This is a genomic window from Streptomyces sp. NPDC053427 (genome assembly GCF_044544985.1).
Lineage (GTDB): Bacteria > Actinomycetota > Actinomycetes > Streptomycetales > Streptomycetaceae > Streptomyces.
The window spans coordinates 251,487-365,558 of record NZ_JBITYA010000008.1 but is presented as its reverse complement, the minus strand read 5'-3'; the positions used below and the strand labels follow the sequence as shown (position 1 = coordinate 365,558).

The 114,072-nt window shown below is 71.4% G+C and carries 97 protein-coding genes and 1 tRNA gene (2 of these 98 running past the window's edge); 37 read left to right on the top strand and 61 right to left on the bottom strand.

Annotated features, from left to right (window positions below):
- Together ACIGWZ_RS24065 and ACIGWZ_RS24060 are read left to right on the top strand one after the other, a co-directional pair.
- Window positions 1-34: the final stretch of an endonuclease/exonuclease/phosphatase family protein gene (locus tag ACIGWZ_RS24065; protein WP_400067842.1), read on the top strand. Its footprint begins 1,805 nt before the window's first position; 34 of the gene's 1,839 nt are visible here — the last part of the coding sequence; its start codon lies off the left edge, out of view; its stop codon occupies window positions 32-34.
- Between the two features lie 139 nt (window positions 35-173).
- Window positions 174-314 (top strand): hypothetical protein, encoded by a 141-nt coding sequence (locus ACIGWZ_RS24060; RefSeq protein WP_400067841.1) that lies wholly within the window; start codon window positions 174-176, stop codon window positions 312-314.
- Window positions 315-391: 77 nt separating this feature from the next.
- Here the strand turns inward: ACIGWZ_RS24060 and ACIGWZ_RS24055 are convergent, their stop codons facing one another.
- The 14 genes from ACIGWZ_RS24055 to ACIGWZ_RS23990 all read right to left on the bottom strand — a co-directional run bounded on the left by ACIGWZ_RS24055 (window position 392) and on the right by ACIGWZ_RS23990 (window position 11,287).
- On the bottom strand, window positions 392-1,348 hold the full coding sequence (locus ACIGWZ_RS24055; protein WP_400067839.1) for an EI24 domain-containing protein: 957 nt from the start codon (window positions 1,346-1,348) through the stop codon (window positions 392-394).
- Window positions 1,349-1,446: 98 nt separating this feature from the next.
- A complete protein-coding gene (locus ACIGWZ_RS24050) occupies window positions 1,447-2,121 on the bottom strand; it encodes a hypothetical protein (RefSeq protein ID WP_400067837.1) in 675 nt (224 codons plus the stop codon).
- On the bottom strand, window positions 2,118-2,300 hold the full coding sequence (locus ACIGWZ_RS24045; protein ID WP_400067835.1) for a hypothetical protein: 183 nt from the start codon (window positions 2,298-2,300) through the stop codon (window positions 2,118-2,120). The genes ACIGWZ_RS24050 and ACIGWZ_RS24045 overlap by 4 nt, the downstream gene beginning before the upstream one ends.
- A 197-nt stretch (window positions 2,301-2,497) precedes the next feature.
- Window positions 2,498-3,505, bottom strand: coding sequence for a 2,3,4,5-tetrahydropyridine-2,6-dicarboxylate N-succinyltransferase (gene dapD, locus ACIGWZ_RS24040; RefSeq protein WP_400067833.1), 1,008 nt, complete (start codon window positions 3,503-3,505; stop codon window positions 2,498-2,500).
- Between the two features lie 93 nt (window positions 3,506-3,598).
- Entirely contained in the window at window positions 3,599-4,162 is a 564-nt protein-coding gene (locus ACIGWZ_RS24035) for a TetR/AcrR family transcriptional regulator (RefSeq protein WP_400067831.1), read from the bottom strand.
- Window positions 4,162-4,482 carry a DMT family transporter gene (locus ACIGWZ_RS24030; protein ID WP_400067829.1) on the bottom strand — a complete coding sequence of 107 codons (321 nt, stop codon included), beginning with the start codon at window positions 4,480-4,482 and terminating at the stop codon, window positions 4,162-4,164. Before ACIGWZ_RS24030 ends, ACIGWZ_RS24035 begins: the two co-directional genes overlap by 1 nt.
- Window positions 4,483-4,617: 135 nt before the next feature.
- Window positions 4,618-4,947, bottom strand: coding sequence for a metal-sulfur cluster assembly factor (locus tag ACIGWZ_RS24025; RefSeq protein ID WP_400067827.1), 330 nt, complete (start codon window positions 4,945-4,947; stop codon window positions 4,618-4,620).
- Entirely contained in the window at window positions 4,944-5,402 is a 459-nt protein-coding gene (gene sufU, locus ACIGWZ_RS24020; protein ID WP_400067825.1) for a Fe-S cluster assembly sulfur transfer protein SufU, read from the bottom strand. Before sufU ends, ACIGWZ_RS24025 begins: the two co-directional genes overlap by 4 nt.
- Window positions 5,403-5,422: 20 nt before the next feature.
- Entirely contained in the window at window positions 5,423-6,679 is a 1,257-nt protein-coding gene (locus tag ACIGWZ_RS24015; RefSeq protein WP_400067823.1) for a cysteine desulfurase, read from the bottom strand.
- Entirely contained in the window at window positions 6,676-7,440 is a 765-nt protein-coding gene (gene sufC / locus ACIGWZ_RS24010; RefSeq protein ID WP_400067821.1) for a Fe-S cluster assembly ATPase SufC, read from the bottom strand. Before sufC ends, ACIGWZ_RS24015 begins: the two co-directional genes overlap by 4 nt.
- A gap of 7 nt (window positions 7,441-7,447) precedes the next feature.
- Entirely contained in the window at window positions 7,448-7,765 is a 318-nt protein-coding gene (locus ACIGWZ_RS24005; protein WP_083104538.1) for a non-heme iron oxygenase ferredoxin subunit, read from the bottom strand.
- Entirely contained in the window at window positions 7,762-8,946 is a 1,185-nt protein-coding gene (sufD, locus tag ACIGWZ_RS24000; RefSeq protein WP_400067819.1) for a Fe-S cluster assembly protein SufD, read from the bottom strand. Before sufD ends, ACIGWZ_RS24005 begins: the two co-directional genes overlap by 4 nt.
- Before the next feature lie 62 nt (window positions 8,947-9,008).
- On the bottom strand, window positions 9,009-10,430 hold the full coding sequence (gene sufB, locus ACIGWZ_RS23995; protein ID WP_127150287.1) for a Fe-S cluster assembly protein SufB: 1,422 nt from the start codon (window positions 10,428-10,430) through the stop codon (window positions 9,009-9,011).
- Window positions 10,427-11,287 (bottom strand): helix-turn-helix transcriptional regulator, encoded by an 861-nt coding sequence (locus ACIGWZ_RS23990; RefSeq protein ID WP_400067816.1) that lies wholly within the window; start codon window positions 11,285-11,287, stop codon window positions 10,427-10,429. Before ACIGWZ_RS23990 ends, sufB begins: the two co-directional genes overlap by 4 nt.
- Window positions 11,288-11,447: 160 nt before the next feature.
- Here ACIGWZ_RS23990 and ACIGWZ_RS23985 point away from each other — a divergent pair, with 160 nt between their 5' ends.
- The 3 genes from ACIGWZ_RS23985 to ACIGWZ_RS23975 all read left to right on the top strand — a co-directional run bounded on the left by ACIGWZ_RS23985 (window position 11,448) and on the right by ACIGWZ_RS23975 (window position 14,246).
- On the top strand, window positions 11,448-12,374 hold the full coding sequence (locus ACIGWZ_RS23985) for an ABC transporter ATP-binding protein (RefSeq protein ID WP_400067814.1): 927 nt from the start codon (window positions 11,448-11,450) through the stop codon (window positions 12,372-12,374).
- Complete coding sequence (locus ACIGWZ_RS23980) at window positions 12,371-13,165, top strand: ABC transporter permease (protein WP_400067812.1); 795 nt, start codon at window positions 12,371-12,373, stop codon at window positions 13,163-13,165. The genes ACIGWZ_RS23985 and ACIGWZ_RS23980 overlap by 4 nt, the downstream gene beginning before the upstream one ends.
- A gap of 76 nt (window positions 13,166-13,241) precedes the next feature.
- Window positions 13,242-14,246 (top strand): heme A synthase, encoded by a 1,005-nt coding sequence (locus ACIGWZ_RS23975; protein WP_400067810.1) that lies wholly within the window; start codon window positions 13,242-13,244, stop codon window positions 14,244-14,246.
- On the opposite strand, the gene ACIGWZ_RS23970 is transcribed toward ACIGWZ_RS23975, so the two are convergent.
- The 3 genes from ACIGWZ_RS23970 to ACIGWZ_RS23960 all read right to left on the bottom strand — a co-directional run bounded on the left by ACIGWZ_RS23970 (window position 14,219) and on the right by ACIGWZ_RS23960 (window position 16,793).
- A complete protein-coding gene (locus ACIGWZ_RS23970; protein WP_400067809.1) occupies window positions 14,219-15,265 on the bottom strand; it encodes an amidohydrolase in 1,047 nt (348 codons plus the stop codon). The two genes, ACIGWZ_RS23975 and ACIGWZ_RS23970, sit on opposite strands and share 28 nt — an antisense overlap.
- 133 nt (window positions 15,266-15,398) lie before the next feature.
- Window positions 15,399-15,779, bottom strand: coding sequence for a hypothetical protein (locus ACIGWZ_RS23965; protein ID WP_400067807.1), 381 nt, complete (start codon window positions 15,777-15,779; stop codon window positions 15,399-15,401).
- 57 nt (window positions 15,780-15,836) lie between these two features.
- Window positions 15,837-16,793, bottom strand: coding sequence for a heme o synthase (locus ACIGWZ_RS23960; RefSeq protein WP_400067805.1), 957 nt, complete (start codon window positions 16,791-16,793; stop codon window positions 15,837-15,839).
- A gap of 475 nt (window positions 16,794-17,268) precedes the next feature.
- Between ACIGWZ_RS23960 and tkt the strand changes: the two genes are divergently transcribed.
- The 5 genes from tkt to pgl are packed head-to-tail and all read left to right on the top strand — an operon-like array spanning window position 17,269 to window position 23,844.
- Window positions 17,269-19,356: a transketolase gene (tkt, locus tag ACIGWZ_RS23955; protein ID WP_400067803.1), complete on the top strand. Its 2,088-nt coding sequence runs from the start codon at window positions 17,269-17,271 to the stop codon at window positions 19,354-19,356.
- Window positions 19,357-19,391: 35 nt separating this feature from the next.
- Window positions 19,392-20,510: a transaldolase gene (tal, locus tag ACIGWZ_RS23950; RefSeq protein WP_400067801.1), complete on the top strand. Its 1,119-nt coding sequence runs from the start codon at window positions 19,392-19,394 to the stop codon at window positions 20,508-20,510.
- Between the two features lie 6 nt (window positions 20,511-20,516).
- Window positions 20,517-22,040, top strand: a complete 1,524-nt coding sequence (gene zwf, locus ACIGWZ_RS23945; RefSeq protein WP_400067799.1) for a glucose-6-phosphate dehydrogenase — start codon at window positions 20,517-20,519, stop codon at window positions 22,038-22,040.
- Window positions 22,037-23,065, top strand: a complete 1,029-nt coding sequence (gene opcA / locus ACIGWZ_RS23940; RefSeq protein WP_400067797.1) for a glucose-6-phosphate dehydrogenase assembly protein OpcA — start codon at window positions 22,037-22,039, stop codon at window positions 23,063-23,065. Before zwf ends, opcA begins: the two co-directional genes overlap by 4 nt.
- Window positions 23,062-23,844, top strand: a complete 783-nt coding sequence (pgl, locus tag ACIGWZ_RS23935) for a 6-phosphogluconolactonase (protein WP_400067795.1) — start codon at window positions 23,062-23,064, stop codon at window positions 23,842-23,844. Before opcA ends, pgl begins: the two co-directional genes overlap by 4 nt.
- Window positions 23,845-23,905: 61 nt before the next feature.
- Here pgl and ACIGWZ_RS23930 read toward each other — a convergent pair whose 3' ends face one another.
- From ACIGWZ_RS23930 to ACIGWZ_RS23870, 13 genes are all read right to left on the bottom strand, one after another.
- Window positions 23,906-24,589 carry a hypothetical protein gene (locus tag ACIGWZ_RS23930; protein WP_400067793.1) on the bottom strand — a complete coding sequence of 228 codons (684 nt, stop codon included), beginning with the start codon at window positions 24,587-24,589 and terminating at the stop codon, window positions 23,906-23,908.
- Between the two features lie 110 nt (window positions 24,590-24,699).
- Window positions 24,700-26,352, bottom strand: coding sequence for a glucose-6-phosphate isomerase (gene pgi, locus ACIGWZ_RS23925; RefSeq protein ID WP_400067791.1), 1,653 nt, complete (start codon window positions 26,350-26,352; stop codon window positions 24,700-24,702).
- Between the two features lie 244 nt (window positions 26,353-26,596).
- Window positions 26,597-26,932 carry an RNA polymerase-binding protein RbpA gene (locus tag ACIGWZ_RS23920; protein WP_006606296.1) on the bottom strand — a complete coding sequence of 112 codons (336 nt, stop codon included), beginning with the start codon at window positions 26,930-26,932 and terminating at the stop codon, window positions 26,597-26,599.
- 157 nt (window positions 26,933-27,089) lie between these two features.
- A complete protein-coding gene (secG, locus tag ACIGWZ_RS23915) occupies window positions 27,090-27,326 on the bottom strand; it encodes a preprotein translocase subunit SecG (RefSeq protein WP_129248719.1) in 237 nt (78 codons plus the stop codon).
- Between the two features lie 111 nt (window positions 27,327-27,437).
- Window positions 27,438-28,214: a triose-phosphate isomerase gene (tpiA, locus tag ACIGWZ_RS23910; RefSeq protein ID WP_400067788.1), complete on the bottom strand. Its 777-nt coding sequence runs from the start codon at window positions 28,212-28,214 to the stop codon at window positions 27,438-27,440.
- A 5-nt stretch (window positions 28,215-28,219) separates the two neighbouring features.
- Window positions 28,220-29,431, bottom strand: a complete 1,212-nt coding sequence (locus tag ACIGWZ_RS23905; protein WP_400067786.1) for a phosphoglycerate kinase — start codon at window positions 29,429-29,431, stop codon at window positions 28,220-28,222.
- Between the two features lie 112 nt (window positions 29,432-29,543).
- Complete coding sequence (gene gap / locus ACIGWZ_RS23900) at window positions 29,544-30,548, bottom strand: type I glyceraldehyde-3-phosphate dehydrogenase (protein ID WP_400067784.1); 1,005 nt, start codon at window positions 30,546-30,548, stop codon at window positions 29,544-29,546.
- A gap of 237 nt (window positions 30,549-30,785) precedes the next feature.
- Window positions 30,786-31,775 (bottom strand): DNA-binding protein WhiA, encoded by a 990-nt coding sequence (gene whiA / locus ACIGWZ_RS23895; RefSeq protein ID WP_362916587.1) that lies wholly within the window; start codon window positions 31,773-31,775, stop codon window positions 30,786-30,788.
- Window positions 31,766-32,830: a uridine diphosphate-N-acetylglucosamine-binding protein YvcK gene (gene yvcK / locus ACIGWZ_RS23890; protein WP_400067782.1), complete on the bottom strand. Its 1,065-nt coding sequence runs from the start codon at window positions 32,828-32,830 to the stop codon at window positions 31,766-31,768. The genes whiA and yvcK overlap by 10 nt, the downstream gene beginning before the upstream one ends.
- The gene (gene rapZ, locus ACIGWZ_RS23885) at window positions 32,827-33,771 is read right to left on the bottom strand and encodes an RNase adapter RapZ (protein ID WP_400067780.1); all 945 of its coding nucleotides are present in this window, start codon (window positions 33,769-33,771) and stop codon (window positions 32,827-32,829) included. Before rapZ ends, yvcK begins: the two co-directional genes overlap by 4 nt.
- Entirely contained in the window at window positions 33,768-35,819 is a 2,052-nt protein-coding gene (gene uvrC, locus ACIGWZ_RS23880; RefSeq protein WP_400067778.1) for an excinuclease ABC subunit UvrC, read from the bottom strand. Before uvrC ends, rapZ begins: the two co-directional genes overlap by 4 nt.
- A gap of 315 nt (window positions 35,820-36,134) precedes the next feature.
- The gene (locus ACIGWZ_RS23875) at window positions 36,135-36,995 is read right to left on the bottom strand and encodes a hypothetical protein (RefSeq protein WP_400067776.1); all 861 of its coding nucleotides are present in this window, start codon (window positions 36,993-36,995) and stop codon (window positions 36,135-36,137) included.
- 4 nt (window positions 36,996-36,999) lie between these two features.
- Window positions 37,000-37,635 (bottom strand): papain-like cysteine protease family protein, encoded by a 636-nt coding sequence (locus ACIGWZ_RS23870; RefSeq protein WP_400067775.1) that lies wholly within the window; start codon window positions 37,633-37,635, stop codon window positions 37,000-37,002.
- Window positions 37,636-37,877: 242 nt separating this feature from the next.
- Here ACIGWZ_RS23870 and ACIGWZ_RS23865 point away from each other — a divergent pair, with 242 nt between their 5' ends.
- A complete protein-coding gene (locus ACIGWZ_RS23865) occupies window positions 37,878-38,816 on the top strand; it encodes a hypothetical protein (protein WP_400067773.1) in 939 nt (312 codons plus the stop codon).
- Window positions 38,817-38,873: 57 nt separating this feature from the next.
- Here ACIGWZ_RS23865 and ACIGWZ_RS23860 read toward each other — a convergent pair whose 3' ends face one another.
- Window positions 38,874-39,284, bottom strand: coding sequence for a Rieske (2Fe-2S) protein (locus tag ACIGWZ_RS23860; RefSeq protein ID WP_400067771.1), 411 nt, complete (start codon window positions 39,282-39,284; stop codon window positions 38,874-38,876).
- A gap of 434 nt (window positions 39,285-39,718) precedes the next feature.
- Here ACIGWZ_RS23860 and ACIGWZ_RS23855 point away from each other — a divergent pair, with 434 nt between their 5' ends.
- Both ACIGWZ_RS23855 and ACIGWZ_RS23850 read left to right on the top strand, forming a co-directional pair.
- Window positions 39,719-40,813 carry a LacI family DNA-binding transcriptional regulator gene (locus ACIGWZ_RS23855; protein ID WP_400067769.1) on the top strand — a complete coding sequence of 365 codons (1,095 nt, stop codon included), beginning with the start codon at window positions 39,719-39,721 and terminating at the stop codon, window positions 40,811-40,813.
- Window positions 40,810-41,772 (top strand): carbohydrate kinase, encoded by a 963-nt coding sequence (locus tag ACIGWZ_RS23850; RefSeq protein ID WP_400067767.1) that lies wholly within the window; start codon window positions 40,810-40,812, stop codon window positions 41,770-41,772. The genes ACIGWZ_RS23855 and ACIGWZ_RS23850 overlap by 4 nt, the downstream gene beginning before the upstream one ends.
- A 69-nt stretch (window positions 41,773-41,841) precedes the next feature.
- Here the strand turns inward: ACIGWZ_RS23850 and uvrA are convergent, their stop codons facing one another.
- The gene (uvrA, locus tag ACIGWZ_RS23845; RefSeq protein WP_400067765.1) at window positions 41,842-44,841 is read right to left on the bottom strand and encodes an excinuclease ABC subunit UvrA; all 3,000 of its coding nucleotides are present in this window, start codon (window positions 44,839-44,841) and stop codon (window positions 41,842-41,844) included.
- A gap of 272 nt (window positions 44,842-45,113) precedes the next feature.
- Window positions 45,114-45,812, bottom strand: coding sequence for a TetR/AcrR family transcriptional regulator (locus ACIGWZ_RS23840; protein WP_400067764.1), 699 nt, complete (start codon window positions 45,810-45,812; stop codon window positions 45,114-45,116).
- Window positions 45,813-45,886: 74 nt separating this feature from the next.
- Here ACIGWZ_RS23840 and ACIGWZ_RS23835 point away from each other — a divergent pair, with 74 nt between their 5' ends.
- From ACIGWZ_RS23835 to ACIGWZ_RS23825, 3 genes are all read left to right on the top strand, one after another.
- The gene (locus ACIGWZ_RS23835) at window positions 45,887-47,437 is read left to right on the top strand and encodes an FAD-dependent monooxygenase (protein ID WP_400067762.1); all 1,551 of its coding nucleotides are present in this window, start codon (window positions 45,887-45,889) and stop codon (window positions 47,435-47,437) included.
- A 125-nt stretch (window positions 47,438-47,562) separates the two neighbouring features.
- Window positions 47,563-48,294: a maleylpyruvate isomerase family mycothiol-dependent enzyme gene (locus tag ACIGWZ_RS23830; RefSeq protein ID WP_400067759.1), complete on the top strand. Its 732-nt coding sequence runs from the start codon at window positions 47,563-47,565 to the stop codon at window positions 48,292-48,294.
- Between the two features lie 9 nt (window positions 48,295-48,303).
- Complete coding sequence (locus ACIGWZ_RS23825) at window positions 48,304-48,960, top strand: MBL fold metallo-hydrolase (RefSeq protein WP_400067757.1); 657 nt, start codon at window positions 48,304-48,306, stop codon at window positions 48,958-48,960.
- A 59-nt stretch (window positions 48,961-49,019) separates the two neighbouring features.
- On the opposite strand, the gene ACIGWZ_RS23820 is transcribed toward ACIGWZ_RS23825, so the two are convergent.
- The 4 genes from ACIGWZ_RS23820 to uvrB all read right to left on the bottom strand — a co-directional run bounded on the left by ACIGWZ_RS23820 (window position 49,020) and on the right by uvrB (window position 55,218).
- Window positions 49,020-50,003 carry a TerC family protein gene (locus tag ACIGWZ_RS23820; protein ID WP_400067755.1) on the bottom strand — a complete coding sequence of 328 codons (984 nt, stop codon included), beginning with the start codon at window positions 50,001-50,003 and terminating at the stop codon, window positions 49,020-49,022.
- A 285-nt stretch (window positions 50,004-50,288) separates the two neighbouring features.
- Entirely contained in the window at window positions 50,289-52,241 is a 1,953-nt protein-coding gene (locus ACIGWZ_RS23815) for a TerD family protein (protein WP_400067753.1), read from the bottom strand.
- Between the two features lie 104 nt (window positions 52,242-52,345).
- Entirely contained in the window at window positions 52,346-52,924 is a 579-nt protein-coding gene (locus ACIGWZ_RS23810) for a TerD family protein (RefSeq protein ID WP_400067751.1), read from the bottom strand.
- 161 nt (window positions 52,925-53,085) lie between these two features.
- Window positions 53,086-55,218 carry an excinuclease ABC subunit UvrB gene (uvrB, locus tag ACIGWZ_RS23805; protein WP_400067749.1) on the bottom strand — a complete coding sequence of 711 codons (2,133 nt, stop codon included), beginning with the start codon at window positions 55,216-55,218 and terminating at the stop codon, window positions 53,086-53,088.
- Between the two features lie 524 nt (window positions 55,219-55,742).
- On the opposite strand from uvrB, the gene ACIGWZ_RS23800 reads away from it, so the two are divergent.
- From ACIGWZ_RS23800 to ACIGWZ_RS23790, 3 genes are all read left to right on the top strand, one after another.
- The gene (locus ACIGWZ_RS23800; protein ID WP_400067747.1) at window positions 55,743-56,627 is read left to right on the top strand and encodes a glycerophosphodiester phosphodiesterase; all 885 of its coding nucleotides are present in this window, start codon (window positions 55,743-55,745) and stop codon (window positions 56,625-56,627) included.
- A gap of 188 nt (window positions 56,628-56,815) precedes the next feature.
- Window positions 56,816-57,424, top strand: a complete 609-nt coding sequence (locus ACIGWZ_RS23795; RefSeq protein ID WP_400067745.1) for a methylated-DNA--[protein]-cysteine S-methyltransferase — start codon at window positions 56,816-56,818, stop codon at window positions 57,422-57,424.
- Between the two features lie 51 nt (window positions 57,425-57,475).
- Window positions 57,476-58,018, top strand: coding sequence for a DUF1697 domain-containing protein (locus tag ACIGWZ_RS23790; RefSeq protein ID WP_400067743.1), 543 nt, complete (start codon window positions 57,476-57,478; stop codon window positions 58,016-58,018).
- Between the two features lie 27 nt (window positions 58,019-58,045).
- Here ACIGWZ_RS23790 and ACIGWZ_RS23785 read toward each other — a convergent pair whose 3' ends face one another.
- Complete coding sequence (locus ACIGWZ_RS23785; protein WP_400067741.1) at window positions 58,046-58,513, bottom strand: type II toxin-antitoxin system PemK/MazF family toxin; 468 nt, start codon at window positions 58,511-58,513, stop codon at window positions 58,046-58,048.
- A gap of 139 nt (window positions 58,514-58,652) precedes the next feature.
- Here ACIGWZ_RS23785 and ACIGWZ_RS23780 point away from each other — a divergent pair, with 139 nt between their 5' ends.
- A complete protein-coding gene (locus ACIGWZ_RS23780) occupies window positions 58,653-60,083 on the top strand; it encodes a WGR domain-containing protein (RefSeq protein WP_400067739.1) in 1,431 nt (476 codons plus the stop codon).
- A gap of 42 nt (window positions 60,084-60,125) precedes the next feature.
- On the opposite strand, the gene ACIGWZ_RS23775 is transcribed toward ACIGWZ_RS23780, so the two are convergent.
- The 3 genes from ACIGWZ_RS23775 to ACIGWZ_RS23765 all read right to left on the bottom strand — a co-directional run bounded on the left by ACIGWZ_RS23775 (window position 60,126) and on the right by ACIGWZ_RS23765 (window position 63,014).
- A complete protein-coding gene (locus ACIGWZ_RS23775; RefSeq protein WP_400067737.1) occupies window positions 60,126-60,803 on the bottom strand; it encodes a uridine kinase in 678 nt (225 codons plus the stop codon).
- A 126-nt stretch (window positions 60,804-60,929) separates the two neighbouring features.
- Complete coding sequence (locus ACIGWZ_RS23770; RefSeq protein WP_400067735.1) at window positions 60,930-61,913, bottom strand: IclR family transcriptional regulator C-terminal domain-containing protein; 984 nt, start codon at window positions 61,911-61,913, stop codon at window positions 60,930-60,932.
- Window positions 61,914-62,069: 156 nt separating this feature from the next.
- A complete protein-coding gene (locus ACIGWZ_RS23765; protein ID WP_400067733.1) occupies window positions 62,070-63,014 on the bottom strand; it encodes a zinc-binding alcohol dehydrogenase family protein in 945 nt (314 codons plus the stop codon).
- Window positions 63,015-63,737: 723 nt separating this feature from the next.
- Here ACIGWZ_RS23765 and ACIGWZ_RS23760 point away from each other — a divergent pair.
- A complete protein-coding gene (locus ACIGWZ_RS23760; RefSeq protein WP_400067731.1) occupies window positions 63,738-65,111 on the top strand; it encodes an FAD-dependent oxidoreductase in 1,374 nt (457 codons plus the stop codon).
- Window positions 65,112-65,253: 142 nt separating this feature from the next.
- Window positions 65,254-66,330 (top strand): RNA ligase (ATP), encoded by a 1,077-nt coding sequence (locus tag ACIGWZ_RS23755; RefSeq protein WP_400067729.1) that lies wholly within the window; start codon window positions 65,254-65,256, stop codon window positions 66,328-66,330.
- 36 nt (window positions 66,331-66,366) lie between these two features.
- Here ACIGWZ_RS23755 and ACIGWZ_RS23750 read toward each other — a convergent pair whose 3' ends face one another.
- From ACIGWZ_RS23750 to ACIGWZ_RS23740, 3 genes are read right to left on the bottom strand one after another with little or no spacing between them, the layout of a single operon-like run.
- Entirely contained in the window at window positions 66,367-68,250 is a 1,884-nt protein-coding gene (locus tag ACIGWZ_RS23750; RefSeq protein ID WP_400067727.1) for a helicase-associated domain-containing protein, read from the bottom strand.
- Window positions 68,247-69,665: an SWIM zinc finger family protein gene (locus tag ACIGWZ_RS23745; RefSeq protein ID WP_400067725.1), complete on the bottom strand. Its 1,419-nt coding sequence runs from the start codon at window positions 69,663-69,665 to the stop codon at window positions 68,247-68,249. Before ACIGWZ_RS23745 ends, ACIGWZ_RS23750 begins: the two co-directional genes overlap by 4 nt.
- The gene (locus ACIGWZ_RS23740; RefSeq protein ID WP_400067723.1) at window positions 69,662-72,607 is read right to left on the bottom strand and encodes an SNF2-related protein; all 2,946 of its coding nucleotides are present in this window, start codon (window positions 72,605-72,607) and stop codon (window positions 69,662-69,664) included. The genes ACIGWZ_RS23745 and ACIGWZ_RS23740 overlap by 4 nt, the downstream gene beginning before the upstream one ends.
- Before the next feature lie 439 nt (window positions 72,608-73,046).
- Between ACIGWZ_RS23740 and ACIGWZ_RS23735 the strand changes: the two genes are divergently transcribed.
- Window positions 73,047-74,738, top strand: coding sequence for a UvrD-helicase domain-containing protein (locus ACIGWZ_RS23735; protein WP_400067721.1), 1,692 nt, complete (start codon window positions 73,047-73,049; stop codon window positions 74,736-74,738).
- Window positions 74,738-75,052: a DUF6343 family protein gene (locus tag ACIGWZ_RS23730; RefSeq protein ID WP_400067719.1), complete on the top strand. Its 315-nt coding sequence runs from the start codon at window positions 74,738-74,740 to the stop codon at window positions 75,050-75,052. Before ACIGWZ_RS23735 ends, ACIGWZ_RS23730 begins: the two co-directional genes overlap by 1 nt.
- Window positions 75,053-75,098: 46 nt before the next feature.
- On the opposite strand, the gene ACIGWZ_RS23725 is transcribed toward ACIGWZ_RS23730, so the two are convergent.
- The 5 genes from ACIGWZ_RS23725 to rpsA all read right to left on the bottom strand — a co-directional run bounded on the left by ACIGWZ_RS23725 (window position 75,099) and on the right by rpsA (window position 79,768).
- Entirely contained in the window at window positions 75,099-75,512 is a 414-nt protein-coding gene (locus tag ACIGWZ_RS23725; RefSeq protein ID WP_400067717.1) for a tetratricopeptide repeat protein, read from the bottom strand.
- A gap of 140 nt (window positions 75,513-75,652) precedes the next feature.
- A complete protein-coding gene (locus ACIGWZ_RS23720; protein ID WP_400068052.1) occupies window positions 75,653-75,988 on the bottom strand; it encodes a cupin domain-containing protein in 336 nt (111 codons plus the stop codon).
- Window positions 75,989-76,158: 170 nt separating this feature from the next.
- Window positions 76,159-76,749, bottom strand: a complete 591-nt coding sequence (gene coaE / locus ACIGWZ_RS23715; protein WP_400067715.1) for a dephospho-CoA kinase — start codon at window positions 76,747-76,749, stop codon at window positions 76,159-76,161.
- Window positions 76,750-76,858: 109 nt separating this feature from the next.
- Window positions 76,859-77,809, bottom strand: a complete 951-nt coding sequence (locus ACIGWZ_RS23710; protein ID WP_400067713.1) for a PAC2 family protein — start codon at window positions 77,807-77,809, stop codon at window positions 76,859-76,861.
- A 441-nt stretch (window positions 77,810-78,250) separates the two neighbouring features.
- Window positions 78,251-79,768: a 30S ribosomal protein S1 gene (rpsA, locus tag ACIGWZ_RS23705; RefSeq protein WP_053927383.1), complete on the bottom strand. Its 1,518-nt coding sequence runs from the start codon at window positions 79,766-79,768 to the stop codon at window positions 78,251-78,253.
- Between the two features lie 365 nt (window positions 79,769-80,133).
- Here rpsA and ACIGWZ_RS23700 point away from each other — a divergent pair, with 365 nt between their 5' ends.
- Complete coding sequence (locus ACIGWZ_RS23700; protein WP_400067711.1) at window positions 80,134-80,949, top strand: class I SAM-dependent methyltransferase; 816 nt, start codon at window positions 80,134-80,136, stop codon at window positions 80,947-80,949.
- Window positions 80,853-83,471, top strand: coding sequence for an ATP-dependent helicase HrpB (gene hrpB / locus ACIGWZ_RS23695; protein ID WP_400067709.1), 2,619 nt, complete (start codon window positions 80,853-80,855; stop codon window positions 83,469-83,471). The genes ACIGWZ_RS23700 and hrpB overlap by 97 nt, the downstream gene beginning before the upstream one ends.
- A gap of 74 nt (window positions 83,472-83,545) precedes the next feature.
- Here hrpB and ACIGWZ_RS23690 read toward each other — a convergent pair whose 3' ends face one another.
- From ACIGWZ_RS23690 to ACIGWZ_RS23680, 3 genes are all read right to left on the bottom strand, one after another.
- A complete protein-coding gene (locus ACIGWZ_RS23690) occupies window positions 83,546-84,538 on the bottom strand; it encodes a DUF3068 domain-containing protein (protein ID WP_400067707.1) in 993 nt (330 codons plus the stop codon).
- 18 nt (window positions 84,539-84,556) lie between these two features.
- Entirely contained in the window at window positions 84,557-84,691 is a 135-nt protein-coding gene (locus ACIGWZ_RS23685; RefSeq protein ID WP_400067705.1) for an SPW_0924 family protein, read from the bottom strand.
- A 164-nt stretch (window positions 84,692-84,855) separates the two neighbouring features.
- The gene (locus ACIGWZ_RS23680) at window positions 84,856-86,721 is read right to left on the bottom strand and encodes a lytic transglycosylase (RefSeq protein ID WP_400067703.1); all 1,866 of its coding nucleotides are present in this window, start codon (window positions 86,719-86,721) and stop codon (window positions 84,856-84,858) included.
- A gap of 152 nt (window positions 86,722-86,873) precedes the next feature.
- On the opposite strand from ACIGWZ_RS23680, the gene ACIGWZ_RS23675 reads away from it, so the two are divergent.
- On the top strand, window positions 86,874-87,818 hold the full coding sequence (locus tag ACIGWZ_RS23675) for a DUF4184 family protein (protein ID WP_400067701.1): 945 nt from the start codon (window positions 86,874-86,876) through the stop codon (window positions 87,816-87,818).
- A gap of 25 nt (window positions 87,819-87,843) precedes the next feature.
- Here the strand turns inward: ACIGWZ_RS23675 and polA are convergent, their stop codons facing one another.
- Window positions 87,844-90,582 carry a DNA polymerase I gene (polA, locus tag ACIGWZ_RS23670; protein WP_400067699.1) on the bottom strand — a complete coding sequence of 913 codons (2,739 nt, stop codon included), beginning with the start codon at window positions 90,580-90,582 and terminating at the stop codon, window positions 87,844-87,846.
- Window positions 90,583-90,777: 195 nt separating this feature from the next.
- Between polA and ACIGWZ_RS23665 the strand changes: the two genes are divergently transcribed.
- From ACIGWZ_RS23665 to ACIGWZ_RS23635, 7 genes are all read left to right on the top strand, one after another.
- Window positions 90,778-93,096, top strand: coding sequence for an FdhF/YdeP family oxidoreductase (locus ACIGWZ_RS23665; protein WP_400067696.1), 2,319 nt, complete (start codon window positions 90,778-90,780; stop codon window positions 93,094-93,096).
- Window positions 93,097-93,279: 183 nt separating this feature from the next.
- Window positions 93,280-93,753 (top strand): PaaI family thioesterase, encoded by a 474-nt coding sequence (locus tag ACIGWZ_RS23660; protein ID WP_400067694.1) that lies wholly within the window; start codon window positions 93,280-93,282, stop codon window positions 93,751-93,753.
- Between the two features lie 525 nt (window positions 93,754-94,278).
- Window positions 94,279-95,499: a branched-chain amino acid ABC transporter substrate-binding protein gene (locus ACIGWZ_RS23655; RefSeq protein ID WP_400068050.1), complete on the top strand. Its 1,221-nt coding sequence runs from the start codon at window positions 94,279-94,281 to the stop codon at window positions 95,497-95,499.
- A 106-nt stretch (window positions 95,500-95,605) separates the two neighbouring features.
- A complete protein-coding gene (locus tag ACIGWZ_RS23650; protein WP_400067692.1) occupies window positions 95,606-96,535 on the top strand; it encodes a branched-chain amino acid ABC transporter permease in 930 nt (309 codons plus the stop codon).
- Window positions 96,536-96,540: 5 nt separating this feature from the next.
- Window positions 96,541-98,352, top strand: a complete 1,812-nt coding sequence (locus ACIGWZ_RS23645) for a branched-chain amino acid ABC transporter permease (RefSeq protein ID WP_400067690.1) — start codon at window positions 96,541-96,543, stop codon at window positions 98,350-98,352.
- A 5-nt stretch (window positions 98,353-98,357) separates the two neighbouring features.
- Window positions 98,358-99,320 (top strand): ABC transporter ATP-binding protein, encoded by a 963-nt coding sequence (locus ACIGWZ_RS23640; protein ID WP_400067688.1) that lies wholly within the window; start codon window positions 98,358-98,360, stop codon window positions 99,318-99,320.
- On the top strand, window positions 99,317-100,033 hold the full coding sequence (locus tag ACIGWZ_RS23635; RefSeq protein ID WP_400067686.1) for an ABC transporter ATP-binding protein: 717 nt from the start codon (window positions 99,317-99,319) through the stop codon (window positions 100,031-100,033). The genes ACIGWZ_RS23640 and ACIGWZ_RS23635 overlap by 4 nt, the downstream gene beginning before the upstream one ends.
- Before the next feature lie 82 nt (window positions 100,034-100,115).
- Here the strand turns inward: ACIGWZ_RS23635 and ACIGWZ_RS23630 are convergent, their stop codons facing one another.
- The gene (locus tag ACIGWZ_RS23630; protein WP_400067685.1) at window positions 100,116-100,769 is read right to left on the bottom strand and encodes an ANTAR domain-containing response regulator; all 654 of its coding nucleotides are present in this window, start codon (window positions 100,767-100,769) and stop codon (window positions 100,116-100,118) included.
- A gap of 98 nt (window positions 100,770-100,867) precedes the next feature.
- On the opposite strand from ACIGWZ_RS23630, the gene ACIGWZ_RS23625 reads away from it, so the two are divergent.
- Together ACIGWZ_RS23625 and ACIGWZ_RS23620 are read left to right on the top strand one after the other, a co-directional pair.
- Window positions 100,868-100,940, top strand: a tRNA-Leu gene (locus tag ACIGWZ_RS23625).
- A gap of 109 nt (window positions 100,941-101,049) precedes the next feature.
- Window positions 101,050-101,823, top strand: a complete 774-nt coding sequence (locus tag ACIGWZ_RS23620) for a helix-turn-helix domain-containing protein (protein ID WP_400068048.1) — start codon at window positions 101,050-101,052, stop codon at window positions 101,821-101,823.
- 64 nt (window positions 101,824-101,887) lie between these two features.
- On the opposite strand, the gene pyk is transcribed toward ACIGWZ_RS23620, so the two are convergent.
- Entirely contained in the window at window positions 101,888-103,324 is a 1,437-nt protein-coding gene (gene pyk / locus ACIGWZ_RS23615) for a pyruvate kinase (RefSeq protein WP_400067682.1), read from the bottom strand.
- A gap of 145 nt (window positions 103,325-103,469) precedes the next feature.
- Window positions 103,470-104,204, bottom strand: a complete 735-nt coding sequence (locus ACIGWZ_RS23610; protein WP_400067680.1) for an SIMPL domain-containing protein — start codon at window positions 104,202-104,204, stop codon at window positions 103,470-103,472.
- A 228-nt stretch (window positions 104,205-104,432) separates the two neighbouring features.
- Between ACIGWZ_RS23610 and ACIGWZ_RS23605 the strand changes: the two genes are divergently transcribed.
- Complete coding sequence (locus tag ACIGWZ_RS23605; protein ID WP_400067678.1) at window positions 104,433-106,253, top strand: bifunctional metallophosphatase/5'-nucleotidase; 1,821 nt, start codon at window positions 104,433-104,435, stop codon at window positions 106,251-106,253.
- Between the two features lie 57 nt (window positions 106,254-106,310).
- Here ACIGWZ_RS23605 and ACIGWZ_RS23600 read toward each other — a convergent pair whose 3' ends face one another.
- The 5 genes from ACIGWZ_RS23600 to ACIGWZ_RS23580 all read right to left on the bottom strand — a co-directional run.
- Window positions 106,311-107,741 (bottom strand): lysine N(6)-hydroxylase/L-ornithine N(5)-oxygenase family protein, encoded by a 1,431-nt coding sequence (locus tag ACIGWZ_RS23600; RefSeq protein ID WP_400067677.1) that lies wholly within the window; start codon window positions 107,739-107,741, stop codon window positions 106,311-106,313.
- A complete protein-coding gene (locus ACIGWZ_RS23595) occupies window positions 107,738-109,168 on the bottom strand; it encodes a pyridoxal phosphate-dependent decarboxylase family protein (RefSeq protein WP_400067675.1) in 1,431 nt (476 codons plus the stop codon). Before ACIGWZ_RS23595 ends, ACIGWZ_RS23600 begins: the two co-directional genes overlap by 4 nt.
- 370 nt (window positions 109,169-109,538) lie before the next feature.
- Window positions 109,539-112,118, bottom strand: a complete 2,580-nt coding sequence (gene pepN, locus ACIGWZ_RS23590; RefSeq protein WP_400067673.1) for an aminopeptidase N — start codon at window positions 112,116-112,118, stop codon at window positions 109,539-109,541.
- Window positions 112,119-112,188: 70 nt separating this feature from the next.
- A complete protein-coding gene (locus ACIGWZ_RS23585; protein WP_400067671.1) occupies window positions 112,189-113,004 on the bottom strand; it encodes a helix-turn-helix domain-containing protein in 816 nt (271 codons plus the stop codon).
- A 226-nt stretch (window positions 113,005-113,230) separates the two neighbouring features.
- Window positions 113,231-114,072 carry the 3' portion of an endo-alpha-N-acetylgalactosaminidase family protein gene (locus ACIGWZ_RS23580; protein ID WP_400067668.1) on the bottom strand. It continues 2,236 nt past the right edge of the window, so 842 of the gene's 3,078 nt are visible here — the last part of the coding sequence; its start codon lies off the right edge, out of view; it ends in the stop codon at window positions 113,231-113,233.

Genomic DNA, 114,072 nt, shown 5'->3' with positions numbered 1-114,072 from the left:
CCACGATCCGCAGGTGCTGCGCGTCAAGCCGTAGGTCACCGGCTGTCACCGTCCGTCACTCCGTCGCCCCGGTCCGGGCGCCGATCGCCGACCGGGGTGCGCTACTGGGCCGGTAAGCACCGTTTCGGCTCGAAGAGCTCAGCGAGCCCAGCGAGCCCAGTAAGGGAGTCACCATGGCGAAGGCGCAGAACCGCAAGCCGGGCAAGGACCGCGCCCCGGAGCGGCGCACCGGCCGCGAGCGGGACCAGAGCATGCCGGAGGAGTCGGCCGCCGAGCGGACCCAGGACCTCAAGCTCCCCTCGCGGGAGGCCTGACGGACGGGTGAGGGCCCCGACGGCCGGACGGCCGCCGCACCGTGGGGTGCGGCGGCCGTCTTCCGTTGCCCGGGTGCTCAGTGACCCTGGTGCGGCGGGTAGGGGGCGGGGGGCGGGCCGAAGCCGCCGGGCGCGCCCTGTCCGGGGGGCACGGGCCCGGCCTGTCCGTAGGGCGCGGCCTGTCCGTACGGTGCGGCCTGTCCGTAGGGCGCAGGCTGTCCGTACGTGGCGCCCTGCCCGTACGGGGCGCCCTGCGGCAGCCGACCGCCCTCGTCGCCCTCGGGCTCCCGCTCGTCCTCGTCCGGCACCAGGTCCCGCACCAGCAGCGTCGCCCCCGCCACCGCGCCCGGCATCAGCACCACCGCGATGAACGGGATCAGGAACAGCAGCACGATCGGGGTGCCGAAGCCGACGGCCAGCGCCTTGCGGCCGCGCAGCAGCCGCAGCCGCTCGGTGACCGGGACGTCGCGGCGCTGCATCGCCACCGAGGTCAGCTCGACGGCGAGGAAGAATCCGTTGACGCAGAAGCCGATCACCGGGATCACGGTCTGGCCGATGAACGGCACGAACCCGAGCGCGAACAGCAGGATCCCGAACCCGGCGGCCCGCAGCAGCACATGGACGCTGTCGCGCAGTGCGATCCAGATCTCCTGCCACATCGGCCGGTCCGGGCCCGGCGGGCAGTGCCCCTCGCTCTTTTCGACCTGCTCCGACAGCGACTCGTAGAAGGGGTCGCCGATCACCAGCGTGACGGCGGTGAAGGTCAGCACGGACAGCATCAGCGCACCCGCGAACAGCAACGCGACGAAGAGCCCGCGCAGCAGGCCCTGCCAGGGCGAGCCCCAGCCGTCGGCGAACGGCGTCGCCCAGGCGGCGATGTCGCCGGACCAGAGGGCGAGCACGGTGAGCACTGCGCCGTACAGCACCAGGGTGATCAGCGCGGGGATCAGCCCGAACCCCCACCACCGGCCGTGGCCGGCGACCCAGCGCTGCCCTCTGCCCAGATACCGTATCCCCGCTACAAGATCACGCATACGGCACAGCCTAACGGCGTCCGGCGGGGCGTTCGCACGCCCGTGCCGGATGGTTACGCAGGCGTGCCCGGCCCTTCACACCGCGCCGCCCCGGGCCCTCACGCCTCGCCGGCCAGCCGCCCCAACTGCCCCTGGAGCCGATCGAGTCGGGCCTGCATCGCGGTCGCCTCGGCGGCGGGCCCGGGGACGCGGCGGGCGGCCGGGCGCCCGCCCGCCGCGCCGTCGGCCCGTGCCTCCCGGTGGCCGGGCACCACCCGCAGCCGGCCGCCGCCGATCCGCACGAAGTCCTCGAAGCTCACCTCGCCGCGCCCGGCCGCACAGCCCTTGCAGGCCCCGGCCAGCGCCCGCCACCCGGTCCGCCCCCAGCCCGCGTCGACGAAGACCTCCGGCGGCAGCCCGCAGCCGCACGGCCCGATGCGCGCCACCCGTACCCGCTGGCGCGCATAGCGCATCCCGCGCTCGAAGCGGATGTACGCGCCGAGCACCGTGACCTCCAGGATCGCCGCCCGGCGGTGCGCGCCCACCCGGGCCAGGGCCTGCGCCGCGGCGAGCGTGTGCAGACAGTAGAAGCCGCAGTCGCAGCGCAGGGCCGGGCAGCGGTGCCGCCGGCCGTACATGCAGCGCGCCTCGTCGAGCACGCCGTAGGGCTGCGCCCCGCCGATCGAGACCCCGGCGAACCCGATCCGGCCGCAGTCCTCGGACAGCACCGGGTTGGCGAGCTTGTATCCCTGGGGCGGCTCGGCCGGGCGCTCCCTCGGCAGCCGCAGCCTCATCGGGCGGCCAGCGCGCCGGCGAAGCGCGCGCCCGGGTCCCCGGTCCCGCCGACCGTCACCTCGTCCAGCGGCTCGACGGCCGCCCATGCCCCGGCCCCCCACTCCTCGGCCAGCGGCTCGCCGGCCTGTGGTTCTGCTTCCTCCGCGATGCCGACAGCGAGCGGTTTGCCCAGCCTCATGCCGCCTCCCGGCGCGGTTGGTGAACACCGTCCCCGCCATGGTGGCCCACCCCGGCCCCCTTGGCACCAGCGCAAAGCGGCCGCCGTCCCCGCGCCCGGAGCAGGCGCCGTTCCGCGCCCGCGCAGGCATCGGGCACCGCCGCGGACATGCCGACGGCCCGGCGGGTCTTCCCACCGGGCCGTCGGGCGATGCGGCGTCAGTTGTGGCTGTGCAGGATCTCGTTCAGACCGCCCCAGACCGCCTTGTTCGGACGGGCCTCGACGGTGCCGGTGGTGGAGTTGCGGCGGAAGAGGATGTTGTCGGCGCCGGAGAGCTCCAGCGCCTTGACGATCTGGCCGTCGGGCAGCGTGACGCGGGTGCCCGCGGTCACGTACAGACCGGCCTCGACCACGCACTCGTCGCCCAGCGCGATACCGATACCGGACTCCGCGCCGAGCAGGCAGCGCTCGCCGATCGAGATGATCTGCTTGCCGCCGCCGGACAGGGTGCCCATGGTGGAGGCGCCACCGCCGATGTCGGTGCCGTCGCCGATGAGGACGCCCGCGCTGATCCGGCCCTCGACCATGGAGGTGCCCAGCGTCCCGGCGTTGAAGTTGACGAAGCCCTCGTGCATGACGGTGGTGCCGGCCGCGAGGTGGGCGCCCAGCCGCACCCGGTCGGCGTCGCCGATGCGCACGCCGGTGGGCGCCACGTAGTCGGTCATCCGCGGGAACTTGTCGATGCTGGTGACCATCAGGTGCAGTCCCTCGGCGCGGGCGTTGAGCCGCACCGACTCCACCTGGTCGACGGCCACCGGGCCGAGCGAGGTCCAGGCGACGTTCGCCAGCAGGCCGAACATGCCCTCCAGGCTCTGCCCGTGCGGCTTGACCAGCCGGTGGCTGAGGAGGTGCAGGCGCAGGTAGACGTCGTGCGCATCCAGCGGCTTGTCGTCGAGCGAGGTGATGACCGTACGGACGGCCACGACCTCCACGTCACGGACCGGGTCGGGACCGATCGCCTTGAGGACGGCGGCGCCCAGCAGATCCTTGGCGCGCTCGTCCTCCAGCCGCTCGGTGCCGGCCGGACCGAAGTCCTCGGCGGGCGCAGCGACCAGCTCGGGCGCCGGGAACCAGGTGTCGAGAACGGTGCCGTCGGAGGCGACGGTGGCGAGCCCGGCGGCGACAGCGCCGGTCGTAGGGGAAGCGGAAGAAGCAGCATCGGTCATGCTCGAAACCTAACCGGAGCGCCCCCGCTCAGGCGAACCGGTCTCAGCGATCGGGCCCCGGCCGTAGGGTCGCACCAACCGCTTCGTAGGGCCCTACGAGCCGCGGCCGCCGCGGCCCGGGTCCAGCACCCCGGCCAGTCCGGCGCGCAGCGCGTCCGGATCGAAGGGCTGTCCGGTGAGCAGATGCTGGAGCACCAGCCCGTCGGCGACGGCCACCACGGCCCGCGCCGTCGCGAGGTCGCCGATCCGCTGCCCGAGCAGCTGCGCCATCTCGTTCAGGCAGGCGGCCGCGATGGGCCGCACCGCCGTATGCCGCAGCGCCGCCAGATACAGCTCGTACACCAGCTCCGTCTGTGCCCGGTCCCCTCCCAGGACGTCCGCCACATAGCGCGCGACCTCCTCGGTGAGCGGCACCGCCGGATCGATGCTCGCCACCCATCGCGCGAAGTCGGCCATCCACTCCTCGTCGACCTGCTCCAGCGCCGCGACCAGCAGATCGTCCAGGGTCCGGAAGTGGTACGTGGTCGAGCCCAGCGGCACATCCGCGGCGGCGGCCACCGCCCGGTGGCTGAGCCCGGCGATGCCCCGCTCGCCGACCACGCGGATCGCCGCATCGATGATCCGCTGCCGCCTGTCGGGGTCGTAGCGCCGCGCCATCAGTGCGCACCGTCCAGGTTCAGGGCCACGACCCCCGCGATGACCAGCAGCACCCCGAAGATCTTCAGCGCGCTGGTGCTCTCCCCGAGGAACGCCATGCCGATCGCCGCGATCACGGCCGTCCCGGCCCCGGACCAGATCGCATACGCGGTCCCGATGCTCATCGTCTTCAGCGTCTGCGCCAGCAGCGCGAAGGCGATGAGGTACCCCACCACCGTGCCCACCGACGGCCAGAGCCTGCTGAACCCGTCGCTGTACTTCATCGCGGTGGTCGCGAGTATCTCGGACAGGATCGCGGTGCCGAGCGTGACATAGACCATGCGTACGAGCGTACACAACGTTGTGTACGTGCGTACACAGCGACGGCGTGACGCCCACAACGGCGATACGGCCGTGCCCGCCAGAGTTTCCTGGCGGGCACGGCCGTATCGCGCCGATCGCTGCGGGGGATCTCGTCAGACGTTGAAGCCGAGCGCGCGCAGCTGCTCGCGGCCGTCGTCGGTGATCTTGTCGGGGCCCCACGGGGGCATCCAGACCCAGTTGATCTTCAGCTCGTTGACGATGCCTTCGGTGGCCGACTTCGCCTGGTCCTCGATGACGTCGGTCAGCGGACAGGCCGCGGAGGTCAGCGTCATGTCGAGGGTGGCGATGTTGGCGTCATCGATGTGGATGCCGTAGATCAGGCCGAGATTGACGACATCGATGCCCAGCTCGGGGTCGACGACGTCGTACAGCGCCTCGCGGACCTCTTCCTCCGAGGCCGGCTTGGTGGTCGTTTCCGTCATGCGGTCTTCGCCTCCTCGGAGAGGGCCTTGGCCGTGGCGTCCTTCCAGGCCATCCAGCTGAGCAGCGCGCACTTCACACGCGCCGGGTACTTGGAGACACCGGCGAACGCGACCGCGTCCTCCAGCACCTCCTCCATGGCGTCATCCGGCTCCAGCTTGCCCTTGGACTGCATCAGCTCCAGGAACGTCTCCTGGATCTTCTGCGCCTCACCGAGCTGCTTGCCGACCAGGAGGTCGTTGAGGACGGACGCGGAGGCCTGGCTGATGGAGCAGCCCTGCCCCTCGTACGACACATCTTCAATCCTCGCGCCGTCCAGCCGCACGCGCAGGGTGATCTCGTCGCCGCAGGTCGGGTTGGTGTGGTGCACCTCGGCGTCGCCGTCGCGAAGACCGCGCCCGTGCGGGTGCTTGTAGTGGTCCAGGATGACGTCCTGGTACATGGAATCCAGCTTCACGACTCAGTCAGTCCTCGTCCTCATCCGAAGAAGTTACGGACGTGCTCAAGCCCCTCGACCAAGGCGTCGACCTCGGCCGGGGTGGAGTACAGGTAGAACGACGCTCGCGTGGTCGCAGGAATTCCGTAGCGCAGGCAGACCGGACGCGCGCAGTGGTGACCCACCCGGACCGCGATGCCCTGCTCGTCCAGCACCTGGCCGACGTCGTGCGGGTGGATGTCGCCGAGCGTGAAGGAGATCGTCGCGCCGCGCTCCTCGGCCGTGCTGGGGCCGATGATGCGCAGGTCGGGGACCTCCAGCAGCCGCTTGACGGCGTACTCGGTGATCGCGTGCTCATGCTCGGCGATCTTGTCCATGCCGATCGCGGTGAGGTAGTCCACGGCCGCGCCGAGGCCGACGGCCTGGGCGATCGGGGGCGTACCGGCCTCGAACTTGTGCGGCGCGGGCGCATAGGTCGAGGAGTGCATCGAGACGGTCTCGATCATCTCGCCGCCGCCGAGGAACGGCGGGAGGTCCTCCAGCAGTTCCTGGCGGCCCCACAGGACGCCGATGCCGGTCGGGCCGCACATCTTGTGGCCGGTGAAGGCGACGAAGTCGGCCTGCAGCGCCTGGACGTCCAGCACCATGTGCGGGGCGGCCTGCGAGGCGTCGATGCAGACCAGCGCGCCCACCTCCTGGGCGCGACGGATGATCGTCTCGACCGGGTTGATGGTGCCCATGATGTTGGAGACCAGCGTGAAGGAGACGATCTTCGTCTGCTCCGTGATGATCTCGTCGATGTTGGACAGGTCGAGGCGGCCGTCGTCGGTGATGCCGAACCACTTCAGCTTCGCGCCGGTGCGCTGCGAGAGCAGCTGCCACGGGACGATGTTGGAGTGGTGCTCCATCTCCGTGATGACGATCTCGGTCTCGCGGTCCACGCGGTAGGGCTCATCGGCCCAGCCGAGCATGTTGGCCACGAGGTTGAGCGACTCCGAGGCGTTCTTGGTGAAGATCACCTCGTCGCGGCTCGGGGCGTTGATGAAGGCCGCGACCTTGTCGCGGGCGCCTTCGTACAGCGCCGTGGCCTCCTCGGCGAGCACATGCACGCCGCGGTGGACGTTGGCGTTGTGACGTTCGTAGTAGGCGTTCAGGGCATCGAGGACCTGGCGCGGCTTCTGGGACGTCGCGGCGTTGTCCAGGTACACGATCTTCTTCCCGTCGTGGACCTGACGGTCCAGAAGGGGGAAGTCCTTACGGATCGCCTCTGTGTCGAGGAGGCCCGGCAGCTGTGTCACGCGGTTGCGCCACCCTTCGTGTAAGCCTCGTAGCCCTCGGCCTCCAGCTTGTCGGCGAGCTCGGCGCCACCGGACTCGGCGATGCGGCCGTTCGCGAACACATGGACGTGGTCGGGCTTGATGTAGCGCAGGATGCGCGTGTAGTGAGTGATCAGCAGGGTGCCGACCTGGCCGGTCTCGCGGACGCGGTTGACGCCCTCGGAGACGGTGCGCAGCGCGTCGACGTCCAGGCCGGAGTCGGTCTCGTCGAGGATCGCGATGGCCGGCTTGAGCAGCTCCAGCTGGAGGATCTCGTGGCGCTTCTTCTCACCGCCGGAGAAGCCCTCGTTGACGTTGCGCTCGGCGAACGCGGGGTCCATCTGGAGACGCTCCATGGCCTCCTTGACCTCCTTGACCCACAGCCGCAGCTTGGGGGCCTCGCCGCGGATCGCGGTCGCGGAGGTGCGCAGGAAGTTGGAGACGGAGACACCGGGGACCTCGACCGGGTACTGCATGGCGAGGAAGACGCCGGCCCGGGCGCGCTCGTCGACGGACATCTCCAGGACGTCCTCGCCGTCGAGGGTGACGGTGCCGCCGGTGATCGTGTACTTGGGGTGACCCGCCAGGGAGTAGGCGAGAGTCGACTTGCCGGAGCCGTTGGGGCCCATGATGGCGTGCGTCTCGCCCTGCTTCACGGTCAGGTCGACGCCCTTCAGGATCTCGCGCGGGCCGTTCTCGGCGTCGACGGAGACGTGCAGGTCGTGGATCTCAAGCGTTGCCATGGGGAACTCAGGACTCCTGGGTGACGGAGACGAGCACGTCGTCCCCTTCGATCTTTACGGGGTATACGGGGACGGGGCGCGTCGCGGGAAGGCCGCTCGGCTTGCCGGTGCGCAGGTCGAAGCTCGAGCCGTGCAGCCAGCACTCGATCGAGCAGTCCTCGACCTCGCCCTCCGAGAGGGAGACGTTCGCATGCGAGCAGATGTCGTTGATCGCGAACACCTCGCCCTCGGTGCGGACCAGGGAGACCGGCGTGCCGTCGATCTCCACCCTCTTGGGGGTGTCCTCCTCCAGCTCGCTGAGCGCCGCTGCGCGTACGTAGCTCATACCGCGGACGCTTCCAGCTCGGCCTCGATCTTGCTCATCAGGCGCTCTTCGACGTCCGGGAGACCGATCTGCTGGACCAGCTCGGCGAAGAAGCCGCGGACGACCAGTCGGCGGGCCTCGTCGGCCGGGATGCCGCGGGCCATCAGGTAGAACAGCTGCTCGTCGTCGAAGCGGCCGGTCGCCGAGGCGTGGCCGGCGCCGACGATCTCGCCGGTCTCGATCTCGAGGTTCGGCACCGAGTCGACCCGCGCGCCGTCGGTCAGGACGAGGTTGCGGTTGAGCTCGTAGGTGTCCGTGCCGGTGGCGGAGGCCTGGATCAGGACGTCGCCGATCCACACCGCGTGCGCGTCCTGGCCCTGCAGCGCGCCCTTGTACGTCACGTGGGAGCGGCAGTTGGGCGCCTCGTGGTCGACCATGAGGCGGTGCTCCTGGTGCTGCCCCCGCTCGGTGAAGTACAGGCCGTAGAGCTCGGCCTCGCCGCCGGGGCCCGCGTAGTTGATGCGCGGGTGCAGGCGGACGAGGTCGCCGCCGAAGGTGACGACCACGGACTTGAAGGAGGCGTCCCGGCCGACCAGGGCGTTGTGCTGCCCGACGTGGACGGCCGTGTCGTCCCAGTCCTGGACCGAGACGACGGTCAGCTTGGCGCCGTCGCCGAGGAGGTAGTCGACGTTGGCGGCGAGCACCGCGTCACCGGTGTGGTCGATGACGACGACCGCCTCGGCGAACGCGCCGAGCTCGATGACCTGGTGGCCGAAGGCCGTGCCGCCCTCGCCGTGCACGGTGATCCGGATCGGCTCGGACAGCACGGTCTCCTTGGGGACCGTGACGACCGAGGCCTTCTCGAAGGAGCTGTACGCCTGCGCCGCGACCCGGTCCACGGGGGTGCCGGCCTTGCCGACCCGCGGGTCGGCGCGGTCGACCAGCTCGTGGGTGACGCCCTCGGGCGCGGTGATGTCGATCTTCAGGTCCGGACCGCCGGCCGCGGCGGAGCCGTCGTGCAGGCCCTTCAGACGCGCGAGGGGCGTGAAGCGCCACTCCTCCTCGCGGCCGTGCGGCACCGGGAAGTCCGCCACGTCGTAGGACGGCGGGGCGCTCATCCGAGTGGCGACGGTGGACTCCGCGGCCACCGCGATGGAGCCGGTGGTCGTGGAACCCGCCGGGATGTTCTGAGCCTCAGCCATGGCTGTCGTCGTGCTCGCTTTCTGCAATCAGGGAAGTCGGTCGCTGCCGGAGGTGCGGGCCGTCAGCCGACCGCGCCTTCCATCTGCAGCTCGATCAGCCGGTTGAGCTCCAGGGCGTACTCCATCGGCAGCTCACGGGCGATCGGCTCGACAAAGCCGCGCACGATCATCGCCATGGCCTCGAACTCCGTCAGGCCGCGGGCCATCAGGTAGAAGAGCTGGTCCTCGCTGACCTTGGAGACGGTCGCCTCGTGGCCCATCGACACGTCGTCCTCGCGGACATCGACGTAGGGGTAGGTGTCCGAGCGGGAGATGGTGTCCACCAGCAGCGCGTCGCACAGCACGTTGGACTTGGAGCCCGCGGCGCCCTCGCCGATCTCGACCAGACCGCGGTAGGACGTGCGGCCGCCGCCACGCGCCACCGACTTCGAGACGATGTTGGAGGAGGTGTTCGGCGCCATGTGGACCATCTTGGAGCCGGCGTCCTGGTGCTGGCCCTCGCCCGCGAAGGCGATGGACAGGGTCTCGCCCTTGGCGTGCTCGCCCATCAGGTAGACGGCCGGGTACTTCATCGTCACCTTGGAGCCGAGGTTGCCGTCGACCCACTCCATGGTCGCGCCCTCGTAGGCGACGGCGCGCTTGGTGACCAGGTTGTAGACGTTGTTCGACCAGTTCTGGATGGTCGTGTAGCGGCAGCGGCCGCCCTTCTTGACGATGATCTCCACGACCGCGGAGTGCAGCGAGTCCGACTTGTAGATCGGCGCCGTGCAGCCCTCGACGTAGTGGACGTAGGCGTCCTCGTCGACGATGATCAGCGTCCGCTCGAACTGGCCCATGTTCTCGGTGTTGATCCGGAAGTAGGCCTGCAGCGGGATGTCGACGTGGACACCCTTGGGGACGTAGATGAACGAGCCGCCGGACCACACCGCGGTGTTCAGCGACGCGAACTTGTTGTCGCCGACCGGGATGACCGTGCCGAAGTACTCCTGGAAGAGCTCCGGGTGCTCCTTGAGCGCGGTGTCGGTGTCCAGGAAGATGACGCCCTGCTCCTCCAGGTCCTCGCGGATCTGGTGGTAGACGACCTCGGACTCGTACTGCGCGGCGACACCGGCGACCAGGCGCTGCTTCTCCGCCTCGGGGATGCCGAGCTTGTCGTAGGTGTTCTTGATGTCCTCGGGCAGGTCCTCCCAGGAGGCGGCCTGCTGCTCGGTGGAGCGGACGAAGTACTTGATGTTGTCGAAGTCGATGCCCGACAGGTCCGAGCCCCAGTTCGGCATGGGCTTCTTGTCGAACAGCTTCAGACCCTTGAGGCGGAGCTTGAGCATCCACTCCGGCTCGTTCTTCTTCCCCGAGATGTCGCGGACGACGGCCTCGGAAAGACCGCGCTTGGCGGAGGCGCCGGCCACGTCGGAGTCGGCCCAGCCGTATTCGTACTTGCCCAGGCCCTCGAGCTCAGGGTGAGCAGTCTCCGTGGGGAGCGTCATGCGGGGTTCCTCCCGGCCGTGCTTGCAGATGCTGTGGTGGTCTTTGTGGTGCGCTCACCGCTGCGGTGAGCCGCCTTGCCGGCCCCGGCCTTCGGGATGAAGGTCGTACACACTCCGTCGCCGTGGGCGATGGTGGCAAGACGCTGTACGTGCGTCCCGAGCAAACGGGAGAAGACCTCGGTCTCCGCCTCGCACAGCTGCGGGTACTGCTCGGCGACATGGGCGACCGGGCAATGGTGCTGGCAGAGCTGTTCACCGAGCTGAGGGTTGGGCGCGCTGCGGGCCGTAGCAGCGTACCCGTCCGCGGTCAATGCCTCGGCAAGGGCCCGGGTACGAGCCTCCGGCTCGGCGGCCTCGACGGCCTCGCGGTAGCCCTTGGCCTGGGCCGCGAGCCGCGCGCGGGCGAACGCCGCGACCGCCGCCTCGCCCATGGCGCCGCCGCCCGCGGACTGCGCGATCCAGCGCAGCGCGTCCGAGGCCAGCTGGTCGTAGGCCTGGTCGAAGGCGTCCCGGCCGCAGTCGGTGAGGGCGAAGGCCTTGGCGGGGCGGCCGCGGCCGCGCGCGCCGTAGACCCGCTTCTCACGGGGCTCGACGACACCCTCGGCGGCCAGTGCGTCCAGATGGCGGCGGACCGCCGCCTGGGTGAGCTCCAGGCGCAGCGCCAGCTCGGCCGCGGTGGACGGGCCGTGGTCGAGGATGGAGCGGGCGACGCGGTTGCGGGTGCCCTGCTGCTCGTCGTGTGCCGACGGGGCGGGATGAGCGGGCCGCGGGACCGGGGAGGCCTCGGGCGCGGCCGGGGCCGGCCCGGCGGTCGGCTCGACCGCGGGTCCTCCCTGATCCTCGCTCGGGTTTTTCACAACGCCATTGTTGCGTAATTCCTCAGAGCGATTCAACCCATGTCCGGATGACGGACTGGTGGTCTCCGTCACTTAGGGTCACCTATCTTCCGGTCCGGCCGTGGCTGAACCCGAGCCCCCGCGCACCGGCACCCGGCGCCCGCTCCGTAAACTGCCCGCCATGCGAAGCGAGCCTGCCGTCGAGGTCGTCGGCCTGGTCAAGCGATACGGGACCAAGACCGCCGTCGACGGGCTCGATCTGACCGTCGCGCGCGGCGCGGTGACCGCCGTGCTCGGCCCCAACGGCGCCGGCAAGACCACCACCGTGGAAACCTGCGAGGGATACCGCCGTCCGGACGAGGGCACGGTCCGCGTCCTGGGCCTGGACCCCGTCGCCGAGGCCGCCGCGCTGCGCCCCCGGATCGGCGTCATGCTCCAGTCCGGCGGGGTCTATCCGGGCGCCCGCGCCGAGGAAATGCTGCGGCACACCGCCACCCTGCACGCCCATCCCCTCGACGTCGGCACGCTCATCGACCGGCTCGGCCTGGGCAGCTGCGGCCGTACGCCCTACCGGCGGCTGTCCGGCGGCCAGCAGCAGCGGCTCGCGCTGGCGATGGCCGTCGTCGGCCGCCCCGAGCTGGTCTTCCTCGACGAGCCCACCGCCGGCCTCGATCCGCAGGCCCGGCACGCCACCTGGGACCTCGTCCGGGAACTGCGCACCGACGGCGTGAGCACCGTCCTGACCACCCACTTCATGGACGAGGCCGAGCAGCTCGCCGACGATGTCGCGATCATCGACGGCGGCCGGGTCATCGCCCAGGGCAGCCCGGACGAGCTGTGCCGGGGCGGCGCGGAGAACAGCCTGCGCTTCACCGGCCGGCCGGGCCTCGACGTCGCCTCCCTGCTCAAGGCGCTACCCGCCGACAGCGCCGCCACCGAACCGACCCCGGGCACCTACCGCGTCAACGGCAAGGTCGACCCCCAGCTCCTGGCCACCGTCGCCTCCTGGTGCGCACAGAACGGCGTCATGCCCGACGCGATAGCCGTCGAACGGCACACCCTGGAGGACGTATTCCTGGAGCTGACCGGCAAGGAGCTGCGCGTATGACCGCCACCGAGGCCGCCACGGGCACCGCCGCCGGCACGTTCACCCCGCGCCCCGGCGCCGCGCCGCTGCCCCGGATGATCCGCGCGCAGGCCGCCCTGGAAACCAGGATGCTGCTGCGCAACGGCGAGCAGCTGCTGCTCACGGTCGTCATCCCCACCCTCCTGCTGGTGCTCTTCTCCGCCGTCGACATCGTCGACACGGGTGCGGGCAGCGCCGTCGACTTCCTGGCGCCCGGCGTCCTCGCCCTCGCCGTGCTGTCCACCGCCTTCACCGGCCAGGCCATCGCCACCGGCTTCGAGCGGCGCTACGGGGTGCTCAAGCGGCTCGGCGCCTCGCCGCTGCCGCGCTGGGGGCTGATGGCCGCCAAGACCTGCGCGGTACTGGTCACCGAGGTGTTCCAGGTGGCGCTGCTGACGGCGGTCGCCTTCGCCCTGGACTGGTCCCCGCACGGCAACCTGCCGGCGGTCGTCCTGCTGCTCCTGGCGGGCACCGCGGCGTTCTCCGGCCTCGGCCTGCTGATGGCCGGCACGCTCAAGGCGGAGGCCACGCTCGCCGCCGCCAACCTGGTCTTCCTGCTGCTCCTGGTGGGCGGCGGCGTCATCGTCCCGCTGACGAAGTTCCCGGAGGCGGCGCAGACGGTGCTCGGGCTGCTGCCGGTCTCGGCCCTCTCGGACGGCCTGCGGGCCGTCCTCCAGCACGGCGCGGGGCTCCCGCTGGCCGACCTCGGGATCCTCGCCGTATGGGCCGTGCTCGGGCTCGGCGCGGCGGCCAGGTTCTTCCGCTGGGAGTGAGCGCCCGCAGCTCCCGGGAGGACATGGCGGGACCCCTCGTGAAAGTTTGCACAAGCCGCCGCCTACGATGGCACCCGTGCCGAACACGCTGAATCCCCTTGAGCTGATCGCCCGCCACTGGCAGCCGTCCGCGCGCTTCGTGCGGCGGGCCGCGCTGGCGACCGTCGTCATGGCCGTCATCATCGTCGTGACGGGAGGCGCGGTCCGGCTCAGCCAGTCCGGGCTGGGCTGCTCGACCTGGCCCAAGTGCACCCCGGACAGCCTGACGCCGACCGCGGCGATGGGCATCAACGGCATCATCGAATTCAGCAACCGCATGCTGACGTATGTGCTGTGCGCGTTCGTCGGCCTGTTCATCATCGCCGCGCGCGCCCGGCATCCCCGGCGCCGCTCGCTCACCCGGCTCGGCTGGGCGCAGTTCTGGCTCGTCATGAGCAACGCCGTCATCGGCGGCATCACGGTCCTGTCCGGCCTGAACCCGTACATCGTCGGCTCGCACTTCCTCGCGGCCACGGCCCTGCTCACGGTCGCCGTACTGAGCTGGAAGCGGGCGAGCGAGGGTGACGAGGAACCGCGTGACGTGGTCGCCCGCCCGGTGCGGCAGCTGGCCTGGCTGCTGGTCGCGGCGACCGCCGCGCTCACCGTCATCGGCACGGTGGTCACCGGCACGGGCCCGCACGCGGGCGACGCCAAGAAGGTCCACCGCATCCCGCTGGACTGGCAGGAGATCACCCAGCTGCACGTCGACTTCGTCTACATCGTGGTCGGGCTGAGCGTCGCGCTGTGGTTCACCCTGCGGGCCGTCAAGGCTCCGGCGGCGGCGCGCCGCATGGTCCTGGAACTGTTCGCCTGCATCGCTCTGCAGGGCGTCATCGGCTACGTCCAGTACTTCATGGGCCTGCCCGAACTCGTCATCGGGTTCCACATGCTCGGCTCGGCCCTGGTGTGGATCTGTGTGCTGCGGGTGGCTCTGGGGCTCCGCGACCGCGGTCCGCTCCAGGAGGACGAGCCCGACGGGCCCGCCCCCGCCGACGCGCACGAGGCGCTCGATCCTCAGCCGGCCGCGGCGTCCAGCCGGTAGACCCGCCGCGCCGTCCCGGCGCCGACCATCTCGGTGATCCGCCGCCCGTCCTCCGGGCCGCACATCCCCTCCTCGGTCCACTCCGCCACGACCCGCTCCATGGCGCGCAGGAACAACCGCGCCCCGGTGACGTACAGCTCGGGCAGCCCCCGGGCCCCCGAGGAGAACAGCAGCTTGCCGAACGGCGCCTGGCCGAGGGTCTCCTCGGGGCTCGGGCCCGCGTCCGCGTAGACATGGGCGTGCACCGCGGCCAGCTGCGCCGTCCGCCGGTGGTGCGGCGCCCCGGGGAGCAGCACGACGTCCGCGCCGATTCCGGTCGTGGCCCGCAGGAAGCCCGCCAGCGGCCGGGGATCGGGGCAGTGCAGTTGCACGGGCAGCCCGGTGGCCATCGCGCTCCACAGCAGATGCCGTACGAGCGCCGGCTCGCCGAGTCGCCCCCCGGGGCGGCGGCCGCGCAGCCAGCGGTCCGCGGCGCGCCGGACCTCGCCGGCCTCCGGGGCGTGGCCGTCGCAGTAGGTGGCGCCGGAGGCGAAGGCGGTGGCGTGCTGGGCCGCGGCGTAGAGGGCCTCGGCGGTGTAGCCGATGAAGGAGTCGACGCTGCCCGAGGTGTCGGCGACCTGTTCGGCGAGCGACTCCAGGCGGACGACCTCATGGGCACGGGCCTCGGCGGCGGCGGCCAGCTCGGCGGCCGAGGTCAGCCCGCTGGGGGCGCCGGCCTCCAGCAGGAACGTGTCGATGCCGGCGCCGCGCAGCAGCATCCGGCCGGCGAGGAAAGCGCCGACCTCGCGCCTGCGGGCCAGATAGCGGGCGGGCGGGCAGTGCGGCTCCAGGCCGAGCAGCGGGGGGCACCAGCGGCGTACCGCGAGACCGGTCCAGCTGTCGAAGTAGCTGGTGCCCGCGGGGGCCGGGCCATGGGCGCCGACCGCCGCGGCCAGGTGGGTCTCGAAGGAGCCGAGGCCGAGTTCGCCGTGCAGCGCGCCATGGCTGTGCTGATCGATGAGCGGGGGAAGTCCGTCCATCCGGTCCTCCTACCCAAGAGCCCGCCGGGCGCGAACGAGGCGTCGCGTCCGGTGGGCCTAACGGGCGAGGAGGTGGTGAGGTAGCGGGCTCCGCTTCCGGCGTGCGCCCCGGCGCGCGCCGCCCCGGCGGCCGTCAGACGTTGGCCGGGCCGCCCAGCTGTATGCCCGCCATCCGGGACCACTCGTAGCGGCCGGTGCGGACCTTGGCGGCGAGCTCGCCGTCGAAGTCGTCCTGGAGCGCGAGGCCGGACCGCTCCGCGGCGGCCTTGGCGGTGTCGAAGGTGTCCGCGACGAGGTTTCCCCACGCGCCGTCGGCACCGACCAGGGCGATGCGGGTGCGGCCGCGGCCGATGTGTGCGAGCTGGCCCTCGGCGCTGCCGCCGTGCGCTGCGGCGAAGGCGCGGATCTGCTTGGCGAGCCGGGCCGCCCGCTTGCCGGCCTTGCCCTCGACCGCCGTCGCGGCCTGCCCGTCCGCCTGCTCGTCCGCCTGCTGGGTGTCTGCCATGAACAGCATGCTACCCGCCGGTAATCACCTGAGGAAGAGGCAGCCGGCGGGTAGGCGCGGTGGCGGTCAGCGCAGGAAGGGATCGATGGCGACGGCCACGAACAGCAGCGAGACATAGGTGATGGACCAGTGGAAGAGCCGCATCTCCTTGAGTTTGGCTCCGGTGATCCCGGCCTTGGCGCGGGCCTGCAGGCCGTGCGCCTCCTTGAGCCAGAAGCCGCCGCAGACGAGCGCGACCGCGGTGTAGAACCAGCCGGTGTAGCCCAGGGGCTGGAGCAGCAGCGAGACGGCGACCATCACCCAGCTGTAGGCGACGATCTGGCGGGCCACCACCTTGTTCCCGGCGATGACCGGGAGCATCGGCACGCCGACCCGCTCGTAGTCGTCCTTCACCTTCATCGACAGCGGCCAGTAATGCGGCGGCGTCCAGAAGAAAATGACGAGGAACAGGATCAGCGCGGCCCAGGAGACCGAATTCGTCACCGAGGACCAGCCGATGAAGACCGGCATACAGCCCGCGATTCCGCCCCAGACAATGTTCTGTGCGGTGCGCCGCTTGAGGATCATCGTGTAAACGACGACATAGAAAAGCAGGGCCCCGAGGGACAGCATCGCGGACAGCGGGTTGACGAGGAACCAGAACCAGGCGGTGGAGCCGACCGCGAGGGTGGTCGCGAAGACCAGGCACTCGCGCGGCGAGACCATGCCCGTGACCAGCGGCCGCTGCGCGGTACGGTCCATCAGCGCGTCGATGTCGCGGTCGATGTACATGTTGAAGGCGCCCGCGCCGCCGGCGGAGAGATAACCGCCGATACAGGTCGCCAGGACCAGCCACAGATCGGGTACACCCTTGGCCGCAAGGAACATCACCGGCACGGTGGTCATCAACAGCAATTCGATGACGCGCGGCTTGGTCAGCGCGATGAATGCCTTGACGCGGGGCCCGAACGGCCGCTTTCCGGGACTCCCGGGAACCTGAGAGAGCGCCCCCGCAGGACGGGATTCGACGGCCGTCACGCACACCCCTGGAAGTAACGTCAGCGGCCTTTGCCGCAGAGATAAGGCCCGCAAGCCCGACCGGCCGGGAAGAGACGGCAAAGCTTGCGCTTACCACGCCACTTTAGACGTTGGGGAGAGAGCGATCTTCGCGGGGGTGGTGTCGTGTTGGGCGCCGCCCCCTGCCGTGGGGGCACGGGCTTTCCCGGGGCGGTCGCCGGGCGTTCAGGAGGCGAACGGCACCGCCGACCGGCAGTCTGGTCGTATGCCCGACACTTCCGGGCCGGGAACACCCGATGTCCTGACTTGGTTGCACAAAGCGACGGGGTCCCGTGCCACCACCCACCGACTGAGCACCGAAGACGCCGACTGAGCACCGGCTGAGCGCCGAAAACACCGACTGAGCGTCGAAAAGGCGCGCGCACCGGCGGGGGTAGGCTCGGCACCGCCGGAGGGCAACCGTTCCCGGCGTTCGACATGTGGAGAGGAGCCCTGACTCAGGGTGAGCACCAAGCCGACCACCACAGATTTCGAGTGGACCGATCTGGACCAGCGGGCGGTGGACACCGTCCGCGTCCTGGCCATGGATTCCGTGCAGAAGGTCGGTAACGGCCATCCGGGTACGGCCATGAGCCTGGCGCCCGCCGCCTATGTTCTCTTCCAGAAGCTGATGCAGCACGACCCGGCGGACGCGGACTGGACCGGCCGCGACCGGTTCGTCCTCTCCGCGGGCCACTCCAGCCTGACCCTCTACATCCAGCTCTACCTGGCCGGCTACGGCCTGGAGCTGGACGACCTGAAGGCTTTCCGCACCTGGGGCTCGAAGACCCCCGGTCACCCGGAGTACGGCCACACCACCGGCGTGGAGACCACCACCGGCCCGCTGGGCCAGGGTGTCGCCAACGCCGTGGGCATGGCCATGGCATCCCGCTACGAGCGCGGTCTGTTCGACCCCGACGCGGCGCCGGGCACCTCTCCCTTCGACCACACCATCTGGGCCATCGCCGGCGACGGCTGCCTCCAGGAGGGCATCTCCGCCGAGGCCTCCTCCCTGGCCGGCCACCAGAAGCTCGGCAACCTCGTCCTGCTGTGGGACGACAACCACATCTCCATCGAGGGCGACACCGAGACCGCGGTCTCCGAGGACACCCTCAAGCGCTACGAGGCCTACGGCTGGCACGTCCAGCGGGTCGAGCAGCTGCCCAACGGTGACCTGGACCCGGCCGGTCTGGCCAGGGCCCTCGAGGCCGCCAAGGCCGAGACCGGGCGCCCGTCCTTCATCGCGGCCCGTTCGATCATCGCCTGGCCGGCCCCCAACGCCCAGAACACCGAGGCCGCGCACGGCTCGGCGCTGGGCGACGAGGAGGTCGCGGCCACCAAGCGCGTCCTGGGCTTCGACCCCGAGAAGTCCTTCGAGGTCTCCGACGAGGTGCTCGCGCACACCCGCGCCGCCCTGGACCGCGGCCGCGACGCCAAGAAGGAGTGGGAGAAGTCGTTCGCCGCCTGGCGTACGGCCAACCCGGAGCGCGCCGCCGAGTTCGACCGGATCGCCGCGACCGAGCTCCCCGACGGCTGGGAGGACCACCTCCCGGCGTTCGAGACCGGCAAGTCGGTCGCCACCCGTGCCGCCTCCGGCAAGGTGCTGCAGGCGCTCGGCGCGGTCATCCCCGAGCTGTGGGGCGGCTCCGCGGACCTCGCGGGCTCGAACAACACCACGATCGACAAGACCTCGTCGTTCCTTCCCGAGGGCAACCCGCTGCCGGGCGCCGACCCGTACGGCCGCACGATCCACTTCGGCATCCGCGAGCACTCCATGGCCGCGGAGATGAACGGCATCGCGCTGCACGGCAACACCCGCATCTACGGCGGCACCTTCCTGGTGTTCTCCGACTACATGCGCAACGCCGTCCGGCTGTCCGCGCTGATGCACCTGCCGGTGACGTACGTGTGGACGCACGACTCCATCGGTCTGGGCGAGGACGGCCCGACCCACCAGCCCATCGAGCACCTGGCCTCGCTGCGCGCCATCCCGGGCCTGAACGTCGTCCGCCCGGCCGACGCCAACGAGACCGCTCTCGCATGGCGCGAGATCCTCAAGCGCTACACGAAGAAGTTCGGCGTGGGGGCCCCGCACGGCCTCGCGCTGACCCGTCAGGGCGTGCCGACGTACCCGGCCAACGAGGACGCTGCCAAGGGCGGTTACGTCCTGTTCGAGGCGGAGGGCGGCAAGCCCGAGGTCGTCCTGATCGGTACCGGCTCCGAGGTGCAGCTCGCCGTCGAGGCGCGCGAGCAGCTGCAGGCCGCGGGCGTCCCCACCCGGGTGGTGTCGATGCCGTCGGTCGAGTGGTTCGAGGAGCAGGACCAGGCGTACCGCGACAGCGTGCTGCCGCCGTCCGTCAAGGCCCGTGTCGCCGTCGAAGCCGGCATCGGCCTGACCTGGCACCGCTACGTCGGTGACGCCGGGCGCATCGTCTCGCTGGAGCACTTCGGTGCCTCGGCCGACGGCAAGGTCCTCTTCCGCGAGTTCGGCTTCACCGCCGACGCGGTGGCGGCCGCCGCCCGGGAATCACTTGACGCGGCTGCGCGCTGACGCCCGTATACGACAAGTAGGAGATGCTGAAACCCATGACAGACGCACTCAAGCGCCTCTCCGACGAAGGCGTCGCGATCTGGCTGGACGACCTGTCGCGCCAGCGCATCACGTCCGGCAACCTCGCCGAGCTGATCGACCAGCAGCACGTCGTCGGCGTCACGACCAACCCGTCGATCTTCCAGAAGGCGATCTCGGACGGCCACGGCTACGACCAGCAGGTCGCCGACCTGGCGGCCCGCAAGGTCACCGTCGAGGAAGCCATCCGCATGATCACGACGGCGGACGTCCGTGACGCCGCCGACATCCTGCGGCCGGTCTTCGACGCCACCGGCGGCCAGGACGGCCGGGTCTCCATCGAGGTCGACCCGCGCCTGGCCCACAACACCACGGCGACCATCGCCGAGGCCAAGCAGCTGGCCTGGCTGGTGGACCGCCCCAACACGCTGATCAAGATCCCGGCCACCAAGGCGGGTCTGCCGGCCATCACCGAGGTCATCGGCCTGGGCATCAGCGTCAACGTCACGCTGATCTTCTCGCTGGAGCGCTACCGCGAGGTGATGGACGCCTACCTGGCGGGCCTGGAGAAGGCCAAGGCCGCGGGCCTGGACCTGTCCCTGATCCGTTCGGTCGCCTCGTTCTTCGTCTCCCGCGTGGACACCGAGATCGACAAGCGCCTGGAGGTCATCGGCACGGACGAGGCCAAGGCCCTCAAGGGCAAGGCCGCGCTGGCCAACGCCCGCCTGGCCTACCAGGCCTACGAGGAGGTCTTCTCCTCGGACCGCTGGTCGGCGCTCGACAAGGCCGGCGCCAACAAGCAGCGTCCGCTGTGGGCCTCGACCGGCGTCAAGGACCCGGCCTTCAAGGACACCCTGTACGTCGACGAGCTGGTCGCCCCGGGCACGGTCAACACCATGCCGGAGGCCACCCTCGAGGCCACCGCCGACCACGGCCAGATCACGGGTGACACCGTGCGCGGCCAGTACGCGCAGGCCAAGGCCGACCTCGACGCGGTAGCGAAGCTGGGGGTCTCGTACGACGAGGTCGTGCAGCTCCTGGAGGACGAGGGCGTCGACAAGTTCGAGACGTCCTGGAACGACCTGCTCAAGTCCACGGAGGCGGAGCTCAAGCGCCTCGCTCCCTCGGAGGGCTGATCTCCCTTGTCCAGCAGCAATCCGCTGCGTGACGCACTGGACCGACGGCTCCCGCGTATCGCGGGGCCGTCGGGCCTGGTGATTTTCGGCGTCACGGGCGATTTGTCCCGTAAAAAGCTGATGCCTGCCGTGTACGACCTGGCCAACCGCGGACTGCTCCCGCCGGGCTTCTCACTCATCGGGTTCGCCCGCCGCGAGTGGGAGAACGAGGACTTCGCGCAGGAGGTCTACGAGGCGGTCAAGCAGCATTCGCGCACGCCGTTCCGCGAGGAGGTCTGGCAGCAGCTGGTCCAGGGCTGCCGCTTCGTCCAGGGCAACTTCGACGACGACGAGGCCTTCGAGACGCTCAAGGCGACGATAGAGGAGCTGGACAAGGCCCAGGGGACCGGCGGCAACTTCGCCTTCTATCTCTCGGTACCGCCGAAGTTCTTCCCCAAGGTCGTCCAGCAGCTCAAGAAGCACGGCCTGGCCGACCAGAAGGAGGACTCCTGGCGCCGCGCGGTCATCGAGAAGCCCTTCGGGCACAACCTCGAGAGCGCCCAGGAGCTCAACCGCATCGTCCACGAGGTCTTCCCGCCCAACGAGGTCTTCCGGATCGACCACTACCTGGGCAAGGAAACGGTCCAGAACATCCTGGCGCTGCGCTTCGCCAACACGATGTTCGAGCCGCTGTGGAACCGCAGTTACGTCGACCACGTCCAGATCACGATGGCCGAGGACATCGGCATCGGCGGCCGGGCCGGCTACTACGACGGCATCGGCGCGGCCCGCGACGTCATCCAGAACCACCTCCTCCAGCTGCTCGCGCTGACCGCCATGGAGGAGCCCGCCTCCTTCGAGGCGGACGCGCTGGTCGCGGAGAAGACCAAGGTGCTGGGCGCCGTACGGCTGCCCAAGGACCTCGGCAGGGAGACCGTGCGCGCGCAGTACGCGGCGGGCTGGCAGGGCGGCGAGAAGGCCGTCGGCTATCTCCAGGAAGACGGCATCGACCCCAAGTCGAAGACCGACACCTACGCGGCCATCAAGCTGCAGGTGGACAACCGCCGTTGGGCGGGTGTGCCGTTCTACCTGCGCACCGGCAAGCGGCTGGGCCGCCGGGTCACCGAGATCGCGGTGGTCTTCCAGCGCGCCCCGCACTCCCCCTTCGACCAGACGGCGACGGAGGAGCTGGGCCAGAACGCCCTGGTCATCCGCGTGCAGCCGGACGAGGGCGTGACCGTGCGGTTCGGCTCCAAGGTGCCGGGCACCTCGATGGAGGTCCGGGACGTCTCGATGGACTTCGCCTATGGCGAGTCCTTCACGGAGTCCAGCCCCGAGGCGTACGAGCGGCTGATCCTGGACGTTCTCCTGGGCGACGCCAACCTCTTCCCGCGCCTGGAGGAGGTCGAGCAGTCCTGGCGGATCCTCGACCCGATCGAGGAGTACTGGGACAGGCACGGCAAGCCCGCGCAGTACCCGGCGGGCACCTGGGGCCCGACCGAGGCGGACGAAATGCTCGCACGAGACGGACGGAGCTGGCGTCGGCCATGAAGATCGATCTGACGGAAACCACGGCCAGCAAGATCAACAAGGCGCTGGTGGAGGGCCGTCGCGCCGTCGGCACCCCGGCCATCGGCATGGTGCTCACCCTCGTCATCGTCACCGACGAGGAGAACGCCTACGACGCCCTGAAGGCGGCCAACGACGCCTCGCGCGAGCACCCCTCGCGCACCCTGGTCGTCATCAAGCGGGTCAGCCGGTCGCCGCGCGACCGCGCCAAGGCCCGGCTGGACGCCGAGGTCCGGGTCGGCACGGACGCGGGCACCGGCGAAACGGTCGTGCTGCGGCTGTACGGCGAGGCCATCGACCACGCCCAGTCCGTGGTGCTGCCGCTGCTGCTGCCGGACGCCCCGGTAGTGGTCTGGTGGGCGGTCAACGCCCCGGTCGACCCCGCCAAGGACCCGCTCGGCGCGCTGGCGCAGCGCCGCGTCACCGACGCCTACACCGCCGAGCAGCCCATCGCGGAACTGACCAAGCGCGCCGACACGTACACCCCCGGCGACACCGACCTGTCCTGGACCCGCATCACGCCCTGGCGTTCGATGCTGGCGGCGGCGCTGGACCAGATGCCGTGCACGGTCACCTCGGCCGTGGTCGAGGGCGAGGAGTTCAACCCGAGCGGCGAACTGCTCGCCATGTGGCTCGCCGGCAGGCTGGACGTCCCGGTCCGGCGCACCCTGTCGGCCGGTCCCGGTCTGACGGCGGTCCGTCTGGAGTCCACCTGCGGCCCGATCGTGCTGGACCGCCCGGACGGCTCGCTGGCCACCCTCTCGATGCGCGGCCAGCCGGACCGTGCGGTGGCGCTCAAGCGGCGGGAGACCTCCGAGCTGCTCGCCGAGGAGCTGCGCCGGCTCGACCCGGACGACATCTATGCCGCCGCGCTGAAGTACGGCGTGGACCGGCTCGGTGACGCGGATTCCCAGCCCGCGGAGCCGGCGGCCGGAGGGAGCGCCCCGGAAGGGGCCGCGGCGAAGAAGGCGCCCGCCAAGCCCGCCAAGAAGGCGGCCGCGAAGTGAGCGCACCGCAGGTTGTCGTCCACCGCGACAAGGACCTGATGGCGAAGGCCGCGGCGGCCCGGCTGATCACGAAGATCGTGGACGCCCAGGCCGCCCGCGGCTCCGCCTCGGTGGTCCTGACCGGCGGCCGCAACGGCAACGGGCTGCTCGCGGCGCTCGCCGAGGCGCCCGCCCGGGACGCGGTGGACTGGCACCGGCTGGACCTGTGGTGGGGCGACGAGCGGTTCCTGCCGGAGGGGGACCCGGAGCGCAACGACACCCAGGCGCGCGAGGCGCTGCTGAACAGCGTTCCGCTGGACCCGGCCCGGGTGCATCCGATGGCCGCCTCCGACGGCCCGCTGGGCAATGACGCCGATGCCGCCGCCGAGGCCTATGCGGCCGAACTCGCCGCCGCGGCGGGCCCCGAGGACCACGGCCCGGTGCCGTCCTTCGACGTCCTGCTCCTGGGCGTCGGCCCGGACACCCATGTCGCCTCGCTCTTCCCCGAGCTGCCCGGCGTCTACGAGCAGGAACGGACGGTGGTCGGGGTGCACGGCGCGCCCAAGCCGCCGCCCACCCGCGTCTCGCTGACCCTGCCCGCGATCCGCGCGGCCCGGGAGGTCTGGCTGCTGGCGGCCGGCGAGGACAAGGCCAATGCCGCGGCCATCGCCCTCTCCGATGCCGGAGAGGTGCAGGCCCCGGCGGCGGGCGCCCGTGGCCGCAGCCGCACGCTGTGGCTGCTGGACGAGGCGGCGGCGTCCCAGCTGCCGCGCGATCTGTATCCGCCGGCCTCGGCCTGACGCCGCGTACGACGACGAAGGCCCCATGCCCTGCAGGGCATGGGGCCTTCGTCGCGCCCGTTCAGGCGCAGCGCGCAGGATGCTCGCTCAGCCGGACGCCCAGGAAGCGGCGCAGCCGGTGGATCTCGTACAGGGCGATGCAGGTGACCAGCACCGGCGCCCCGAGGATGAAGAGCACCCCGAACGTCAGCCCGAGGCCGTGCAGATCACCCGTCACCAGGTCCGGCACCGCCATCAGCCAGGAGGTGACGGTCGCGAGGACCGGCGGAAGCGCGCGGTGGATGACCGCCGTGCCGAAGAAGTTGCTGTTGATCCGGATCCCCGCGGCGCCGACGAACCACAGCAGCCACAGGACCAGCGGGGTGGTCGGCAGGGAGTGGCCCACGCCCGTCATGAGGAGCAGCGTCAGCACCGCCGCCCCGACGAAGGTCAGCAGCAGCCGCAGCGGGCCGAACAGCCGCTGCCGCAACGGCCGCAGGGGGCCGCCGCGCCGCCAGACCAGCAGCATCACCCCCACCGTCAGAGGGGCGATGAGCAGCAGGACGAAGCAGGCGATGACCAGATGCTCCAGCGCCCGGGTGAGGCTGAAGTCCCGTACGACGAAGGTGTAGACGCCGCTCACAACGATCATCCCGGCAATCACGCGGAGCCGCTTGAGCCCCTCCACCGCCGGATCGTCCGCCGCCGGTATCCAGTCCGGCTGGAACACCCGCCAGGCGGCGCGATGCGGCCACAGCAGGCTCATCCCCGAGCGTATGTCTCCGCCGCCCCGCACTCCGGCCATCGCCGTCTCCCCCGAACGCATCCGTACTCAAGATCGTCCGGGGGATCCTATGCGACGCCTGCGACGGCCGGTCAGCGCCCGCGCAGCTCCCGGTACTTGGCGACCAGGCGCGCCGTGGACGCATCCAGCCCCGGCACCTCGGCGCCCTCCGTCAGCGCGGGCTCCACCCGCTTGGCGAGCACCTTGCCCAGCTCCACGCCCCACTGGTCGAAGGAGTCGATGTTCCAGACGGCGCCCTGGACGAACACCTTGTGCTCATAGAGCGCGATCAGCTGGCCCAGCACGGACGGGCTGAGCTCCTTGGCCAGGATCGTGGTGGTGGGGTGGTTGCCCTTGAAGGTCTTGTGCGGCACCAGTTCCTCGGCCACCCCCTCGGCACGCACCTCCTCGGGCGTCTTGCCGAACGCGAGGGCCTGCCCCTGCGCGAAGAGGTTGGCCATCAGCAGGTCGTGCTGGGCGACCAGGCCCGGCTGCAGATCGGCGACCGGCTCCGCGAAGCCGATGAAGTCGGCCGGGATCATCTTCGTGCCCTGGTGGAGCAGTTGGTAGTAGGCGTGCTGGCCGTTCGTACCGGGCGTGCCCCAGACGACGGGACCGGTCTGCCAGCCGACCGGACGGCCGTCGCGGTCCACCGACTTGCCGTTGGACTCCATGTCCAGCTGCTGGAGGTAGGCGGTGAACCGGGAGAGATAGTGGCTGTAGGGCAGCACCGCATGCGACTGGGCGTCGAAGAAGTTGCCGTACCAGATGCCCAGCAGGCCCAGCAGCAGCGGGACGTTCTCCTGCGGCGGGGCGGTGCGGAAGTGCTCGTCGACGAGATGGAAACCGGCCAGCATCTCCCGGAAGTGCTCCGGGCCGATCGCGATCATCAGCGAGAGGCCGATCGCCGAGTCGAACGAGTAGCGGCCGCCGACCCAGTCCCAGAACTCGAACATGTTGTCCGTGTTGATGCCGAACTCCGCCACCTTCTCGGCGTTGGTCGACAGCGCCACGAAGTGCTTGGCGACCGCGCCCTGATCGGCGCGCAGCCCCGCCAGCAGCCAGTCACGGGCCGACGTGGCGTTGGTGACGGTCTCGATGGTGGTGAAGGTCTTGGACGCGACGATGAACAGCGTCTCGGCCGGGTCCAGGTCCCGTACCGCCTCGTGCAGATCGGCGCCGTCCACATTGGACACGAAGCGGAACTGCATGTCCCGGTGGGTATAGGCGCGCAGCGCCTCGTACGCCATCGCCGGGCCCAGGTCCGAGCCGCCGATACCGATGTTGACGACCGTCTTGATACGGCGGCCGGTGTGGCCCTTCCAGTCGCCGGAGCGGACCCGGTCGGCGAAGGTGGCCATCTTCGTCAGGACGGACTGGACCCGGGGGACGACGTTCTCACCGTCGCTCTTGACGACCGCCGAGCCGGGCGCGCGCAGCGCGGTGTGCAGCACGGAACGCCGCTCGGTGATGTTGATCTTCTCGCCGCGGAACATCGCGTCCCGCAGCTCGGCAACTCCCGTCGCCTCGGCCAGTTCGCCCAGCAACCGCAGCGTCTCGTCGGTGACCAGGTGCTTGGAGTAGTCCAGGTGCAGATCACCGACCTGGAGGGTGTAGCGCTCGGCGCGGGCCGGGTCGCGGTCGAACAGCTCGCGCAGATGCACCTCCCCCAACTGCTCGCGGTGCTTGCTCAACGCGGTCCACTCAGGCATCTGGTCGAGCCTGCTGCGGCTTTCTGCGTTCATCTCGGACATCAGCCTTCTTCGTCTCGTACCGGCACCCCGCCGGCTCCCAACCTAATTGATCAGGGCGCGGTATGAGGCATCTGTCCGCCGGTGAACGGGGGGCTGTCGGCAGCCTTGCGCACGGGTACCGGCGAGAGCGCCCGGCGTCGCCGAACGGGCCGCTGGCCGCGCATTTCTGCACGAACGGCCCGGCCGGAGGGCGGTCGTCCCTCCGGCCGGGCCGGACATCACACGTGCTGGGGCCTCAGATCTCGCCGCGGAGCTTGGCCAGCGCCTCCGCGAGAATCGCCTCACCGTCGGCGTCGCTGCGGCGCTCCCGGACGTAGGCGAGGTGGGTCTTGTACGGCTCGGTGCGCGGCGGGTCCGGCGGGCTGTCCCGGTCCTTGCCGGCCGGGAAACCACAGCGCGGGCAGTCCCAGGTGTCCGGCACCTGTGCGTCACCGGCGAAGCTGGGCTGCGTCTCGTGCCCGTTGGAGCACCAGAAGGAGATGCGGGTGCGCGGCGCGGACTCACCGCGCTCGGCCTCCCCCATCGGCCCCGCTCCGACCCGACTTCCTCGGATCGCGTTGCCACTTGCCACGGTCGTAACTCCCTGCGTAATGGTGCTGCAGCATTTCTCACAGCAGCTGCGCTGCGGGCGCTCCAGTCTATGTAAGGCCCAACGCGCGTCCAGTGACAGGAGTTACACCCCGTCCAAGGACGCCGCCCTCATGATAGGCCGCGCCTTCGACGGTATGTCAGTTGCCGAGCTTCATCAGAATGCCGAGGACCACAATGCACGCGAACCACAGCAGGCCGACCACGATGGTGATGCGGTCGAGGTTCCGCTCGGCGACCGAGGAGCCACCGACCGAGGACTGCATGCCGCCGCCGAACATGTCGGACAGGCCGCCGCCCTTTCCCTTGTGCATGAGCACCAGCATCATCAGCAGCAGGCTGAAGACGATGAGGGCGATCGAGAACCCGATGACCACGGCTGGACCAACTCTCTGGGACTGGTTGAAATGGTGCGGGGCCGGGTGGCGCACGCAACGCCGGACCCGGCCCCGACAGGGTACGACGGGCCGGGCCCGTCGTCATAGCTGCTACTGGTCGCGGAAGCGGACGATCTTCACGAATTCGTCCGCGTCCAGCGCCGCGCCGCCGATCAGCGCGCCGTCGACATCCGGCTGCGCCATGATCGCCGCGACATTGCCGGACTTGACCGAGCCGCCGTACTGGATGCGGACCTTGTCGGCCAGCTCCTGGCTGTAGAGCTCGGCGAGGCGGCCGCGGATCGCACCGCAGACCTCCTGCGCGTCCTCGGGAGTGGCGACCTCGCCGGTGCCGATGGCCCACACCGGCTCGTAGGCGATCACGATGGTCTCGGCCTGCTCGGCCGGGACGTCCTTCAGGCCGCCGTCGAGCTGGGCGAGGGTGTGCGCGACCTGGTTGCCCGCCTTGCGGACGTCCAGGCCCTCGCCGACGCACAGGATCGGGGTGAGGCCGTGCTTGAAAGCCGCCTTGACCTTGGCGTTGCAGATCTCTTCGTTCTCGCCGTGGTACTGGCGGCGCTCGCTGTGGCCGATGGCCACGTAGGTGCACTTGAGCTTGGCCAGCATCGGGCCGGAGATCTCACCGGTGTAGGCACCGGAGTCGTGCGCCGAGAGGTCCTGGGCACCGTACTTGATCTTGAGCTTGTCACCGTCGACCAGCGTCTGCACCGACCGCAGGTCGGTGAACGGGGGCAGGACGGCGACCTCTACGGCGTCGAAGTCCTTGTCGGTGAGCGCAAAGGCGAGCTTCTGGACATGGGCGATGGCCTCGAGGTGGTTGAGGTTCATCTTCCAGTTGCCCGCCATCAGCGGAGTGCGGTCAGTCACGTTGTTCAGTCCTCCAGTGCGGCGAGGCCGGGGAGCGTCTTGCCCTCGAGGTATTCGAGGCTGGCGCCGCCGCCGGTCGAGATATGGCCGAAAGCATTCTCGTCGAAGCCCAGCAGCCGGACCGCGGCGGCGCTGTCGCCACCGCCCACGACCGTGAAGGCGTCCGAGTCCAGCAGCCCCTGCGCGACGGCCTTGGTGCCGTTCGCGTAGTCGGGGTGCTCGAAGACACCCATCGGGCCGTTCCAGAAGACCGTGCCCGCGTCGGCGAGCTTCGCGGCGTAGAGCTCGCGGGTCTTCGGGCCGATGTCCAGGCCCTCCTTGTCGGCCGGAATGGCGTCCGCGGCGACGAGTTCGGGGTTGGCCGGAGCCTTGGTCTTCAGGTCCGGGAAATCGGCCGAAACCAGGACGTCGACGGGGAGGACGAACTCCACGCCGCGCTTCTCGGCCCGCGCCAGGTACTCCAGGCAGGCCGGGACCTGGTCCTCCTGCAGCAGCGAGATGCCCACCTCGTGGCCCTTGGCCTTGAGGAAGGTGTACGCCATGCCGCCGCCGACCAGGATGCGGTCGGCCTTCTCGATCAGCTGGTCGATGACGGCGAGCTTGTCGGAGACCTTGGCGCCGCCGAGCGCGACGACGTAGGGGCGCTGGACATCCTCGGTGAGCTTCTTCAGGACGCCGACCTCGGTGGCGATCAGGTCGCCGGCGGCGTGCGGAAGGCGCTCGGGCAGGTCGTAGACGGAGGCGTGCTTGCGGTGCACGGCGCCGAAGCCGTCGCCCACGTACAGCTCCGCCAGGGCGGCGAGCTGGTCGGCGAAGGCGCCGCGCTCGGCGTCGTCCTTGCTGGTCTCGCCCGCGTTGAAGCGGAGGTTCTCCAGCACGGCCACCCGGCCGTCGGCCAGGTCCGCGGTCACGGACTTGGCGGACTCACCGACCGTGTCGGTGGCGAACGCCACGTCCTGCCCGAGGATCTCGCCCAGCCGCTCGGCCGCGGGAGCCAGCGAGAACGCCGGGTCCGGGGCGCCCTTGGGACGGCCCAGGTGGGAGGCGACGATCACCCGGGCGCCGAGCTCGGCGAGCTTGGCGATCGTCGGAGCGACGGCGCGGATCCGGCCGTCGTCGGTGATGGTGGCGCCGTCCAGCGGCACATTCAGATCGGCGCGGACAAAGACCCGCTTGCCCGCGACGCCTTCGGTGGCGAGGTCGTCGATCGTCTTCATGCGGAAAGACTCCGTTGCGTAGGTCGGTCACGGGACGGGGCCCGTACGACGCATCATCGCGCCGCACGAGCCCCGTCCTCACATCTCGGGTGCCTCGGGTGTCAACCAGAGATCAGAGCTGGCCGCCGACGAAGGTGGTCAGGTCCACCAGGCGGTTGGAGTAGCCCCACTCGTTGTCGTACCAGCCGACGACCTTGACCTGCTTGCCCTGCGACATGGTCAGCTGGGAGTCGAAGGTGCAGGAGGCCGGGAAGTTCACGATGTCCGAGGAGACGATCGGGTCCTCGGTGTACTCGAGGATGCCCTTGAGCTGGCCCTCGGCGGCCTTCTGGAAGGCGGTGTTGATCTCGTCCTTGGTGACCTCGCGGTCGAGCTCCAGGACCAGGTCGGTGACCGAGCCGGTGGGGACGGGCACGCGCATCGCGATGCCGTCCAGCTTGCCCTTGAGCTGCGGGAGGACCAGGGCGGTGGCCTTGGCGGCACCGGTCGAGGTCGGGATGATGTTCTCCGCGGCGGCGCGGGCGCGGCGCAGGTCGCTGTGCGGGAAGTCCAGGATGCGCTGGTCGTTGGTGTACGCGTGGACCGTGGTCATCATGCCCTTGACGATGCCGAAGTTCTCGTCGAGAACCTTCGCCATCGGCGCCACACAGTTGGTGGTGCAGGACGCGTTGGAGATGACGTGGTGGCTGGCCGCGTCGTACTTGTCCTGGTTGACGCCCATCACGATCGTGATGTCCTCGTCCTTGGCGGGCGCGGAGATCAGGACCTTCTTGGCGCCGGCCGCGATGTGCTTCTCGGCGTCGGCCTTCTTGGTGAAGATGCCGGTCGACTCGATGACGATGTCGGCGCCGAGCTCCGCCCAGGGGAGCTTCGCCGGGTCGCGCTCGGCCATCGTCTTGAAGGTCTGGCTGCCGACCGTGATGGTGTCGTCGGTGTGGCTGACGTCCTGCTTCAGACGACCCAGGATGGTGTCGTACTTCAGCAGGTGGACCAGGGTGGCGTTGTCGGTCAGGTCGTTGACACCGACGATCTCGATGTCCGCACCCTGCTCCAGGAGCGCGCGGAAGTAGTTACGACCAATGCGGCCGAATCCGTTGATGCCTACGCGGATCGTCACGAACCGATCTCCTCGTTGGTACGCCGGCGCAGATACCGGCGAGCTGTATGGGATGTCCCCGACCGCCTCCGACCCTACCCCCAAAGAGAGACGTACGTGACATTGACAAAAGCGCTTTCGACCCCTCAAACGAGCGCTCCCGGCCACCCTCTTGCGCATGCGTCCGCGCCCGCCCCGACGGCACCCTTTCGGGAGTGACGCCGGGGGGCGAAGAGGACGCCGGCGGCGTACGGACCGTCAGCCGACCATGCCCTCGGCGAGTTCCTCGGAGAGGTTCGACTCCGTGCCGGGGATGCCCAGATCCTGGGCGCGCTTGTCGGCCATCGCCAGCAGGCGGCGGATCCGGCCGGCGACGGCGTCCTTGGTCAGCGGCGGGTCGGCGAGGGCGCCCAGCTCCTCCAGGGAGGCCTGCTTGTGCTCCATGCGCAGCCGGCCGGCCGCCGCGAGGTGCTCGGGGACCTCCTCGCCGAGGATCTCCAGGGCCCGCTGGACCCGGGCACCGGCGGCGACCGCGGCGCGCGCCGAGCGGCGGAGGTTGGCGTCGTCGAAGTTGGCGAGACGGTTGGCGGTGGCCCGGACCTCGCGGCGCATCCGCCGCTCCTCCCACGCCAGCACCGACTCGTGGGCACCCAGCCGCGTCAGCAGCGCGCCGATCGCATCACCGTCACGGACGACGACGCGGTCCACCCCGCGCACCTCGCGGGCCTTGGCGCCGATGCCCAGCCGACGGGCCGCACCGACCAGCGCCAGCGCCGCCTCGGGCCCGGGACAGGTCACCTCCAGGGACGAGGAGCGGCCGGGCTCGGTGAGCGAGCCATGGGCCAGGAAGGCGCCCCGCCAGGCCGCCTCGGCGTCGCAGGTCGCACCCGAGACCACCTGCGGGGGCAGCCCCCGGATCGGGCGGCCGCGGCCGTCGACCAGGCCCGTCTGCCGCGCCAGCTGGTCGCCCCCGGCCACCACCCGTACGACATAGCGGCTGCCGCGCCGCAGCCCGCCGGGGGCCATCACCACCAGGTCGGAGGAGTGCCCGAAGATCTCCAGGATGTCCTTGCGCAGCCGCCGGGCGGCGATGCCCGTGTCCAGCTCCGCCTCGATCACAATGCGGCCGCTGACCAGGTGCAGACCACCCGCGAACCGCAGGATCGACGAGACCTCCGACTTCCGGCAGCAGGTCCGGGTGACGGGGAGCCGGGAGATTTCGTCCTTCACCGCAGCCGTCATCGCCATGGGCCGATCCTTCCATGCATCCGAAAAATACGGTCGTACGCGGCTGCCAGCAGCTCCGGGTCGTGCCGGTCGGGGGGCGGCCCGGCACTTGACCGGGCGTCGTCTCCTTGTGCGGCGACCTCGGCCAGCTCGACCTCGCTGCCCACCAGCTGCTTGGCGGCAACCGTCAGACCTTCGATGTCGGGCACGGCGGCCTTGTCGGCCAGCACCACGTCGAAGGCGAGTTTAGGGGCGTGTCGGGCCAAAACCTCCAAATGACGCTGCGGTGAGAAGCCATCGGTTTCGCCCGGCTGCGGAGCGAGGTTGAGCGAAAGGACCTTTCGGGCCTTGGTCTCCTCCAGGGCCTCGCGCAACTCCGGCACCAGCAGATGCGGAATGACGGACGAGAACCAGGAGCCGGGACCCAGCACCACCCAGTCGGCATCGCGCACCGCGGCGACCGCCTCGGGCACCGCCGGCGGATCCTCGGGGAGCACATGGACGGACTGCACCTCACCGCGGGTGAGCGCGACGGTGGCCTGCCCGCGGACCGTGGTGACCTCGTCCGGGCGGGCCAGGTCATGACCCCTGACCTGGGCCTGGAGCTCCAGGGGCACCGCCGACATGGGCAGCACCCGGCCCTGCGCGCCGAGCAGCCTGCCGACCAGGTCGAGCGCCTGGACATGATCGCCCAGCTGCTCCCACAGGGCGACGATCAGCAGATTGCCCACCGCATGGTCGTGCAGCTCGCCCTCGGACTGGAAACGGTGCTGGATCACCCGGGCCCAGGTCTGGCCCCACTCGTCGTCGCCGCACAGCGCGGCCAGCGCCTTGCGCAGATCGCCGGGCGGCAGCACCCCCAGCTCGTCGCGCAACCGGCCGCTGGAGCCGCCGTCGTCGGCGACGGTGACCACGGCCGTCAGATCGCCGGTGATCCGGCGCAGCGCGGCCAGCGAGGCGGACAGGCCCATGCCGCCGCCGAGCGCCACCACCTTGGGGGTGGCGCCCTTCTTGGCCGTACGGCCACCGGGGACGAACCTGCGGACCCGGCGCAACCGCGGCGTACGGCCGGTCATTCGCGCCCCATGTCCCGGTGGACGACGACCGTCTCGACCCCTTCGGTCACCAGACGGCGGGCCAGCTTCTCGGACATCGCGACGCTGCGGTGCTTACCGCCCGTGCAGCCGACGGCGATCGTCACATAGCGCTTGCCCTCGCGGCGGTAGCCCTCGGCGACGATGCGCAGCAGCTCGGCGTAGCCGTCCAGGAACTCCTTGGAACCGGGCTGGTTGAAGACATAGTCGGAGACCTCTTCGTTCAGGCCGGTGAAGGGGCGCAGCTCCGGGACCCAGTGCGGGTTGGGGATGAAACGGCAGTCGATGACCATGTCGGCGTCGACCGGCAGGCCGTACTTGAAGCCGAAGGACATGACCGTGGCCCGCAGCTCGGGGGCCTCCTCGCCCGCGAACTGGGCGTCCAGCTTGGCGCGCAGCTCATGGACGTTGAGGCTGGAGGTGTCGATGACCAGGTCGGCGTCGCCGCGCAGCTCGCGCAGCAGATCGCGCTCGGCGGCGATGCCGTCGACGATCCGGCCGTCGCCCTGGAGGGGATGCGGGCGGCGCACCGACTCGAAGCGGCGCACCAGGGCCTCGTCGGAGGACTCCAGGAAGACGATGCGGCGCTTGACGTTCTGCGCGTCGAGGGTGGCCAGGGACTCCTTGAGATTGGCGAAGAAGCGGCGGCCGCGGACATCGACGACCACGGCGATCTTGGCGACATTGCCCTGGGAACGGGCACCCAGCTCGACCATCGGCGGGATCAGCTCGGGCGGAATGTTGTCGACGACGAACCAGCCCAGATCCTCCAGGCACTTGGCTGCCGTGCTCCGGCCCGCCCCCGACATGCCGGAAATGATCACCAGCTCGGGGATGGCGGCGCTCTCGCCCTGGTCGGTCGTGCCCGTACTCACCTGCGCACCGTCTCTCTCGGTTTCCTGCGTTTCGTGCTCTGTGCTCATCGGTCCTGCCCCCGTTCTGCTGGCAACGCGGCCGAGGGGGCCCCGTCATCCTCAATGATCTCTCCTGTGGCGGTGTTCACCGCGGGGGCGGACGGTGCCGCCCCGGCCAGCGCCGCCGCGACCGTCTCGGCCGTCTTGCGGCCGACGCCCGGAACCTCGCAGATCTCGTCGATGGTGGCGGCCCGCAGCTTCTTGAGCGAACCGAAATGCTTGAGAAGCGCCTGACGGCGGGTGTCGCCCAGTCCCGCGACGGCGTCGAGCGGCGAGGACTTCAGCCGCTTGGTGCGCTTGCTGCGCTGGTAGGTGATGGCGAAGCGGTGCGCCTCGTCACGGACGCGCTGGAGGAGGTAGAGGCCCTCGCTGCTGCGCGGCAGCACGACGGGATCGTCGTCATCGGGCAGCCAGACCTCCTCCAGGCGCTTGGCCAGGCCGCAGACGGCGACATCGTCGATGCCCAGCTCGTCCAGAGCGCGGCGGGCGGCCGCCACCTGGGGGGCACCGCCGTCGACGACCACCAGCTGCGGCGGATAGGCGAACCGCTTGGGGCGGCCGTCCTCGTCGGTGGGGCGGCCGGCCATGACATCCGGCGCGCCGTCGTCCTCCACCGGGGCGTCGGCGGACGGCTCCTCCGTCCACTCCCCCGACTTCTGCTTCTCCTGGAGATAGCGCTTGAAGCGGCGGCCGATCACCTCGTGCATGGACCGGACATCGTCCTGGCCCTCGAAGGTCTTGATCTGGAAGCGGCGGTATTCGCTCTTCCGGGCGAGACCGTCCTCGAAAACCACCATGGAAGCGACGACGTCCTCGCCCTGGAGGTGGGAGATGTCGAAGCACTCGATGCGCAGCGGGACCGCGTCCAGGTCGAGGGCCCGGGCGATCTCCTCCAGCGCACGGGAGCGGGTCGTCAGGTCCGAGGCGCGCTTGGTCTTGTGCAGACCCAGCGCCTGCTGGGCGTTGCGCTGGACCGTGGCCATCAGGTCCTTCTTGTCGCCGCGCTGCGGAATACGCAGCGAGACCAGGGAACCACGCCGGGCGGCGAGCCACTCCTGGACCGGCTCCACCGGGTCGGGCAGCGCCGGGACCAGGACCTCCTTGGGGACGGCATCGCCCCGCTCCTCGCCGTACAGCTGCTGGAGGGCAAGCTCGACGAGACCGGCGGTGGTGACGGCCTCCACCTTGTCGGTGACCCAGCCGCGCTGGCCGCGCACCCGGCCGCCGCGGACGTGGAAGATCTGGACGGCGGCCTCGAGTTCGTCCTCGGCGACGGCGATCAGATCGGCGTCGGTGGCGTCCGCGAGCACCACCGCGCTCTTCTCCATCGCCCGCCTGAGCGCGCCTATGTCGTCCCGCAGCCGGGCGGCACGCTCGTACTCCATCTCCTCCGCCGCGTCCTGCATCCGCCGCTCCAGGCGGCGGATGTACGCGCCCGTACGGCCGGCCATGAAGTCGCAGAATTCCTCCGCGAGTTCGCGGTGGTCCTCGGCGGAGATCCGGCCGACGCAGGGCGCCGAGCACTTGCCGATGTAGCCCAGCAGGCAGGGGCGGCCGATCTGGGCGGAGCGCTTGAAGACCCCGGCGGAGCACGTGCGTACGGGGAAGACCCGCAGCATCAGATCGACGGTCTCGCGGATGGCCCAGGCATGGGCGTACGGACCGAAATAGCGCACGCCCTTCTTCTTGGCGCCGCGCATCACCTGGACCCGCGGGAACTCCTCGCCGAGAGTCACCGCGAGATACGGATAGCTCTTGTCGTCGCGGTACTTGACGTTGAAGCGGGGGTCGAACTCCTTGATCCAGCTGTACTCGAGCTGGAGCGCCTCGACCTCGGTGGAGACGACGGTCCACTCCACCGAGGCGGCGGTGGTGACCATCGTGCGGGTACGCGGATGAAGTCCGGCCAGGTCCTGGAAATAGTTGGCCAGACGCTGGCGCAGGCTCTTCGCCTTGCCGACGTAGATGACCCGGCCGTGGTCGTCGCGGAACTTATAGACCCCCGGCGAGTCGGGGATCTGTCCCGGCTTGGGTCGGTAGCTGCTGGGGTCTGCCATGACCACCACCCTACTGACCGCCACTGACAATCACGGTCGGCGGAGCGATCCGGGGCGATACGGAGCGATACGGAGCGATCCGGGGCAGGGGCGGGGCTCGCGGCGGGGGGCGGGGACGATACACAGGCGCGGGGTGGGGGCGATACACGGGCGCGGGGCAAGGGTCCGCGGGCGCGGGGCGGGGCGATCCTCGGCCCCTTCGCCGGGCCCCTGCCCCCACCCCCCGTCACCCTGCCCTCCCCCCTTCGGGGGGAGGGCAGGGTGGGGGCGGGGGAGGGTGTGTGGGTGGGGTGGGGGGCGGAAGCCGCGCCTCCGTCAGCCCCTGCGCCGCCTCCTGAGCGCCACGGCGCCGCAGAGCCCGAGCGCCAGCAGGGCGGCGGCGCCCGCGACGGTCGAGGTGGCGGTGACCGGGATGCCGGCGTCCGCGAGCGCACCGGCCCGGGCGGGCTCCTCGCGGGCGCTCGCCTTCGCGGGCGTGTCCTCCCGCGCGGCGGCCCCCGGCCCGTACCCCCCGGCCTCGCCGCGCTTGTCGTACGCGGACCCGGGGAGCTTGTCCCCGTACGCCTTCGCCACCCGCTTCCGGTAGGCGGCGACGGTGCTGCCGTGCGCGCCGACGGCCTTCCTGGCGTCCGGGTCCAGCGGCTCGATCCGGTCGCCGCGCTGCACGTACCAGGCGTCGGTCTGCGGCTCCTGGAAGACCGTCCCGGTCCGGCCCCCGGCAGCCGCGTAACGGGTCTCGTCGTCCCCGCTGGCGATATTGACGACCTTCCAGGCGTCGCCCCGCCGCACCGTCCACACCGAGGCCGTCCGCCCGTCGGCGGCGACCGCCTTGCTGGCGAGGAACTCCAGGCGGGCGACGGGGGCGTTGGCCTTGCCGCGGACGAAGTCCGGGGACAGGAGGTAGACCGGGACGGTGCCGCCCTCGATGTGCACCCTGCCCGGGGCGGCGGCGCGGGCTCCACCGGGCTCGCGGGCGAAGAACCGGGCGAGAGTGTCCAGGGTCGCGGGCGCGGCGGCCGCTTCGTGGGCGGCGGCGACGGCGGCGCGGGGCGGTGCCTCGGGGGCCGCGGGGGCCTCGGCGGCCCGTGCGGCGTACGGGGCGGAGCCGATGAGGGCGGCGGCGAACGTTGCGGTGGCGGCGGCGCGAAGGGCAGCGCGCGAGGTGCGCTTCGGCATGAGCTCAGGCTCCTATCCGGTAGAGGGAGTGCGTCCAGGAGAAGGAGCTGCCGTTCACGTAGTAGTCGTAGTCGCCCCAGTTGTAGCGGCTGTTGGAGGCCCAGGGGTCGCCCCAGTAGACCCAGTTGTCGGCCGTGTCGAAGCCGTAGACGACGTGCATATGGCCGCCGCCGGAGGACCACTCGATGCGGGTTTCGATGGGCCGGTTGGCGTTGATCTCGCTCTGCACGGTGCTGTAGCGGAGATAGCCGGTCACGTATGAGCCAGAGTTGATGCCCATCCAGTCGAATGCGTTCTGGACATTGCCGAGCGTGGCCTGGTTGTTGGGGCAGGCCGTGTTCTGCTGGCGGCCGAAGGCGGCGTTGCAGAACTGGTTCTGGCTGTAGTTCCGGCCGTACCAGGCCGCGATGGTGTTGCCGGAGCCGGCCCAGCACCAGTTGGTCTTCTCCTGGGCCTGCATCGCTATGTCGAGACGGTTGGCGGCAGCCGCTTTCCTGGTGGTGGCGGCGTGCGCCGGGGGCGTGGCCGCCGAGGCGGTCGCGCCGGGGAGTGCGGTGAGCGCCGTGAAAGCGGCGACGGCGAGCGCTGCTGCCGACAGCCGTCTACGTCGCGCACGAGGCGCAAGGGGAGCACGGGTCATGGCGTTCCTCCCGGTGAGGGGGGTGAGGGGGTGAGAGGAGCGCATCCGGATGCTGCTGTGGAGCATCGGGTGTTGTCGGACGCAGGTCAACACGCTTCAATGCGAGGTGACATGGGGGTGTGAACGAACGGGCCCGGATGTGAACGACCGGTGCCCGGTGTACTGCGGTGAACAGGCACTCAGCGCGCGTGACGTGCGAGCCGGTTGTGAACGTTCACCTGCGCGCCGGAGGAATTGAGGCAATGGCACAGAACACTCCCGAATCGGCCGAGCTGGCGCAGCTGCTGCGGACCGGCCCGTTCCATCTGGCGCTGCGCAGCGCGCTGACCGCCCGCGGCCTCGCCCTGACCCGCGTCCAGCACAAGCTCGCCCAGCGCGGCATCAAGGTCGGGGTGACCAGCCTGAGCTACTGGCAGCAGGGCGCCCGGCGGCCGCAGCGCCCCGAGTCGCTGCGGGCGGTGCGCGCCCTGGAGGAGGTCCTGGAGCTGCCCGCGCAGTCGCTGCACCGCCTCCTGGTCCCCGAAGGAGGCGCCCGCCCCGAGGCCGAACGCCCCGCCGCGCGCTCGTACCGCTCCCTGGTGGCGCCCGCCGGCGCGCTGCACCAGCTGTTCGCCGAGCTGGAGACCCCCGCGGACGGCGGGCTGCACACCGTCAGCCATCACGAACGGGTGCTGATCGGGCCGCGCCGCGAGCTGAGCGCCCGCGAATCGCTGCAGGTCGTCCGCGCCCACCGGGACGGCGTCGACCGCTATGTCGCCATCCACCGGGGTGATACGGGGTGCGATCCGTCCCGGGTACGGGTGCGGGCGGCGGAGAACTGCCGGCTGGGCCGGGTGCGCGGGGACGCGAAGACCGGGGTGGTGGTCGCCGAGCTGCTCTTCGACGCCCGGCTGCGGGCCGGTGACACCCATGTCTTCGGGTATCTCTTCGAGGACGGCAGCGGCGGCACCAGCGCCGAGTACGTACGGGGCTTCAGCTTCGCGGGCGGCCAGTACGTCCTCCAGGTGCGCTTCGACGAGGCGGCGCTGCCGGTGCGCTGCCGCCGCTTCGCGCAGGTCTCGGCGGGCGCCCCGCGCAGCGCCCAGCGGGAGCTGACGCTCGGCGGCCGGCACCACTCCGTCCACCTCGTCGAGCAGGGCGTACGGCCCGGGATACTGGGGATCGGCTGGGACTGGGGGTGAGCCCCCGGGGCGACGGTGCGCCTCAGGGGGGCGATGCACCCGAGGGGCCGATGCGCTTCAGCCCGCTATCAGCTTGCCGTCCTTGACCTTGACCGGGACCTCCTCCAGAGGGCGGGTCGCCGGGCCCTCGGCCACCTTGCCGGTGGCCACCTCGAAGTGACTGCCGTGCAGCGGGCAGACGGCCTGGTCCTTCTCGATCTTGTTCAGGATCGCGCCCATGTGCGTGCACACGGTGCTGAAGCACTTGAACTCGCCCTTGGCGGGCTGCGAGACCAGCATCCGCTGCTTGCCGTAGAGCTTGGCACCGCCGACCGGCACGTCCGAGGCCGGGCCCAGCTCGACCGCGGCGTCCGAGCCCGGCCGGGTGCCCGACTCCTCCCCCGCGCCACAGGCGGCGGCTCCGAAGCACGCGACGCCCGCGAGCGCGGCCCCGCGCAGCACGGTCCGGCGGGCGGGGGACTGGCTCATGGCTGCTCCAAGGGGGATCTACGGGTCAGAGGCCGGCGGTCCCCGACGATACCGGGGCAGGCTGTTCCGCTTCGGCGCGGGCCTCGCCCCCCCCGCAGCGGCTCCTGCTCGATCTCCCCTCGGCTGCGCCCCCGTCGTCCCGGGCAGCAGCCGCCGGGCGAAAGGGAGCGCGGGCGGGAGCGCCGTAGCGGCGAAGGACAGCGGGCTGTCCGGGTTGCCCGGTCCGGTGACCGCGAGAGCGCGCATCGGCGCCTCCGCACGACGTCGTGCGGGTTCGATGCGCAGGGAGGGCAGGGCACACGTAAACGCTTGCGCAAGCGCTTACGCTTGGCCTCGGGTGCTCGTACTGTGGTGGACTTCGCGGGACGGCGGCCAGGGGGGCCGCCATGGGGCCGGGCCGTGAGGGCGCGGCGGGCCCGGGGAGGAAGAACCGGATGACAACGATGGTGGATGTGGCACGGCGCGCGGGGGTCTCCGTCGCCACGGTCTCGCACGTGCTGAACGGGACCCGCCCGGTACGCCCCGACACCCGTGCCGCGGTGCTCGGCGCCATCGACGAGCTGGGCTACACCCACAACACCCTCGCCCGTTCCCTGGTCACCGCCCGCACCCGCTCCATCGGCCTCGCGGTCTCCGCGATCAGCAACCCGTACTTCACCGAGATCCTCCAGGGCGTCGAGGCCGGCGCCCTGGAGGCCGGCTACAGCCTGCTGATCGCCGATCCGCACGACGACCCGCGGCACGAGCGCAAGGTCGTCCAGCTGCTGCACGAGCGGCGGGTGGACGGCATGATCGTCGCGCCGTCCGCGGAGCCCGCGGAGATGGTCGGCTATCTGGACCGCCGCAAGGTCCCCACCGTCTTCCTCGACCGGCTGGTCGAGGACGACGGCGACGGTGACGGCGATGACCGGGCGGGGCGCGGGCGGTCCGGCCGCGACCAGGTGTGCGCCGAGAACACCGGCCCGGTACGGCAGCTCGTCGAGCATCTGGCCGACCTGGGCCACACCCGGATCGGCCTGGTGGCCGGGCTGCCCGGACTGAGTACGACCACCGAGCGCGTCCGGGGCTATCGCGAGGGGCTGCGCGGCCGGGGGCTGGAGTTCGCGCCCGAACTGCTGGCCGGCGGCAACTCCGAGGCGGCGGGTGCCCAGGACGCCACCGGGCATCTGCTCGCCGCCCCCGAGCCGCCCACCGCGATCATCACCGCCAACAACGCCATGACCATCGGCGCGCTGCGGGCGCTGCGCGAGCGCGGTCTGGAGGTGCCCCGCGATATCGCGCTGGCCTGCTTCGACGACTTCTCCTGGGCCGATCTGTTCGCGCCCCGGCTGACCGCGATCGCGCAGCCCGGCAAGGAGATCGGGGCCGCGGCGGTCCGGCTGCTGCTGGAGCGCCTGGAGGAGCCGGACCGCCCGCCCCGCACCGTCCGCCTGCCCTGCACCTTTGTGCACCGTACGTCGTGCGGCTGCCCCGAGGCCGCACCGCCGGCCGTCCCCCCTGCCGCCCGGGAAAGGAACCGCACCCCGTGATCGTCGTCGCCGGCGAGGCGCTGATCGACCTCGTCCCCAGCCCCCAGGACGCTTCCGGGAACGGCCGGTTGCCCGCGCTGCTCCCCCGGCGCGGCGGCGGTCCGTACAACACCGCGGTCGCCCTGGGGCGGCTGGGCTCGGCCACCGCGTTCTGCTCGCGGGTCTCGACCGACACCTTCGGCGAGGCGCTGCTGGAGGGGCTGCGGGCCGACGGCGTGGACACCTCCCTGGTGCAGCGCGGCGACGAGCCGACCACGCTCGCGGTGGCGGACATCAGCCCGGACGGCTCGGCCGGATACGGCTTCTACGCGGGCGGCACCGCCGACCGGCTCTTCGCCCTGCCGCCCGCGCTGCCGGACACGACCCGTGCGCTCTCGCTGGGCACCTGCTCGCTGGTCCTGGAGCCGGGGGCGAGCGCGTACGAGGCCCTGCTGCGGCGGGAGGCCGGGCGGGGGGTGTGCACGGCGCTCGACCCCAATATCCGGCCCGGTCTGATCCCGGACGCGGACGCCTACCGGGCCCGCTTCCGGTCCTGGCTGCCCTGTCTGACCCTGCTGAAGCTGTCGGAGGAGGACGCGGAGTGGCTGGCGGACGGGCCGGACCGGCCGGACGGGGCCCGGGACGCGGCCGCGGCCGTGGCCCGGGGATGGCTGGGCCACGGCCCCGCGGCGATCGTGATCACCCGGGGCGGCGACGGACTGACGGTGCTGACGCCGGGCGGCGGCGAGGTCGGCGTGCCCGGCCGCCGGGTCGACGTGGTCGACACCATCGGCGCGGGCGACACGGTCAATGCGGCCCTGCTGCACCGGCTGGACGCCCATGACGCCCTCTCCCGCGAACGCATCGCCGCGCTCGGCCCCGAGGACTGGCGCGACATCCTCGGCTTCGCCGCCCGCGCCGCCGCCGTCACCTGCTCCCGCGCGGGCGCGGAACCGCCGTACGCCGCCGAGCTCGCCTGAGGCGCGCCGACGGGCGCGGGACGGACGTACGGGCCCACTGCCGGGCCCGTACGTCCGCCCCACCCGGCGTCAGGAGAGCCGGCGGGCCTTCGCCGCCGCCTTCTTGGCCACCGTCTTCTTCGCCGCGGCCGTCTTGGCGGCGTTGACCTTGGTCGAATTCGCCTTGGTCACCGCCTTCTTCGCCGCCGCCTTCTTCGCCTGCCGCGGCACCGTCGCGGCATCGCTGACCCGGTCGCCGAGGATGTCCCGCAGGAACTTGCCGGTGTGGCTGGCCGGGATCGAGGCGATCTCCTCCGGCGTGCCCTCGGCGACGACCAGCCCGCCGCCGTTGCCGCCCTCGGGGCCCATGTCGATGACCCAGTCCGCCGTCTTGATCACATCGAGGTTGTGCTCGATGACGATCACGGAGTTGCCCTTCTCGACCAGCCCGGACAGCACCGTGATCAGCTTGCTGATGTCCTCGAAGTGCAGACCGGTGGTCGGCTCGTCCAGGACGTAGACCGTACGGCCCGTCGAACGCTTCTGGAGCTCGCTCGCCAGCTTCACCCGCTGCGCCTCGCCACCGGAGAGGGTCGGCGCGGACTGGCCGAGGCGGACATAGCCCAGGCCGACCTCGTGCAGGGTCTTCAGATGCCGGGAGATGGTCGGCACCGCCTCGAAGAAGTCCAGTGCCTCCTCGATGGGCATGTCCAGCACCTCGGCGATGGACTTGCCCTTGTAGTGCACCTCCAGCGTCTCGCGGTTGTAGCGCGCGCCGTGGCAGACCTCGCACGGAACGTACACATCCGGCAGGAAGTTCATCTCGATCTTGATCGTGCCGTCGCCCGAGCAGTTCTCGCAGCGGCCGCCCTTGACGTTGAAGGAGAAGCGCCCCGGCAGATAGCCGCGGACCTTGGCCTCCATCGTCTCCGCGAACAGCTTGCGGACGTGGTCGAAGACGCCGGTGTACGTCGCCGGGTTGGAGCGCGGCGTACGGCCGATCGGCGACTGGTCGACATGGACGACCTTGTCGACGAGGTCGTCGCCGTCGACCCGGGTGTGCCGCCCGGGGACCGACTTGGCGCCGTTCAGCTCGCGCGCCAGGTGGGTGTAGAGGATGTCGTTGACCAGCGTCGACTTGCCGGAGCCGGAAACGCCGGTGACGGCGGTCAGCACCCCGAGCGGGAAGGAGACGTCGATGTCCTGGAGGTTGTTCTCCTTCGCGCCGTGCACCGTCAGCTGTCGGCCCGGGTCGGTGGGCCGGCGGAGGTCGGGCGTCGCGATGGCGCGCTTTCCGGACAGATACTGCCCGGTGATGGACTCCTTGTTGGTCAGCAGCTGCTTGAGCGGGCCGCTGTGCACGACCTTGCCGCCGTGCTCACCGGCGCCGGGGCCGATGTCGACGACCCAGTCGGAGGTCTTGATGGTGTCCTCGTCGTGCTCCACCACGATCAGGGTGTTGCCGAGGTCGCGCAGCCGTACCAGGGTCTCGATCAGCCGGTGGTTGTCGCGCTGGTGCAGGCCGATCGAGGGCTCGTCCAGGACGTAGAGCACGCCCACCAGGCCGGAGCCGATCTGGGTGGCGAGGCGGATGCGCTGGGCCTCGCCGCCGGAGAGGGTGCCCGCCGCGCGGTTCAGCGAGAGGTAGTCCAGGCCGACGTCGACCAGGAACTTCAGCCGCTCGTTGACCTCCTTGAGGACCCGCTCGGCGATCTTCTTCTCGCGGGCGTTGAGCTTCATCTCCCGCAGGAAGTCGGCGCAGTCGCTGATCGACATGGCCGCGACCTCGGCGATGGAGCGCTCCTGCACGGTGACGGCGAGCACGATCGGCTTGAGTCGAGTGCCCTCACAGGTCGGGCAGGGCACCTCGCGCATATAGCCCTCGAAGCGCTCCCGGCTGCTGTCGCTCTCGGCCTCGCTGTGCCGCCGCTTGATGAACGGCAGGGCTCCCTCGAAGGGCGTGGTGTAGGCGCGCTGGCGGCCGTAGCGGTTGCGGTAGCGGACCTCGATCTGGGTCTTGTGGCCGTACAGCAGGGCCTTCTTGGCGCGGGCCGGCAGCCCGGCCCAGGGGATGTCCGTACGGAATCCGAGGGCGTCCGCCAGCGCGTCGACCAGGCGGCCGAAGTACTCCTTGGTGTGACCGCCGGACCAGGGGTGGATGGCGCCCTCGTCGAGGGAGCGCTCCTCGTCCGGGATGATCAGCTCGGGGTCGACCTCCATGCGGGTGCCGATGCCGGTGCAGTCCGGGCAGGCGCCGAAGGGCGAGTTGAAGGAGAAGGACCGCGGCTCCAGCTCCTCGAAGGAGAGGTCGTCGTGGGCGCAGTACAGATGCTCGGAGTACATCCGCTCGCGCTGCGGGTCGTCGGGGTCGAGATCGACGAAGTCGAGGATGACCATGCCGCCGGACAGGCCCAGGGCGGTCTCGACGGAGTCGGTCAGCCGCCGCTTGGCGCTCTCCTTGACGGTGAGGCGGTCGACGACCACCTCGATGGTGTGCTTCTCCTGCTTCTTCAGCTTCGGCGGCTCGGAGAGCTGGACGGTCTCGCCGTCGACGCGGGCACGGCTGTAGCCCTTGGTCTGGAGGTCGGCGAAGAGGTCGACGAACTCGCCCTTGCGCTCGCGGACCAGCGGCGAGAGCACCTGGAAGCGGCTGCCCTCGGGCAGCTCGAGGACCTTGTCGACGATGGCCTGCGGCGACTGCCGGGCGATCGGCCGCCCGCACTCGGGGCAGTGCGGCTTGCCGATCCGGGCGAAGAGGAGGCGGAGGTAGTCGTAGACCTCGGTGATCGTGCCGACCGTGGAGCGGGGGTTGCGGGACGTCGACTTCTGGTCGATCGAAACCGCGGGGGACAGGCCCTCGATGAAGTCCACATCGGGCTTGTCCATCTGCCCGAGGAACTGCCGGGCGTAGGAGGAGAGCGACTCGACATAGCGCCGCTGCCCCTCGGCGAAGATCGTGTCGAAGGCGAGCGAGGACTTGCCCGACCCGGAGAGCCCCGTGAAGACGATGAGGGAGTCGCGGGGGAGGTCGAGCGAGACGTTGCGGAGGTTGTGCTCGCGAGCGCCACGGACGATGAGACGGTCGGCCACGCCGGTCGGCACCTTTCTTGGAGAGGGGCGGGAACCGCGGCTCTGCGTCCGCCGCTCGGTGTCCGAGCAGAGGCGGCGGAGCGGAGCGGAGCCCCCGCCCCAGGGTATGGGGACCGCCGCGGCACTGTCTTTGTGATGCCATAACGAGCCTATAGCACGTGCATTCGATTTACGGTACGCGCAAGCTCTCTTCACCCAAACGTGTGGCGGCCCCACAACCTTCCCGCCCCGCCGACCAGCCATGACGCCATTCGGTGGCCGCCGCGACCCCGTCAGTTCCCGCCCGGCACCCCGCCCGGCAGCGCCCGCTCCAGCGCATCGAAGGCCCGCCGCAGCACCTCTTCCTGCCCGACCGCCACCTCTGCGGCCGGCTCGCCCGCCAGCTGCCGGCCCGCGGCGTCGTTGTGGGCCGCCCGGATCCCGGCGATGATCAGCGCCGCGGCCAGCCGGGAGTCGCCACCGGGGCACCCCGGGTCCCCGCCCGCGGCCTCGGCCAGCAGTCCGGCCAACAGGTTCTCGATCTCCTCGACCGCCTCGCGCGCCCGCGCCCGCAGCGCCGGCGAGTCCAGCACCGTACGCCAGAAATGCTCGAACCCCTCCCCCACCCCGCCCAGCGGATGGCGCTGCGCCAGCAGCTCCAGGTTCAGCCGGCGCAGCGCGGCCAGCGGCGTCTCGCCCACCCCGCGGTCCCGTACGGCCCGGGTGATCAGCTCGTGCGCCTCCGGGATCCGGTCGAGGAAGAGGTCCTCCTTCCGCGGGAAGTAGTTGAAGACGGTCATCGCGGACACCTCGGCGGCGCGGGCGACCTCGGCGACCGTGACGTTGTCGAAGCCGCGCTCGACGAAGAGCAGCGTCGCCTCGCCGGAGATCCGCTGCCGGGTCCGCAGCTTCTTGCGCTCGCGCAGCGTCAGCCGCCCGTCCTCTTCGGCGCGCCCGCCTTCCTCGCGGCCCTCGCGCTCCTTTTTCGCCATGCCCGGGATCTTAGGCGCCACCGAGGCATTAATTTTTACCCGCCACAAATTTTTAGTGACTATAGTTTCGCGTCATGAGCCATGACGCAGACGTAGTAGTGGCAGGGGGCGGCCCGGTGGGGCTGATGCTCGCCTGCGAACTCGCACTGGCGGACGTAACGGTCGTCGTCCTGGAGCGACTGACCGAGGTGGATACGACGATCAAGGCCGGGGCGATCAACTCCCCCAGCGCGGAAGCCCTTTACCGGCGCGGGATGCTGCCCGACCTGATGGAGGTGCAGCGCGCCGCCTTCGAGAAGTTCAGCTCGTTCATGCGGCAGCGGCAGGCCGCCGGCGCCTCCCAGGTGAAGCCGCCGCCGAAGTTCGCCGGCCACTTCGCGGGGATCATGCTGCGCGGCGACCTCCTGGACGAGTCGGACCCGGCCTTCGGACAGAGCGGCCCGGCCGGCGACCTCGGCCTGATACCCCAGGAAGCCCTGGAGCGGCTGCTCGCCGCCCGCGCCGCCGAGCTGGGCGTCGAGCTGCGCCGCGGGGTGACCCTCACCGGCTTCGACGCCGGCGAGGAGGACGTACACGTCCACACCTCCAACGGCTCGCTGCGCACCGGCTGGCTGGTGGGCTGCGACGGCGGCCGCAGCACGGTCCGCCGGCTCGCCGATTTCCCGTTCCCCGGTACGGATCCCGAGATCACCGGCCACCAGGCCCTCGTCGAGCTGACCGGCGCCGAGTCCCTGGGCGTCGGCTGGAACTCGACCGGGACCGGGACGTATGTGCACGGCCCGATGCCCGGCCGGATCCTGACCGTGGAGTTCGACGGACCTCCCGCGGACCGCAACGCGCCCGTCACCGCCGAGGAACTGCAGACCTCCCTGCGCCGCGTCTCCGGCGTCCAGGACGTCGCGATCACCAAGGTCCTCTCGGCCACCCGCTTCACGGACAACGCCCGCCAGGTGCCCGACTACCGCTCGGGGCGGGTACTGCTGGCCGGTGACGCGGCGCATGTGCACTCGCCGTTCGGCGGGCAGGGCCTCAACCTCGGCCTCGGCGATGCGACGAACCTGGGCTGGAAGCTGGCCGCCACGATCAAGGGCTGGGCACCGGAGGGGCTGCTCGACACCTACACCGCCGAGCGGCATCCCCTCGGCGCCTGGGTGCTGGAGTGGACCCGGGCCCAGGTGGCGCTGATGCGGCCGGAATCGCATACGCTCGCGCTGCGCAAGGTGATCGCGGAGCTGACCGGCACGGTCGAGGCCACCACCTTCTTCGCCAAGAAGATCTCCGGCGTCGGGCAGCGCTACGACCTGCCGGGCGGCCATCCGCTGACCGGCGCCAGCGCGCCCGACCTGGAGCTGTCCGACGGCACCCGGCTCGCCGAACATCTGCGCGGCGGCCGGGCCCTGTTGTTCGACCTCGCGGACGACGCCGAGCTCCGTGAGCGCACCGCCGGGTACGGCGACCGGGTACGGGTGCACACGGCCGGCTGCCCGCAGCGGCCCGGCCTCGCCGGCCTGCTGGTGCGCCCGGACGGCTGCACCGCCTGGGCGGCCGACGCCGGGGACGCTCCGGCCGGCCTCGACGCCGCGCTGCGCCGGTGGTTCGGAACGCCCGACGGGACGGCGGTCTGAGGACGGCACCCCGAAGCGGGACGGCAGGTTCCGGCCTGCCGCCCGCCCCTGCTCCCCCACCCGCGTACGCCCCCGACGGTGTCGGCCGACTCCCCAACTCGGCCCGGTGGCGCTACTTTCGGAGCATGACCACCACCCAGACGGACTTCCCGCGCGACGCATCCGCCGTCCGCGAGGCCACCGACCGGCTCCTGGTCTCGGCCGGCAAACTGGACGACGAGGCGATCGCCGAACCGTCCCTGCTCCCCGGCTGGACCCGCGGCCATGTCCTCGCCCATCTCGCGCGCAACGCGGACGCCCTGGGCAACCTCCTGACCTGGGCGCGTACGGACGTGCGTACGCCCATGTACGCGAGCGACACGGCCCGCGACGCCGACATCGAACGGGACGCCGACCGCTCGCTGGCCGACCACCTGGAGGACCTTCGGGAGAGCTCCGCCCGCTTCGATGCGGCGGCCCGGGCGCTGCCGGAGGACCGCCGGGCGTACGAGGTCGAGATGCGCAACGGCGTCGTCGAGCGCGCCGACCGCCTGGCGCTGCGCCGGCTGGCCGAACTCGAGCTGCACCACCTCGACCTCGGCGTCGGCTACACCCTCGACCAGCTGCTGCCCTCGTTCGTCGACGGCTACCTGGACCTCCTGACCGCGGTGAAATTCGCCGGGCACCCGGATCTGCCCGCCCTGGAGCTGGTGACCGGCGACGGCCGCCGCCGGCGCACCGGGCGTACGGACGCCGGGGCCGCGCCGCTGGTGGTGACGGGGTCCGCGGCGCAACTGGTCGGCTGGCTGACCGGCCGCGCCGACGGCTCCGGACTCGATGTCCCGGGCTCCGCCCTGCCCGCCGTTCCGCCGCTCTAGAGTGGCCTTATGGCCTACAGCGGAGCAGTGAAGGTCGGCGGACCGGCCGACGTGCACGAGCTGACCGACCTGATGATCTCGAAGGTCGCGGTCGGTCCGATGAACAACAACGCCTATCTGCTGCGGTGCCGCGCCACCGACGAGCAGCTGCTGATCGACGCGGCGGCCGATCCGCACACGCTGCTCGCGCTGATCGGCGACAGCGGCATCGCCTCCGTGGTGACCACGCACCGGCACGGTGACCACTGGGGCGCGCTGCGCGAGGTGGTCGATGCGACGGGCGCGCGGACGTACGCGGGGCGGTACGACGCCGAGGGCATTCCGGTCCCCACGGACGTCCCGGTCGAGGACGGCGACACCCTCACCGTCGGGCGCGTCGAACTGACCGCGCGCCACCTGGTCGGCCACACCCCGGGCAGCATCGCCCTGGTCTACGACGACCCGCACGGCGCCCCGCATCTGTTCACCGGGGACTGCCTCTTCCCCGGCGGCGTCGGCAACACCTGGGGCGACGCCAAGAACTTCGCCAGCCTGATCGAGGGCGTACGGACCAAGCTCTTCGACCGGCTGCCCGATGAGACCTGGGTCTATCCGGGCCACGGCGACGACACCACGCTCGGCGCCGAGCGGCCGCATCTGGCCGAGTGGCGCGAGCGCGGCTGGTAGCCGTTCGCCGTCGCGGCCGGTGACCTTGTAGCCGTACGGGGTCACGGGCCGCGGCGCCGTCAGGCGTGGATGTCGTCCTTGGCCTTCGCCTCGGCCGCCGCCTGCTTCTTCGAGGCGCGAAGGCTGGTGATCGTCGTGACGACGAGGACCGCGCAGATGACGCCCAGCGAGAGCGGGATGCCGATCTCCGGAACGGGCACCCCGGACTCGTGCAGCGCGTGCAGCACCAGCTTCACCCCGATGAACCCGAGGATCACCGACAGGCCGTACGAGAGGTGGACCAGCTTCTTGAGCAGCCCGCCGATCAGGAAGTACAGCTGCCGCAGGCCCATCAGGGCGAAGGCGTTGGCGGTGAAGACGATGTACGGGTCCTGGGTGAGACCGAAGATCGCCGGGATGGAGTCCAGTGCGAACAGGACATCGGTGGTGCCGATCGCCAGCATGACGATCAGCATCGGCGTCATCAGCCGCCTGCCGTTCTCGACGACGAACAGCTTGGTGCCGTGGTACTTGTCGGTCGACGGGAAGCGCTTCTCGACCATCTTGAGGAAGCGGTTCTCCTCGAACTCCTCGTCCTCCTCCTCGGCGCGCGCCTCCTTGATGAGCTTCCACCCGGTCCAGATGAGGAACGCGCCGAAGATGTAGAACACCCAGGAGAAGTTGGCGATGATCGCGGCGCCGGCCCCGATGAAGCCGGCGCGCAGCACCAGCGCGATCAGCACGCCGACCATCAGCACCCGCTGCTGGTAGATCGTCGGGACCGCGAACTTCGCCATGATCAGCACGAAGACGAAGAGGTTGTCGACGCTCAGGGACTTCTCGGTGATGAAGCCCGCGAAGAACTCACCGGCGGGCGCGGTGCCGCCGAAGATCAGCAGCCCGAGGCCGAACAGCGCGGCAAGCGCGATCCAGACACCGGTCCAGATTCCGGCCTCCTTGAGGGAGACCTCGTGCGGTTTGCGGCCGCCGATGAAGAAATCGGCGGCGATCAGGGCGCACAGACCAAGAATGGTCAGCGCCCACAGGGTCAGGGAAACGTCCACTGCTCCTCCGGCAGAGTCGTACGGCACTCACAGCGTCGTCGCTGCCGGAGGTCTCTTCCACCCGGGACCGCGCCGCTGGCGGTCGCAGTGCCGGGCCGACGCCCCGGGATCTCGTCACACTCGCAATCCGTGATGACGGGTACGTCGTAGCAGGGATAGCAGGAATACTCCCCTCCGCCCTGAAAGAGTAAAGGAAGACCAAGGAAGAGTAAAGGGAAGGGTAAAACTCCAGGTCAGGGGCTAGATGTCAGGAGGCGGGGACGCCCGATGGCGGGACGTCGGGCGTCAGTGGCGGTGTGCGGGACGGGCCTGGGCGAGGCGGCCGAGGACCTGGCGCAGGACCTGGCTGCCCCTGGGCGCGAGCGACGGCTCGTACGTCCAGGCGTGCCCGACCCAGGGGTCGGCGAGATGGGCGTCGGGCACCGGCGTGATGCGCAGCAGGGACCGCCACAGCGGGTCCAGGATCGGGCCGTACTCCTGGGCCTGGGCGCGGTCGGCGACCATCAGCAGATGCACCCCGACCGCCGGGCCCTCGTCGGCCAGATAGCGCAACCGGGTGACGGCCCGGTCGTCGAAGCCGTGCGGGAAGTCGTGCACGATCACCAGCTGTTCGGCGATGTCGACGTCCGGCGGCAGGGAATCCGCGGCGCGGTTGCGCACCGCCATCTGGACGAGATCCACCCGCCGGGTCAGCGCCTCCAGGGTCGCGGCCACCCCCTGGGCGCCGGGGGCCGGGGGCTCGCGCAGCGCGCCGGTCTCCAGCAGCGGGGCGAGCGCGGGCACCGCCGTACCGCCGGGGTCGATGACCTGGACGGCGAGGTCTCCGGCCGGATGGACGGCCAGCAGCCGGGCGGCGACCGCGACGGCGGCGTCCAGGGCGAGGCGGCGCAGCTCGGCCTCGTCCGGCGGCCCGTCGGTGAGCGCGCTGCCCAGCTCCCGGCGGGGGTACTCGCGCTCGAGGTCCAGGGCGGGGGCGTAGCCGGCCGGTCCGCTGTCGATCCACAGCCCGCGCTCCAGGGGGAGGCGCACGAGCATGGGGATGCGCAGGTCCAGGACCTCCGGGAGGTGCAGATCGCCCAGGCGGAAGGCCATCGGGGGCTCCAGCGGGACGTGATAGCCCTGCCATACGGGGCTGTCCCAGCGGGCGTAGGCGGGCGGCAGCGCCGGCTCGACGACGTCCGATTCGGCGGCGAGCTGGGCGAGGTCGCGGTCGAGGGCCTCGCGGGCCTGGGCCACCAGGGCGGCGTGCTTGTCGCGGGCGGTGGCGCGGGCGACGTCGGCGGCCGCGCCCATGCGGCTGCGCGGGTCGGCGAGGGCCTTGTCGAGTTCCTGCTCCAGGCGGGACGCGGCGAAGTCGCAGGCGCTGCGGTAGGCCGCCACCGAGCGGGCCAGGTCCTCGAACATGCCCCAGACCTGGTTGTAGAGCCGCTCGTCCATGCTCCACCCGGCGGCGTCACCGGCCTCCGGGGCCGGCGGGGCGTCCGACGCGGCCGGGGCGGCGGGGACCGCGGGGGCCGGGGCGGTACGCCGCTGGGGATGGCGGTAGTCGATGGGGCCGTCGCCGGGTGCGGAGGCGGTGGGAGCCGCCGGTGCCGCACCGGGCTGTTCGGCGCGGCCGGCCGCCACCGATGGGGGTGCCCCCTGCTCGAGCGAAGCCGAGAGCTTGGGGGACGGCACCGCGCGGGCCTGGCCCAGGCTGACCGCCTCCTCGATCTCCGCGGCCAGCTCGGCCGCCTGCGGCAGCCCCTGGTCGCGCAGCATGGCCACCAGGCCGTCGGCGTAGCCCTGGCCGACCGCGCGCACCTTCCAGGCGCCCTGTCTGCGGTACAGCTCCACCGCGACGACGGCGGCCTCGGCGCCCAGGCCGGTGATGGTGTACCCGGCGAGCGGGCCGCCGTCGAGGCCGGTGATGGCCACGCGGGGTGCGGCGGCCGCGCCGAAGCCGGCCGGCGAGCCGGCCCCGGCGGGCAGCGCGAGCAGCACGCTGACCCGGTGGACGGCCTCCGGCAGCGCGTCGAGGTCGACCGCGACACGGTGCTCGGACGCCGCCTGGCGGGGCACCTCGATGCCCGGGCGGCGGGGCGCTCCCGGATGGGCCACCGCCTCGACGCCCGACAGCGTGCCCCGCTCATCGCCGAGCGTGACCCCGGCGATGACGGGCCCGCCCGCGGTGATGCGGATCTCCACACGGGTCCGGTCCAGCGGATGGTTCTGCCCACGGACCAGCTCGGCCGTCATCGGTGTGTTCCCCCTGCTTGGCGTACGTCCCGGGCCGGGCGCCGGGCGCGGTGCCCGGGGTGCGGCGGCGCGGCCCGGTGCGCGCTGCCGCTGCGGTGCGGTGGTTACAGGTGCGGCAGCATCGCGGGCACCAGGTCCTGGAAGGTGCGACCGCTGGAGGGCTCACCGATGGCGGTCATCGCCCAGCCGCTGCCCGCGCGGTGCACCTTGGACATGACCTGCGCGGTGTACTGGCCGCCGCCCGTGAGGGTGTAGCGGGCCAGCTCCTGGCCGTTGGTCTCGTCGACCAGCCGGCAGAAGGCGTCCTGGACCTCGGCGAAGGTCTGGCCGGTGAAGGAGTTGACGGTGAACACGATCTGGTCGATGTGCACCGGAATCCGCGCGAGGTCGACGAGGATCGCCTCGTCGTCGCCGCCCTGGCCGGCGCCGCCGACCCGGTTGTCGCCGGTGTGCCGCACCGAACCGTCGTCGCTGACGAGGTGCTGGAAGAACACGACGTCGACGGGCTTCTTGTCGGCGAACAGCACCGCCGAGGCGTCGAGGTCGATCTCGTTGGTGCGCCGTCCGAACAGGCCACGGCGCGGCGCCGAGCGCCAGCCCAGCCCCATCCGCACCGCGGTCAGGGTGCCTCCGTCGGACTTCTGCAGGCTGATGCCCTGCCCCTTGGACAAATTGACCGACACGCGCCGTCCCCTCTCCGTACTTCTCCGCCCGCTTTTCCGGCGGTGCCTTCGACCCTACGCACGACGACGGGGCAAGGGCCTCCGCGCCCCGCGTTTTGTGGCGTTTCTGCAACACACCCGGAGCGGGGAGGCCCCCTGCTCCGGACGTGTGGCGACGCCGCTCACTTCACGCCGGCCTCCTTCATCTGGCGCAGTTCCTTCTTCAGTTCGCCGACCTCGTCGCGGAGCCGGGCCGCGACCTCGAACTGCAGCTCGGCCGCGGCGGCCCGCATCCGCTCGGTCATCTCCTCGATGAGCTCGGCCAGTTCGGCGGCCGGGCGGTCCGTCACGGCCACCCCGCCCTTGCCGCCCTTGCCCTTCGCGCCGAGGGAGGGCACCGGGGCCGCCGCCTTGCCGCCCTTGCCGCCCGCGCCCTCGGACGGCTTGCGGTAGGCCGTGCCGAGCAGTTCCTGGGTGTCGATCTCCTCCCGCGCGATGGTCGCCACGATGTCGCCGATCTTCTTCCGCAGCGGCTGCGGGTCGATGCCGTTCTTCTTGTTGTACGCGAGCTGCTTCTCCCGGCGGCGGTTGGTCTCGTCGATGGCCTTCTCCATCGCCGCGGTGATCTTGTCGGCGTACATGTGGACCTGGCCGGAGACGTTGCGGGCGGCGCGTCCGATCGTCTGGATCAGCGCGGAGCCGGAGCGCAGGAAGCCCTCCTTGTCGGCGTCCAGAATGGCCACCAGCGACACCTCGGGCAGGTCGAGGCCCTCGCGCAACAGGTTGATGCCCACCAGGACGTCGAACTCGCCGGACCGCAGCTCGCGCAGCAGCTCCACGCGCCGCAGGGTGTCCACGTCGCTGTGCAGATAGCGGACCTGGATACCGAGCTCCAGGAAGTAGTCCGTGAGGTCCTCGGCCATCTTCTTGGTCAGGGTGGTGACCAGGACGCGCTCGTCCTTCTCCGTCCGCGCGCGGATCTCGTGCACCAGGTCGTCGATCTGCCCGTCGGTGGGCTTGACGACCACCTCCGGGTCGACCAGGCCGGTCGGGCGGATGATCTGCTCCACGAAGCCGTCGCCGCGCGCGAGTTCGTACTTGCCCGGGGTCGCGGACAGATAGACGGTCTGGCCGATGCGCCCGAGGAACTCTTCCCACTTCAGCGGCCTGTTGTCCATGGCGGACGGCAGCCGGAAGCCGTGCTCGACCAGGGTGCGCTTGCGGGAGGCGTCGCCCTCGTACATCGCGCCGATCTGCGGGACGGTGACATGCGACTCGTCGATGACCAGGAGGAAGTCGTCCGGGAAGTAGTCGATGAGGGTGTTGGGCGCGGAGCCGGGCTCGCGGTCGTCCATGTGCATCGAGTAGTTCTCGATGCCCGAGCAGGAGCCGATCTGCCGCATCATCTCGATGTCGTAGGTGGTGCGCATCCGCAGCCGCTGGGCCTCCAGCAGCTTGTTCTGCTTCTCCAGGGTGGCCAGGCGCTCGGCCAGCTCGGTCTCGATCCCGGCGATGGCCTTCTCCATGCGCTCGGGGCCGGCGATGTAATGGCTGGCCGGGAAGATGTACAGCGACCGGTCGTCGCTGATCACCTCGCCGGTGAGCGGGTGGAGCGTGGAGAGCGCCTCGATCTCGTCGCCGAACATCTCGATCCGGACGGCCAGCTCCTCGTAGACCGGGAAGATCTCGATGGTGTCGCCGCGGACCCGGAACGTGCCGCGGGTGAAGGCGACGTCGTTGCGGGTGTACTGGATGTCGACGAAGCGGCGCAGCAGCTGGTCGCGGTCGATTTCGTCGCCGACCTTCAGGGGCACCATCCGGTCGACGTACTCCTGCGGCGTACCCAGGCCGTAAATGCAGGACACCGAGGCGACCACGATGACGTCCCGCCGCGTGAGCAGCGAATTCGTCGCGGAGTGGCGCAGGCGTTCGACCTCCTCGTTGATGGAGGAGTCCTTCTCGATGTACGTATCGGACTGCGGGACGTACGCCTCGGGCTGGTAGTAGTCGTAGTAGGAGACGAAGTACTCGACGGCGTTGTTGGGGAGCAGCTCGCGGAATTCGTTGGCGAGCTGCGCCGCGAGGGTTTTGTTGGGCGCCATGACGAGCGTCGGGCGCTGCAGCTTCTCGATCATCCACGCGGTGGTCGCCGATTTGCCGGTGCCTGTCGCACCCAGCAGGACGACATCCTTCTCACCGCCGCGGATGCGCCGCTCCAGCTCGGCGATGGCCGCCGGCTGGTCGCCATTGGGCTGGTAGGGGCTGACGACCTCGAAGGGCGCCACCGTGCGTTCGATCTTTGATACGGGCCGCATGGGATCCACCGTACGACCCGCCACTGACAACCGGCGTGGCAAACGCTCCGACCAGCAGATTCGCGCGAATGGCCGCCGCCCGTCGCGGGCCCTCGGCGGCCCGCTCGCGGAGCCCCGCCGCAGCGGTCACCGCCGCGGGCCGGCCGGGGCCGTGGCCCGCTCGGGCGGGTCTGACCTCGTGGGTCCGCTGCGGGGCCGGGTGCGGCGGCCGTCATCGGGGTGGTGCCGGGGCGGGTCTCCGGGGGCAAAACCGGTCACAAGCGCTACGGGTGACGAGGCGTCGGTCGAGATGCGCGGATGCCGAGGCTCCGGCAAGTTGGACGGCGTCGGGCGCACGTCTGCTGCACGGCGGTTACGGGCATCCTGCAACTACGTCGCTCACACGGAACACGGGCCATTTCGCCTTCATTTCCCGGCCATCTTCCGACTACCTACCGCTACGGCCCGGCTGCGAGCCTCCGCTCGTATGACCGGTGCACGTCACTCCAGGTCAGTTCACGTCCCCGACGTCACGAGGAGTCCGTATGCGTATTCGTCCCGTCGCCACCGTTGTCGCCGGTGCGCTCATGGGTCTGTCCACGCTCATCGTCTCCGGCACCACCGCGCAGGCCGCGACCACCGGGCACGGCACAGTGACCATCGCCCACCGCGGCGCCCCGACACACGCCCCCGAGAACACCCTGGCCTCCATCGACGCGGCCCACCGGCTCGGCGACGTCTGGGTCGAGAACGACGTCCAGCGCACCAAGGACGGCGAGCTGGTCATCCTGCACGACAACTCGCTGGCCCGGACCACCAACGTCGAGCAGGTCTTCCCCGACCGGAAGCCCTGGAACGTCAAGGACTTCACCCTCAACGAGATCGAGAAGCTGGACGCGGGCAGCTGGTTCAGTCCGAAGTTCGAGGGTGAGCGGGTGCCCACGCTCGAGGACTACATGGACGAGGTCGAGGACAACGGCCAAAAGCTCCTGCTGGAGCTCAAGTCGCCGGAGCTCTACCCCGGCATCGAGCTGCAGACCCTGATGCAGCTGCGCCACCAGGGCTGGCTGGACAGGAACCACGTCAAGCGCCGGCTGGTCGTCCAGAGCTTCAACGCCGACTCCATCAAGACCGTCCACAGCATCCGGCCGGACGTCAAAACGGGCTTCCTCGGCAATCCGTCGGTCGCCGACCTCCCCACGTACGCGGAGTTCTGCGACCAGATCAACCCCAACTACACGACGGTCACGCCCGGCTACGTCAACGCCGTGCACGGGCTGCAGGGCCCGCACGGGCGCCGACTGCAGCTCTACACCTGGACCGTCGACGACGGCACGAAGGCGGTCGGCCTCGCCCGGACGGGTGTCGACGGCATCATCAGCAACAAGGCCGACGAGATCCGCGAGGCGCTGGAGACCAGCGACGACTGAGCGCGCCCCTGCCGGACGACGGGCGGGGCGCGGGAGCAGCACCGGAGCCCGGCCCCGCCCGCACCCGGCCCCCGGCACCCTGCGTCCGATGCCCTGCCCCGGCGCGCTTCCCGGCTTCCTCCCCCGGCGCTCGTTCCGCGGCGCCCGTTCCCCGGCGCGATGTCAGTGGCGGGTCCTACTCTGATCACGTGACGCATTACGAGCAGACCGCGCAGGGGACAGGTCCGGCGACGCCGCCGGGACCGGAGCCGGGCGCGGACCGCACCGCCCGCCGCGACTGGGCCTGGACGCGGCGGGAGACCCCCATCGGACCGCTGCTGCTCGCCGCGACCCGCGAGGGCCTGGTCCAGGTGGTCTTCCATGCCGACGAGCGGACCAGCCGCCGTGCGCTGACCCGACTGGAGCAGTACTTCGGCGGACCGCCGCTCCCCGGGATACCCCACCTCGAGACGGCCGGCGCCGAGCTCGCCGCCTATTTCTCCGGCGAGCTGCGGTCCTTCTCGGTCCCCCTGGACTGGTCGCTGTCGTCCGGCTTCAACGCCCGGGTCCTGCACGCCCTGGCCGACGGGGTCCCCTACGGCAGCGTCGTCGGCTATCAGGACCTCGCCGACCGGGTCGGGGAGCCGGGTGCCGCCCGCGCGGTGGGCGCGGCGATGGGCTCCAACCCGCTCCCGGTCGTCGTGCCCTGCCATCGGGTCGTCGCCAGCGACGGCGGTATCGGCGGCTTCGGCGGCGGCCTGGAGACCAAACGGCTGCTGCTGGCGCTGGAGGGCGTCCTGCCCGCACCGCTGTTCTGACCGTGTCCCGTTTTCCCCAGCCGGTGTCCGGCTCCTGTGAAGGGCAGTGCCATGTCCCGTCAGATCGCTCTGCTCCGCGGCATCAACGTCGGGGGCCACAACCGCTTCCCCAAGGCGCAACAGCTGGAGCTGGCGCAGGCCCTGGGCTTCCAGGACGTCTCCGTCCTGCTGCAGACGGGCAATATCGTCTTCGCCACCCCGGAGACACCGCCGGCGGAGACGGCCCGGATGATCCACGACCGGATCGCCGCCGATCTGGGCCTGACGGTGCCGGTCGTCGTCCGGACCCGGGACGAGCTGGCCGCCGTCGTCGCCGCGAATCCGTTTCCGCAGGCCACAGCGGAGCCCAAGAGCCTGCATGTCACCTTCTTGTCGGCGGCGCCGGCCGACACCTCCCGGCTGGACGCGCTCGATGCGGCCGCGTTCGCGCCCGACCACTTCCGGCTGACCGGGCGCGAACTGTATCTGTGGTGCCCGAACGGCATCGGCCGCTCCAAGCTCGCCGATGCGGTGGGCCGCGCCCCGCTCGGGGTGACGGCCACCTCGCGTAACTGGAACACCGTCACCAAGCTGCTGGCCCTGGCGGACGCCTGACCGCTCCCGGTGTACGGTGCCGGGCCGTCAGCGCCAGCCGTAGCGTTCCCGCAGCCGGTTGACGACCAGGTTGAAGCGGCCCCGGTCCAGTGCGCAGGCCTCGCGCCGCATCCCGGCCGGGTGCACCCGCAGCACCCGGTCCACCGCCACCCAGGAGTCGCGGCCCGCGCGGTCCCAGGGGCCGACGCCGATGGCGACCCAGTCCCGGTCGTTGTTGTGCCGCTTGCTGGAGAGCTGCACGGCCAGCAACGTGCCGGCGCTCTCGCGGGCGACGACGAGGACGGGCCGGTCCTTGCCGCGGCCGTCGTTCTCCTCGTAGGGCACCCAGGTCCACACGATCTCCCCGGGGTCCGGGTCGCCGTCGTGGTCGGGCGCGTAGGACGTCTTGACGGTGCCGACGGAGCGCGGCAGCGCTTCCACGGTCGCGGTGGGGCCCTCGCGGCCGGGCAGCGGCGTGGCGTCGTCGGATGCGGGAGGCGTGGATGACGTGGTCATGACCTCACGCTATCCGCCCTCGTCGGAGGGGTTGCGGGCGGTCCCCCGCCCGCGCTCGAGGACCGATTGTCAGTGGTGGGTCGTACGGTTTTCAGCAGCGGGGGACGGTCGTCGGGACCGTCCGGGGAGGGAGTTCGCCATGTCCGGGACCACGACGTATATGGAGCTGTCCCAAGAGGGCGGCGGCGCCCACAAGTTCTACGAGGTGACGGTTTCCGGCACGGTCGTCTCGGTGCGCTACGGCCGGATCGGGGCGGCCGGCCAGCAGCAGTCCTCGGCGTTCCCGACGCACGAGAAGGCGCAGGCCGCGGCCGCCAGGAAGATCGGCGAAAAGGTCCGCAAGGGGTACGCCCCCGCCGTCCAGGGACAGCGCGTCGCCCGGCCGGTGACGCGGCGCCAGGTCGCCTCCGCGCCGTCGACGGCGCGCGCGGTCGCGCCGGTGCTGTGGCGGTTCCGCACGGGCGCCGCCACGTTCGGCATCCATATCGCCGAGGACCGCTGCTGGGTGGGAAACCAGAACGGCGATGTCCACACCCTCGGACACGACGGCGAGGTGCTCGCCCGCTATCAGCTCCCCGACGGCGTCAAGTGCCTGGTGGCGGACGACTTCTGGATCTACGCCGGCTGCGACGACGGCAAGGTCTACGACCTGTCCTCGAAGCTGCCGTTCGCCGCCTACGACATCGCGCCCGACGTCGACATCTTCTGGCTGGACATCCGCGAGGGCATCCTCAACGTCGCGGACCGCAGCGGCGGCCTGACCGTCATCGACCACGAGGACGAGTACCAGTGGTCGCGGCGCAGTCCGGGCGAGCACGCCTGGATGGTGCGGCGCGACGAGCACGCCGTCTACCACGGCCATCGCCAGGGCGTCACCGCCTACCGCGCCGACGGCAGCGGCGAGTTGTGGCACGCCCCGACCAAGGGCGCGGTGCTGTTCGGCTGGCAGGAGGACCGTGCGGTGTACGCCGGCACCGACAAGCGCGTCGTCCAGCGGCTGGCGAAGGCCACCGGCGCGGTGGAGGCCACCTACGGCTGCGACACGGTCGTCTACTCCTGCGCCACCGCCCTCGACGGCCGCTATGTCTTCGCCGGGGACTCGGCCTCCTCGGTGTACTGCTTCGCCGCCGACGGCACCCGCCTGTGGAAGCTGGGCACGGGCGGCGGCTCGGCGCTGTCGATGCAGTATCTGGACGAGAAGCTGTACATGGTGACCACCGACGGCTCCCTGGTGTGTGTGGACGCGAGCGACGCGGCGATCGCCGCCGCCCGGTCGGGCACGGTCCCGGTCGCCCGGGACATCAAGTCGGCCGCCGCGCTGCCCACTTACACCCCGTCCGCCACGGTGCAGACGGTGGCGTCCGCCGGGGCCTCCGGGATCGTGGTGGAGTGCATCCAGGAGGGCGGCCGGCTGCGGGTCCATGTGGTCTCCGAGGGCTATGAACCGTCCTGGAACGTCCAGTTCCCCCGCCATATACGCCGTCCCGGGATGCGCTATGTCGTCGAGGACCTGTCGCCTGCCTCGGGCGGTTTCTACCGCGTCCGCGGCGAGATCCGGCAGCTCGTCTGACGGCCCCGGGCGCGGGGCCTGCTCCGGGCGCTCCGGCGACGCTCAGCCGAGCCCGCTCCAGGCCGGCCGGCGGGGATCGTCGGCCCGTACGACGACATCGGCCGCCTCCTCCGGCCGCGTCTCGTCCTCGTAGCGGGCGAACGCGGGCAGCGTCCAGCGCCGGTCCGGCGGCGTACGGCGGGCGAGCGCGGCGGGCGACAGCTTCAGGTGCACCGTGAGATCGAAGGGAAACCAGTGTCCGAGCAGCAGCGGTCCGTGCAGCACCAGGACGCCGCCGGGCGGGAGTTCCACGTATCCGCTGCGGGTGGCGCGGTCCGCCACGGGATCCCACAGGTCCGGAAGCACCCGTCCGGTGCCGCCCGGGTCCAGCGGCTGGAACACCTCGCGCCACAGGGCCCGCCGGTCGAACCACTCGTCGTAAAAGGCCTCGGGGTCCTCGCGGCCGTACTCCAGCCGCAGGGAGGCGGGGCGCAGAAAGCCGAAGGTGCCGGCCTTGTGCACCGCCCGCCCCCGGATCCGCAGCGCCTCGGCGAGCCGCCCGGCCAGCTCGCCCGGCGAGGACAACGGCGCCCCCTGCTCGCGCGCAGCCGGGAGCAGGGGGGCCGGAGCCCCGTCGACCGCGATGCGCAGCCAGGGGCTCCCGTCCGTCGCCGTCATCGCGGCGATGTGGTCGGCGAGGGCGTCGGTCAGCCGTTCCCAGGTGATCGCTTCGAGCCGCACCCTGTCATTGTGCCCGGCTGCCGGAGAGGAGCCCCGCCGGGTCCGCGCGGCGCCGGGCGGTCCGGTGGGGAGCCGGGGGTGGGACCGCCGGAGAGGGTGCCGTCCGTGGTTCCTTGTTGCCGAGGTTCAGGCCTCGTCCGCGGACGGGCGGGCGGCTCCGTGGCGGCTGAGTTCGGCCGCCGCCTCCTTCGTCGCCTCGATGGCGCTCTCGGGCGGCTGCGGCATCGCCTGCTTGGGCTTGAGGAGCAGGACCGAGCCCATGATGGAGCCGTCCCACATGATCGGCGCCGCGCAGGAATTCCAGCCCGCCATGCACTCCTCGTACCCGAGCGCATGGCCGAGGTCGCGGACCTCCGCCAGGGACGCCAGCAGCGCGTCGTTGTCCCGGAAGACACCGGGCCCCGCCTGGTCGGGGACGGGCTCGGCCAGCACCCGCTGCTGGAGCACCCGGGGCAGGTAGGCGAGGATCGTGCGGCCGGAAGCGCCGGTGCGCAGCGAGCGGGTCACCGACAGCACATCGCGGGGCGTCATCCCCAGCTCGGCGAGGTCGGAGTCGCCGACGGCCATGTCGACGCACTGCCGCTGCGCGCCGGAGAACGGCGCCACCATGTAGAGGAACGCCAGCCCGCCGTCGGTGGCCTCACGCAGCGCGCGCAGCGCCGTTTGCGTGGCGTCGCCGTCGAGGCGGTGGTCGAGGGCGGTGAAGGCCAGTTGGGCGGCGGACGTGCGCAGCCGGTAGAGGCCGCGGTCCACACGTTCGAAGATGCTCTGGTAGATACCGGACTGCAGGATGCGGTAGACGACGGAGTCGTCCAGGCCGGTGAATTCGGCTATCTCCCCCGGTCCATGGGCGTATCCGCCGAGTTCGGCGAAGGCCGTCTGGACGAGGAAGACCCGCTCGGCATGGCCGGATCCCGACGTCCGCGCGCCCGCGGCCGCAGCACCCTTGGGGGCCTGGCCCGGGTTCTTGGCGCGGCCCGGGCGGCGCTGCGCCACGGCCGCGGTGCCCTCCCCCGAGCTCCCGGCTGCGCTCGAGCAGGGGGTACCCCCGTCGGAGGAGGTGGCGGCGGCCGAAGCCGCGGCTCCCGGCGCTGTGGTGCTGTTGCCCATCGTGTGCTCTCTCCCCTGGCAGTGATCCGCGCCCGAAGGCGCACGGCATATGTGGTGCGAGCCGGCACCCCCGTCGCTCGCGGCCCTCTGTGCTGCCCCGGGCGGACGGCTCCGGGATGCCCTCCCGAAGCCGTTGTGCCCGTCCTGCGCCCTCGGCTACCGGGCGACGTCCAGGGCGAGTTTCCCGGTCGGGGTGCGCGCGGCCAGATCGTGATGCGCGCGCGCCGCCTCACCGAGGGCGTAGGTCGCGCCGAGCAGCGGCTTGAGCCGGCCGTCGGCCACCGCGTCGAACAGGGCACGCATGGAGGTCGGCAGGGCGGTGCGGTCGGCGTAGAGCTGCGGGAGCCAGAAGCCCGAGACCGTGAGGGACCGCTCCATCAGCTCCCGGGTCGGCACGCTCGCCAGTTCGCCGCCGGCGAAGCCGTACGCCGCGAGCCGGCCGCGCGGGGCGACGGCGGCGAGGGTCGCCGCGAAGGTGGCACCGCCGGTCATCTCCAGCGCGGCCTGCACCGGGCCGCCGGCCGCCGCCACGATGCGTTCGGTCAGATCGTCCGCCGTGGAGTCGACCACCGCATGGGCGCCCAGCTCCGCCGCCACCTTGCGCTTGGCCTCCGATCCGGCGAGGGCGACGACCTTGGCGCCGGCGTGCACGGCAAGCTGGACGGCCAGCGAGCCGACGCCGCCGGCCGCGGCCGGGACGACGACGGTCTCGCCCTCGGTGATGCGCAGCGCGGTGAAGAGCAGATGCCAGGCGCTGTTGCCCTGGAGGGCCAGCGCGATGGCCTGTTCGTCGGTGATGTCGTCGGGCACGTCCCAGGTGACGCGGCGGTGCAGCAGCGTCCGCTCGGCGTATCCGCCGCCCCGGGTCAGCCCGACGACGCGCCGGCCGCCGTCCACGGTGCCCACGACCTCGTTGCCGGGTATGTAGGGCAGTTCGACGGGCGCGAGGTAGGAGTCCCCGCGGACATGCACGTCCGCGTAGTTGACGCCGGCCAGGGTCACCTCGACCAGGGAGTGGCCGCCGCGGGGCGCGGGTTCGGGCACGTCCTCCAGCCGCAGCACGTCCGGGCCGCCGAATTCTCGCATCACAATCGCGCGCACGACTCTCCCTCGGGTTCTCAGGTGCGGTGCCCGCACAGGGTAGGCACGGCGCCCGCGGACCCGCCCTCACCCGATCAATTCGCGCCAACCATCCGGCCTTTCGCGCGCCGTCTCTCCGCGTCCGGCGACACATATCCGGCGGCTTTCTCGCGAGGTGAGAAAGCAGTGAGATGTTTTCCGCCCCTTAGGGCGATTTGCAATAGATCTACCCAACAGTACGCGCGGGGTGGCTCCTACGCGCCCTTCGTTTTCTTCCGGCTACCGGAAGAGATCTCCGCCGCCTACGATCCGGAACTGTGTCCGCCGTCGACCGGATGTGACGGCCACGCCCCCAGGGGCGGCGCGCGTTCCGCGAGGCAGTCGCGTCGGCCCACCCCACCCGGTGAGACGGGCGGGTGGCGGCGGGTGCGGCCCTGCGTGCGAGGGGGCGGGCACGGCCTGAGGGGGAATCATGATGGGGAAATCGGGGGGCGGCAGGCCGGCGTTCGCGCCGGCCTGCCGGGACCTTCAAAGGGCACAGCCGCTGCCGTCCGCGCCACTGCGCCTCCTGCGGTCCGCCTCCGCTTCTCTGCCCGCCTCACTGACGGCCTCGATCGCGGCCGCCACCGACGCTGTCATCGCTGCCGCGCGCCGGCACTCCCGCGTGAATGCGGCACCGCCCTTTCTGGACGCGACCCGCTACCGCAGGGGAACCACGCGCCCCCGCCGAGAAAGGCACTGCCCATGAACGCGTCGAGCAGTACGAGCACCACCGGGCTCCAGTTCACCCACCCGTATCTCGCCGTGGTATTGGGCGGCGGCTTCACGGGGATGCTGGCCGCCGCGGCGCTGTCCGAACACGCCGATGTCGTCATCGTCGAGCGGGACCGGCTGCCGCGTACCCGCGCCCTGCCCACGGACCTTCCGCAGGCCCGGCACGCGCATCTGCTGTCGGCGGACGGCGCCCGGTCCGTGGACGAGCTGCTGCCCGGCGTCGTCGAAGGGTGGCTGGCCGAGGGGGCCCGCCTCATGCCGCTGCCGTCCGGCCCCGCACCCCAGGGCTGGTTACCCCGCCGGCCCGCGCAGTGCGTGATCGCCTGTTCCCGCGACCTGCTCGACAGGGTCGTCCGCGAGCAGGTCCCGGCCCTCGAGGGCATCGGCGTCCTCGACGGCACGGAAGCCGAGGAGCTGACCGGGACGGCGGAGCACATCACCGGGGTACGCGTCCGGGACACCGTCACCGGCAGGGCCCGCCGCCTGGACGCCGATCTCGTCGTCGACGCCACCGGGCGCGGCTCCACCACACCCGGCCGGCTGGCCGCACTGGGCCTGCCCGCCGTGCGCGAAGAGCTCGCCGACCACGGCATCGTCTGCGCCACCCGGATCTTCCGCGCACCGCCCGGCAAGGAGAACTGCCCGGTGCTCACCGACCGTTCGGCCCCGGAGGACCACCAGGGCCCCGGGCGGACGGCGACGCTGGTCCCCATCGAGGACGGCCGCTGGCTGGTCACCCTCACCGGCGCCGGAGCCGACCGGCCGTCCGAACACGCCGACCGGTTCGTGTCGTTCGCCCGCCGCATACCCCACTCCGCCATCGGCGACCTGATAGCCGACGCCGAGCCGCTGAGCGAGGTCCGCGTCTCCCGCGACTCCGCCAGCAGGCTGCGGCACTACGCACGTCTGCGGTGCTGGCCCACGGGTTTCGTCGCCCTGGGCGGCGCGGTCGCCGCGTTCACCCCCGATTACGGTCAGGGCCTGTCCATCGCCGCGCACAGCGCCCTTGCCCTGCGGGACGCGCTGCGCCGGCGCGGGCTGGACGAACCGGCCCTCGCCCGCAGCGTGCAGCAGTCCCTCGCGCGCATCGCCCAGGCGCCCTGGACACCGGCCACCGGCCAGGCGCGCCCCACCGCCCCCACCGGGCAGCGGCCGTCCGCGGCCGGCCGGTTCGTACGCGGCGCCGTCAACGGCGTGCTCGGCTCCGCCATCGGCCGTTCCCCGGTCCGCCGTGCCTACGTCGACGTGATGCCGTCCGCTCCCACGGCCCGCTCCACGCGCCCGGCCGTCCCGGTACCCGTGTCGGCGACCGCGGCCGGCCGGCGCAAACCGGCGGAGCGCTGACGGGCCGGCCCTCCCCCGTAGGGAAAATCCGTTCGCCCGGCGCCCGGCCATCGATCACAGTGGTGGCGGGGTGCCGCACCGCGCGGCACCGCGAACCGGAGAGCCACGGTGCAACTGCCGTGCACAGGAACGGGGAACGGGCATGTCGACGCTGCGCGTCACGGTCGAGCAGGTGACGATCCATGAGCATCCCGACGCCGATGCGCTGGAGCTCGCCCAGGTGGGGCTGTACCGCGCCGTCGTCGCCAAGGGGGTCTACCGCACCGGTGACTTCGCCCTGTACATCCCCGAACAGGCCGTGCTGCCCCAGGAGCTGGTGGCCGAGCTGGGGCTGACCGGCAAGCTCGCCGGTTCCGCCGCCGACCGGGTCAAGGCGATCCGGCTGCGCGGCGAGCTGTCGCAGGGCATCGTGTGCCGGCCCAGGGCGCTTCAGGGCAGGGACCTGGCGCGTGCGGGTGCGGAGGGCACGGATTTCGCGGCGGAGCTGGGGATCGCGAAATGGGTGCCTCCGGTGCCGATTTCGATGGGCGGCGAGGCCGAGCCGGCGCCCGATCTGCTGCCGTGGGTCGACATCGAGAACCTCAAGCGCTATCCGGAGGTGTTCACCGAGGGCGAGCCGGTGGCCGTCACGGAGAAGGTGCACGGCACGGCGTGCTGCCTGACGTACCGCGCCGGGGACGACCGCGTCCAGGTGACGTCCAAGGGGCTGGGCGCGCAGCGGCTGGCCCTGGTGGAGGACTCGAAGAACCTGTACTGGCGGGCGGTGCGCGCCCATCGCACGGCCCATGTCGCGGCGGAGCTGGCCGCGGAGCTGGGGGCTTCGCGGGTCGGCGTCTTCGGCGAGGTGTACGGCGACGGCGTACAGGATCTGGGGTACGGCGCGGACAGCCGCCGGGAGGAGCCCGCGTACGCCGTGTTCGACGTCTCTGTGGAGATCGACGGACAGGTGCGCTGGCTGGCGCCGGAGGAGCTGACCGAGGTGCTGGACGGTCGGCTGCCGCTGGTCCCGACGCTGTTCACGGGAGCGTACGACGCGCAGCGGGTGATGGAGCTGGCGGAGGGGCGCGAGACGCTGTCCGGGCGGGCGGTGCACGTCCGCGAGGGCGTGGTCGTCCGTCCGCTGGCCGACCGCTACAGCGCGGTGCTGGGCGGCCGCGCCATCGCCAAGGTGGTCAGCGGCGCGTATCTCACGCGCAAGGGCGGCACGGAGTACGAGTAGCCGCGGGCCCGTCCGCCGGGCCGACCGGCCCGCGGGTCAGGCGTCGCCGGCCTCCGCCAGGAGGCGTTGGGCGAGGACCAGAGGGGCGCCGGGATCGCGGGTCGGCGCCGGGGCCGTGGTCCGGTGCGTGGGCGGGCGTTCGACCGTCGTCGCGCCGGTGTCGGATTCCAGGGCGGGGGCGTAGCCCGCCGCGCGCAGGGCCTCCAGGGTGGCGGCCGGGGGACGGCCGCTGACCAGGACGGTCGGCGCGATGGCCCGCAGCCCCAGCTCGCGCAGGCCGCGGTGGGCGGCGAGTTCCGTCACGAGGGTTTCGTCGTCGGAGCGGATGCAGCAGGCGGCGGGCAGCACGCGCATCCGGCCGTGAATGCGGGCGGTGTCCTGGACGAGGTAGCCGAGCGGCTGCGGCAGGCCGCCGGTCGCCGAGGCGGCCTTGAGGTCGGCGAGGAGGGTCCCCGCGCTGCGGCCGGCGTCCAGGGCGCGGCGTACGGAGGCGGGGGTGAAGCGCCAGGTGACGGCCTGGCCTTCGGATTCGCGGTCGGCGGCCGCGTCGAGCAGTCCGTCTAGGGCGGGGGCGGGGCGGCCGGTGACGACGGCGGTCAGATCGGCCTGGAAGTGGGCCCGTTCGAGGAGCGGCGGCAGCAGGTCCCGCAACGGCTCGCCGAGGGAGTGCGGACCGGCGAGAAGGGCCCGGCCCAGGGGCGTGAGCGTGCCGTGGGCACTCAGGCCGAGGAACGCGGCCTCCCGGAGGGTGTGGGCGGCGCGGTCCTCGGCCAGCGGCTGTGCGGTGACGGCGAGCGGGCGGTGCCAGTCGGCGGCGGCGAGGAGGTTCGGCAGCGGGGGGTGTTCGGTGGGCGCCGGCAGGGGTGCCCCGGCGCCGAGGGGGGCGGTGTCCAGCGCGGCCAGGAGGGCGTGCCGCAGGGCGGGGGCGTGCCGGTCGTGGCCCCGTAGGAGCGCGGTGGGGGTCTCGCCGAAGGGGGTGTGGGTGGGGACGGCCCACAGGGCGGACCAGGCGGCCAGTACGGGGGCGAGGCGCTCGCCCGGTGGGCGGCCCAGCCAGTCGTCGTAGGCGCCGGTGGGCAGCGCGGTGATGCCCGCCGGGGTGCGGGTCAGCGCGATCAGGTCGGCGGCGAGGGCGAGGTCGAGCAGGAGCCGGGTGTGCGGTTCGTCGGCGCCGGCGGCCTTGGCCAGCCGCTTGATCTCGCGGAGCGTCAGGCCACCGGACTTGCGCAGCGCGGCGGGCTGCGTCGCCAGGGAGGCGAGGAGGCGCTCCAGAGTGGCGGCGAGGGTCGCCGCGGCGGCCCGCGACGCATCGAGCAGGGAGTCTTCGGTGACCGCGACGGCGGGGCCGGGGCCGGCCTCCGGGGCGGGCTGCGGGGCGTGCGCGGCGAAGGGGCCGAGGTCGTGGGCGGCCAGGAGCTGCGGGGTACGCGGCGGGACGACGACCGTGCCGTCCTCGGCCGGCGCGGCCAGACCGTCGTCGTACAGGGCGTGCAGGGCGGTCTCGGCGGCCGTGCGCGCGGGGCCCGGTCCGGCGGCCCCGAGCTGCGCGTACACCTCCTCGGGCGGGACGGGTTCGCTGGCCAGGTGGGCGAAGGACAGCCGGTGCGCCATCAGGGACTGGTAGTCGGCGCCCGGGGCCGGGGCGACCGGGCGGGGGGCGGCACGCGCAGCCCGCTCCTGGCTGATCCGGGCCGTGGCGGCGAGCACCTGCAACCGGGGGTGGTCGAGGTGGATCACCAGCTGGTGGAGGGTTTCGTACGACCACAATGCGCTTGCCAGTCCGCGCAGTTGCGTGGGGGCGGGGCGGCGGGCGAGCGGCTCGGCGTGCCGGGTCAGCAGCGCGGCGAGCTGCTCGGGGGTGCGCCGGGCGAGGGATCGGGTGAGTGTGTCGAGGCCTTCCACGGCGTTGAGATTAGTCATCGCGCGAGGAGAGCGGTCAGGGCGCCCACGGGGTCGCGGTCGGCGGGCCCGGTGGGCCACCAGTCCTCGGCGCCGGGCTCGGATTCGTACGGGTACCAGCGGTTGTCGTGGCCGAAGCGCAGCTGGATGCCGCGCTCGGGGTCGGTGAGGTGGTTGTGGCGCGGGCGCAGGGGCGGAAGGTCCGCGGCGAGCAGGGCGCTGCGGGCCCGGTCGAAGTCGCCGGCCGGGGGGTCCCAGGGGGTGTCGAGGAGGGTGAGTCCTTCGGCACCGCCCTGCCGCCAGGCGGCCACGGAGCGGGCCACCTCCGTCGGGGTACGGCCGGTGGCGGCGGCGAGGTCGCGGTAGAGGGCCCGGGTGGCGGAGGTCAGCCCGGCGGTGGGGTGGGCGGTGGCCGCCAGGCGGACGGCGTCCTCCCATGGGGGCAGCTCCGGGAAGGGGCCGCGGACGGGCCGCCGTTCCTCGCCGGAACCGGGGGCTCCGGCGGCTCCGGCGGCTCCGGTGGCTCCGGTGGCGGATACGAAGGCGTGGGCGCGGGCCGCGGCGTCGGCGGCCAGGAATTCCAGGGCGGCCGGGTCGAAGGGCAGACCGTCGGCATCGGGGAGCGCCGGGGGCCGGCCGGGGTGGGAGGGCACCGGCAGGGGTGGCGGGAGCGGCGGCCGGAGACGGTCGGCGAGGGCGTCCCGGGCGAGCACCCCGCGAGGCGTGGCGGGCGCCGCCGCCCCGGGGGCGACGGGGGCTGCGGGGACCGGCGCGGGGGCGGCGGCACGGCCCTCGTGGGCGGAGCGGCCGGCATGGCGGCGGGAGAGCTCATCGAGGAGCTCCCGTTCGCCGCGGCCGCGCATCAGCAGCAGGACGAAGGGGTCCGCGTCCAGGAGGCGGGCCACCTGGAAGCAGAGCGCGGCGGCGTGTTTGCAGGGCCGCCCGTGATCGGGGCACGAGCAGCGGGGGACGAGGTCGCCCGGCACCGGCAGGAGGGGTACCTCCCCCTCGGCGAGTGCGGCGGGCAGCTTCTTGGCGAGCAGGGCGGCGAGCTGCGCGGGCTCCGCGGCGATCGCGTCGAGCAGGCCGTCCCACTCCTGGTCGGAGAGGGTCCGCAGGCGGATTTCGGCGCTGTAGGGGCGGGGTCTGCTGCCCCGTACGGTGGCGAGGATCCGGCCCGGTGTGACGTTGATGGTGTCGACATGGCCGTCGCGCGCGTACGTCCGGCCGCGGGCGAGCCGGGCGGTGTCGAGGGCGGCGGTCTCCAGTGCGTCCAGCCAGGCGCTGCCCCACCAGGATTCGGCGAACAGTCCCCGGGCGCCGGTGCGGGCCGACAGCGGCGGGAACGTCCGCGAGCGGTCCGCGCGCGCCATCCGGTCGGCCGCGGCGGCCCGCCCGGATGCCACGGATCGCGCCCGGAAAGGGGAGACGCTCATACGGACCTCCTCAGGGAGACGAGATCGGCCAGCTCGGTGTCGGACAGCTCGGTCAGCGCGGTCTCGCCACCGGAGAGCACCGCGTCGGCGAGTGCCCGCTTGGCGGTGAGGAGCTGGGCGATGTTGTCCTCGACGGTGCCCTCGGTGATCAGCCTGTGCACCTGGACCGGCTGGGTCTGGCCGATGCGGTAGGCGCGGTCGGTGGCCTGCTCCTCGACCGCAGGATTCCACCAGCGGTCGTAGTGGACGACATGCGCGGCGCGGGTGAGGTTGAGGCCGGTGCCGGCCGCCTTGAGGGACAGCAGAAAGACAGGGGCGTGGCCCGACTGGAACCGGTCGACCATCTTCTCCCGCTCGGCCACCGGGGTGCCGCCGTGCAGCAGCTGGGTGGGGATGCCGCGGTTGCCCAGGTGCCGTTCCAGCAGCCGGGCCATCCCCACGTACTGGGTGAAGACCAAGGTGGCGCCGCCCTCGGCCAGGATCGTGTCCAGGAGTTCGTCGAGCAGTTCCAGCTTCCCGGAGCGGGCGGCCAGGCCCGGCGCGGCCTCCTTGAGGTACTGCGCGGGGTGGTTGCAGATCTGCTTGAGGGCCGTGAGCAGCTTCATCACCAGGCCGCGCCGGGCGATGCCTTCGGCTGCCCCGATCCGGGCGAGGGCCTCGCGGACGACGGCCTGGTACAGCGCCGCCTGTTCGCGCCCCAGCGCCACCGGATGGTCCGTCTCAGTCTTCGGCGGGAGCTCGGGGGCGATGCCGGGGTCGGACTTCTTGCGGCGCAGGATGAACGGTCGCACCAGCCTCGCCAGCCGCTGCGCCGCCTCCGGGTCCTCCCCGCCCTCGACCTCACGGGCATGCAGCGCGCGGAACGTCTTGAGGGACCCCAGGAGCCCCGGCGTCGTCCAGTCCAGGAGGGCCCACAGTTCGGAGAGGTTGTTCTCCACCGGAGTGCCGGTGAGGGCGATCCGGGCCGGTGCCTTGATGGAGCGCAGCGCCTTGGCCGTCGACGAACGCGGATTCTTCACATGCTGCGCCTCGTCGGCGACGACCCAGGCCCAGCGGTGGGCGGCAAGTCGGTCGGCGCTGCTGCGCATCGTCCCGTAGGTCGTCAGGACGAAGCCGCCGTCCAGGCCGTCCAGGCTGCGGCCGGTGCCGTGGAAGCGGCGTACGGGCGTGCCGGGGGCGAAGCGTTCGATCTCGCGCTGCCAGTTGCCCAGGAGGGAGGCGGGACAGACTACGAGCACGGGCGCTCGGGGCCGTCGGTGCAGGTGGAGCGCGATGACGGTGATGGTCTTGCCCAGGCCCATGTCGTCGGCGAGGCAGCCGCCGAGGCCGATCGACGTCATGGTGTCGAGCCAGGCCATACCCCGTAGCTGATAGTCGCGCAGGGTCGCCCGCAGTCCGGGCGGCTGGGGCAGCGGCGGCGCCGGGGTGGTGAGGCGCCCGCGCAGCGCCGCGAGGGCCCCCAGGGGCACCACTTCGACCTCTTCGCCGTCCACCTCCGCGGTGCCGCCCAGTGTCGCGGCGAGGGCGTCGACCGGGTCCAGATAGCCCAGTTCGCGCTTGCGGGCCTTGCGGACGAGGGCGGGGTCGACCAGGACCCACTGGTCGCGCAGCCGGACGACGGGGCGGTGGGCCTCGGCGAGGGCATCCATCTCCGCCTCGCTCAGCGGCTCGCCGTCCATCGCCACCTGCCAGCGGAACTGCAGCAGTTCATCGGTGTCGAAGAAGCCGAAGCCGTCCGCGGCGGAACCGGGTGCCGGGCGCAGCACCGCCGCGGCGGTCAGCCCGCGGGCCAGCTCCTTGGGCCAGTGGACGGCCACCCCGGCGGCGCCCAGCCGTGGCGTGGCCGGGCCCAGGAGGTCGTACAACTCGTCCTCGCTGAGCGGGAGTACGTCGGGAACCGGCCGCTCCAGGAGGCGGGTGAGCGGTTCCCAGACGCGGGCCGCCCGCCGCAGCGCCAGGAGGGTGTCGACGCGGGAGCGCGGCCCGAAGTGGTCGGGGCCCTCGCCCTCCCACAGCTGACGGGCGTCGGCCACCAGGGTCGGGTCGGTGAGACTGTGCACCTGCAGGACGGCGGCCGCCGCGCTGCGCTCTTCGGCGTCGTTCCCGCCGTCCGCCCCGATGTCGAAGATCTTGTGCGACGGCAGGTCGAGGCGCAGCGAGAGCCGTACGCCGGCGTCGATGCCGGCCGCCGCCTCGGCGGCCCACTCGCGGGCGCCGGGCAGATACTGCGGCGCGCTCGCCGCGAACGGGGCGCCGGCCACCAGCTCGGCCGCGGGGGTGCGGGGCAGGACGTCAGCGATCGCATCCACGAAGAGCCGGACGAGCGCCGCCGGTTCGGGCACCCGGAGCGGGCGGCTGCCGGGGACCGGGACCGCATACGCCTCGCCGGGCATGGCCGCGGCGATGGCCCGCAGGTGTGCGATGTCGTCGGGGTCCAGGGGACCGGCGCGCCAGGCGTCGGTGTCCTCGTCGGTCAGTCCGGGCAGCAGCCTGCCGCGCGCGGCGAGATGCAGGGCGTGCAGCGTGGCCGCGCCCCAGCACGCGGCGGCCGGATGGGCGCCCGGGTCGTGCCGGGCCCGGACCAGCAGCGGCACCGCCTCGGCCAGCGGAAGCAGCACCGCAGGAACCGTACGGCTGCGGGCCCCGTTGCCGTGACGCCGGGCAACGGTCAGTTCCGAGGGCTCACCGGCCCCCTCCTCCGGCGTGTCCGCCACGCCCCGCCCCGCTCCTCCGTCCGGCAGCGGGCCGCCGTCGGGCCGCCACAGGGCGATCTTCCCGGCGCGCGGCGGCCGGGCGGGCAGGAAGGTCACGGCGCAGCGGGCCAGGTCGGCACCGCCTCCGGCGCCTGCGCCCGGCGTCCCCGGCACCGGCCCCGCGGACGCCGGGACGTCCGCCCAAGGCGCCGCGCCGCTCGCCGCTTCCGTCTCCCACCGCCTCGCCATGCCCTGCCGTCCTCTCGCCCTGTCGCCCTGCTGCTCAATCGTTCCGCGCCCGCCGCGGGCGCCTTCCCGTCCGGCCCCGGCCGGCTCGCTTCCACCCGCCCGACCCACCCGATGCCGATGTGCCGCCCACGCCCTTCGCTCCCCCGCGAGGGGCCGGTCGCCGACGGTGGTTCCGGACTGTCACGCGCTGCGGCCCCGGCAGCAATTCGATGGAATCACACGGCACTGACAACGCGGCCCTCCCCGCGTCCCCCGCGCTTCCCTCGCAGGTCGACGGCGTCGCGCAGGGCCGGTGCCGCACGACGGCAGCGCCGCCGGGCCGCATCGGGACCGAAGTTTTCCACAGGCCACGAAACCCCTCCCCGCACCGCCGCGAAAGCGGCTACAGTGCGTTACATCGTCACTCACAGTAACGTAACCACCACATCGAGGAGCCCTCATGCGCACCCCCACACCCGAGCAGTCCGCCGCGGCCGAGGCCTTCCGGACCGGCGCGCACCTCGTCATGCAGGCCGGTGCCGGCACGGGCAAGACGACGACCCTCGCGATGCTTGCGCATGCCGCCCAACGGCAGGGGCGCCTCGGCCGATATATCGCCTTCAACAGAGCCATCGCGCGCGACGCCGCCAGAACGTTCCCCGCCGAAGTGGCCTGCGGAACCGCCCACTCCCTCGCCTACACCGCGGTCGGCAGGAACTACCAGGCCCGGATGAACGCCCCCCGGCAGGCGGGATGGAGAACGGGCGCGGCCCTCGGCATCGACGAAGGCGTCTCGGTGCGCCTCGGCGCACGCAAGGTCGACAACAAGGCGCTCTCCTACTCGGCCCTGCGCACGGTCACCCGTTTCTGCCAGTCGGCCGACAAAGACCTCGCGCGCCACCACGTCCCGCCGCTGCGCGGCGCCGCCTCGCCGACCCTGCACGATCAGCTCGCCGATCTCGTCCTGCCGTACGCCCGCAAGGCCTGGGCCGATCTTCAGCATCGGGACCGCGGCGTGGTCCGCTTCGAACACGACCATTACCTCAAGATGTGGGCGCTGCAAGAACCCGTGATCCGGGCGGATTTCCTGCTCCTCGACGAAGCCCAGGACACCAACCCCGTCGTCGAGCAGGTCTTCTCCGCCCAGCGCGACCACGCCCAGCTGGTACTGGTCGGCGACTCGGCCCAGGCTGTCTACGGCTGGCGAGGGGCACGCGACGTCATGACGGGATTCGACGGCGAACAGCTCACCCTCACCCGCTCCTTCCGCTTCGGCCCGGCCTTGGCGGCGGAGGCCAACCGCTGGCTGACGATCATCGGCGCACCCATCCGGCTCACAGGATCACCCCAGCTGGAGACGGAGCTGGCAAGGGTTCCCACCCCGGAGGCGATCCTGTGCCGGTCGAATGTCGGCGCCATGGTGGAGGTGATACGGCAGCTGGAGGCGGACCGCAGGGTCTCGCTCGCCGGCGGCGGCGCGGCGCTGAGCGCACTGGCGCGGGCCGCGCACGACCTCGAGGCGGGCCGACGGACGACGCACCCCGAGCTGATGCTCTTCGAGTCCTGGTCGGAACTGCGCGAGTACGCGGAGTACGACCCGGCCGGACGGGATCTGCTTCCGCTGGTCGAAGTCGTCGACGAGCACGGAACGGCGGCCCTCCTGCGTGCCCTGCACCGGCTCTCGCCCGAGGACTCCTCGGAGGTCACGGTGTCCACCGCGCACCGGGCCAAGGGGCGGGAGTGGGCGAGTGTGCGCATCGCGGACGATTTCACGGGCCCCGATGATCTCGACGATCACGGAGCGGACGGAAAACCGCTCCCCGGGCCGATCGACGTCGACGAGGCGCGCCTGGCGTATGTAGCGGTGACCCGCGCCAGATCCCGACTCGACATCGGCGGCCTGTCCTGGATCAACGGCCACCCGGCGGGCGATCCCCGCCCCGCCCGCTCCACCCCCACTGCGACGAGCCCCGACCCGGCACCGCCCGACACCGCGCGCGACCAGCCGCTCGTCGCTTGCGCGGACCACAAGATCCACGGCGGGGAGCCGTGTCCCGCGGGCCCGGCTCCCCCTGCGGTCCCGGCCACCCGATGCGGAGAGGTGACCGGCTCGTCGATCGGGAGGATCCTGGAGGCAGGAGATGGGTACTGATGCGTACGGGAAATGAGCCGCTTCAGGCGCGCAGTCCGCTGAGGATCCGCCGTGGGCTGGCGCTGTGGGGGCTGGTGTGGGCCATCGCCGGAGCCGTTGCCTTCGCCATGGCCGGACGGCCGGAGTGGGCGGCGGCCTGCGCGGCCGTGGCGCTCCTGGCCATCGTGGACCTGGGCATCGTGATTCGGCACATTCACCAGGGACCGCACTATCAGCCGGGCAAGGACATACCGCCCTACGAACCCGACCGGGGCCGGAACGAACTCTTCGGCCGCCGCAACGCGGACGGCCGCAGGCGCAACACCAGGCCGTAGCGCTCGGCCCGGGTGCCGAACGGCGACGAACCGGCGTGGTGCGGCGTCATGGTGCGGCATCGCCGTTCGAGCGCGGGCCGCGCTCCCCGTTGCCACCGCCGGGTGCGAAGCGGGCCGCTTCGAGGAAGTCCGGGCGGGGTTCCAGGGCCGCCGCCAGACGGAAGTGGCGCAGGGCCTCGTCCGGGCGGTTGGCGCGTTCCAGGGTGCGGGCCAGGGCGAAGTGAGCGTAGGCGTTGGCGGGCTCGCGTTCCAGGACGATCTGGAACTCCAGCTCCGCCGAGCGCAGTTGCGCGGCCAGGAAGAAGGCGCGGGCGCGCAGCAGGCGGGCCGCGGTGTTCTCGGGATGGGCGGTGATGACCGGATCCAGCAACCTGATCGCGCCGCGCGGGTCGCGGGCCGCCAGCAGATGCTCCGCGGCGCGGAAGTCGATGACATGCGTCTCGGGGCTGCGCTCGGGCACGGACGTCTCCTCTCCGTAGCCGTACGGGCGGCCCTCAACGGCCACCCGTACGGCATGACGTGCGGCACAACAACCGCCTCAGCCACCGCATTCCCGTTCGGAGGGCAGCGAACCGGCCCGCGCGCCGCGCGCCCCCGCCGTTACAGGCTGATGTGGTACGCCTTGCGCAACGTCTCGTGCACGGTCCACTGCGTGCGGTCGCCCTCGCGCAGGACGCAGGCGTCGCCCGGTCCCACCTCGAGCACCGAGCCGCCCTCGACGGCGATGGTGGCGCGCCCGCTGACGACCACGAAGAGCTCGTTGGCTTCGGTATCGGTCACCACGCCGGGCGTGATCTGCCAGATTCCGCGGATCTGCGTGCCGTCCGGAGACTCCCACAGCACCTTGCCCGTCACCACCGGGTCACCCGAGACGATCTGTTCGGGATCCAGCGGTTCCGGCTCCAGATCGGCGTCCGCGATGCCGGGGATGTTCACGACAAAGGACGCGGGAGCGGTCGCAGCGCCATCGGAAGAGTCGGAGGACGAGGAAGAAGAAACGGAGGAAGGAGAGGAAGAGGGCGAGGCCGGGGCAGCGGCCGGCTCGGCGTCGGGAGACTTGGGGGCGGAATCGGTAGCACTCATGGCGGCGAGGCTATCGTCCGGCCTCAGACGCCTCGCAGCCGCTCCCAGACCGCGCGGACCTGCGGTTCCAGTGCCTCGAGGGGGCCGTCGTTGTCGATGACGAGATGCGCGACCGCCAGCCGCTGTTCGCGGGTCGCCTGGGCGGCCATCCGGGACCTCGCCTCGTCCTCCGTCATGCCGCGCAACCGCACCAGGCGGCTCAGCTGGGTCTCCGGTGCGGCGTCGACGACGACGACCAGGTCGTAGAGCGGCGCCAGGCCGTTCTCCGTCAGCAGCGGCACATCGTGGACGACGACGGCGTCCGGCCCGGCCGAGGCCTCGAGTTCGGCCGAGCGGGCACCCACCAGCGGGTGCACGATCGCGTTGAGCGCCTTCAGCTTCTCGGGGTCGGCGAAAACGATCCCGCCGAGTTTGGGCCGGTCCAGGGCGCCGTCAGGGGCGAGAACGTCCTCCCCGAACTCCTCGATCACCGCGGCGAGGCCGGGCGTGCCCGGCTCGACGACCTCGCGTGCGATCTTGTCCGCGTCCACGATCACCGCGCCGTACGACGCCAGCAAACGCGAGACCTCGCTCTTGCCCGCCCCGATTCCACCCGTCAGCCCCACCTTGACCATGCGGTCACGCTATACGGTCGCAGGGCCGGGACGGTATGCGGCCCCGAGCCGTGCCCCGGCGGCCGCCGCCCGGCGATCCCGGGCGCAGCGGGCCGGCCGACGCCCGCACTCAGGCTCCGCCGCCCCCCTCGCTCTCCCGCTCCGCGAGAAAGCGCTCGAACTCCCGGCCGATCTCGTCGGCGGAGGGCAGTTCCACCGGTTCGGCGACCAGGCTCCCCCGGGACTCCGCTCCGGCCACCGCGTCGTACTGATGCTCCAGCCCGCTGACCAGCGCGACCAGCTCCTCGTCGCCCTGCGAGATCTGGCGCTCGATCTCCTCCTGCGTCCGCAGCGCCTCCGTGCGCAGCGCATGGGCGGCGCCGGGCAGTACCAGGCCGGTTGCCGCCGTCACGGCTTCCAGGGCCGTGAGCGCGGCGTCCGGGTACGCGGAGCGGGCGATGTAGTGGGGGACGTGCGCGGCCACGCCCAGTACGTCGTGCCCGGCCTCGGCCAGCCGGAACTCGATCAGCGACTCCGCGCTGCCGGGCACCTGCGCCTCGTCGAAGAAGCTGGTGTGCCCCGGCATCAGGTCGGTGCGGTTGCCGTGCGGGGTGATCCCTACGGGGCGGGTGTGCGGGACGCCCATCGGGATGCCGTGGAAGTTGACCGACAGCCGGACGCCGAGCCGCTCGACGATCTGGCGCACCGCGGCCGAGAAGCGTTCCCACTCCACATCGGGCTCGGGGCCGGAGAGCAGCAGGAAGGGCGCTCCGGTGGCGTCCTCGACGAGCCGTAGGGCGATGCTGGGCGCCTCGAAGGCGGTCCAGTGGTCCCGCTCGAAGGTGATCAGCGGCCGCCGGGCCCGATAGTCGACCAGCCGGTCGTGGTCGAAGCGGGCGACCACGCGGTGCGGCAGACCCTCCAGCAGCCGTTCCACGATCTGGTCGCCGGCTTCACCGGCGTCGATGTAGCCGTCGAAGTGGTACAGCAGCACCAGTCCGGCGGAGTCCGTGGCGGCGATCGCCTCGACCGCTGCGAGCCCGCTCGGCTCCCATTCGTACAACCCCTGGGGATCCAACACAGTGAGCGCTCCTCCTCATGTCCGTGTGCAAGAACATCCGGACGCGGGCTTGCATTCCCGGCCCGGCGCTCCGATGCCCGCGCACGGCGCAAAACCGCCCCCGCACCGCGCCCCGATGGCGTGCCGCCGCCCGTCTCCTGCCGCGCGCGGACGTCGTGCGCCCACGCTCGCCGTGCAGCCCGGCGGTACGGATGAGTTCGCGCCATTGCCTACCGCCCCGGAAACCCACGGCGCTCCAACGACCCCGCCTCGCGGACGAGTTGCCGCAAGGACGCGCCCGCCGTACCCGGGCCTCCGGACGGCATGGAGCACGCGCACTTCCGCCGGTCCGGTAGGGGCGGGGGCATCCCGGACACGACGAAGGCCCGCTCCCCCGGAGGGGAACGGGCCTTCGCCTATCGGCTAGTGCCTAGCGGCGAGCTGCCGCCTGTCGGCAAGAGCTCAGCTCTGGCCGCCGGCCAGCTTCTCGCGGAGCGCGGCGAGCGCCTCGTCCGACGCCAGGGCGCCGGAGTTGTCCGCCGACTCCGAGGAGTACGAGCCACCGGAGACCTGGCCGCCACCGGCCTGGCCGCCACCGGCCGCCGCCGGAGCCGCAGCGCCCTCGGCCGCCGCCTGCTCGTCGGCCTCGCGGGACTTGATGACCTGGGCCTGGTGCTGCTCGAAGCGCTGCTGCGCCTCGGCGTACTGGTTCTCCCACGCCTCGCGCTGGGTCTCGTAGCCCTCGAGCCAGTCGTTGGTCTCGGGGTCGAAGCCCTCGGGGTAGATGTAGTTGCCCTGGTCGTCGTAGGACGCGGCCATGCCGTACAGGGTCGGGTCGAACTCGACGGCCGACGGGTCGGCGCCGAAGGACTCGTTGGCCTGCTTCAGCGACAGCGAGATCCGGCGACGCTCGAGGTCGATGTCGATGACCTTGACGAAGATCTCGTCGTTGACCTGGACGACCTGCTCCGGGATCTCGACGTGGCGCTCGGCCAGCTCGGAGATGTGGACCAGGCCCTCGATGCCCTCGTCGACGCGCACGAACGCACCGAAGGGAACGAGCTTGGTGACCTTACCCGGGACGACCTGACCGATCTGGTGGGTCCGGGCGAACTGCTGCCACGGGTCTTCCTGGGTCGCCTTGAGCGACAGGGACACGCGCTCGCGGTCCATGTCGACGTCCAGGACCTCGACCGTGACCTCCTGGCCGACCTCGACGACCTCGGACGGGTGGTCGATGTGCTTCCAGGACAGCTCGGAGACGTGGACGAGACCGTCGACGCCGCCCAGGTCCACGAAGGCACCGAAGTTGACGATGGAGGAGACGACGCCGGAGCGCACCTGACCCTTCTGGAGGGTGGTGAGGAAGGTCTGGCGGACCTCGCTCTGGGTCTGCTCCAGCCAGGCACGGCGGGACAGGACCACGTTGTTGCGGTTCTTGTCCAGCTCGATGATCTTGGCCTCGAGCTCCTTGCCCACGTAGGGCTGGAGGTCGCGAACGCGGCGCATCTCGACCAGGGAGGCCGGGAGGAAGCCACGGAGGCCGATGTCGAGGATGAGACCACCCTTGACGACCTCGATGACGGTACCGGTGACGATCCCGTCCTCTTCCTTGATCTTCTCGATCGTGCCCCAGGCACGCTCGTACTGAGCGCGCTTCTTGGACAGGATGAGGCGGCCTTCCTTGTCCTCCTTCTGGAGAACCAGGGCCTCGATCTCGTCGCCGACGGCAACGACCTCGTTGGGGTCGACGTCGTGCTTGATCGAGAGCTCGCGGCTCGGGATGACGCCTTCGGTCTTGTAACCGATGTCGAGCAGGACCTCGTCCCGGTCGACCTTCACGATGACGCCGTCGACGATGTCGCCGTCGTTGAAGTACTTGATCGTCTCGTCGATCGCGGCGAGGAAAGCTTCCTCGTTACCGATGTCGTTGACCGCAACCTGCGGGGTGGTGGCGGTGGTCTCGGTGCTGCTCGTCATGTGGGAAAGGGCTCCGGTACGGACATTGAGTCGTAGGTACTGCTACGCCGAGAGCCGGTATCGCCTCTGCATAAGCCGGACAGCGTCAAGGCGAACCTTCAGGAAGCTCGGCCCGTGGCCGGAACACCCGAAACGCCTCAAAAACCGAGGGGTGCATACAGATGCGAGCGCGGCCTGCTCCGTCTGAGGCGCGCAAGCCCGCAGCGCAACTTGTAGCATACGGGCGCAGCCGGACACGGTCAATGCGCGAACGCGCACACCGGGGGCAGAAACCCCATAACCGGCACACACGGTGTTCCGCGAGGTCGAACGGCCTCACAGTCCCTGCAGCTCCAAGCAGAGCGAAGACTACGACGACGGGCGCGATGAACCAAGACCACGAGCCGGAGGCGACCCGACGTGACGCCTCCGACACGGAAAGCAGCCGAGCCAGCCGGGGCTGGTGGGACCGTAACGCCGACGAGTACCAGAGCGAGCACGGCGCGTTCCTGGGGGACGACCGGTTCGTATGGGGTCCCGAGGGGCTGGACGAGGCGGCGGCCGGGCTGCTGGGGCCGGCGGCGGAACTGAAGGACAAGCGGGTCCTGGAGATCGGGGCCGGCGCGGCGCAGTGCGCGCGCTGGCTGGCGGCGCAGGGCGCCCGCCCGGTGGCGCTCGACCTCTCCCACCGGCAGCTGCAGCATGCGCTCCGGATCGCCGACGGGGCGGCGGGCGAGCCGCAGCTGGTGGAGGCGGACGCCGGGGCGCTCCCGTTCCGCGACGGCAGCTTCGACCTCGCCTGTTCCGCCTACGGCGCGATTCCGTTCGTCGCCGATCCGGTGCGCGTGTTGCGTGAGGTGCGCAGGGTGCTGCGGCCGGGTGGCCGGTTCGTGTTCTCGGTGACGCATCCCATTCGCTGGGCGTTCCCCGACGAGCCGGGGCCCGAGGGGCTGTCCGTGGCGGCCTCGTACTTCGACCGCACGCCCTACGTGGAGCAGGACGAGACCGGCCGGGCGGTGTATGTCGAGCACCACCGGACGGTGGGTGACCGGGTGCGGGACGTGGTGGCCGGCGGGTTCCGGCTGGTGGATCTGGTCGAGCCGGAATGGCCGGAATGGAACGCTCAGGAGTGGGGCGGCTGGTCCCCGCTGCGCGGGAATCTGATCCCGGGGACGGCGATCTTCGTGTGCGAGGCCGGGTGAGTCGGGACATCCGCCACGCCGCCCTGGAGCGGCTGCCCGTACGGACCGCGGTGCCCGCGTTGCGGCAGGCCCTCGACGGGGACGGTGCGGCCGTGCTGTGCGCGCCGCCGGGGACCGGGAAGACGACCCTGGTGCCGCTGGCGCTGGCCGGGCTGACCGGCGAGGGGCCCGCGCGGCGGGTGCTGGTGGCCGAGCCACGGCGGATCGCGGCCCGCGCGGCGGCGCGGCGGATGGCCTGGCTGCTGGGCGAGCGGGTCGGCGAAACGGTCGGGTTCACGGTGCGCGGGGAGCGCCGGGTGGGGCCGCGTACGGCCGTGGAGGTGGTGACCACCGGGGTGCTGCTCCAGCGGTTGCAGCGGGACGCGGAGCTGGCCGGGGTGGATGTGGTGGTGCTCGACGAGTGCCATGAGCGGCATCTGGATGCCGACACCTGCGCGGCGTTCCTGCTGGACGTACGGGAGAACCTGCGGCCCGAGCTCCGGCTGGTGGCGGCGTCGGCGACGACGGACGCCGAGGGGTGGTCCCGGTTGCTGGGCGGCCCCGGGGGCGCGGCGCCGGTGGTCGAGGCGGCGGGCGTGTCGCACCCGGTGGAGACGGTGTGGGCGCCACCGGAGCGGCCGGTGCGGCCGCCGCACGGGATACGGGTGGATCCGGCGCAGCTGGCGCATGTGGCAGCGGTGGTGCGGCGGGCGCTGCGGGAGCGGAGCGGCGATGTGCTGTGTTTTCTGCCCGGTGTCGGGGAGATCGGGCGGGTCGCGGGGCAGCTGGCCGGGGTGGACGCCGAGGTGCTGCAGGTGCACGGCCGGGCGTCGGCCGAGACGCAGGACGCGGTGCTGGCGGGCAGCGGGGACGGCGCGCGCAGGGTCGTCCTGGCGACGTCGGTGGCGGAGTCGAGTCTGACCGTTCCCGGGGTGCGGGTGGTGGTCGACAGCGGGCTGGCGCGGGTGCCGCGGATGGATCATGCGCGGGGGCTGAGCGCGCTGGCGACCGTACGGGCCTCGCGGGCGGCGGCTCGGCAGCGGGCCGGGCGGGCCGGGCGCGAGGCGCCGGGGGTGGTCTATCGCTGCTGGTCGGAGGGGGAGGACGGGCGGCTGCCGCGGTTCCCGGACCCGGAGATCAAGGTCGCCGATCTGACGGCGTTCGCGTTGCAGGTGGCGTGCTGGGGCGATCCGCAGGCCGCCGGGCTGGCTCTGCTGGATGCGCCGCCGGCCGGTGCGCTGGCCGCGGCCCGGGAGGTGCTGGCGGCGGTCGGCGCGGTGGACGCGGACGGCCGGGCGACCGGGCGTGGCGTACGGATGGGGCGGCTCGGGCTGCATCCTCGGCTGGGCCGGGCGCTGCTGGACGGCGCGCGGGAGATAGGGGTGCGGCGGGCCGCGGAGGTGGTGGCGCTGCTCAGCGAGGAGCCGCCGCGGGACTACGGGGACGATCTGGCGGCGGCGTGGCGGACGGCGCGCCGGGGTGGCGATGCGTATGCGGCCAGGTGGCGGCAGGAGGCGCGGCGGCTGGCGTCGGCGGCGGAGGGGGCGGTCGAGGCGGCCGGGACGGGCGCCGGGGACGACGCCGATGCGGGGCTCGTCGCCGCGCTGGCGTTCCCGGAGCGGGTGGCGCGGGCCAGAGGGGCGGGCAGCTTTCTGATGGCGTCCGGGACCGGGGCGGAGCTCGGCGGGGAGGCATCGCCGCTGCGGGAGGCGCCGTGGCTGGCGATCGCGGTGGCGGACCGCCCGGTGGCCGCGGCGTCCGCCCGGGTGCGGCTGGCGGCCGTGATCGACGAGGGGACGGCGCGTACCGCGGCGCGGGCGCTGTATTCCTCGGGCGAGGAGGTGCGCTGGTCGGACGGGGACGTGGTGGCCCGGAGCGTGACCCGGCTGGGGGCGATCGAGCTGTCGGCCCGGCAGCTGGCCGCGCCCGAGCCGGCGCTGCTGCGGGAGGCGGTGGTGTCGGGGCTGCGCCGGGAGGGCCCCGGTCTGCTGCGCTGGTCGGCGGGTGCGGAGTCGGCGCGGCAGCGGATGGCGTTCCTGCACCGGGAGCTGGGCGCGCCGTGGCCGGATGTGTCGGACGCGGCGCTGCTGGAGCGGGCCGAGGAGTGGCTGGGGGTGGAGCTGGACCGGGCGCGGCGGCGGGCCGATCTGGAACGGATCGATGCGGGACCGGCGCTGGCCCGGCTGCTGCCCTGGGCGACCGGCGACGCGGCGCGGTTCGACGAGCTGGCGCCGGAGCGTATCGAGGTGCCGAGCGGGTCGCGGGTGCGGGTGGATTACGGGGGCGGGCAGCCGGTGCTGGCCGTGAAGCTGCAGGAGATGTTCGGCCTGGACGAGACGCCGCGCATTGCGGGGGTTCCGGTGCTCGTGCATCTGCTGTCCCCCGCCGGGCGGCCCGCTGCCGTCACCGCCGACCTCGCATCGTTCTGGCGCGAGGGCTACCGGTCGGTGCGGGCCGAACTGCGCGGCCGGTACCCGAAGCACCCGTGGCCGGAGGATCCGGCGGGGGCGGTGCCGACGCGGCGTACGCACACACGGCGCTGAGCGGGCGGTCCGGTGCCGCCCCTCCCCGTCCGCTCGCAGGCGTCAGGTCCCGGCCGGACGTCCGCCCGCAGGCGTCAGGCCCCGGCCGTCTCCGGCAGCGGTGCCGCCGCCCGATCCGGCTCGCCCGGCCTGCGACTGCGGGCCTCCAGCCACAGGGACAGGGCCAGCAGTGCCGCGCCGAGGGTGAGGAAGCCCCAGGGGAGGTAACTGGTGAGCAGCAGGACGAGGGTGCGCTGGGATTTCACCAGGGCGACGGTGGAGGCGACGTAGTCGTCGCGCATCTTCACATGGCCGGCGAAGGCGGTGACCTTGCCGCCGCCGGGCAGCAGGTCGCCGCCGCGCATCTCCTCCTTGTGGATCTCCTCGCCGTTGACCGGCGCCCCGGTGACCGGGTCGACCCAGAACATCCGCTTGGTGGTGTACCAGCGGGTGGTGCCCATCTTCTCGACGGCCTGTGGCGTGATGCCCTTGACCGGCATCTTCTTGGGGAGCGGGACCTTGGTCCAGGGGATGGTCTGCTCGAAGTAGTAGACCTCCAGGCCGTGGAAGGTCGTTGTCCCCTTGTAGTGGATGGGGGCGGAGGTGCGGGTCTGCGCGTCGAAGTAGGAGTAGTCGCGCTTCTCGGTGAGGAAGGGCCACTTGTACTCGATGCCCTCGCGGCGTACCGGGTCGCCGTCGACCATCTCGCCGGTGGCGTGCACGGGGTCCTGGGAGTGGGCGTCGAAGATGTAGCGCTCGGGGATCTCGGAGACCATCTTGCCGTCGGGTCCGGCGACGTAGGACAGCGTGTCCCAGACGACGACGTCGCGGCCCGCGGTCTTCTCGATGCGGTCGGATGCGGCGACATCGCCCTTGAGGGTCTGCACGATGGTGACCTTGGGGACCTTCTTGGCCTTCATGGTGCCGTAGTCGATGAGGGTGGCGGGCCTGGCCTCCATGACCATGTCCTGGTACTGGCTGGGCGGGATCTTGGCGAGCCGGGGGAAGGCGTACCACCGCATCAGCGGCGACAGGGCGGTGAAGAAGACGGCGAAGGCGAGCAGTACCAGGCTGGCTCTGCGGCGCATGGCGGTTTCGTCCCTCCCTCAGTGGTGTTCGGGGACGGTGGTGAGCAGCGGCTTGGGTGAGGTCGTGCCGCTGGGCGCGCCGATCGCCGTGATGGTGACGACGAGGGCGAGCGCCGCGGCCAGTCCGACGACGGCTGCTGTCAGGGCGCGCATGGCCGGCCTCCCGGAGAGCCACTGGAACTGATACGGCGTCAGGTCGGGGCACCGTAGCAACGGGGGGCCGAGATGAGAACACGTGGCACGCGACGACACATGGCACCGCCGTCCCGCCCCGGACGGGGGGCGGGACGGCGGTGGAGTGGGCGGCGTGGGCCGGTTCAGCCCGCGCCGGGCGGTGTGACCTCGAGTTCGACGGTGAGCGAGGCGCCGTCTTCGGTGGTCAGCCGCAGCAGGAACGTCCCGGCGTGCGAGTCCGTGTAGATCTTCGGGAGCTCGAGCAGGCCGTGGGCGTCCGTGGTGAGGGTGGTGAGGGTGCGTACGGGCTTGTCCTTGTCGGCGCCGGTGGCCTCGGGGTCCTTGAAGTAGGGGCCCTTGTCGTTCTCCACGGGGTTCTTCGGGGCCTTGGGGTCGTTGGGATTCTGGGAGGCCTTGGGGTTCTGGGAGGCCTTGAGGCTCCCGGGGTCCTCGGTGACCATGGTCGCGGTGACCGGCACCCCGGCGGCGAGCTTGCCCTGGCAGGTCGCCCGGATCTCGACCGCGCCCGCCGAGAACGCCTGGCCCGCGGTCACCTTCAGCTCCTTGTCCGAGGTACGGACGAGCCGGTCGGCCCGCGGCACGGGCCTGGCCTCGACGGTGGCGGCGAAGGCGACGGCGGGCACGCCGCGGCCGACGGCCGTCGCCCGGAGGGTGAACGCGCCGGTCCTCTCGCCCGCGTGCAGCGTGGGCGCGGTGGCCAGGCCGTCCTTGCCGGTGGTGACGGTGACGTCCGTCGCGTCGCCGGGGAAGCGGGCGTCGGTGGTCGTGGGGAGGGTGAAGCGGACGGGGGCTCCGGCGACCGGCCTGCCCGCCGCGTCCTGGGCGCGCACCTGCGGTTTCACGGCGAAGTCGGTGCCCGCGGTGGCACTCAGGCCGTTGCCGCCGACCCGTTGGAGGGCGGCGAGGGCGGCGGGCCCGGTGGGCGGCTTCGGGGTTGGCGGCTTCGGCGCGGGCGGCTTCGGGGCGGGAGCGTGGGAGCCGCCCGGGGCGTGGCCGGTGCCACCGGAACCGCCCGGTACGGCGGGGCCGTTCGGCTTCGTTCCGGCGTGGTGGCGGCTCCCGCCCGGTGCGCCTGCGGTGCCGCGGCCGTGCCCCGTACGCCCTTCGGACCGGCCGCCGTCGTGACCGCCGCTCCCGTTGGCGCCGCCCCGCCGCACCGGGAGCACACCCTTGCCGTCCGGCACCTCGTGCGTCCCCGTGCGGTAGAACGCGAACCAGGACAGCACCGTCCGCAGATACGCCTCGGAGTCGTTGTAGCCGAGGATCGCGCGGTCGAGGTCGTCCGCCGCGGACAGATCGCGGCCGCCGGCGCAGAGATAACGGCCGGCGGCAAGCGCCGCGTCGAAGACGTTGTGGGGGTCCCTCTTGCCGTCGCCGTTGCCGTCGGCTCCCCAACCTGCCCCGAGCGGACCGCCGTTGGACCAGGTGGAGGGGATGAACTGCATCGGGCCCACGGCCCGGTCGTGGACGAGGTCGCCGTCCAGGCGGCCGCCGTCGGTGTCGTCGATGCGGGCGAAGCCATGGCCGTCGAGCCGCGGGCCGAGGATCGGCGCGAGGGTGGTACCGGTGGCATCGACCGCGCCGCCGCGCGCCTGCCCGGATTCGACCTTGCCGATCCCGGCGAGCAGCTGCCAGGGCAGCCGGCAGCCCGGGGCGTCGGCGTCGAGGCGCGCCTCGGCCTTCTTGTACGCGGCCAGGACGGTGGCGGGGATGCCCGCCTCGGCGGGGCCGGCGGCGGGGATACCGTGGCGGGGACGGTGCGAACCTGCGGGCGGTGCGGGGCTGTTGCGGGGCGGCAGATCCGTGTAGTAGGCCGAACCGCCGTCGATGGGGGTGCCGGCGGGCGGCGGGCCCGGCTCCGACTTTCCGGCGGCCGCGTCCTCCGCGGCGTGCGGTGCCTGGGAGGCGGTCAGCGCGGCCACCGCCAGCGCCGTCACGGCCGTTGACGCCACTCCCCGTCCAAGCCGTCGCCCGAATATGGCTGCCATGCGTGACGTCCCCTCCGCGTTGACTACCTCGCGCACCACGGTGGTACGCGCCCCCCGGCGTTCCAACTCAGGCGACACTACGACAACTCGGGCCGGGCGGCCACCGCCCTCATGGGCCGACATAATGATCCGAATCGATCAAGGAGGGGGCCATGCCGTTCACGCTCAGTCATGCCGCCGCGGTGCTCCCGGCGATCCGCCGGACGGGTGCGGGGCGCGGCCGGCTGGTCGCCTCGGCGCTCGTCGCGGGCTCGTTCGCGCCGGATCTGACGTACTACGCGGCCACGGTGGTGCCGGGCGCCATGGAGTTCGGCAAGGTGACGCATGGTCTGCTCGGTGTGCTGACGGTGGATGTGGCGCTGACCGCGGCGCTGGTCGGCGGCTGGCTGCTGGTGCGCGAACCGCTGCTGGCACTGCTGCCGCGGGCCTGGCAGGGCAGGGCGTACGCGTTCGCCCGCGGCCGCCCCTGGCGACCCCGGGGCCCGCGCCAACTGGCCGCGCTGGCCGGGTGGTTCGTGCTCTCCGCGGTGCTCGGCTGCGCCTCCCATGTCGTCTGGGACGCCTTCACCCACCCCGGCCGCTGGGGCACCCGGCTGGTCCCCGTGCTGAACGAGTGGGTGGGCGGTCGGCCGGTCGCCGCCTATGTGCAGTCCGGGAGTTCGGCGCTCGCGCTCGCGGCCATCGGGTGGTTCCTGTGGACGGCGCTGCGGTCCGGGCGCGGCGAGGGGCCACCGGCCGCCGTGCCCGTCCTGACCGTGCGGCTGCGGCTGCTGCTGGCCGCGCCGCTCGCCCTGTGCGTCGCGGCCGGCGCCGTCCACCGCACCCTGCGCGCGTACGCCGTCTTCGGCGGCACGGCGACCTGGTTCGACTACGTCCCGTCCGCGCTGTTCGGTGCGGGCGCCGGCCTCGCGGCCGGCTTGGTGGTCCACGCCGTGGCCGTGCGTCTGCTGCACCGCCGTATGCGCCGGGCGGACGGGGCGGACGACGGCCGCGCGGCACCGGAGCGGATAGCGGGGGCGGACCCCGCACCGCGCCCCGCGTCCCCGCAGGGCCGGCCCGGCGGGCGCCCGGCTGCGGGGCGGCGCGGGCCCGGCTGACCCGCGCCGTCCCGCAGCCGCCTCCTCAGTGCGCCGCCGATTCCCAGTCCTTGCCCGCACCGACCGAGACGTCCAGCGGGGCGCTCAGTTCGACCGCACCGGCCATTTCGCGGCGGACCAGTTCCTCGACCTTCTTGCGTTCGCCGGGAGCCACCTCGACCACGATTTCGTCGTGGACCTGGAGCAGCAGCCGCGAGTGCAGCCCGGCCTCGCGCAGGGCCGCGTCGACCTTCAGCATGGCGATCTTGACGATGTCGGCGGCGGTGCCCTGAATGGGGGCGTTCAGCGCCATCCGCTCGGCCATCTCGCGACGCTGGCGGTTGTCGCTGTTGAGGTCGGGGAGGTAGCGGCGGCGGCCGAGGATCGTCTCCGTGTAGCCCGTGGCGCGGGCCTCCTCGACGACGCGCTGGAGGTAGTCGCGGACGCCGCCGAAGCGCTCGAAGAAGTTGTCCATCAGCTTGCGGGCCTCATCGGGCTGGATGCCCAGCTGCTGGGAGAGGCCGAACGCCGACAGGCCGTATGCCAGGCCGTAGGACATCGCCTTGATCTTGCGGCGCATCTCCGGGTCGACCTGGTCCTTGGCGACGGAGAAGACATGGGAGGCGACGGTGGTGTGCAGGTCCTCGCCGGAGGTGAAGGCCTCGATCAGGCCCTCGTCCTCGGAGAGATGGGCCATCACCCGCAGCTCGATCTGGCTGTAGTCCGCGGTCAGCAGGGACTCGAAGCCCTCGCCGACCACGAAGCCGCGGCGGATCGCCCGGCCCTCGTCCGTACGGACCGGGATGTTCTGGAGGTTGGGGTCCGTGGAGGACAGCCGGCCGGTGGCGGCGACGGTCTGGTTGAAGGTGGTGTGGATGCGGCCGTCCGCGGCGATGGTCTTGATCAGGCCCTCGACCGTCGTGCGCAGCTTGGCCTGCTCGCGGTGGCGGAGCATGATCACCGGGAGTTCGTTCTCGGTCTGCGCGGCCAGCCACGCCAGGGCGTCGGCGTCGGTGGTGTAACCGGTCTTGGTCTTCTTGGTCCTGGGCAGACCCAACTCGCCGAAGAGGACCTCCTGCAGCTGCTTGGGCGAGCCGAGGTTGAACTCATGGCCGGCCGCGGCGTGCGCCTCCTGTACGGCCTGCTGGACCGCACCGGCGAACTGCTGCTCCATCCGCTCCAGCCAGCCCCGGTCGGCGGCGATGCCGGCCCGCTCCATCCGGGCCAGCAGGGCGCTGGTGGGCAGCTCGACATCGCGCAGCAGCTCCGCGGCGCCGACCTCCGCCAGCTTGGTCTCGAACGCGGCGCCCAGGTCGAGGACCGTGCGGGCCTGCCCCATCAGGGCGTCCGCCTCGGCCTCCTCGTCGGCGCCGAAGGCCAGCTGGCCGTCCCCGGCGGCGGCCGGGGCCAGATCGCGGCCCAGGTATTCGATGGACAGGGCGTCCAGGGCGAAGGAGCGGCGGCCGGGCTTGACCAGATAGGCGGCCAGGGCGGTGTCCATCGCGACGCCCTCGATGAGCCAGCCGTGCTCGCCGAAGACCCGCATCAGGCCCTTGGCGTTGTGCAGCACCTTGGGCCGGGCCGGATCCGCGCTCCAGGCGGCGAAGGCCCGCTCGTCGGCCTCGTCCAGCTGGGACGGGTCGAACCAGACGGCCGGGCCTTCGGGGGTGGCCAGCGCGATCTCGGCGACGCTGCCGCTGCCCAGGCTCCACACGTCGACGGTGGCGACGCCCAGCGGCCCCGCGCCGTGCTCGGTCAGCCACGGAGCGAGCTCGCCCGCACCGAGGACCGTGCCGTCCACCTCGATGCCGCCGGCCGGCGCCGCCTCCTCGGCGGACTCCTCGGCGCCCGGGTCGACGGCGTGCAGCCGGTCGCGCAGGCCCTGGTTGCGGATCTCCAGGGCGTTGAGGAGCACCTTGAGGGCCTCGCGGTCGTACGCCTCGCGGCTCAGCGCGTCGGGGCCGCACGACAGCTCGACATCGCGGACCATCTCCGTCAGCCGGCGGTTGAGCTTGACCGACTCCAGGTGCTCGCGGAGGTTGGCGCCCGCCTTGCCCTTGACCTCCTCGGCGCGCTCCACCAGCTCCGCGAACGAGCCGAACTGGTTGATCCACTTCGTGGCGGTCTTCTCGCCGACGCCGGGGATGCCGGGGAGGTTGTCGGACGGGTCGCCGCGCAGCGCCGCGAAGTCCGGGTACTGGGCGGGGGTCAGGCCGTACTTCTCGAAGACCTTCTCCGGGGTGAAGCGGGTCAGCTCGGAGACGCCCTTCGTGGGGTAGAGGACGGTGACGTCGTCGGAGACCAGCTGGAAGGAGTCGCGGTCGCCGGTGACGATGGAGACCTCGAAGCCCTGCGCGACGGCCTGCTCGGTGAGCGTGGCGATCACGTCGTCCGCCTCGAAGCCCTCGACCGCGAACCGCTTGACGTGCATGGCGTCGAGCAGCTCGCCGATCAGCTCGACCTGGCCCTTGAACTCGTCGGGCGTCTTGGAGCGGTTCGCCTTGTACTCGGGGAACTCCTCGGAGCGCCAGGTCTTGCGCGAGACGTCGAAGGCCACCGCGAAATGCGTGGGCGCTTCGTCGCGCAGGGTGTTCGCGAGCATCGACGCGAAGCCGTAGATCGCGTTGGTCGGTTGCCCCGTGGCGGTGGTGAAATTCTCCACGGGCAGGGCGAAGAACGCCCGGTATGCCATGGAATGCCCGTCCATCAGGAGCAGACGGGGACGGCCGCCCGCCGCCGCCTTGCTGCCGGTCGCTTCGCTCTTCTTCGCTGCCTTTGCTGCCACGCCCCCGATCCTGCCACGCCCCACTGACAATCCCCGCCGCGGACGCCGCCCGCACCGCGTCCCCGCCCGCACCCCGGCGGGCGCCGCGAGCGCCCCTACACCCCCGCCGCCCGCCGTGACAGGATCAGATGTCCACAGCAACGATCCGCCCACCCCCGGCGGACCGGCACAGCACACGACTCAAGGGAGAGTGTCATGGCAGGCAAGCCGCCCGCGACGGACCCCGTCCAGGACGCGCCCGAGGTCAGCGGACCCCAGCACTCCGCCGTCGGCCTGCCGGCCATCACCCACGCCCTGCGCATCTCCCAGCAGCAGATGGGCGTCAAACGCACCGCCCTGACCCTGCTCCGCGTCAACCAGAAGAACGGCTTCGACTGCCCCGGCTGCGCCTGGCCCGAGGGCGACAAGCGGCACGCCGCCGAATTCTGCGAGAACGGCGCCAAGGCCGTCGCGGAAGAGGCCACCCTCCGCCGGGTCACCCCGGACTTCTTCGCCGCGCACTCCGTCGCCGACCTCGCCTCCCGCAGCGGCTACTGGCTCGGCCAGCAGGGCCGCCTCACCCACCCCATGTACCTGGCCGAGGGCGCCGACCACTACGCCCCCGTCCCCTGGGAACGGGCCTTCGACATCATCGGCGAGGAACTGACCGCCCTCGACTCCCCCGACGAGGCTGTTTTCTACACCTCCGGCCGCACCAGCAACGAGGCCGCCTTCCTCTACCAGCTCTTCGCCCGCGAATTCGGCACCAACAACCTCCCCGACTGCTCCAACATGTGCCACGAGTCGTCCGGCTCGGCCCTGACGGAGACCATCGGCATCGGCAAGGGCAGCGTTCTGCTGGAGGACCTCTACAAGGCCGACCTGATCATCGTCGCCGGCCAGAACCCGGGCACCAACCACCCCCGGATGCTCACCGCCCTGGAAAAGGCCAAGGCCGGCGGCACAAAGATCATCTCGATCAATCCGCTGCCCGAGGCCGGCCTCGAACGCTTCAAGAACCCGCAGACCCCGCGCGGCCTGGCCGGCGGCGGCACCGCCCTGACCGATCTCTTCCTCCAGGTACGCCTCGGCGGCGACCAGGCACTCTTCCGCGCCCTGAACCGTTCGATCCTCGAGACGGAAGGCGCCGTCGACGAGGAGTTCATCCGTGAACACACCCACGGGTACGAAGAGTTCGCGCGGACCGCCCGCGCCGACGACGACTGGGACGAGACGCTGCGCGCCACGGGGCTGACCCGCGAGGAGATCGACCGCGCGCTGGCCATGGTCCTCGCCTCCCGGCGCACCATCGTGTGCTGGGCGATGGGCCTGACCCAGCACAAGCACTCCGTCCCCACCATCAAGGAAGTGGTCAACTTCCTGCTGCTGCGCGGCAACATCGGCCGCCCCGGTGCGGGCGTGTGCCCCGTGCGCGGCCACAGCAACGTCCAGGGCGACCGCACCATGGGCATCTTCGAACGGCCCGCGCCCGCCTTCCTCGATGCCCTGGAGAAGGAGTTCGGCTTCGCCCCGCCCCGCGAGCACGGCCTGGACGTCGTACGGGCCATCCGCGCGCTGCGCGACGGGCAGGCCAAGGTCTTCTTCGCGATGGGCGGCAACTTCGTCTCCGCCACCCCCGACACCGACGTCACCGAGGCCGCCATGCGCCGCGCCCGCCTCAGCGTCCACGTCTCCACCAAGCTCAACCGCTCGCACGCCATCACCGGCGCCCGCGCCCTGATCCTGCCCACCCTGGGGCGCACCGAGCGCGATCTCCAGACCGGCCCGGACGGGAAGAGCGCCGCGCAGTTCGTGACCGTCGAGGACTCCATGGGCATGGTGCACGCCTCCCGCGGGCGCCTGGAGCCGGCGAGCCCCGAGCTGCTGTCCGAGACGGCGATCGTCGCCCGCCTGGCGCGGCGCGTCCTGGGCGAGGCCAGCCGCACGCCCTGGGAGGAGTTCGAGAAGGACTACGGGACGATCCGCGACCGCATCGCGCATGTCGTCCCCGGCTTCGAGGACTTCAACGCCAAGGTCGCCCGCCCCGGCGGCTTCGCCCTGCCGCACGCCCCCCGCGACGACCGCCGCTTCCCCACCGCCACCGGGAAGGCCAACTTCAGCGCCGCCCCGGTGGAGTACCCCGCCGTCCCCGAAGGACGGCTGCTACTGCAGACGCTGCGCTCGCACGACCAGTACAACACCACCATCTACGGCCTCGACGACCGCTACCGGGGCATCAAGAACGGCCGCCGCGTGGTGCTCGTCCACCCCGACGACGCCCGCGAACGGGAACTGGCCGACGGCGCGTACGCCGACCTGGTCAGCGAATGGACGGACGGCAGCGAGCGGCGCGCGCCGGGCTTCCGGGTGGTGCACTACCCGACGACCCGCGGCTGCGCGGCCGCCTACTACCCCGAGACCAACGTCCTCATCCCGCTCGACCACACCGCGGACACCAGCAACACCCCCGCCGCCAAGTCCGTGGTGATCCGCCTGGAGAGCGCCCAGAGCCCCCCGCAGGACACCCCGGGCTGAGCGCTTGCTCAGGGGCCTGATAGGAACAGGCACGGTCGATGGCGATCACGACCGACGGCGATCACGACCGACGGCGATCGCTTCCGAGCGCGATCGCCGTCACGACGATCACGACCGGCAATGCAGACGACCAACGACGATCACGGGCGCAACGATCACGGGCAAGCGAACGGAGCCGCAGGCATGGGTGAGCAGAGCACGACCAAGTTTCCGCAGGAGATCCTCGCGCAGTGGGCGGGCCTCGGCCTCGACCTGCCCGCCCTGTTCTCCGCCGGACACCTCGGCGAGCGGATGAGCGTACGGGTCCTCGAGGCCGCGCCGGAGCGAGTCGTGGGCACCATGCCCATCGAGGGCAACACCCAGCCCTACGGGCTCCTGCACGGCGGCGCCTCCGCCGTGCTCGCCGAAACCCTCGGCTCGGTCGGCTCGATGCTGCACGGCGGCCCCACCAAGCTCGCCGTCGGCGTCGACCTCAACTGCACCCACCACCGCGGCGCCCGCTCCGGCCTCGTCACCGGCATCGCCACCCCCGTGCACCGCGGCCGCTCCACCGCCACCTACGAGATCGCGATCACCGATGAGCAGGACAAGCGGGTCTGCACCGCCCGGCTGACCTGCATGCTGCGCGAGGTGGACGCCGAGGCCTACCGCAGCTGAACCGCCCCGCCACGACGGCCCCGCCCCCGACACCCGGGAGCGGGGCCGTCCGCATGCCCGGCCCGCTCGCCCCGGCATCCCCACGCGCCTCCCCCGCACCCGCCCCCGCACCCCCTTCCGTAACTCTGCGTAACACCAGCGCCATGCCGCACCGGACCCATCCCCCTTCCCCCGCACCGCCGTTGACGCCCCCGCGCCCACCTCGTCCGATAACCGGACGCCGCACCGACACCCCGGCCCACATTCCCCTGCGGAAGTGCAAATTCACCTTCCGCACCGCGTCCGCCCCCGGCCTGTAAGGACCATGAGGGCATAACGCTCATCGCCGGTCATAACAAGAGCGTCACATCCTGCTCAGCGCCTCTGCCGGGCCGCCGAACACCCCTCTAGAGTTCACCGCCAGTCACCGCGCCGCCGGGCGCGCTGCGAGCACGGACCCTGTACCACCCCGTACAGCCCGCGCGAAACGGCCATGCGACAGCCGTGGCCGCGCCAGGGAAAGGACTGATCGTGCGTCACCGTTCCTTGCTCATCCTCACCACCGCGGTCGTCACCGGCGCCCTCACGCTCTCCGCGTGCGGATCCCGGGGCGACGACAAGAGCGGCGACGGCTCGAAAACCACCGTCGTCATCGGCCTCGACGCCCCGACCACCGGCGAGCTCTCCGCCCTCGGACTGGGCATCCGCAACTCCGCCCAGCTCGCCATCGACACCGCCAACAAAGCCGGCGAGGTCAAGGGCGTCACCTTCAAACTCGAAGCCCTCGACGACAAGGCCCTGCCCAACGTCGGCCAGCAGAACGCCACCAAACTCGCCGGCGACAAGGACGTCCTGGGCATCGTCGGCCCGCTCAACTCCGGCGTCGCCCAGTCCATGCAGCAGGTCTCCAAACAGAACAACGTCGCGCTGATATCCCCGGCCAACACCACCCCCGACCTCACCCAGGGCAAGGACTGGCGGGACAACAAACGCGCCCGCCAGTTCCCCACCTACTTCCGCACCGCCACCACCGACGAGGTCCAGGGCGCCTTCGACGGCCAGTACGCATGGGAGAAGGTGAAGGCCAAGAAGGCCTACGTCATCGACGACCAGAAGACCTACGGCGTCGGCCTGGCCTCCTCCTTCAAGGACCAGTTCACCAAGCTCGGCGGAAAAGTCGTCGGCACCGAACACATCAGCCCCGACGACCGCGACTTCAAGGCCATCGTCTCCAAGGTCAAATCCAAGGGACCCGACCTGGTCTTCTACGGCGGCGAATACCCCGCCTCCGGCCCGCTCAGCCAACAGCTCAAGGACGGCGGCGTCACCGTCCCCCTCATGGGCGGCGACGGCATGTACAGCGCCGACTACATCAAGCTCAACAAGAAGGCCCAGGGCGACTACGCCTCCTCCGTCGGCAAGCCCGTCGAACAGCTCGCCTCCGCCAAGAAATTCATCGCCAACTACAAGGCAGCCGGCTTCAAGGAAGCCTACGAGGCCTACGGCGGCTCCACCTACGACGCCACCTGGACCATCATCCAGGCCGTCAAGAAGGTCGTCGCCGACAACAACGGCAAACTCCCCGACGACGCCCGCACCAAGGTCGTCGACGCCATGAACAAGGTCACCTTCGACGGCGTCACCGGCAAGGTCGCCTTCGACAAATACGGCGACACCACCAACACCATGATCACCGCCTACCAGGTCGACAAGAACACCTGGAAAGCCCGCTTCAGCGCCGAATTCAAGAAGTTCGACAAGAGCTGACCCACCGCACGGCCGGCCAACCGGGCCGCGCCAGGACACCACCCACCCCTGGCGCGGCCCGCGGCACACCGGAACCCCGTCACTCCCACCCCACGGAGGCCCTGCGGTGAACGAACTGCCGCAACAGCTGGCCAACGGACTCATCCTCGGCGCGATGTACGGACTCATCGCGATCGGCTACACGATGGTCTACGGAATCGTCCAGCTCATCAACTTCGCCCACGGCGAGATCTTCATGGTCGGCGGCTTCGGGGCACTCAGCGTCTACCTCGCCCTCCCCACCGGCACCTCCCTCGCCCTCGCCCTGCCCGTCATGCTCATCGGCGGCATCGCGGTATCCGTCCTCGTCGGCGTCGCCGCCGAACGCTTCGCCTACCGACCACTGCGCGGCGCACCCCGCCTCGCCCCCCTCATCACCGCCATCGGCCTGTCCATCGCCCTCCAGCAAGCCATCTGGAAGTGGTACCCCGACGGCAAACAGGCCCGCGTCTTCCCCCAGTTCAAGGGCCACGCCTTCGACATCCTGGGCGCCACCGTCCAGCGCGGCGACCTCTTCGTCCTCCTCGCCGCCCCCGCCTGCATGATCGCCCTCGGCCTCTTCGTCTCCAAGACCCGCAGCGGACGCGCCATGCAGGCCACCGCCCAGGACCCCGACACGGCCAAACTCATGGGCATCAACACCGACCGCATCATCGTCCTCGCCTTCGCCATCGGCGCCGCCTTCGCAGGCGTCGCCGCCGTCGCCTACGGCCTGCGCACCGGCGAGGTGCAGTTCCGGATGGGCTTCATCATGGGCCTCAAGGCCTTCACCGCCGCCGTCCTCGGCGGCATCGGCAACATCTACGGCGCCATGCTCGGCGGCGTCGTCCTCGGCATCGCCGAAGCCCTCGCCACCGCCTACGTCGAAGAGATCCCCGGCATGCAGCAATTCGGCGGCGGAGCCTGGAAGGACGTCTGGGCCTTCGTCCTCCTCATCCTCGTACTCCTCCTGCGGCCACAAGGCCTGCTGGGCGAACGCGTCGCGGATCGGGCGTGATAGCGATGACCACCGACACCACCACCAAGGACACCGCACCCGCCCGCAACCGAGGCGTCCTCCCACTGCCCGAACGCACCGCCCGCATCACCACCGCGGCCGGCGCCCTCGCCACCGCCGCCTCCACCGCCCTCGCCTGGACCTGGAGCAGCGACTTCCCCGGCGACCTCACCTACTACGGATCCCCCGCCGGCCTCCAACTCGTCACCCTCGCCGGCGGCATCCTCACCCTCCTCCTCACCGCCTCCGCACTCGGCCTGCGCGGCCTCCAATGGCTCACCCCCGCAGGCCGCAACGCCCCCGCACTCCTCGCCGCGCTCGCCACCTTCACCGCGACCTGGTTCACCCTCATCGCCATCGCCGTCCAGCTCGGCGGCCTCGTCAACCTCGAACCCGGCGGCGCCGTCGCGGCCCTCGCCTCCCTGCTCACCCTGCTCGGCGCCCTCGGCCTACCCCCCGACCGCACCGACGGCCCACCACCTGCCGGCCCCTGGCAACGCTTCACCGCGACCCTCGCCGCCACCCCCGTACGGCGCCGCACCCGCGAACTCCCCTCCTGGGCCGAGATCCTGATCATCGCCGCCGCCTTCGCCACCGGGCTCCTCGCCTTCACCTTCGGCATCGACACCGACGACGGCGCCCCCTTCGTCGGCTACCTCCTCTTCATCGTCCTCGCACTCCCCGCCCTGACCCGCGCAGGACTCATCGCACGCCTCACCGCACTCACCCACACCCACCGCGGCGTCGCCCTCGGCGCGGCCTTCATCGCCGCCGCCTGCTTCCCCTTCACCCAGGACACCGACCAGTACACGATCATCGGGGCCAACATCCTGATCTTCGCCACCGTCGCCCTGGGCCTCAACGTCGTCGTCGGCCTCGCCGGCCTCCTCGACCTCGGCTACGTCGCCTTCCTCGGCGTCGGCGCCTACGCCGCCGCCCTCGTCTCCGGCTCCCCCGAATCCGCGCTCGGCTTCCACTTCCCCTTCTGGGCCGCCCTCCTGACCGGCGCCGCCGCCTCCCTCGTCTTCGGCGTCCTCATCGGAGCCCCCACCCTCCGCCTGCGCGGCGACTACCTCGCCATCGTCACCCTCGGCTTCGGTGAGATCTTCCGCATCGCCATGCTCAACCTCAACGGCACCACCGGCCCCGACATCACCAACGGCGCCATGGGCATCCCCAACATCCCCAACCTCGAAATCTTCGGCTTCAACTTCGGCGAACCACACCACATCCTCGGCATCCCCGTCGCCACCTACGGCAACTACTACCTGCTGATGATCCTGGTCACCGCCTTCGTCGTCCTCGTCTTCCGCCGCGCCGCCGCCTCCCGCATCGGCCGCGCCTGGATCGCCATCCGCGAGGACGAAACCGCCGCCATCGCCATGGGCATCAACTCCTTCCGCCTGCGCCTGCTCGCCTTCGCCCTCGGCGCCGCCCTCGCAGGACTCGCCGGAACCGTCCATGCACACGTAGTAACGACCGCCACCCCCGAACAATTCCAGTTCGCCGGCCCCCAGCCCCCCAACTCCGCCTTCCTCCTCGCCGCCGTCATCCTCGGCGGCATGGGAACCCTCAGCGGACCCCTCGTCGGCGCGGCCCTGCTCTTCCTCATCCCCGCCAAGCTCGACTTCCTCCAGGACTACCAGCTGCTGCTCTTCGGCATCGCCCTCGTCCTGCTGATGCGCTTCCGGCCCGAAGGCCTCATCCCCGACCGCCGCAAGCAGCTCGAATTCCACGAAACCGGCCAACTCGACGTGCCCGACCAACGCCTACCGGACTCGGACGCCACCCTCGGCGTCACCAAGGCAAAGGCGTGACGACCATGACCACACCCACCATCGCCACCACCGACGCCACCGTCCTCGAAGCCTCCGGCGTCACCATGCGCTTCGGCGGACTCACCGCCGTACGCGGCGTCGACCTCACCGTCGGCACCGGAGAAATCGTCGGCCTCATCGGCCCCAACGGCGCCGGAAAAACCACCTTCTTCAACTGCCTCACCGGCCTCTACGTCCCCACCGAAGGCACCGTCAGCTACCGAGGCACCCGCCTCTCCCGCAAACCCCACCTCGTCACCCAGGCCGGCGTCGCCCGCACCTTCCAAAACATCCGCCTCTTCGCCAACATGACCGTCCTCGAAAACGTCCTCGTGGGCCGCCACACCCGCACCAAGGAAGGCCTCTGGTCCGCCCTCCTACGCGGCCCCGGCTTCAAAAAAGCCGAACGCGCCTCCGAAAAACGCGCCATGGAACTCCTGGAATTCACCGGCCTCGCCCACAAACGCGACCACCTCGCCCGCAACCTCCCCTACGGCGAACAACGCAAGCTCGAAATCGCCCGCGCCCTCGCCAGCGACCCCGGCCTCCTCCTCCTGGACGAACCCACCGCCGGCATGAACCCCCAGGAAACCCGCGCCACCCAGGACCTCGTCCTCGCCATCCGCGACCAGGGCACCGCCGTCCTCGTCATCGAGCACGACATGCGCTTCATCTTCAACCTCTGCGACCGCGTCGCCGTCCTCGTCCAAGGCCAGAAACTCATCGAGGGCACCGCCGACGTCGTCCAAGCCGATGAACGCGTCGTCGCGGCCTACCTCGGAACACCCATGGACGACACCGCAGGAACACCCGCGCCGACCGCAACACCGAACACCACCACCGCGAAACAGCCCGCCGACACAACAGCAGCCACAGAAACCGCAAAGACCGCAGACCCCACACAGACCGGAGAGACCCCAAAAGCCACAGAAACCACAGAAACCACCGAGACCGGAGACACCCCATGACCACACTCCTCGAGGTCGAGGACCTCCGCGTCGCCTACGGAAAGATCGAAGCCGTCAAAGGCATCTCGTTCTCCGTCGAAGCCGGCCAAGCCGTCACCCTCATCGGCACCAACGGCGCCGGCAAAACCACCACCCTGCGCACCCTCTCCGGCCTCCTCAAACCCCTCGCCGGAAAGATCACCTTCGACGGAGAACCCCTCAACGGCGTCCCCGCCCACAAGATCGTCGAACGCGGCCTCGCCCACTCCCCCGAAGGCCGCCGCCTCTTCCCCCGCCTCACCATCGAAGAAAACCTCCAGCTGGGAGCCTTCCTCCGCAAGGACACCCCCGGCATCGAAAAAGACATCCAGCGCGTCTACGACCTCTTCCCCATCCTCGGCGAACGCAGAAAACAGGCCTCCGGCACCCTCTCCGGCGGCGAACAGCAAATGCTCGCCATGGGACGCGCATTGATGTCCCGCCCCAAACTCCTCATGCTCGACGAACCCTCCATGGGCCTCTCCCCGATCATGATGCAGAAAATCATGGAAACCATCCGCGAACTCCGCTCCCAAGGCACCACCATCCTCCTCGTGGAACAGAACGCCCAAGCCGCGCTCTCCCTCGCCGACCAGGGACACGTCATGGAAATCGGCCGCATCGTCCTCTCCGGAAGCGGCGAACACCTCCTGCACGACGAGTCCGTCCGCAAGGCCTACCTCGGCGAGGACTGAACCCGCACACGACCACCCGCACACAAAGCGGCCCCGCACCGATCACCATCGGTACGGGGCCGCTCGCACACACACGACGCAGCTACTGATCCTTCTGCTGCTTCTTCTCCTCGGCGTCCTCGATGACCGCCTCGGCAACCTGCTGCATCGACAGCCGCCGGTCCATCGACGTCTTCTGGATCCACCGGAACGCCGCCGGCTCCGTCAGCCCGTACTGCGTCTGCAGAATGCTCTTCGCACGGTCCACGAGCTTGCGCGTCTCCAGCCGCTGAGTGAGGTCCGCGACCTCCTTCTCCAGCGTCTTCAGCTCCGTGAACCGGCTCACCGCCATCTCGATCGCCGGCACCACGTCGCTCTTGGAGAACGGCTTCACGAGATACGCCATCGCACCCGCGTCCCGCGCCCGCTCCACCAGCTCACGCTGCGAGAACGCGGTGAGCATCAGCACCGGCGCGATGCTCTCCTCGGCGATCTTCTCGGCCGCCGAGATCCCGTCCAGGATCGGCATCTTCACATCGAGGATCACCAGGTCGGGACGGTGCTCCCGGGCCAGCTCGACGGCCTTCTGACCGTCTCCGGCCTCGCCGACGACGGTGTAGCCCTCCTCCTCCAGCATCTCTTTCAGATCGAGACGGATGAGGGCCTCGTCCTCGGCGATCACGACGCGGGTGGTCAGCGGCGGGACGTGCGACTGATCGTCGTCGGCGACAGGCTGCTCGGGCTCGGCGGCGCTCACGGGTCTCCTCTTGCTGGCAGGTGGTGCCCCATGAGCCTACCTATCTCCTGTATGTTTGATGCACGGCGGGTCTTCGCTAACCTTGGTTTCCAAGGTCGGCCCTGGTAGCCCAGCGGCAGAGGCACGGTGCTCAAACCACCGACAGCGTGGGTTCGAATCCCACCCAGGGCACTTTACCTTCACATCGAAGGTCACTCGACTGTTGGGGATCTTCACTCGCCCCGGTGAACGCGCCTTCGAATCCCCTTGCGGCCATAAAGCTCGCGCCAAGCTCGTGATTATGTACGACTGCGAAACACGCGAGCGAGCCCTCGCCCTTCTTCGGCAAGGTGTCACCAACCGCACGGTGGCGGAGCGACTCAATGTCCCACGCGGGACCATCGGCTGGTGGCGGCACGAGGACCGCAAGCGACGTGGTGAGAGCTTCGAGCGCCCCCACGACTGCCCACGGTGCGCGGAGCGCGCATTTGACCGACAAGCGTACGCATACTTACTCGGCCTCTACCTCGGCGATGGCCACATCATCTCCAAACAGAAGCAACATCATCTGTCCGTCTTCTGCGACGAAGCCTGGCCTGGCTTGATCCAGTCAGCCGAGGACGCCATGCGTAAGGTGATGGCTCTGCCGAGCGTGCGACGACGCCACAAGACAGGTTGCGTCGAGGTCAAGTCCTATACAGCTCACTGGAAGTGCATGTTCCCGCAACACGGCCCCGGCAAGAAGCACGAGCGGCCGATCGCCCTCGATGCGTGGCAACAGCAGATTGTGGACGAATATCCCTGGGAGTTCATCCGCGGACTCGTCCACTCCGACGGCTGCCGGATCACCAACTGGACCACGCGGCTCGTCGGCGGCGTACACAAACGCTACGAATACCCGCGGTACTTCTTCACCAACACGTCGACCGACATCATCCGGCTCTTCACAGACACCCTCGACAAGGTCGGCGTCGAATGGAAACCCACCCGGCAGTCCCGTAGGGCGCAGAACATCTCCGTGGCCCGCAAATCCTCCGTGGCCCTCATGGACCAACACATCGGGCCGAAGTACTGACAGGGACGGCAGTCAGATACCTCGGCCCAGCGCATACAGGGGCGCAACTACGAGTTACTGCGGGTTACTTCGGGGTGTCGTCCTCGCCGATGTGGTGGACGCGGACGAGGTTGGTGGAGCCGGGGATGCCGGGTGGGGAGCCGGCGGTGATGATGACGACGTCGCCCTTCTGGCAGCGGCCGATCTTCAGGAGTTGTTCGTCGACCTGGGCGACCATCTCGTCGGTGGAGTTGACGGTGGGGCCGAGGAAGGTCTCGACGCCCCAGCTGACGTTGAGCTGGGAGCGGGTGGCCGGGTCGGGGGTGAAGGCCAGGAGGGGGATCGGGGAGCGGTAGCGGGACAGGCGTCGGACGGTGTCGCCGGACTGGGTGAAGGCGACGAGGAATTTGGCGCCGAGGAAGTCGCCCATGTCGGCGGCGGCGCGGGCGACGGCGCCGCCCTGGGTGCGGGGTTTGTTGGCTTCGGTGAGCGGCGGGAGGCCCTTGGCGAGGAGGTCTTCCTCGGCGGCTTCGACGATGCGGCTCATCGTTTTGACGGTTTCGGTGGGGTATTTGCCGACGCTGGTTTCGCCGGAGAGCATGACGGCGTCGGTGCCGTCGATGACGGCGTTGGCGACGTCGGAGGCTTCGGCGCGGGTGGGGCGGGAGTTGTCGATCATCGAGTCGAGCATCTGGGTGGCGACGATGACGGGTTTGGCGTTGCGCTTGGCGAGTTTGATGGCGCGTTTTTGGACGATCGGGACGGTTTCGAGGGGCATTTCGACGCCGAGGTCGCCGCGGGCGACCATGATGCCGTCGAAGGCGGCGACGATGTCGTCGATGTTGTCGACGGCCTGGGGCTTCTCCACCTTGGCGATGACGGGGAGGAAGCGGTCTTCTTCGCGCATGATGCGGTGGACGTCTTCGATGTCGCGGCCGCTGCGGACGAAGGAGAGGGCGATGATGTCGGCGCCGGTGCGCAGGGCCCAGCGGAGGTCGTCCTGGTCCTTTTCGGAGAGGGCGGGGACGGATACGGCGACGCCGGGGAGGTTGAGGCCTTTGTGGTCGGAGACCATGCCGCCTTCGATGACCTTGGTCCGGACGTGGGGTCCGTCGACGCCGGTGACTTCGAGGGTGACTCTGCCGTCGTCGACGAGGATGCGTTCGCCGGGGGTGACGTCGTCGGCGAGGCCGGGGTAGGTGGTGCCGCAGATGTGGCGGTCGCCTTGGGTGGACGGTTCGACGGTGATGGTGAACTCGTCGTCGCGTTCGAGAAGTACGGGTCCTTCCTGGAATCGTCCGAGGCGGATCTTCGGACCTTGAAGGTCGGCGAGGATTCCGACGCTGCGGCGGGTTTCTTCCGATGCTTTGCGGACCCGTTCGTAGCGCGCTTCGTGTTCGGCGTAGGTGCCGTGGCTGAGGTTGAAGCGGGCGATGTCCATTCCGGCGTCGACGAGGGCTTTGATCTGCTCGTACGAGTCGGTGGCGGGTCCTAGCGTGCAGACGATTTTTGCTCGGCGCATGTTTCGACCCTATGACTTACCGGGCGGTAGTGAACTGTGAAGAGGTGACTGCTCAACGGCCGGTTGATGAAAGGCTGTTGACAAGTATTGGAATGGGCGTGGGGCCGCTCCGATGAGCGGAAATTCGCCTTCTCAGGGCGTCGTCTCATAGTGCGGGACGGGTCATCGTAAAGCGTGCGTTGACGCAGGCGTGGACGGTCTGGCGTTGGGGCTGGAGGTCGAGGGCGGGGGCGGAGCCGGGGGCGGCGCCGGGCTCGGGTGGGAGCGGGGGCATTCCGTAGCCGCCCATGGCGCCGCGGGGTGCGGGCGTGGGGGCGTTTTCGGCGCCGAGGTCGGCGAGTTCGACGAGGGCGCCGAGGCGGGCGCCGAGGGCTTCGGCGTATGCGCGGGCGCGTTGGACGGCTTCGTGGACGGCTTGGGTGCGGGCGGCGCGGTGGGCGGGTGAGTCGGGGCGCAGGGCCCACCAGGGGCCGGCGACGTGGGTGAGTTCGAGGTCGGCGAGGCGGGTGGTGAGTTCGCCGAGGGAGGTGAAGTCGTTGAGGGTGGCGTTGAGGGTGACGCTGCCGCGGTAGGCGCGGATGCGTTCGTTGCGGCCTTTGTCGGTGAGTTGGGGGGTGATGCTGAAGGCACCGGTTTCGAGGTGTTCGATGGCGTTTCCGTAGCTTTTGATGAGGGTGAGGGCTTCGTCGTTGCGGCGGGTGAGGTCGGTGAGGGCGGCGTTGCGGTCGGCGCCGCGGGCGGTGACGGTGACGAGGATGCGGGCCGTTTCGGGGTCGATTTCGAGGCGGGCTTCGCCGCGTACGGCGAGGCGGGGGGTGTCGGGGGTGCCGTAGGGCAGGGGGGTTGTGGGGGTGGCGTCGGGGTCGAGGGGGTTGGTCATGGGGGGCTCCTGGTGTGGTCTGTGGTGGTCGGTCTTCGGTTGGTTGGGGGTGGGTTGAAGGGTCGCACGGGGGTGTGGAGTCGGCGGGGTGATCGCTTTGGGGCGGGCGAGGGGGGTGTTGTGGGAGGGGTGGCTGCGCCAGAATCTTCGCGCGTCATCTACGCGCGTCACCCGGCAGCCGGGGGCGTTCGTCCGCGTTCATCCGTGTGTCCGTTCAAGGGAGTTGGCATGTCGTTCGACCGTAGGAAGTTCTTGGGCAGTTCCGTGGTGACGGGGGCCGGCGTGGCGCTCTCGGGAGCCGTGGGTGCGTCGGCGGCGGAGGCCGTGGGGGTGCCGCAGCGGAGTGGCGGCGGGGTCGGTCACCGGGGTGAGCGGTACGGCTTCACGGTCATGGGGACGACGGATCTGCACGGCAATGTCTTCAACTGGGACTACGCCACGGACGCCGAGTTCGACGATGCGGATCACAATGATGTGGGGCTGGCGAAGATTTCGACGCTGGTGGCGGATGTGCGGCAGCAGAGGGGCCGGCGCAACACGCTGCTGATCGATGCCGGCGACACCATTCAGGGCACGCAGCTGGGCTATTACTACGCCAAGGTGGATCCGATCACCGGGCCGAACGGTCCGGTGCATCCGATGGCGCGGGCGATGAATGCGATCGGCTACGACGCGGCGGCGTTGGGGAATCACGAGTTCAATTACGGCCTCGAGGTGCTGCGGAAGTTCGAGGACAGCTGTGATTTTCCGCTGCTGGGGGCGAATGCGGTGGATGCGAAGTCGTTGCGGCCGGCGTTCCGGCCGTATGTGATGAAGCGTTTGCGTTCACCGCGCGGGCGGGTGGTGAAGGTGGCGGTGCTGGGGCTGACGAATCCGGGGATTGCGCTGTGGGACAAGGCGCATGTGCAGGGGAAGCTGGCGTTTCCGGGGCTGGTGGAGCAGGCGGCGAAGTGGGTGCCGAGGCTGCGGTCGATGGGCGCGGATGTGGTGCTGGTGGCGGCGCATTCGGGGATGAGCGGTACGTCGTCGTACGGGGATCAGTTGCCGTATGTGGAGAATGCGGCGGCTCTGGTGGCGGAGCAGGTGCCGGGAATCGATGCGATTTTGGTGGGGCATGCGCATGTGGAGGTGCCGGAGCGGCGGGTGGTGAACAAGGAGACCGGCCGTGAGGTGGTGCTGTCGGAGCCGCTGAAGTGGGGGCAGCGGCTGACGCTTTTCGATGTGGTGGTGGAGTGGCGTCGGGGGCGTTGGGAGGTGGGGTCGGTCGGTTCGCGGGTGGTGAATGCGAATGCGGTGGCGGAGGATCCGCGGATCACGGGTTTGCTGCGGGCGGAGCACCGGAAGGTGGTGGCGTATGTGAACCGGGTGATCGGGCGGTCGAAGGCGGAGATGACGGCGGCGGAGGCGCCGGTGAAGGACACGCCGGTCCTGGACTTCATTTCCTTTGTGCAGGCGGAGGTGGTGCGTAAGGCGCTGGCCGGGTCGGAGTTCGCGTCGTTGCCGGTGTTGTCGCAGGCGTCGTGTTTTTCGCGGACTGCGAAGGTGCCGGAGGGGGAGGTGACGATCCGTGCGCTGGCGGCGCTGTATCCGTTCGACAACACCTTGGAGGCTCGGGTGCTGACGGGTGCGCAGCTGCGGGATTATCTGGAGTTTTCGGCGCGGTATTACGTGCGGACGGCGGCGGGTGGTCCGGTGGATCCGTCGAGGATCACGAATGCGGACGGGACGCCGGATTACAACTATGACGCGGTGCGTGGGGTGTCGTACGAGATTGATATTGCGAAGCCGGCGGGGCAGCGGGTCGGGAAGGTGCTGTTCGGTGGGGAGCCGGTCGGGGATGCGGCGGAGTTCGTGTTGGCGGTGAACAACTATCGGGCGAACGGTGGTGGTGGGTTTCCGCATGTGGCGAGGGCGCGGCAGGTGTGGTCGACGTCGGACGAGATCCGGAATCTGATCATTGGGTGGGTGCAGGAGATGAAGGAGATCGATCCGTCGGTGTTCGCTTCGGTGGAGTGGCGGCTGACGCGGGACGGTGTGCCGGTGTTCTGAGTCGGTGGGTGTGGGGGGGGCGGCGGTGCCGGTGGGCGCCGCCGCCTTTCTGTGGGGTCAGTGGCGGGGGACGAGGGTGGAGCCCTGGCGGGGGACGGTGCTGCCGGCGAGGCGGCCGGTCGGGGGTTGTTGGAGGCCGAAGGTGGTGAAGGCGGTGCGGGTGGGGAGGGGGTAGGTGGGGGTGTTGGTGAGGGAGTTGAGGATGGTGGCGCTGCGCCAGGCGGCGAGGCCGAGGTCGGGGGTGCCGACGCCGTGGGTGTGGGTTTCGGCGTTCTGGACGTAGATCGCGCCGGTGATGGAGGGGTCGAGGACGAGGCGGTGGTGGGCGTCGACGCGGGGGCGGCCGGAGCGGTCGCGGCGTACGTGGGTGTCGAGGGCGGCGAGGATGGTGTCGAGGCGGCGTTCGCGGTAGCCGGTGGCGAGGATGACGGCGTCGGTGGTGAGGCTTGAGCGGGTGCCTTGCTGGGTGTGGTCGAGGTGGAGTTCGATCTTGGTGGTGCCGACGCGGCCTGCGGTGCGTACGGAGATGCCTGGGGTGAGGGTGGTGTCGGGCCAGCCGCCGTGGAGGGTGCGGCGGTAGAGCTCGTCGTGGATGGCGGCGAGGGTGTCGTGGTCGATGCCCTTGTGGAGTTGCCATTGGTCGGGGACGAGTGCGTCGCGTACGGGTTCGGTGAGGGCGTGGAAGTAGCGGGTGTAGTCGGGGGTGAAGTGTTCGAGGCCGAGTTTGCTGTATTCCATGGGGGCGAAGGCGGGGGTGCGGGCGAGCCAGTGGAGGCCTTCGCGGCCGGTGGGGCGGGTGCGGAGCAGGTCGAGGAAGATTTCGGCGCCCGACTGGCCGGCGCCGATGACGGTGATGTGGTCGGCGGCCAGGAGGCGTTCGCGGTGGTCGAGGTAGTCGGCGGAGTGGATGACGGGGACGGCGGGGGCGTCGGCGAGGGGGCGTAGGGGTTCGGGGATGTGGGGGGTGGTGCCGATGCCGAGGGCGAGGTTGCGGGCGTGGGTGCGGCCGAGGGCGTGGGCTTCGCCGTCGGGGTCGAGCTGGGTGAAGTCGATTTCGAAGAGTGCGCGTTCGGGGTTCCAGCGGACGGCGTCGATCTGGTGGCCGAAGTGGAGTCCGGTGAGGTTTTCGCTGACCCAGCGGCAGTAGGCGTCGTATTCGGCGCGGTGGATGTGGAATTTCTCGGCGAAGTAGAAGGGGTAGAGGCGTTCGCGGCTGCGGAGGTAGTTGAGGAAGGTCCAGGGGCTGGTGGGGTCGGTGAGGGTGACGAGGTCGGCGAGGAAGGGGACTTGGAGGGTGGCGCCGTCGATGAGGAGGCCGGGGTGCCAGTGGAAGGCGGGGCGTTGGTCGTAGAAGGCGGTGCTGAGGTGGGTGAGGGGGTGGGCGAGGGCGGCGAGGGAGAGGTTGAAGGGGCCGATGCCGATGCCGGCGAGGTCGAGGGGGGTGTCGGGGCCGGTGGCGTCCGGGCCGGTGGTGTCGGGAGGGGTCATCGGGGGGTGTGGCCTTCCACGAGTGCGAGGAGGGTGGTGAGGTCTCCGGGTTGGGTGTGGGGGTTGAGGAGGGTTGCTTTGAGCCAGAGGCCGGTGGGGGTGGTGGCGCGGCCGAGGACGGCGTGTCCGTCGGTGAGGAGGGTGCGGCGGATGGTGGCGAGGGTGGTGTGGTCGGCGCCGATGGGGCGGAAGAGGACGGTGGAGAGGGTGGGGCGGGAGTGGAGTTCGTAGCGGGGGTGGGCGTCGATGAGGTCGGCGAGGGTCCGGGCGGCGGCGAGGGTGCGGTCGACGAGGTCGCCGAGGCCGGTGCGGCCGAGGGCTTTGAGGGTGACGGCGATCTTGAGGATGTCGGGGCGGCGGGTGGTGCGCAGTGAGCGGCCGAGGAGGTCGGGCAGGCCGGCTTCGGTGTCGTCGTCGGCGTTGAGGTAGTCGGCCTGGTGGGCGAGGGGGGTGAGGGTGGCGGGGCCGGGGACGGCGAGGAGGCCGGCGGCGACCGGCTGCCAGCCGAGTTTGTGCAGGTCGAGGGTGACGGTGTGGGCGCGGTCGAGGCCGTGGAGGGCGGTGTGGTGGGTGGTGCTGAAGAGGAGGGGGCCGGCGTAGGAGGCGTCGATGTGGAAGCGGGCGCCGTGTTGCTCGGCGAGGTCGGCGAGGGCGGGGAGGGGGTCGATGGCGCCGGAGTCGGTGGTGCCGGCGGTGGCGACGAGGAGTAGGGGGCCGGTGCGTCCGGTGAGGGTGGCCAGGCAGGTGTGGACGGTGTCGGGGGTGAGGATGCCGTCGGGGGTGGGGAGGGTGAGGGGTTCGGGGAGGCCGAGGAGCCAGGCGGCGCGGTGGAGGGAGTGGTGGGCGTTGGCGCCGCAGATGATCTGGAGGGGGGTGTGGGTGCCGTGGGCTTCGGTGGCGGAGCCGTAGGGGGCGGCCTCGCGGGCGAGGAGGACGGCGAGTTGGTTGGATTCGGTGCCGCCGGTGGTGACGAGGGCGTCGGGGGTGGTGGCCCGGGGGTAGACGAGGGCGCCGAGGGCGCGGCAGGTGAGGGCCTCGAGTTCGGAGGCGGCGGGGGCCTGGTCCCAGGAGTCCATGGAGGGGTTGAGGGCGCCGGCGGCGAGGTCGGCGGCGGTGGCCAGGGCCAGCGGGGGGCAGTGCAGGTGGGCGGCGCAGTGCGGGTCGGCGGGGTCGGCGGCGCCGGCGGCGAGGGTGTGGACCAGGGTGCGCAGGGCGTGGTGGGCGCCGGTGCCGTGTTCGGGGAGGAGGGGGTGGCAGGCGGTGCGTACGGCGTGGGCGACGGCGTCGGGTCCGCCGGCCGGGAGGGGGCCGGCGCGGTGTTCGGCGCCGGTGGTGAGGGCGTCGAGGACGGTGTCGAGGAGGGGGCGGAGTGCGCGGGGGCCGTTGGTGCCGCCTGCGAGGGCGGTCCCGGCAGGAGGCACGGGCATCAATGCGCTCTTTTTCAGGGGAAGTTCGGGTGTGGTCCGCTGGGGACCAAGGCCGCCCTAAGTTACTTTCCCTGCACGCTGCGTATCCATATCTTGTGTTGGTACCACCCGAACGTGGTACATCCGGCCGTAGTTGTCCGGTGTGGCGGCGGTGGGGAGACCGCGGGTGCGGCGGGTCCTGTGCTGGGCGTCGAGGTCGACGGCGGGGACGGTGCGCCTGCGTGAGGTGGTGCGTCCGGCCGGTTGAGCCCCGGTGGAAGGCGGCGTACCGGCCGGGGGGTGCGTCCTGGCGGGCGTCGGCTTCCGTTTGCCGTATGTCCGTTTGCCGCCTGCGGAGGGATGCGCTTCCGCAGGCGGCACCGGGTGACGGTCAGCCCCGTACGCGCAGTGCGCGGCGCAGGTCGTCGAGTTGGTCGATGAGCTTGCGGCGAAGGGCGGGGGTGGGGTCGGCGTCGGTGAGGCAGGTTTCGCCGAGGCGGAGGGTGTCTTCCTCGATGAAGGTGGTGGGGAAGGCGTAGCGGCCGGCGGCTTCGGCGAGGGCGGGGCCGCGGTGGGCGGCGAGGGCGGGGGCGTCGGCGAAGTAGCGGGCGACGTAGGGGCGGAGCAGGTCGTGCTGTTCGGGGGCCCAGAAGCCGGTGGCGGTGGCGGTGAAGAGGTAGTTGGAGAGGGCCGCTCGGTCGTCGGTGGTGAACAGGGCGTCCCAGGCGGCTTGTTTGGCGGCGGGGTCGGGGAGGGCGGCGCGGCAGCGGGCGGCGCCCTGCCGGCCGGTGGCGCTGGGGTCGCGGGCGAGTTCGGCGTCGATGGCCTCGCGCAGGTCGGCCAGGGGTGCGGTGCCGAGGGTGGCGAGCCGGCCGAGGATGCGCCAGCGCAGTTCGGGGTCGAGGTCGGGGCCGCCGGGGACGCTGCCGTCGTCGAGCCACTCCTGGAGGGTTTCGGGGGTGGTGGCGCTGTCGATGAAGGCGCGTACGGCGGTCAGGCGCAGGCCGGTGGCGGTGGCGCGGTCGGGGCCTTCGGTGCGGCGCAGGATGTCGTGGGCGAGGGCGGTGAGGGTGGCCAGGGCGGTGCGGCGTTCGGACGGGGGGAGGTAGCGGTCGGCGATCTGGGTGCGGGCGAAGGCGAGGACGCCCTGGACGAGGGCGAGGTCGTCCTCGTGCGGGAGGTGGGCGCGGGCGGCGTCCAGGTAGGCGGTGGGGGTGAGTTCGCCGTCGCGGACCATGTCGCGGGCGGCGTTCCAGACGACGGCGCGGGTGAGCGCGTCGGGCAGGCCGGACAGTGCGCGCAGGGCGGTGTCCCAGGAGGCGGGGTCGAGGCGGACCTTGGCGTAGGTGAGGTCGCCGTCGTTGAGGAGGACGAGGTCGGGGCGGGGGCCGGGGGCGACGAGGCCGGTGGCGCCGGTGGGCGGCAGGTCGGTGTCGATGCGGTCGCGCAGGACGAGGCGGTGCGATCCGTCCGGGGCGTGGTCGTAGCAGCCGATGGTGATGCGGTGCGGGCGGCTGCCGCCGGCCTGTTCCCGGGCCGGGCGGTGGGGGTGGTCGAGGAAGAGCGGTTCGCTGCCGGTGTGGTGGACGGTGAGCCGCCAGGAGGTGTCGTCGCCGGTCACTTCGGGGGTGAGGGTGTCGACTCCGGTGGTGCGCAGCCAGCTTTCGGCCCAGGTGTGGACGTCGCGGTCGGTGGCGCGGGCGAGGGAGTCGATGAAGTCGGCGAGGGTGGCGTTGGCGAAGCGGTGCCGGGCGAAGTGGTCGTTGATGCCTGCGAGGAAGTCCTTCTCGCCCATCCAGGCGACGAGTTGGCGCAGCGCGGAGGCGCCCTTGGCGTAGGAGATGCCGTCGAAGTTGAGGAGGGCGGAGGCGGTGTCGGGGACGTCGGCGGGGGCGGGGGCGACGGGGTGGGTGGAGGGGCGTTGGTCGGCGTCGTAGCCCCAGCTCTTGCGGGTGACGGCGAAGTCGGTCCAGGTTTCGGTGAAGCGGGTGGCCTCGGAAAGGACCTGGTATCCCATGTATTCGGCGAAGGATTCGTTGAGCCAGATGTCGTCCCACCATTGGAGGGTGACGAGGTCGCCGAACCACATATGGGCCATTTCGTGGGCGATGACCATGCCGCGGGTCTGGCGTTCGGTGTCGGTGACGGCGGAGCGGTAGATGAATTCGTCGCGGAAGGTGACCAGGCCGGGGTTCTCCATGGCGCCGGCGTTGAATTCGGGGACGAATGCCTGGTCGTAGGAGTCGAACGGGTAGGGCTCGTCGAAGATCTGGTGGTAGCGGTCGTAGCAGCGGCGGGTGATGTCGAGGATTTCCTCGGCGTCGGCGTCGAGGTGCGGGGCCAGGGAGCGGCGGCAGTGGATGCCGAAGGGCAGTCCGGCGTGTTCGGTGTGCACGGAGTGCCAGGGGCCGGCGGCGACAGCGACGAGGTAGGTGGAGATCAGGGGGGTGGGGGCGGCTTGCCACCGGCCCTGCCCCAGGTGCTCGGTGATGCCGTTGGCCAGGACGGTCCAGGCTTCGGGGGCCGTGAGGGTCAGCGCGAAGACGGCCTTGAGGTCGGGCTGGTCGAAGGCGCCGAAGACCCGCTGGACGTCCTCCATGAACAGCTGGGTGTAGACGTAGGCCTCGCCGTCGGCGGGGTCGGTGAAGCGGTGCATGCCTTCGCCGGTGCGGGAGTAGCGCATGGTGGCGTCGAGGCGGAGTTCGTGGTCGCCCGCGGTCAGGCCGTTGAGGGGGAGGCGGTTGGCGTCGAGGGTGGCGGGGTCGATCCGGTGGCCGTCGAGGGTGGCGGTGTGCAGCTCGGCGGGCCTGATCTCGACGAAGGTGTCGCCGGGTTCGCGTGCGCTGAAGTGGATGACCGTACGGGAGCCGAAGTGCTCCTCGCCTTGGGTGAGATCGAGTTCGATGTCGTAGCGGTGGACGTCGATGAGCCGGGCTCGGGTCTGCGCCTCGTCGCGCTGCAGTGCGGGCATGGCTTCATGCTGCCACCCGTGTGTCGGGCGGCGCACGGGTGTTGGGGAGGCGGGGGCTCGGTGCCGGCGGTCAGCCGACCAGCGGGGGGTCGTCGGGGTCGGGGATCTGGGTGGACCAGCCGCCCGGGACGCTGTGGGCCTGGCGGTCGCGGAAGCGTACGGGGGCGGTGCCGACCCGGCGGGTGAACAGGCGGCTGAAGTAGGCCGGGTCGTCGTAGCCGACGCGGCGGGCGATGGCGGCGACCGGGAGTTCGGTGGCGATCAGGAGTTCCTTGGCCCGGCCGAGCCGGATGCCGAGGAGGTAGTCCTTGGGGCTGCAGCCGGCGCCGCGGCGTACGGCGGTGCGCAGGGCGGCCGGGGTCATGCCGTGCCGGGCGGCGTGTTCGGCGACCGAGAGGGGGAGGAAGGCGTCGCGGGCCAGGGTCTGCAGGACGGGGTCGCCGTCGGCGTCGGTGTCGGCGCGGGCGCGGCGCAGGACGACCAGGAGTTCGTGCACGGCGGCCGACGTCTCCACCTCCAGCAGGGGGTTGCCGCGCCGGGCGGCGCGGGCGATCTTGCCGATGGTGGCGCGGGCGGGGGCGGTGTCGGCGAGGGGGACGACAGGGCGGTCCGGTTCGATGTAGCCGAGTTCGGTGTAGGTGTCGGTGGCGGAGCCGGTGAAGTCGACGAAGCTCTCGTCCCAGCCGGTGCCGGGGTCGGCGGCGTAGTGGTGCGGCACGCCCGGGATGATCCAGAGGAGGGCGGGGGCGGTGATCTGGCGGCGGCGCCCGTCCGGGGCGGTGCACCAGCCGCGGCCCGCGCTGATGACGACGGCGACGTGGTGGTCGAGGGTGCGCGGGCCGACCGTGGGCAGTGCGCCGTGCTGGAGTCCGACGCCCAGGCACACCAGACCGAGCCGGTGGTGGACCGGGCTCGGGGTGAAGTACCGCGTCCAGGTGTGGTAGACGCCCGGCCTCCCGTCGTGCGTAGCTCTGCGTTCCGCTCCTTTCGAGCAAGGTCGATCTTCGTCCGTGACCGCATCGGTGTAAATACGCGGGCCGTGGGAGCCGGGGGCGCCCCGCTCCGGGTGGGGGCGGGAGCGGGGCGCCCGGTCGGGATCCGCGGGCGGTTCGTCAGAGCTGCCGTACCTCGAAGGAGTCCAGGACGAACTCCGCCTTGCCGTCGTCCCCGGTCTTGCGCAGCCCCACCCATGCGTCGCCGTCGCCGGGCGCGGTGAACTCGTAGGTGTGGGTGGTGGGCCGGGTGGCGGCGGGCAGCGGGGTGCGGCTCAGCTCGCGGGCCGTGGGGGCGTCGACGGCGGTGATCCAGGCGTACTGGCCGGCTTTTTCGTTCTCGTAGCGGAAGGCGATCCGGTAGCGGCGGCCGGCGGTGAAGCGGACGGTGCCCGGGACGGTGCGGTAGACCAGGCCGGTGTTCTCGCCGCGGGATTTGAGGGATTCGCCGCCGTCGATGACGTCGTCGACGGCTTTGCCGTTCCAGCCGCGGCGGGTGAACGGGGCGTGCCGCTGGGCGATATGGGTGCGCGGGTCGGTGATGCCGCCCGCGTCGCCCTTGACGAAGGGGCCCCAGCCCTGGGGGACGTGCTCGAAGTCCTCGTATATCAGGGCGCCTTTCCTGGCGGTGGGCACGGCGGGTACGACGCGTACGTTGTCGAAGCGGACGCGGGCCTCGCCCGCCGCCGCGGTCAGGGCGAGGGTGACCGGGCCGCCGCCCTCGGGGACGGTGAAGCGGGTGAACAGGCGCTGGAAGCGGGTGCCGGATTTGGGGTCGGCGGCGACGTGGTTGGCGGCGGTGGAGGTGTCGGTCCAGTTGGCGGCGGTGAAGCCGTCGGCGGTACGGACCTCCAGGGCGGCCCGGCGCCGCTCCCCCGCGGTGGCGCCGACCTCGAGCTGTACGGAGGCGGCGTAGTCGCCGGGGGCGAGCCGGGTGAGTTTCTGGGCGACGGTGGCGGCCG

Excerpts from the sequence above, each read along its gene's own strand:
- ACIGWZ_RS24060 (WP_400067841.1), top strand. The coding sequence starts at position 174 with ATGGCGAAGGCGCAGAACCGCAAGCCGGGCAAGGACCGCGCCCCGGAG.
- ACIGWZ_RS24055 (WP_400067839.1), bottom strand. The coding sequence starts at position 1,348 with ATGCGTGATCTTGTAGCGGGGATACGGTATCTGGGCAGAGGGCAGCGC.
- ACIGWZ_RS24050 (WP_400067837.1), bottom strand. The coding sequence starts at position 2,121 with ATGAGGCTGCGGCTGCCGAGGGAGCGCCCGGCCGAGCCGCCCCAGGGA.
- ACIGWZ_RS24045 (WP_400067835.1), bottom strand. The coding sequence starts at position 2,300 with ATGAGGCTGGGCAAACCGCTCGCTGTCGGCATCGCGGAGGAAGCAGAA.
- dapD (WP_400067833.1), bottom strand. The coding sequence starts at position 3,505 with ATGACCGATGCTGCTTCTTCCGCTTCCCCTACGACCGGCGCTGTCGCC.
- ACIGWZ_RS24035 (WP_400067831.1), bottom strand. The coding sequence starts at position 4,162 with ATGGCGCGGCGCTACGACCCCGACAGGCGGCAGCGGATCATCGATGCG.
- ACIGWZ_RS24030 (WP_400067829.1), bottom strand. The coding sequence starts at position 4,482 with ATGGTCTATGTCACGCTCGGCACCGCGATCCTGTCCGAGATACTCGCG.
- ACIGWZ_RS24025 (WP_400067827.1), bottom strand. The coding sequence starts at position 4,947 with ATGACGGAAACGACCACCAAGCCGGCCTCGGAGGAAGAGGTCCGCGAG.
- sufC (WP_400067821.1), bottom strand. The coding sequence starts at position 7,440 with ATGGCAACGCTTGAGATCCACGACCTGCACGTCTCCGTCGACGCCGAG.
- ACIGWZ_RS24005 (WP_083104538.1), bottom strand. The coding sequence starts at position 7,765 with ATGAGCTACGTACGCGCAGCGGCGCTCAGCGAGCTGGAGGAGGACACC.
- sufD (WP_400067819.1), bottom strand. The coding sequence starts at position 8,946 with ATGGCTGAGGCTCAGAACATCCCGGCGGGTTCCACGACCACCGGCTCC.
- sufB (WP_127150287.1), bottom strand. The coding sequence starts at position 10,430 with ATGACGCTCCCCACGGAGACTGCTCACCCTGAGCTCGAGGGCCTGGGC.
- ACIGWZ_RS23985 (WP_400067814.1), top strand. The coding sequence starts at position 11,448 with ATGCGAAGCGAGCCTGCCGTCGAGGTCGTCGGCCTGGTCAAGCGATAC.
- ACIGWZ_RS23980 (WP_400067812.1), top strand. The coding sequence starts at position 12,371 with ATGACCGCCACCGAGGCCGCCACGGGCACCGCCGCCGGCACGTTCACC.
- ACIGWZ_RS23970 (WP_400067809.1), bottom strand. The coding sequence starts at position 15,265 with ATGGACGGACTTCCCCCGCTCATCGATCAGCACAGCCATGGCGCGCTG.
- ACIGWZ_RS23965 (WP_400067807.1), bottom strand. The coding sequence starts at position 15,779 with ATGCTGTTCATGGCAGACACCCAGCAGGCGGACGAGCAGGCGGACGGG.
- tal (WP_400067801.1), top strand. The coding sequence starts at position 19,392 with ATGACAGACGCACTCAAGCGCCTCTCCGACGAAGGCGTCGCGATCTGG.
- opcA (WP_400067797.1), top strand. The coding sequence starts at position 22,037 with ATGAAGATCGATCTGACGGAAACCACGGCCAGCAAGATCAACAAGGCG.
- ACIGWZ_RS23930 (WP_400067793.1), bottom strand. The coding sequence starts at position 24,589 with ATGAGCCTGCTGTGGCCGCATCGCGCCGCCTGGCGGGTGTTCCAGCCG.
- pgi (WP_400067791.1), bottom strand. The coding sequence starts at position 26,352 with ATGAACGCAGAAAGCCGCAGCAGGCTCGACCAGATGCCTGAGTGGACC.
- ACIGWZ_RS23905 (WP_400067786.1), bottom strand. The coding sequence starts at position 29,431 with ATGAAGACGATCGACGACCTCGCCACCGAAGGCGTCGCGGGCAAGCGG.
- whiA (WP_362916587.1), bottom strand. The coding sequence starts at position 31,775 with ATGGCGATGACGGCTGCGGTGAAGGACGAAATCTCCCGGCTCCCCGTC.
- yvcK (WP_400067782.1), bottom strand. The coding sequence starts at position 32,830 with ATGACCGGCCGTACGCCGCGGTTGCGCCGGGTCCGCAGGTTCGTCCCC.
- rapZ (WP_400067780.1), bottom strand. The coding sequence starts at position 33,771 with ATGAGCACAGAGCACGAAACGCAGGAAACCGAGAGAGACGGTGCGCAG.
- uvrC (WP_400067778.1), bottom strand. The coding sequence starts at position 35,819 with ATGGCAGACCCCAGCAGCTACCGACCCAAGCCGGGACAGATCCCCGAC.
- ACIGWZ_RS23875 (WP_400067776.1), bottom strand. The coding sequence starts at position 36,995 with ATGCCGAAGCGCACCTCGCGCGCTGCCCTTCGCGCCGCCGCCACCGCA.
- ACIGWZ_RS23870 (WP_400067775.1), bottom strand. The coding sequence starts at position 37,635 with ATGACCCGTGCTCCCCTTGCGCCTCGTGCGCGACGTAGACGGCTGTCG.
- ACIGWZ_RS23865 (WP_400067773.1), top strand. The coding sequence starts at position 37,878 with ATGGCACAGAACACTCCCGAATCGGCCGAGCTGGCGCAGCTGCTGCGG.
- ACIGWZ_RS23860 (WP_400067771.1), bottom strand. The coding sequence starts at position 39,284 with ATGAGCCAGTCCCCCGCCCGCCGGACCGTGCTGCGCGGGGCCGCGCTC.
- ACIGWZ_RS23855 (WP_400067769.1), top strand. The coding sequence starts at position 39,719 with ATGACAACGATGGTGGATGTGGCACGGCGCGCGGGGGTCTCCGTCGCC.
- ACIGWZ_RS23840 (WP_400067764.1), bottom strand. The coding sequence starts at position 45,812 with ATGGCGAAAAAGGAGCGCGAGGGCCGCGAGGAAGGCGGGCGCGCCGAA.
- ACIGWZ_RS23835 (WP_400067762.1), top strand. The coding sequence starts at position 45,887 with ATGAGCCATGACGCAGACGTAGTAGTGGCAGGGGGCGGCCCGGTGGGG.
- ACIGWZ_RS23830 (WP_400067759.1), top strand. The coding sequence starts at position 47,563 with ATGACCACCACCCAGACGGACTTCCCGCGCGACGCATCCGCCGTCCGC.
- ACIGWZ_RS23825 (WP_400067757.1), top strand. The coding sequence starts at position 48,304 with ATGGCCTACAGCGGAGCAGTGAAGGTCGGCGGACCGGCCGACGTGCAC.
- ACIGWZ_RS23815 (WP_400067753.1), bottom strand. The coding sequence starts at position 52,241 with ATGACGGCCGAGCTGGTCCGTGGGCAGAACCATCCGCTGGACCGGACC.
- uvrB (WP_400067749.1), bottom strand. The coding sequence starts at position 55,218 with ATGCGGCCCGTATCAAAGATCGAACGCACGGTGGCGCCCTTCGAGGTC.
- ACIGWZ_RS23800 (WP_400067747.1), top strand. The coding sequence starts at position 55,743 with ATGCGTATTCGTCCCGTCGCCACCGTTGTCGCCGGTGCGCTCATGGGT.
- ACIGWZ_RS23790 (WP_400067743.1), top strand. The coding sequence starts at position 57,476 with ATGTCCCGTCAGATCGCTCTGCTCCGCGGCATCAACGTCGGGGGCCAC.
- ACIGWZ_RS23785 (WP_400067741.1), bottom strand. The coding sequence starts at position 58,513 with ATGACCACGTCATCCACGCCTCCCGCATCCGACGACGCCACGCCGCTG.
- ACIGWZ_RS23780 (WP_400067739.1), top strand. The coding sequence starts at position 58,653 with ATGTCCGGGACCACGACGTATATGGAGCTGTCCCAAGAGGGCGGCGGC.
- ACIGWZ_RS23770 (WP_400067735.1), bottom strand. The coding sequence starts at position 61,913 with ATGGGCAACAGCACCACAGCGCCGGGAGCCGCGGCTTCGGCCGCCGCC.
- ACIGWZ_RS23760 (WP_400067731.1), top strand. The coding sequence starts at position 63,738 with ATGAACGCGTCGAGCAGTACGAGCACCACCGGGCTCCAGTTCACCCAC.
- ACIGWZ_RS23755 (WP_400067729.1), top strand. The coding sequence starts at position 65,254 with ATGTCGACGCTGCGCGTCACGGTCGAGCAGGTGACGATCCATGAGCAT.
- ACIGWZ_RS23750 (WP_400067727.1), bottom strand. The coding sequence starts at position 68,250 with ATGACTAATCTCAACGCCGTGGAAGGCCTCGACACACTCACCCGATCC.
- ACIGWZ_RS23745 (WP_400067725.1), bottom strand. The coding sequence starts at position 69,665 with ATGAGCGTCTCCCCTTTCCGGGCGCGATCCGTGGCATCCGGGCGGGCC.
- ACIGWZ_RS23740 (WP_400067723.1), bottom strand. The coding sequence starts at position 72,607 with ATGGCGAGGCGGTGGGAGACGGAAGCGGCGAGCGGCGCGGCGCCTTGG.
- ACIGWZ_RS23735 (WP_400067721.1), top strand. The coding sequence starts at position 73,047 with ATGCGCACCCCCACACCCGAGCAGTCCGCCGCGGCCGAGGCCTTCCGG.
- ACIGWZ_RS23730 (WP_400067719.1), top strand. The coding sequence starts at position 74,738 with ATGCGTACGGGAAATGAGCCGCTTCAGGCGCGCAGTCCGCTGAGGATC.
- coaE (WP_400067715.1), bottom strand. The coding sequence starts at position 76,749 with ATGGTCAAGGTGGGGCTGACGGGTGGAATCGGGGCGGGCAAGAGCGAG.
- rpsA (WP_053927383.1), bottom strand. The coding sequence starts at position 79,768 with ATGACGAGCAGCACCGAGACCACCGCCACCACCCCGCAGGTTGCGGTC.
- ACIGWZ_RS23700 (WP_400067711.1), top strand. The coding sequence starts at position 80,134 with ATGAACCAAGACCACGAGCCGGAGGCGACCCGACGTGACGCCTCCGAC.
- hrpB (WP_400067709.1), top strand. The coding sequence starts at position 80,853 with ATGGCCGGAATGGAACGCTCAGGAGTGGGGCGGCTGGTCCCCGCTGCG.
- ACIGWZ_RS23690 (WP_400067707.1), bottom strand. The coding sequence starts at position 84,538 with ATGCGCCGCAGAGCCAGCCTGGTACTGCTCGCCTTCGCCGTCTTCTTC.
- ACIGWZ_RS23685 (WP_400067705.1), bottom strand. The coding sequence starts at position 84,691 with ATGCGCGCCCTGACAGCAGCCGTCGTCGGACTGGCCGCGGCGCTCGCC.
- ACIGWZ_RS23680 (WP_400067703.1), bottom strand. The coding sequence starts at position 86,721 with ATGGCAGCCATATTCGGGCGACGGCTTGGACGGGGAGTGGCGTCAACG.
- ACIGWZ_RS23675 (WP_400067701.1), top strand. The coding sequence starts at position 86,874 with ATGCCGTTCACGCTCAGTCATGCCGCCGCGGTGCTCCCGGCGATCCGC.
- ACIGWZ_RS23665 (WP_400067696.1), top strand. The coding sequence starts at position 90,778 with ATGGCAGGCAAGCCGCCCGCGACGGACCCCGTCCAGGACGCGCCCGAG.
- ACIGWZ_RS23660 (WP_400067694.1), top strand. The coding sequence starts at position 93,280 with ATGGGTGAGCAGAGCACGACCAAGTTTCCGCAGGAGATCCTCGCGCAG.
- ACIGWZ_RS23645 (WP_400067690.1), top strand. The coding sequence starts at position 96,541 with ATGACCACCGACACCACCACCAAGGACACCGCACCCGCCCGCAACCGA.
- ACIGWZ_RS23640 (WP_400067688.1), top strand. The coding sequence starts at position 98,358 with ATGACCACACCCACCATCGCCACCACCGACGCCACCGTCCTCGAAGCC.
- ACIGWZ_RS23635 (WP_400067686.1), top strand. The coding sequence starts at position 99,317 with ATGACCACACTCCTCGAGGTCGAGGACCTCCGCGTCGCCTACGGAAAG.
- ACIGWZ_RS23620 (WP_400068048.1), top strand. The coding sequence starts at position 101,050 with ATGTACGACTGCGAAACACGCGAGCGAGCCCTCGCCCTTCTTCGGCAA.
- pyk (WP_400067682.1), bottom strand. The coding sequence starts at position 103,324 with ATGCGCCGAGCAAAAATCGTCTGCACGCTAGGACCCGCCACCGACTCG.
- ACIGWZ_RS23610 (WP_400067680.1), bottom strand. The coding sequence starts at position 104,204 with ATGACCAACCCCCTCGACCCCGACGCCACCCCCACAACCCCCCTGCCC.
- ACIGWZ_RS23605 (WP_400067678.1), top strand. The coding sequence starts at position 104,433 with ATGTCGTTCGACCGTAGGAAGTTCTTGGGCAGTTCCGTGGTGACGGGG.
- ACIGWZ_RS23600 (WP_400067677.1), bottom strand. The coding sequence starts at position 107,741 with ATGACCCCTCCCGACACCACCGGCCCGGACGCCACCGGCCCCGACACC.
- ACIGWZ_RS23595 (WP_400067675.1), bottom strand. The coding sequence starts at position 109,168 with ATGCCCGTGCCTCCTGCCGGGACCGCCCTCGCAGGCGGCACCAACGGC.
- pepN (WP_400067673.1), bottom strand. The coding sequence starts at position 112,118 with ATGCCCGCACTGCAGCGCGACGAGGCGCAGACCCGAGCCCGGCTCATC.